The 112,702-nt window shown below is 66.6% G+C and carries 107 protein-coding genes, 1 pseudogene and 1 riboswitch (1 of these 109 only partly in view); of the genes and pseudogenes, 73 read left to right on the forward strand and 35 right to left on the reverse strand.

Going from position 1 to position 112,702, the window contains the following annotated elements:
- Positions 1-32: 32 nt before the first annotated feature.
- On the reverse strand, positions 33-785 hold the full coding sequence (locus tag L1787_RS06265) for a response regulator transcription factor (RefSeq protein WP_235707820.1): 753 nt from the start codon (positions 783-785) through the stop codon (positions 33-35).
- Positions 786-1,287: 502 nt separating this feature from the next.
- Here L1787_RS06265 and L1787_RS06270 point away from each other — a divergent pair.
- The 6 genes from L1787_RS06270 to L1787_RS06295 are packed head-to-tail and all read left to right on the forward strand — an operon-like array spanning position 1,288 to position 8,771.
- A complete protein-coding gene (locus L1787_RS06270; RefSeq protein WP_235707821.1) occupies positions 1,288-3,780 on the forward strand; it encodes a sensor histidine kinase in 2,493 nt (830 codons plus the stop codon).
- The gene (locus L1787_RS06275; protein ID WP_235707822.1) at positions 3,777-4,250 is read left to right on the forward strand and encodes a response regulator; all 474 of its coding nucleotides are present in this window, start codon (positions 3,777-3,779) and stop codon (positions 4,248-4,250) included. The genes L1787_RS06270 and L1787_RS06275 overlap by 4 nt, the downstream gene beginning before the upstream one ends.
- Entirely contained in the window at positions 4,247-5,080 is an 834-nt protein-coding gene (locus L1787_RS06280) for a response regulator (RefSeq protein WP_235707823.1), read from the forward strand. The genes L1787_RS06275 and L1787_RS06280 overlap by 4 nt, the downstream gene beginning before the upstream one ends.
- Positions 5,077-5,379, forward strand: coding sequence for a circadian clock protein KaiB (gene kaiB, locus L1787_RS06285; protein WP_235707824.1), 303 nt, complete (start codon positions 5,077-5,079; stop codon positions 5,377-5,379). Before L1787_RS06280 ends, kaiB begins: the two co-directional genes overlap by 4 nt.
- Positions 5,376-6,911 carry a circadian clock protein KaiC gene (gene kaiC, locus L1787_RS06290; protein ID WP_235707825.1) on the forward strand — a complete coding sequence of 512 codons (1,536 nt, stop codon included), beginning with the start codon at positions 5,376-5,378 and terminating at the stop codon, positions 6,909-6,911. Before kaiB ends, kaiC begins: the two co-directional genes overlap by 4 nt.
- Before the next feature lie 15 nt (positions 6,912-6,926).
- The gene (locus tag L1787_RS06295) at positions 6,927-8,771 is read left to right on the forward strand and encodes a hybrid sensor histidine kinase/response regulator (protein ID WP_235707826.1); all 1,845 of its coding nucleotides are present in this window, start codon (positions 6,927-6,929) and stop codon (positions 8,769-8,771) included.
- Positions 8,772-8,846: 75 nt separating this feature from the next.
- On the opposite strand, the gene tpiA is transcribed toward L1787_RS06295, so the two are convergent.
- Positions 8,847-9,590, reverse strand: a complete 744-nt coding sequence (gene tpiA / locus L1787_RS06300) for a triose-phosphate isomerase (RefSeq protein WP_235707827.1) — start codon at positions 9,588-9,590, stop codon at positions 8,847-8,849.
- A 113-nt stretch (positions 9,591-9,703) separates the two neighbouring features.
- On the opposite strand from tpiA, the gene L1787_RS06305 reads away from it, so the two are divergent.
- The 5 genes from L1787_RS06305 to lexA all read left to right on the forward strand — a co-directional run bounded on the left by L1787_RS06305 (position 9,704) and on the right by lexA (position 15,981).
- Positions 9,704-11,587: a peptidylprolyl isomerase gene (locus L1787_RS06305; RefSeq protein WP_235707828.1), complete on the forward strand. Its 1,884-nt coding sequence runs from the start codon at positions 9,704-9,706 to the stop codon at positions 11,585-11,587.
- Positions 11,588-11,624: 37 nt separating this feature from the next.
- Entirely contained in the window at positions 11,625-12,647 is a 1,023-nt protein-coding gene (trpD, locus tag L1787_RS06310) for an anthranilate phosphoribosyltransferase (protein ID WP_235707829.1), read from the forward strand.
- Positions 12,647-13,924 (forward strand): indole-3-glycerol phosphate synthase TrpC, encoded by a 1,278-nt coding sequence (gene trpC / locus L1787_RS25970; protein ID WP_369415061.1) that lies wholly within the window; start codon positions 12,647-12,649, stop codon positions 13,922-13,924. The genes trpD and trpC overlap by 1 nt, the downstream gene beginning before the upstream one ends.
- The gene (locus L1787_RS06325) at positions 13,921-15,090 is read left to right on the forward strand and encodes a molybdopterin molybdotransferase MoeA (protein ID WP_235707830.1); all 1,170 of its coding nucleotides are present in this window, start codon (positions 13,921-13,923) and stop codon (positions 15,088-15,090) included. The genes trpC and L1787_RS06325 overlap by 4 nt, the downstream gene beginning before the upstream one ends.
- A gap of 147 nt (positions 15,091-15,237) precedes the next feature.
- Positions 15,238-15,981 (forward strand): transcriptional repressor LexA, encoded by a 744-nt coding sequence (lexA, locus tag L1787_RS06330; RefSeq protein WP_235707831.1) that lies wholly within the window; start codon positions 15,238-15,240, stop codon positions 15,979-15,981.
- A 683-nt stretch (positions 15,982-16,664) separates the two neighbouring features.
- On the opposite strand, the gene L1787_RS06335 is transcribed toward lexA, so the two are convergent.
- From L1787_RS06335 to parE, 4 genes are all read right to left on the reverse strand, one after another.
- Positions 16,665-17,363: a hypothetical protein gene (locus L1787_RS06335; protein ID WP_235707832.1), complete on the reverse strand. Its 699-nt coding sequence runs from the start codon at positions 17,361-17,363 to the stop codon at positions 16,665-16,667.
- Between the two features lie 679 nt (positions 17,364-18,042).
- Complete coding sequence (locus L1787_RS06340; protein WP_235707833.1) at positions 18,043-19,884, reverse strand: tetratricopeptide repeat protein; 1,842 nt, start codon at positions 19,882-19,884, stop codon at positions 18,043-18,045.
- On the reverse strand, positions 19,877-21,052 hold the full coding sequence (locus L1787_RS06345) for a radical SAM protein (RefSeq protein ID WP_235707834.1): 1,176 nt from the start codon (positions 21,050-21,052) through the stop codon (positions 19,877-19,879). Before L1787_RS06345 ends, L1787_RS06340 begins: the two co-directional genes overlap by 8 nt.
- A gap of 260 nt (positions 21,053-21,312) precedes the next feature.
- A complete protein-coding gene (gene parE / locus L1787_RS06350) occupies positions 21,313-23,379 on the reverse strand; it encodes a DNA topoisomerase IV subunit B (RefSeq protein WP_235707835.1) in 2,067 nt (688 codons plus the stop codon).
- 112 nt (positions 23,380-23,491) lie between these two features.
- Between parE and L1787_RS06355 the strand changes: the two genes are divergently transcribed.
- Positions 23,492-24,034 (forward strand): thioredoxin family protein, encoded by a 543-nt coding sequence (locus L1787_RS06355; protein WP_235707836.1) that lies wholly within the window; start codon positions 23,492-23,494, stop codon positions 24,032-24,034.
- A 568-nt stretch (positions 24,035-24,602) separates the two neighbouring features.
- Here the strand turns inward: L1787_RS06355 and L1787_RS06360 are convergent.
- Entirely contained in the window at positions 24,603-24,950 is a 348-nt protein-coding gene (locus tag L1787_RS06360) for a DUF1428 domain-containing protein (protein WP_235708031.1), read from the reverse strand.
- Positions 24,951-24,989: 39 nt separating this feature from the next.
- Positions 24,990-25,421: a VOC family protein gene (locus tag L1787_RS06365; protein ID WP_235708032.1), complete on the reverse strand. Its 432-nt coding sequence runs from the start codon at positions 25,419-25,421 to the stop codon at positions 24,990-24,992.
- A gap of 56 nt (positions 25,422-25,477) precedes the next feature.
- Here L1787_RS06365 and L1787_RS06370 point away from each other — a divergent pair, with 56 nt between their 5' ends.
- The 3 genes from L1787_RS06370 to L1787_RS06380 all read left to right on the forward strand — a co-directional run bounded on the left by L1787_RS06370 (position 25,478) and on the right by L1787_RS06380 (position 28,784).
- On the forward strand, positions 25,478-26,191 hold the full coding sequence (locus L1787_RS06370; RefSeq protein WP_235707837.1) for a winged helix-turn-helix transcriptional regulator: 714 nt from the start codon (positions 25,478-25,480) through the stop codon (positions 26,189-26,191).
- Positions 26,192-26,267: 76 nt separating this feature from the next.
- Complete coding sequence (gene iaaH / locus L1787_RS06375; protein WP_235707838.1) at positions 26,268-27,746, forward strand: indoleacetamide hydrolase; 1,479 nt, start codon at positions 26,268-26,270, stop codon at positions 27,744-27,746.
- A 534-nt stretch (positions 27,747-28,280) separates the two neighbouring features.
- Complete coding sequence (locus L1787_RS06380) at positions 28,281-28,784, forward strand: GrpB family protein (protein ID WP_235707839.1); 504 nt, start codon at positions 28,281-28,283, stop codon at positions 28,782-28,784.
- 42 nt (positions 28,785-28,826) lie between these two features.
- On the opposite strand, the gene xth is transcribed toward L1787_RS06380, so the two are convergent.
- Positions 28,827-29,609, reverse strand: a complete 783-nt coding sequence (xth, locus tag L1787_RS06385; RefSeq protein ID WP_235707840.1) for an exodeoxyribonuclease III — start codon at positions 29,607-29,609, stop codon at positions 28,827-28,829.
- A gap of 15 nt (positions 29,610-29,624) precedes the next feature.
- On the reverse strand, positions 29,625-29,957 hold the full coding sequence (locus L1787_RS06390; protein WP_235707841.1) for a HesB/IscA family protein: 333 nt from the start codon (positions 29,955-29,957) through the stop codon (positions 29,625-29,627).
- Between the two features lie 80 nt (positions 29,958-30,037).
- On the opposite strand from L1787_RS06390, the gene L1787_RS06395 reads away from it, so the two are divergent.
- The 13 genes from L1787_RS06395 to L1787_RS06455 all read left to right on the forward strand — a co-directional run bounded on the left by L1787_RS06395 (position 30,038) and on the right by L1787_RS06455 (position 44,816).
- Positions 30,038-31,210 (forward strand): deoxyguanosinetriphosphate triphosphohydrolase, encoded by a 1,173-nt coding sequence (locus L1787_RS06395; protein ID WP_235707842.1) that lies wholly within the window; start codon positions 30,038-30,040, stop codon positions 31,208-31,210.
- A gap of 83 nt (positions 31,211-31,293) precedes the next feature.
- Positions 31,294-33,021 carry an arginine--tRNA ligase gene (gene argS / locus L1787_RS06400; RefSeq protein WP_235707843.1) on the forward strand — a complete coding sequence of 576 codons (1,728 nt, stop codon included), beginning with the start codon at positions 31,294-31,296 and terminating at the stop codon, positions 33,019-33,021.
- Positions 33,022-33,149: 128 nt separating this feature from the next.
- Entirely contained in the window at positions 33,150-35,975 is a 2,826-nt protein-coding gene (locus tag L1787_RS25975; RefSeq protein ID WP_235707844.1) for an SPOR domain-containing protein, read from the forward strand.
- A gap of 7 nt (positions 35,976-35,982) precedes the next feature.
- Positions 35,983-36,981: a beta-N-acetylhexosaminidase gene (gene nagZ, locus L1787_RS06410; RefSeq protein WP_235707845.1), complete on the forward strand. Its 999-nt coding sequence runs from the start codon at positions 35,983-35,985 to the stop codon at positions 36,979-36,981.
- Complete coding sequence (locus L1787_RS06415; protein WP_235707846.1) at positions 36,978-37,799, forward strand: segregation and condensation protein A; 822 nt, start codon at positions 36,978-36,980, stop codon at positions 37,797-37,799. Before nagZ ends, L1787_RS06415 begins: the two co-directional genes overlap by 4 nt.
- Entirely contained in the window at positions 37,792-38,454 is a 663-nt protein-coding gene (scpB, locus tag L1787_RS06420) for an SMC-Scp complex subunit ScpB (RefSeq protein ID WP_235707847.1), read from the forward strand. The genes L1787_RS06415 and scpB overlap by 8 nt, the downstream gene beginning before the upstream one ends.
- Positions 38,420-39,520: an ABC transporter ATP-binding protein gene (locus L1787_RS06425; protein WP_235707848.1), complete on the forward strand. Its 1,101-nt coding sequence runs from the start codon at positions 38,420-38,422 to the stop codon at positions 39,518-39,520. The genes scpB and L1787_RS06425 overlap by 35 nt, the downstream gene beginning before the upstream one ends.
- A gap of 178 nt (positions 39,521-39,698) precedes the next feature.
- Positions 39,699-39,929 carry a twin-arginine translocase TatA/TatE family subunit gene (locus tag L1787_RS06430; RefSeq protein ID WP_235707849.1) on the forward strand — a complete coding sequence of 77 codons (231 nt, stop codon included), beginning with the start codon at positions 39,699-39,701 and terminating at the stop codon, positions 39,927-39,929.
- A 15-nt stretch (positions 39,930-39,944) separates the two neighbouring features.
- Positions 39,945-40,508 carry a Sec-independent protein translocase protein TatB gene (gene tatB, locus L1787_RS06435; protein WP_235707850.1) on the forward strand — a complete coding sequence of 188 codons (564 nt, stop codon included), beginning with the start codon at positions 39,945-39,947 and terminating at the stop codon, positions 40,506-40,508.
- On the forward strand, positions 40,505-41,311 hold the full coding sequence (gene tatC / locus L1787_RS06440; RefSeq protein WP_235707851.1) for a twin-arginine translocase subunit TatC: 807 nt from the start codon (positions 40,505-40,507) through the stop codon (positions 41,309-41,311). Before tatB ends, tatC begins: the two co-directional genes overlap by 4 nt.
- A 193-nt stretch (positions 41,312-41,504) precedes the next feature.
- Positions 41,505-42,782 (forward strand): serine--tRNA ligase, encoded by a 1,278-nt coding sequence (gene serS, locus L1787_RS06445; protein ID WP_235707852.1) that lies wholly within the window; start codon positions 41,505-41,507, stop codon positions 42,780-42,782.
- Complete coding sequence (locus L1787_RS06450; RefSeq protein ID WP_235707853.1) at positions 42,779-43,429, forward strand: protein-L-isoaspartate(D-aspartate) O-methyltransferase; 651 nt, start codon at positions 42,779-42,781, stop codon at positions 43,427-43,429. The genes serS and L1787_RS06450 overlap by 4 nt, the downstream gene beginning before the upstream one ends.
- A gap of 253 nt (positions 43,430-43,682) precedes the next feature.
- The gene (locus L1787_RS06455; protein ID WP_235707854.1) at positions 43,683-44,816 is read left to right on the forward strand and encodes a peptidoglycan DD-metalloendopeptidase family protein; all 1,134 of its coding nucleotides are present in this window, start codon (positions 43,683-43,685) and stop codon (positions 44,814-44,816) included.
- A gap of 84 nt (positions 44,817-44,900) precedes the next feature.
- Here the strand turns inward: L1787_RS06455 and L1787_RS06460 are convergent, their stop codons facing one another.
- From L1787_RS06460 to folK, 3 genes are read right to left on the reverse strand one after another with little or no spacing between them, the layout of a single operon-like run.
- Complete coding sequence (locus L1787_RS06460; protein ID WP_235707857.1) at positions 44,901-45,752, reverse strand: ATP-binding protein; 852 nt, start codon at positions 45,750-45,752, stop codon at positions 44,901-44,903.
- 35 nt (positions 45,753-45,787) lie between these two features.
- Positions 45,788-46,591, reverse strand: coding sequence for a dihydropteroate synthase (gene folP, locus L1787_RS06465; RefSeq protein ID WP_235707858.1), 804 nt, complete (start codon positions 46,589-46,591; stop codon positions 45,788-45,790).
- Positions 46,588-47,076, reverse strand: a complete 489-nt coding sequence (gene folK / locus L1787_RS06470) for a 2-amino-4-hydroxy-6-hydroxymethyldihydropteridine diphosphokinase (protein ID WP_235707861.1) — start codon at positions 47,074-47,076, stop codon at positions 46,588-46,590. The genes folP and folK overlap by 4 nt, the downstream gene beginning before the upstream one ends.
- Before the next feature lie 307 nt (positions 47,077-47,383).
- On the opposite strand from folK, the gene yajC reads away from it, so the two are divergent.
- From yajC to L1787_RS06495, 5 genes are read left to right on the forward strand one after another with little or no spacing between them, the layout of a single operon-like run.
- Positions 47,384-47,719 carry a preprotein translocase subunit YajC gene (gene yajC, locus L1787_RS06475; protein ID WP_235707862.1) on the forward strand — a complete coding sequence of 112 codons (336 nt, stop codon included), beginning with the start codon at positions 47,384-47,386 and terminating at the stop codon, positions 47,717-47,719.
- Positions 47,719-49,338 carry a protein translocase subunit SecD gene (gene secD, locus L1787_RS06480; RefSeq protein WP_235707863.1) on the forward strand — a complete coding sequence of 540 codons (1,620 nt, stop codon included), beginning with the start codon at positions 47,719-47,721 and terminating at the stop codon, positions 49,336-49,338. The genes yajC and secD overlap by 1 nt, the downstream gene beginning before the upstream one ends.
- 4 nt (positions 49,339-49,342) lie before the next feature.
- The gene (secF, locus tag L1787_RS06485; protein ID WP_235707864.1) at positions 49,343-50,302 is read left to right on the forward strand and encodes a protein translocase subunit SecF; all 960 of its coding nucleotides are present in this window, start codon (positions 49,343-49,345) and stop codon (positions 50,300-50,302) included.
- On the forward strand, positions 50,302-50,691 hold the full coding sequence (locus tag L1787_RS06490) for an Mth938-like domain-containing protein (RefSeq protein ID WP_235707865.1): 390 nt from the start codon (positions 50,302-50,304) through the stop codon (positions 50,689-50,691). The genes secF and L1787_RS06490 overlap by 1 nt, the downstream gene beginning before the upstream one ends.
- Complete coding sequence (locus tag L1787_RS06495) at positions 50,691-51,542, forward strand: squalene/phytoene synthase family protein (RefSeq protein ID WP_235707867.1); 852 nt, start codon at positions 50,691-50,693, stop codon at positions 51,540-51,542. The genes L1787_RS06490 and L1787_RS06495 overlap by 1 nt, the downstream gene beginning before the upstream one ends.
- Before the next feature lie 12 nt (positions 51,543-51,554).
- On the opposite strand, the gene L1787_RS06500 is transcribed toward L1787_RS06495, so the two are convergent.
- Positions 51,555-51,980, reverse strand: a complete 426-nt coding sequence (locus L1787_RS06500; RefSeq protein WP_235707868.1) for an acyl-CoA thioesterase — start codon at positions 51,978-51,980, stop codon at positions 51,555-51,557.
- 133 nt (positions 51,981-52,113) lie between these two features.
- Here L1787_RS06500 and L1787_RS06505 point away from each other — a divergent pair, with 133 nt between their 5' ends.
- The 7 genes from L1787_RS06505 to L1787_RS06535 all read left to right on the forward strand — a co-directional run bounded on the left by L1787_RS06505 (position 52,114) and on the right by L1787_RS06535 (position 59,671).
- Complete coding sequence (locus L1787_RS06505; protein WP_235707870.1) at positions 52,114-53,808, forward strand: thiamine pyrophosphate-binding protein; 1,695 nt, start codon at positions 52,114-52,116, stop codon at positions 53,806-53,808.
- On the forward strand, positions 53,808-54,935 hold the full coding sequence (locus L1787_RS06510; protein ID WP_235707872.1) for an enolase C-terminal domain-like protein: 1,128 nt from the start codon (positions 53,808-53,810) through the stop codon (positions 54,933-54,935). The genes L1787_RS06505 and L1787_RS06510 overlap by 1 nt, the downstream gene beginning before the upstream one ends.
- Positions 54,932-56,191, forward strand: coding sequence for an NAD(P)/FAD-dependent oxidoreductase (locus L1787_RS06515; RefSeq protein WP_235707873.1), 1,260 nt, complete (start codon positions 54,932-54,934; stop codon positions 56,189-56,191). The genes L1787_RS06510 and L1787_RS06515 overlap by 4 nt, the downstream gene beginning before the upstream one ends.
- A 17-nt stretch (positions 56,192-56,208) precedes the next feature.
- A complete protein-coding gene (locus L1787_RS06520) occupies positions 56,209-57,180 on the forward strand; it encodes a TRAP transporter substrate-binding protein (protein ID WP_235707874.1) in 972 nt (323 codons plus the stop codon).
- 77 nt (positions 57,181-57,257) lie between these two features.
- Complete coding sequence (locus L1787_RS06525) at positions 57,258-57,785, forward strand: TRAP transporter small permease (RefSeq protein ID WP_235707876.1); 528 nt, start codon at positions 57,258-57,260, stop codon at positions 57,783-57,785.
- A 3-nt stretch (positions 57,786-57,788) separates the two neighbouring features.
- Complete coding sequence (locus L1787_RS06530) at positions 57,789-59,108, forward strand: TRAP transporter large permease (protein WP_235707880.1); 1,320 nt, start codon at positions 57,789-57,791, stop codon at positions 59,106-59,108.
- 119 nt (positions 59,109-59,227) lie between these two features.
- A complete protein-coding gene (locus L1787_RS06535; RefSeq protein ID WP_235707881.1) occupies positions 59,228-59,671 on the forward strand; it encodes a hypothetical protein in 444 nt (147 codons plus the stop codon).
- Positions 59,672-59,762: 91 nt separating this feature from the next.
- On the opposite strand, the gene L1787_RS06540 is transcribed toward L1787_RS06535, so the two are convergent.
- The 3 genes from L1787_RS06540 to ppc all read right to left on the reverse strand — a co-directional run bounded on the left by L1787_RS06540 (position 59,763) and on the right by ppc (position 64,745).
- Positions 59,763-61,277, reverse strand: coding sequence for a catalase (locus L1787_RS06540; protein WP_235707882.1), 1,515 nt, complete (start codon positions 61,275-61,277; stop codon positions 59,763-59,765).
- A gap of 155 nt (positions 61,278-61,432) precedes the next feature.
- Complete coding sequence (locus L1787_RS06545; RefSeq protein ID WP_235707883.1) at positions 61,433-61,915, reverse strand: RidA family protein; 483 nt, start codon at positions 61,913-61,915, stop codon at positions 61,433-61,435.
- Between the two features lie 85 nt (positions 61,916-62,000).
- A complete protein-coding gene (gene ppc / locus L1787_RS06550; protein ID WP_235707884.1) occupies positions 62,001-64,745 on the reverse strand; it encodes a phosphoenolpyruvate carboxylase in 2,745 nt (914 codons plus the stop codon).
- 258 nt (positions 64,746-65,003) lie between these two features.
- On the opposite strand from ppc, the gene L1787_RS06555 reads away from it, so the two are divergent.
- The 6 genes from L1787_RS06555 to L1787_RS06580 all read left to right on the forward strand — a co-directional run bounded on the left by L1787_RS06555 (position 65,004) and on the right by L1787_RS06580 (position 70,547).
- Positions 65,004-65,825: an SDR family NAD(P)-dependent oxidoreductase gene (locus tag L1787_RS06555; RefSeq protein WP_235707885.1), complete on the forward strand. Its 822-nt coding sequence runs from the start codon at positions 65,004-65,006 to the stop codon at positions 65,823-65,825.
- A complete protein-coding gene (locus L1787_RS06560) occupies positions 65,822-66,817 on the forward strand; it encodes an NAD(P)H-dependent flavin oxidoreductase (protein WP_369415062.1) in 996 nt (331 codons plus the stop codon). Before L1787_RS06555 ends, L1787_RS06560 begins: the two co-directional genes overlap by 4 nt.
- Positions 66,818-66,827: 10 nt before the next feature.
- Positions 66,828-68,063 carry an acyl-CoA dehydrogenase family protein gene (locus tag L1787_RS06565; RefSeq protein ID WP_235707886.1) on the forward strand — a complete coding sequence of 412 codons (1,236 nt, stop codon included), beginning with the start codon at positions 66,828-66,830 and terminating at the stop codon, positions 68,061-68,063.
- Positions 68,064-68,090: 27 nt separating this feature from the next.
- Positions 68,091-69,119 (forward strand): phosphotransferase family protein, encoded by a 1,029-nt coding sequence (locus L1787_RS06570; RefSeq protein WP_235707887.1) that lies wholly within the window; start codon positions 68,091-68,093, stop codon positions 69,117-69,119.
- 265 nt (positions 69,120-69,384) lie between these two features.
- Complete coding sequence (locus L1787_RS06575) at positions 69,385-70,134, forward strand: IclR family transcriptional regulator (protein ID WP_235707889.1); 750 nt, start codon at positions 69,385-69,387, stop codon at positions 70,132-70,134.
- On the forward strand, positions 70,134-70,547 hold the full coding sequence (locus L1787_RS06580; protein ID WP_235707890.1) for a PaaI family thioesterase: 414 nt from the start codon (positions 70,134-70,136) through the stop codon (positions 70,545-70,547). The genes L1787_RS06575 and L1787_RS06580 overlap by 1 nt, the downstream gene beginning before the upstream one ends.
- A gap of 4 nt (positions 70,548-70,551) precedes the next feature.
- On the opposite strand, the gene L1787_RS06585 is transcribed toward L1787_RS06580, so the two are convergent.
- A complete protein-coding gene (locus tag L1787_RS06585; protein WP_369415063.1) occupies positions 70,552-72,642 on the reverse strand; it encodes a 3-hydroxyacyl-CoA dehydrogenase NAD-binding domain-containing protein in 2,091 nt (696 codons plus the stop codon).
- A 430-nt stretch (positions 72,643-73,072) separates the two neighbouring features.
- Between L1787_RS06585 and L1787_RS06590 the strand changes: the two genes are divergently transcribed.
- From L1787_RS06590 to L1787_RS06605, 4 genes are all read left to right on the forward strand, one after another.
- Positions 73,073-74,098: a LacI family DNA-binding transcriptional regulator gene (locus L1787_RS06590; protein ID WP_235707892.1), complete on the forward strand. Its 1,026-nt coding sequence runs from the start codon at positions 73,073-73,075 to the stop codon at positions 74,096-74,098.
- 98 nt (positions 74,099-74,196) lie between these two features.
- Entirely contained in the window at positions 74,197-75,573 is a 1,377-nt protein-coding gene (locus L1787_RS06595; protein WP_235707893.1) for a M20 family metallopeptidase, read from the forward strand.
- A 133-nt stretch (positions 75,574-75,706) separates the two neighbouring features.
- Positions 75,707-76,459 carry an enoyl-CoA hydratase/isomerase family protein gene (locus tag L1787_RS06600; RefSeq protein ID WP_235707894.1) on the forward strand — a complete coding sequence of 251 codons (753 nt, stop codon included), beginning with the start codon at positions 75,707-75,709 and terminating at the stop codon, positions 76,457-76,459.
- A 4-nt stretch (positions 76,460-76,463) separates the two neighbouring features.
- Positions 76,464-78,008 carry an AMP-binding protein gene (locus tag L1787_RS06605; RefSeq protein ID WP_235707895.1) on the forward strand — a complete coding sequence of 515 codons (1,545 nt, stop codon included), beginning with the start codon at positions 76,464-76,466 and terminating at the stop codon, positions 78,006-78,008.
- A 36-nt stretch (positions 78,009-78,044) separates the two neighbouring features.
- On the opposite strand, the gene L1787_RS06610 is transcribed toward L1787_RS06605, so the two are convergent.
- Positions 78,045-79,382, reverse strand: coding sequence for an Nramp family divalent metal transporter (locus tag L1787_RS06610; protein ID WP_235707897.1), 1,338 nt, complete (start codon positions 79,380-79,382; stop codon positions 78,045-78,047).
- Between the two features lie 169 nt (positions 79,383-79,551).
- Entirely contained in the window at positions 79,552-80,373 is an 822-nt protein-coding gene (locus tag L1787_RS06615) for an alpha/beta fold hydrolase (RefSeq protein ID WP_235707898.1), read from the reverse strand.
- Positions 80,374-80,545: 172 nt separating this feature from the next.
- Here L1787_RS06615 and L1787_RS06620 point away from each other — a divergent pair, with 172 nt between their 5' ends.
- From L1787_RS06620 to trpS, 3 genes are all read left to right on the forward strand, one after another.
- A complete protein-coding gene (locus tag L1787_RS06620; RefSeq protein WP_235707899.1) occupies positions 80,546-81,040 on the forward strand; it encodes a MarR family winged helix-turn-helix transcriptional regulator in 495 nt (164 codons plus the stop codon).
- A gap of 171 nt (positions 81,041-81,211) precedes the next feature.
- On the forward strand, positions 81,212-81,610 hold the full coding sequence (locus L1787_RS06625) for a DoxX family protein (RefSeq protein WP_235707905.1): 399 nt from the start codon (positions 81,212-81,214) through the stop codon (positions 81,608-81,610).
- Between the two features lie 222 nt (positions 81,611-81,832).
- Positions 81,833-82,873, forward strand: coding sequence for a tryptophan--tRNA ligase (trpS, locus tag L1787_RS06630; protein WP_235707906.1), 1,041 nt, complete (start codon positions 81,833-81,835; stop codon positions 82,871-82,873).
- 5 nt (positions 82,874-82,878) lie between these two features.
- Here the strand turns inward: trpS and L1787_RS06635 are convergent, their stop codons facing one another.
- Genes L1787_RS06635 through L1787_RS06645 form a run of 3 tightly spaced genes read right to left on the reverse strand, consistent with a single transcriptional unit; the run spans position 82,879 to position 85,582 of the window.
- Positions 82,879-83,394, reverse strand: coding sequence for a 2'-5' RNA ligase family protein (locus tag L1787_RS06635; RefSeq protein ID WP_235707907.1), 516 nt, complete (start codon positions 83,392-83,394; stop codon positions 82,879-82,881).
- Positions 83,395-83,419: 25 nt separating this feature from the next.
- Complete coding sequence (locus L1787_RS06640; RefSeq protein ID WP_235707908.1) at positions 83,420-84,631, reverse strand: CaiB/BaiF CoA transferase family protein; 1,212 nt, start codon at positions 84,629-84,631, stop codon at positions 83,420-83,422.
- A gap of 6 nt (positions 84,632-84,637) precedes the next feature.
- Positions 84,638-85,582 carry a hydroxymethylglutaryl-CoA lyase gene (locus tag L1787_RS06645; RefSeq protein WP_369415064.1) on the reverse strand — a complete coding sequence of 315 codons (945 nt, stop codon included), beginning with the start codon at positions 85,580-85,582 and terminating at the stop codon, positions 84,638-84,640.
- Positions 85,583-85,697: 115 nt separating this feature from the next.
- Between L1787_RS06645 and L1787_RS06650 the strand changes: the two genes are divergently transcribed.
- The 5 genes from L1787_RS06650 (at position 85,698) to L1787_RS06670 (ending at position 89,843) form a co-directional block, all read left to right on the forward strand.
- Complete coding sequence (locus tag L1787_RS06650) at positions 85,698-86,375, forward strand: GntR family transcriptional regulator (protein ID WP_235708035.1); 678 nt, start codon at positions 85,698-85,700, stop codon at positions 86,373-86,375.
- Positions 86,376-86,439: 64 nt separating this feature from the next.
- Positions 86,440-87,417, forward strand: coding sequence for a Bug family tripartite tricarboxylate transporter substrate binding protein (locus L1787_RS06655; RefSeq protein WP_235707909.1), 978 nt, complete (start codon positions 86,440-86,442; stop codon positions 87,415-87,417).
- Positions 87,414-87,839: a tripartite tricarboxylate transporter TctB family protein gene (locus L1787_RS06660; RefSeq protein WP_235707910.1), complete on the forward strand. Its 426-nt coding sequence runs from the start codon at positions 87,414-87,416 to the stop codon at positions 87,837-87,839. The genes L1787_RS06655 and L1787_RS06660 overlap by 4 nt, the downstream gene beginning before the upstream one ends.
- Positions 87,840-87,846: 7 nt before the next feature.
- Positions 87,847-89,373: a tripartite tricarboxylate transporter permease gene (locus L1787_RS06665; protein WP_235707911.1), complete on the forward strand. Its 1,527-nt coding sequence runs from the start codon at positions 87,847-87,849 to the stop codon at positions 89,371-89,373.
- A 2-nt stretch (positions 89,374-89,375) separates the two neighbouring features.
- The gene (locus tag L1787_RS06670; RefSeq protein ID WP_235707912.1) at positions 89,376-89,843 is read left to right on the forward strand and encodes a RidA family protein; all 468 of its coding nucleotides are present in this window, start codon (positions 89,376-89,378) and stop codon (positions 89,841-89,843) included.
- Here the strand turns inward: L1787_RS06670 and L1787_RS06675 are convergent.
- Complete coding sequence (locus tag L1787_RS06675) at positions 89,840-90,760, reverse strand: LysR family transcriptional regulator (protein WP_235707913.1); 921 nt, start codon at positions 90,758-90,760, stop codon at positions 89,840-89,842. The genes L1787_RS06670 and L1787_RS06675 overlap by 4 nt on opposite strands.
- A 164-nt stretch (positions 90,761-90,924) precedes the next feature.
- On the opposite strand from L1787_RS06675, the gene L1787_RS06680 reads away from it, so the two are divergent.
- The 7 genes from L1787_RS06680 (at position 90,925) to L1787_RS06710 (ending at position 97,450) form a co-directional block, all read left to right on the forward strand.
- Positions 90,925-91,968, forward strand: a complete 1,044-nt coding sequence (locus tag L1787_RS06680) for an ABC transporter substrate-binding protein (RefSeq protein ID WP_235707914.1) — start codon at positions 90,925-90,927, stop codon at positions 91,966-91,968.
- A gap of 2 nt (positions 91,969-91,970) precedes the next feature.
- Positions 91,971-92,762 (forward strand): SDR family NAD(P)-dependent oxidoreductase, encoded by a 792-nt coding sequence (locus tag L1787_RS06685; protein ID WP_235707915.1) that lies wholly within the window; start codon positions 91,971-91,973, stop codon positions 92,760-92,762.
- Positions 92,759-94,177: an allantoinase AllB gene (gene allB / locus L1787_RS06690; RefSeq protein ID WP_235707916.1), complete on the forward strand. Its 1,419-nt coding sequence runs from the start codon at positions 92,759-92,761 to the stop codon at positions 94,175-94,177. The genes L1787_RS06685 and allB overlap by 4 nt, the downstream gene beginning before the upstream one ends.
- The gene (locus L1787_RS06695) at positions 94,174-95,043 is read left to right on the forward strand and encodes an ABC transporter ATP-binding protein (protein WP_439648264.1); all 870 of its coding nucleotides are present in this window, start codon (positions 94,174-94,176) and stop codon (positions 95,041-95,043) included. The genes allB and L1787_RS06695 overlap by 4 nt, the downstream gene beginning before the upstream one ends.
- A complete protein-coding gene (locus L1787_RS06700; RefSeq protein ID WP_235707917.1) occupies positions 95,036-95,797 on the forward strand; it encodes an ABC transporter permease in 762 nt (253 codons plus the stop codon). Before L1787_RS06695 ends, L1787_RS06700 begins: the two co-directional genes overlap by 8 nt.
- 296 nt (positions 95,798-96,093) lie before the next feature.
- A complete protein-coding gene (locus L1787_RS06705) occupies positions 96,094-96,504 on the forward strand; it encodes a Fur family transcriptional regulator (protein ID WP_235707918.1) in 411 nt (136 codons plus the stop codon).
- Between the two features lie 4 nt (positions 96,505-96,508).
- Positions 96,509-97,450 (forward strand): alpha/beta fold hydrolase, encoded by a 942-nt coding sequence (locus tag L1787_RS06710; RefSeq protein ID WP_235707919.1) that lies wholly within the window; start codon positions 96,509-96,511, stop codon positions 97,448-97,450.
- Here the strand turns inward: L1787_RS06710 and L1787_RS06715 are convergent.
- The 8 genes from L1787_RS06715 to L1787_RS06750 form a co-directional block, all read right to left on the reverse strand.
- Entirely contained in the window at positions 97,447-98,463 is a 1,017-nt protein-coding gene (locus tag L1787_RS06715) for a metal ABC transporter substrate-binding protein (protein ID WP_235707920.1), read from the reverse strand. The two genes, L1787_RS06710 and L1787_RS06715, sit on opposite strands and share 4 nt — an antisense overlap.
- 152 nt (positions 98,464-98,615) lie before the next feature.
- Positions 98,616-99,287: a DUF899 domain-containing protein gene (locus tag L1787_RS06720; RefSeq protein ID WP_235707921.1), complete on the reverse strand. Its 672-nt coding sequence runs from the start codon at positions 99,285-99,287 to the stop codon at positions 98,616-98,618.
- The gene (locus tag L1787_RS06725; RefSeq protein ID WP_235707922.1) at positions 99,284-99,766 is read right to left on the reverse strand and encodes a VOC family protein; all 483 of its coding nucleotides are present in this window, start codon (positions 99,764-99,766) and stop codon (positions 99,284-99,286) included. Before L1787_RS06725 ends, L1787_RS06720 begins: the two co-directional genes overlap by 4 nt.
- A gap of 11 nt (positions 99,767-99,777) precedes the next feature.
- Complete coding sequence (locus tag L1787_RS06730; RefSeq protein WP_235707923.1) at positions 99,778-100,248, reverse strand: VOC family protein; 471 nt, start codon at positions 100,246-100,248, stop codon at positions 99,778-99,780.
- 24 nt (positions 100,249-100,272) lie between these two features.
- Positions 100,273-100,737 (reverse strand): anthrone oxygenase family protein, encoded by a 465-nt coding sequence (locus L1787_RS06735; protein ID WP_235707924.1) that lies wholly within the window; start codon positions 100,735-100,737, stop codon positions 100,273-100,275.
- Between the two features lie 16 nt (positions 100,738-100,753).
- Positions 100,754-101,176: a YciI family protein gene (locus L1787_RS06740; protein WP_235707925.1), complete on the reverse strand. Its 423-nt coding sequence runs from the start codon at positions 101,174-101,176 to the stop codon at positions 100,754-100,756.
- Between the two features lie 90 nt (positions 101,177-101,266).
- Positions 101,267-102,529, reverse strand: a complete 1,263-nt coding sequence (locus tag L1787_RS06745) for an RNA polymerase sigma factor (protein ID WP_235707926.1) — start codon at positions 102,527-102,529, stop codon at positions 101,267-101,269.
- On the reverse strand, positions 102,526-102,897 hold the full coding sequence (locus L1787_RS06750; protein ID WP_235707927.1) for a YciI family protein: 372 nt from the start codon (positions 102,895-102,897) through the stop codon (positions 102,526-102,528). Before L1787_RS06750 ends, L1787_RS06745 begins: the two co-directional genes overlap by 4 nt.
- Before the next feature lie 154 nt (positions 102,898-103,051).
- Here L1787_RS06750 and L1787_RS06755 point away from each other — a divergent pair.
- Positions 103,052-103,303 (forward strand): annotated as a pseudogene (locus L1787_RS06755) (isocitrate/isopropylmalate family dehydrogenase); the annotation flags it as partial.
- A gap of 279 nt (positions 103,304-103,582) precedes the next feature.
- On the opposite strand, the gene L1787_RS06765 reads toward L1787_RS06755, so the two are convergent.
- Complete coding sequence (locus L1787_RS06765; RefSeq protein ID WP_108659474.1) at positions 103,583-103,819, reverse strand: Lrp/AsnC ligand binding domain-containing protein; 237 nt, start codon at positions 103,817-103,819, stop codon at positions 103,583-103,585.
- A 134-nt stretch (positions 103,820-103,953) separates the two neighbouring features.
- A riboswitch (TPP riboswitch) is annotated at positions 103,954-104,051 on the forward strand.
- Here L1787_RS06765 and L1787_RS06770 point away from each other — a divergent pair.
- The 6 genes from L1787_RS06770 (at position 104,039) to L1787_RS06795 (ending at position 109,009) form a co-directional block, all read left to right on the forward strand.
- A complete protein-coding gene (locus L1787_RS06770) occupies positions 104,039-104,827 on the forward strand; it encodes a hydroxyethylthiazole kinase (protein WP_235707928.1) in 789 nt (262 codons plus the stop codon). It overlaps the preceding riboswitch by 13 nt.
- Complete coding sequence (gene thiE / locus L1787_RS06775) at positions 104,828-105,451, forward strand: thiamine phosphate synthase (RefSeq protein ID WP_235707929.1); 624 nt, start codon at positions 104,828-104,830, stop codon at positions 105,449-105,451.
- A complete protein-coding gene (gene thiD / locus L1787_RS06780) occupies positions 105,448-106,239 on the forward strand; it encodes a bifunctional hydroxymethylpyrimidine kinase/phosphomethylpyrimidine kinase (protein ID WP_235707930.1) in 792 nt (263 codons plus the stop codon). Before thiE ends, thiD begins: the two co-directional genes overlap by 4 nt.
- Before the next feature lie 346 nt (positions 106,240-106,585).
- Positions 106,586-107,083 (forward strand): hypothetical protein, encoded by a 498-nt coding sequence (locus L1787_RS06785; RefSeq protein WP_235707931.1) that lies wholly within the window; start codon positions 106,586-106,588, stop codon positions 107,081-107,083.
- 61 nt (positions 107,084-107,144) lie between these two features.
- Entirely contained in the window at positions 107,145-107,552 is a 408-nt protein-coding gene (locus L1787_RS06790) for a phage holin family protein (protein ID WP_235707932.1), read from the forward strand.
- Between the two features lie 311 nt (positions 107,553-107,863).
- Complete coding sequence (locus L1787_RS06795; RefSeq protein ID WP_235707933.1) at positions 107,864-109,009, forward strand: hypothetical protein; 1,146 nt, start codon at positions 107,864-107,866, stop codon at positions 109,007-109,009.
- Positions 109,010-109,162: 153 nt separating this feature from the next.
- Here L1787_RS06795 and L1787_RS06800 read toward each other — a convergent pair whose 3' ends face one another.
- The gene (locus L1787_RS06800) at positions 109,163-110,386 is read right to left on the reverse strand and encodes a Zn-dependent hydrolase (protein WP_235707934.1); all 1,224 of its coding nucleotides are present in this window, start codon (positions 110,384-110,386) and stop codon (positions 109,163-109,165) included.
- Positions 110,387-110,709: 323 nt separating this feature from the next.
- Between L1787_RS06800 and L1787_RS06805 the strand changes: the two genes are divergently transcribed.
- Complete coding sequence (locus L1787_RS06805) at positions 110,710-112,122, forward strand: amidase (RefSeq protein ID WP_235707935.1); 1,413 nt, start codon at positions 110,710-110,712, stop codon at positions 112,120-112,122.
- Between the two features lie 55 nt (positions 112,123-112,177).
- On the opposite strand, the gene L1787_RS06810 is transcribed toward L1787_RS06805, so the two are convergent.
- Positions 112,178-112,702: the 3' portion of a 2-keto-4-pentenoate hydratase gene (locus tag L1787_RS06810; protein WP_235707936.1), read on the reverse strand. The gene runs 234 nt beyond the window's last position; only the last 525 of its 759 coding nucleotides appear in the window; its start codon lies beyond the right edge, outside the window — the gene reads right to left on this strand; its stop codon occupies positions 112,178-112,180.

The raw sequence follows: 112,702 nt of genomic DNA on the forward strand, positions 1-112,702 counted from the left end.
CGGCACAGCGCGAGGCTTGCCGGCGCGATGCTTCAGTCGATGATGTAGCCGACGCGGTGGACGGTCCGAATGCCTTGGCGGCTGTCGAGCTTCAGCTTCTTGCGGATGCTTGAAACGTGGACGTCGATCCGCCGGTCCATCGGATCACGGTCGCACGGGCCGACGACATGATTAAACAGCTCGTCGCGCGTCAGAACGCTGCCGCGATTGCGCAGGAGGCAGGCGAGGGTGCGAAATTCCGAGTCGGACAGGTTCGCCTGCACGCCGCTCGCGTTCACGACCGCATGGCGCGACTCGTCGAGCATCCACTGACCGATGGACATCGGGCTTCCGCTCGGCGCGCTCACAGGGCCCCGATTGTCATAGAGGGCGCGGATGCGGGTGGCGTGGCGCTTCACACGCGCAATCAGCTCGCGGCTGTTGAAAGGCTTGGTGATGTAATCATCGGCGCCGACCTCGATGCCGATGATGCGGTCCGTCGAGTGGGACTTGCCGGACATGATCACGACGGCGGTGCTCGGCGTCGAGGCGAGCGAGCGGACAAGCTTCAACCCATCCTCGCCGGACAGCAAAAGATCGACGATCGCCAACGTGATTTCGCACCGGGCGAGCACAGCCTCAGCCTCGCGCAAGGAACCGGCGACTTCGACGGCGAAGCCTTCGCGCAGCAACATCATGCGGACCGTTTCCCGCACGTCGACATCGTCCTCGACGACGAGAATGCGGTCGAGCGACGGCTCGACAGGTGCATGCTCGTTGCGGAACTCGAGATTCGTCATCTGCATGGTGACATGCCGTCCTTCACCTTGCGCGGGTGCCACACCGGCCGATCCCAACCCATTCTCCGTATGCAATCTTAGAGAGAGGCCGATCAAAATACCAGCCCAGCGAGAGCAAATTGTGTAACTTGTCGCGGGGTGGCCGATGGGGTGCGTGAGAACGCCGGCCGAATGGGGAGAGGGGATCGCACGGATGCAATCATTGTTGGAATTCTGATTCCAATCCGCCTCATGACAAATGTCAAATTATGTGTAACTTGAGGTTGGGTCGCCCGCGACCTGACGTTAGGAGTGGCTTCGACTGACTGCCGATTTGCGCAGGTGACCTCCGACGATCTCACCGCTGGCAGCGTAACAATCCCGCGTTCTAATAAATGGCGACCTAATGTCTCTGACCCTTCGACTCATGCTTTCGATGATCGGTATCGTCATCATTACGGCGTGTGCCGTTGGTTTCTTGGTCTATTACAACGTATTCCGAGCAATTGTGCCGCAAACGGCCCTACGCGTGCAAGCCAACGTCGAACAGCTCGCCTCGCTGATGGAAATACGGACCCAGAGCGCCCGCAACGACGTGACGATGTTGAGCAACACCAACGTCGTCTCGGGATTCATCGATGCACAGGTGTCGGGCGGCTCCGACCGCCGGTTCAACCTCCCGAGCGAGATCTGGCGCAGCGCGCTCGTCGATCTCTTTATGGCCGAGATTGCCGCAAAGAGTGATTATTTGCAGCTTCGCCTCATCGACGCAGACGGGATGGAGATCGCCCGCGTGCAGCGCACGGTCGACGATCCGACACCGCGGATCGTCGAGAGGGGCGATCTTCAGAGCAAAGCCGGCCGCGACTATGTCGCCCAAACCCTCGCGCTCGACGTTGGCGCGATCTACGTTTCCAATCTCGATCTCAATCGCGAGCTCGGCGAAATCGAAGAGCCGTTCAGCCCGGTACTGCGGATCGCGACCCCGATCCACAGCGGCGGCGGCGAGGTCCTCGGCCTCATCATTCTCAATATCGACATGCGTCCGGCGCTCGACCGGCTGCGCGAGGCAAGGCCCGAAGACGGGGCGATCTACGTCATCAACGACGCCGGCGACTTCGTGCTGCATCCCGATCGCGCACAGGAGTTCGCCTTCGAGTTCGGCGCACCAATGCGGCTCATCGATGCCAACCCCGCGATCGCGCGCGCGCTCGGCGAGGCGGCGAAGGGGGGAGCGATCCTCGGCGAGGGGGTGGAGGAGGAGACGACGCTCGCCTGGGCGACGGCGCGCCTTGCCGGCGGGCCGACTTATCGCGTGATCGAAACGGTGCCGAGCCGCATCTTGCAGGCCGGAAGCGCCGTCGGCCGGCCGGCCATCGTGGGCGCAGTGCTGGGCGTTGCTCTCGCCGCGCTCGTCGCCGTGCTGATCGCCCGCGGGATCGCCCGGCCGATCGTCGCCCTCACGAACGCCGTTCGCGACACCCAGGCCGGGCGCACGGCGCAATTTCCCAACGGCACCAACGGCGAGATCGGTGTGTTGAGCCACGCCCTCCAACGCTTCATCGAACGCGAGCGCTGGCATTCGGCGATCATCGAGACGTCGAATGACGCGATCATCGCAACGCGCACCAACGGCGTCGTCACGCAATGGAACGCGAGCGCGGCCCGCCTTTTCGGGATTGAAGGCGCCGAGGCGGTGGGGCGAGATTTTCAAACGCTTCTATCCACCGAAAACAGCCTAGAGATGAGTAAGATCCGCCGGGAGGCGATCGAGAACGCCGAAGAAGGCGCCTGGGACGCCACAATCTTCAGAGGTGGCAGCGAGCTGGTGGACTTATCGGTGACGGCCTCTAAGGTTTTTGCCGAGGATGGCACGTTGCTCGGCGTTTCCTTGATTTGTCGCGACGTGACCGATCAGCGACAGGCCGAAGAAATGTTTAGACTTTCGGTTGAATTTTCGCCCGCCGGTATGTTGCTCGTCGATCGAAAAGGCACCATCGTGTTGGTAAACGGGGAGGTTGAACGACAATTCGGCTATGCCAAAGACGAGCTCGTTGGAGAATCGATCAACCGTCTGGTGCCGGACGAGGTGAGACCGGACCACCCCGACCTCATGGAGCGCTGGTATCTGAAGCCCGAACGTCGCCGGATCGGTGGCGACCGGGATCTCGTCGGCCGGCGCAAGAACGGCAGTGCGATCGACGTGGAAGTCGGCCTGACGCCGCTGCCCTCGCGCTCCGGGCTGATCGCGCTCGCCTCCGTCGTCGACATCACCGACAAGAAGGCCGCCGCACGGGCGCTCGAACTGAGGACGCGCGAGCTTGAGCAATCGAATGCCGACCTCGAGCAATTCGCCTACGTCGCATCGCACGACCTTCAGGAACCGCTGCGCATGGTCGCGAGCTTCACCCAGCTCTTCGCCGACCGCTATCAGGGCCAGATCGACGAGCGGGCCGACAAATATATCCATTTCATCGTCGACGGCGCGAAGCGGATGCAGCAATTGATCAACGATCTCCTCGTCTATTCGCGCGTCGGCTCGCGCGCCCAGTCGCTCGTCGCGACCGACCTCGACGATATCTGGCACCGGACCGTGCAACGCCTCGGCGTCGCGATCCGCGAAAGCGGGGCGACGATCGAGGCGGGGCCGTTGCCGTTCGTGATGGCCGATCCGGCGCAGATGTCGCGCCTTTTCCAAAATCTCCTCAGCAATGCGCTGAAATTTCGGAGCGACGCCGCGCCCGTGATCCGATTGGAGGCCGTTCGCGAAGGCGATGTCTGGCACTTCACCCTCACCGACAATGGCATCGGCTTCGAGGTCAACGAGGCGGAGCGCATCTTCGAAATGTTCCAGCGCCTTCATGAACGGGGCCGTTATGATGGAACGGGCCTCGGTCTCGCGATCTGCAAGCGGATCGTCGACTATCATCGCGGCCGGATATGGGCCGACTCCACTCCCGGCAAGGGCAGTGTGTTCCACTTCACGCTCAACAGCGTCGAAGCGCGCGAGGTGGCGGCATGAGCGTATCCGATCTTGAGGTCCAACAGCGCCCCTTGCGCGTGCTTCTCGTCGAGGACAATCCGGCCGACGCGGAGCTGACGCGCGAGGCGTTCGAGCGGAACGGAATGGAGATCGACCTGTCCGTCGTCGCGGACGGGGTGCAGGCGCTCGATTATCTCCACAAGCGCGGGCCCTTCGTGCGCGTCCGGCGGCCCGATCTCATCGTCCTCGATCTCAACGTGCCGCGCCTTCACGGCAAGGATGTTCTCGCGATCACCAAGGGGGAGGCGAACCTGCGCGTCGTACCGATCGTGGTGCTTACCTCGTCCGCCGCCGAAAAGGACATCGTCGAGAGCTATGCGCTCGGCGCGAATTGTTATGTGACGAAGCCGCTCGACCTCTACGATTTCCGAAAGATCGTGAGTGCGCTGGAGTTCTTCTGGTTCAACATCGTGCGTCTTCCCGGATATGACGACGGTGAGGAAAAATGACGGGATCGCCGATCTCGACGCGCGTTCTCCTGCTGATCGAGGACAACGAGGCCGACGCGGAGCTGGTCTCGGCCTATCTCAGCGAGAGCATGCGCGAGCAGTATGAGGTGCACCATGTGGTGAGCCTCAAGGGCGCGCTCGAGGCGCTGCAGTCGCTCGCGGTGGACGTCATTCTCCTCGATCTTCGTCTACCGGACAGCGTCGCCAGCGAAAGCGTCGGCAAGATCCGCGGCGAGATCGGTGACGTCCCGATCCTGGTGCTGACCGGGATGAGTGACGAGGAGCTCGCGCTCGATTGCATCAATGCCGGTGCGCAGGATTATCTCTTCAAAAACGAGCTGCATCCGAACGCGCTGCGCCGTGCGATCGGCTATGCGATCACCCGCAAGCGCGAGGCCGAGCTGCGCGAGTTGCGCGAGACGATGGCGCGCTATCGCAGCCTCGCCTCCGATGCGGCCGAGACCTCGGTGACGGCGGGTGTGTTCGGCCTCGGCCCCGTCAAAGCCCGCCTGCCGGCCGAATTCGACGATTGCGTCGGCTCCTATGGCCGCCTCTTGCGCACATACGTCAATCAGCTCCTCGCCGACGCGCCCAAGCCGCGCGACTCGATGGAGCTCCTGGTGACACGCCTCGGCGATCTCGGCGCGGGTCCGCGCGATGTCATCGACGTCCACACGGCGGCGCTCGACGAGGCCGCCGAAGAAGTCAATATCAAACGACACCATTCATTGATTGTCGAAGGTCGATTGTTTGCGCTGGAGATGATGGGTCTTCTCGTCGACTACTATCGAATCGGGCATCGGCGCCGCTTTCAGGGAACTATTCCATGAGCTACCGGCTACGCCTCTATGTCACGGGACGAACAGCGCACTCCCAACGCGCCATAAGGAACTTGCAGGAAATCTGCGAAAACGAGCTGCGTGACCGATACCAGATCGAAGTCATCGACGTTCTGGAGAATCCGCGGCTCGCCGAAAATGAAAAGATCATGGCAACACCGACGCTCGTGCGGCGCCTGCCCGAGCCGGTGCGAAAGATCATCGGGGATTTGAGCGACCGAGAGAAGGTGCTTCTCGGATTGGATATCGTTCCGGCCCCCATTCATGACCCGGAACGCGGAGTAGAATGATGGTCGACACGCAGCCCCCGGAGCTTCCGCGCCTTGCGACGGGAATCCCGGGATTTGACGAGATCGCCAATGGCGGGCTGCCACGCGGACGCTCCTCGCTCATCGCGGGGACCGCGGGCAGCGGCAAAACCGTCCTCGCGATGCAATTCCTTCTCGCCGGCATGCGTTGGTATGAGCAGAACGGCGTCTTCGTGACCTTCGAGGAGACGCCGGACGATCTGATGCTGAACGTCGCCTCGTTCGGCTGGGATCTCGAACAGCTCGTCAAGGACAACCGGCTCGCCGTCGTCGATGCGACGGCCGATCCGGGGGAGGAGCTGTGGCAGACGGGCGCCTTCGACCTGTCGGCCCTCATGGCGCGGATCGAAGCGGCCGTGCGCAGTGTCGGCGCGAGGCGGGTGATCCTCGACGCTGTCGGTGCGCTCTTTCCTCAGTTCACCGACGCGAATGTCGTCCGGCGCGAGTTGCACCGGATCCTCGCGGGCCTGCGCCGCCTCGACGTGACGACCATCGTCAACATGGAGCGGACGGACGAGGAGGGGGGCGTCGGCCGCTTCGGCGTCGAGGAATTCGTCGCCGACAATGTTCTCGTCGTGCGCAATCGACTGGAAAACGAGAAGCGCAGGCGGACGATCGAGATCCTCAAATTTCGCGGCGCGACACACCAGAAGGGCGAATATCCCTTCACGATCGACGCGGCGGAGGGGGTGACGGTCATTCCGCTCTCGGCGACCGAGCTTCATCAGAAATCGTCCGCCGTGCGCGTCTCGTCCGGCGTGGCCGAGCTCGACCGTATGTGCGGCGGCGGGATGTACCGCGATTCGATCATCCTCGTGAGCGGCGCGACCGGCACCGGCAAGACGCTCATGGTGACGGAATATGTCAAAGCGGCGATCAACGCGGGCGAAAGGGTTATCCTCTTCGGCGCCGAGGAAAGCCGCGAGCAGTTGACGCGCAACGCGATCGCGTGGGGCGTCGATTTCGAGCAGGCCGAGAAAGACGGGCTCCTGCGCATCATCTGCCGCTATCCGGAGGTGATGGGCCTCGAGGACCATCTCATCCAGATGAAGCGGGACATCCAGGCGTTCAAACCGCACCGGGTCGCGATCGATTCGATGTCGGCCTATGAGCGCGTGTCGACGCCGAAATCCTTTCGCGAGTTCGTCATCGGTCTCACGAGCTATATCAAGCTCCTTGAGACGACGGGCCTTTTTACCAACACGACGTCGATGCTGGTCGGCGGCGAATCGATCACCGAGACGCATATCTCGACGATCACGGACACCATCATTCTTCTGCGTTATGTCGAACTCGCCGGCGAGATGCGGCGCGGGCTCGCGGTCCTCAAGATGCGAGGAACGTGGCACGAAAAGGAGATCCGCGAGTACATGATCGACGGGAACGGGATGCATATCAAATCGGCGTTCCGTGGTGTTTCGGGCATCCTGTCCGGGATGCCGACCTACAGTTTCTCCTCCGAAGCGGAGCGGCTCGAACGGTTGTTCGACCGGCCCCGCGGCGGGGAACCCTAAGAGCGATGCGGGCCGATGGAGACTGACGAACAGGTTTGCCGTCTCCTCCTCGTCGAGGACAATCCGGCGGATGCGGCCCTCACCGAAGCGATTCTGGAAACGGCGAATTTCGTCCCGTTCGAGACCGAAACCGCACCGAGCCTCAATTCTGCCCTCCGCACCTTGCGCGAGGATGAGTTCGACGCGGTCATTCTCGATCTCAACCTGCCGGACAGCCGCGGCGTCGACACGCTGATCGCATTGCGCGAGGACTATCCGCAGGTCCCGGTCGTGGTGGTCTCCGGCGTCAATCCCGAAGGCCTCCGGGACGAGGTGCTGCGCCATGGTGCGCAGGAATATATCTGGAAGAACGAGCCGGACGCGAATTTCCTCGCCCGCTGCATCCTCTACGCCGTCGAGCGGTTCCGCGCCCAGGAGGCCCACCGCCAGGTCCGCCAGCTCATCGACGCCAATCCCGACGCGGTCATCGTCGTCGATATGCAGGGGACGGTCCGCTATCTGAACGACGCGGCGGGCGACCTCTTCGCCGCGACACGCGAGACGCTGGTGGGCGAGTGGCTCGGCTTCTCGATCGAGCGCGGGAAGACCTCCGAGATCGAAATCCTCGGCCACGAGCGGCCGATCACCGCCGAGATTCGCGTCGCCGACATCGCCTGGCAGGGCGAGCCGGCAATGCTCGCCTCGATCCGCGACGTGACGGAAAACCGCCTCCTCTCCGAACAGCTCCGCGAGGCGCAGAAGATGGAGGCCGTCGGAATGCTCGCCGGCGGGATCGCGCACGACTTCAACAATCTCCTCGTCGTGATCATGGGCAACACCGAGTTCCTGCTCGACATTTGCGAGGAGGGGGATCCGCGGCGCGAGATGATCGAGCGGATCGATTCGGCCGCCGAGCGCGCCCGGCACCTGACGCGCCAGCTCCTCGTCTTCTCCCGCCGCCAGCCGTCCCGCCCGATCGTGATCGACCCGAACGAGGCGGTGCTGCGCCTTTACAATATGCTGCGCCGGTCCTTTCCGAAGGACATCGAGTTCGTGTTCCTGCCGGCGGAAGATCCGGTCTGGCCGATCTGGGCCGATCCCAACGAGATCGACCAGCTCCTCATGAACCTCACACTCAACGCCAAGCACGCGATGCCGAACGGCGGGCGCGTCCAGGTCGACATTACGAACACGCGCCTGTCGGTCCCGCGAGGGCGGCTCCCGGCGGGCGAATATGTCCGCATGCGTGTCATCGACAACGGGACGGGGATCGCGGCGGAGCATTTGCCGCGGATTTTCGATCCGTTCTTCACGACCAAGCCGGTCGGGTCGGGCAGCGGGCTCGGCCTGTCGATCTGCCACTCGATCGTCATGCGCGCCGGCGGGGATATCTGGGCCGAAAGCGACCCCGGTTCCCGCACCACCTTCACCGTCTTGTTGCCACGCTGCGGCGACGAGCCGACGACGTCGATCTCGGTCAACGCATTCGCCCGGCGTCCGCGCGGGGACGAGACGATCCTCGTCGTGGAGGACGACGCGGCGGTCGCTTCGGCGATCACGCAGGCGCTGACCCTCAGCGGCTATCACGTGATCTATGCATCGACCGGGGAGCAGGCCCACCGGATCCTGTCGAGCGGGACGACCCATATCGATCTCGTCCTCAGCGACATCGTAATGCCGCAGATGACGGGCCATGAGCTCGCCGCCTGGCTCACCAAGGCGCAGCCCGAGATGCGCCTCCTTCTGATGACCGGATACACCGAGAATTTCGAGGCGCTCGAGGCGGAGACGAGCGCGACGCGCGGCTATCTCCTGAAGCCGTTCTTACCGACCCAACTGGTGCGCGCGGTGCGCGATCTCCTCGATCGGCCCCCCGCCTGATCTCAGCGTGGCTCGGCGCGCGGCGTTTCCACCGCGCGCGTCCCCGCCGGGACGTCGCGCGGGCCGGGCGTCGCGTCAGCTCTTTGCGGGGGCGGCGAGGGCGATGCCCAAAAAATCGTCCGCCTTGAGGCTCGCCCCACCCACGAGGGCGCCATCCACATTGTCGACCGCGAGGATTTCGGCCGCATTCCCCGGCTTCACCGAGCCGCCATAGAGGATGCGCACCGGCGCGTTCGCGAATCGGCCCTCGAGGATCGTGCGGATATGGGCGTGCATCTGCGCGATATCGTCGATCGAGGGGGTGCGACCGGTGCCGATCGCCCACACGGGTTCATATGCGATAACGAGTCGCGCCGGGTCGAGATTGGTGGGGACGGAATTTTCGATCTGCCGCTTCACGACCGCGAGTGCCTCGCCCTGATCGCGCTGGGCTTCCGTCTCGCCGACACAGACGATCGCCATCAACCCGCCGCGCTGGGCCGCGGTCGCCTTCTCGGCGACGAGGGCATCGGTCTCATTGTGGTCGGTCCGACGCTCCGAATGGCCGACGATCACGGCCGTCGCACCGCACGCGGCCAGCATCTCGGCGGAAATGTCGCCGGTGTGGGCGCCGCTCGGTTCGGGATGGCAATCCTGCCCGCCGACCTCGACTTTTGACACCGTCGCGCGGTCGGCGCATTTGGCGATCAGCACGAAAGGCGGGCAGACGACGAGGTCGATTCCCTTGGCCGTTGCCTCCGGGGCGCGGGCGATCATGCGCCCGAACTCTTCCATCGAAGAGGGATCACCATTCATTTTCCAGTTGCCAGCGATCAGCATCCCGTGCCCTCTCCTTGCGTGCCTTGCGGGCAGAGTGCCCGCTACTTATCATCCGGCGGCGTTCCGCCAAGCCGGTCCGCTCCCATATCAACCACGGCAAACCTTAGTCCAATATGCTCAACGCACTACGCCGCGGCGCCAAAGGGATCTTCGCGAAGATCCTCATCGCACTCCTGGTGATGTCCTTCGCGGTCTGGGGAATCTCCGGCTTCGTGAATCAGATCAACCCGAGCGAGGTGGCTCGGGCGGGTGATACGCCAGTCAGCGCGCAAGAGTATGCGCGCGTCTACCAACTTCAATCGAACCGCTTGTCACAGCAATTGGGACAGAGTTTGACGCCGCAACAGGCGCAGACGTTCGGATTGCCGCAGCAGGTTCTCCAGTCCCTTGTGACCGAGGCGCTTCAAGTCGACGCGGCCCACAAGCTCGGCATCGACCTCAGCGACGATGCGCTTGCCGCCCGAATCAGGGACAACCCGGCCTTCGCCGGCCCCAATGGCAGCTTCGACCGCAGCCGTTTCGACCGGCTGATGGCCGACAACGGCTACACCGAGGCGCAATTCATCGAGCAGCAGCGCGCCGCTGCGGCGCAGGAAATGTGGGTGAACGGCCTCATTGGCGGCGTCAGCGCTCCGACGCCTTATCTGCAGGCCTTCAACCGCTACGCCAATCAGTCGCGCACCGTCGAATGGTTCGCGCTCGACGAGAGCGTGCTCGACGTGATCGAGGATCCGTCCGAGGAGACGCTCCGCGCCTTCTACGACGAGAACGCGTCCGAGTTCCGCGCCCCCGAGCGGCGCACCTTCTCGATCGTGACGCTCACCCCGGCGGCGATCGCCGAGCCCGACGCCGTCAGCGACGAGGCCGTTCAGCGTGCCTATGACGTGCCGGGCGCCTACGGCGCGCCCGAGCGGCGCCGTGTGCAGCAGGTCGTCCTGTCCGACATGGAGATCGCCCAGAAGGCGGCCGACGCGCTGAATGAGGGCACGGCCTTTTCCGCGATCCTCAGCGAGCTCGACCGCAAGTTCGAGGATGTCGATCTCGGCCTCGTGCAGCGTTCCGCGCTGGTCGACCCGGCCGTCGCCGAGGCCGCCTTCGAGCTTCCCGCCAGAGGCGCGGCGGCGATCGAAGGCCGGTTCGGTCCGGTCCTCGTGCGCGTCAGCGAGATCGAGGAGGCCGACAAGCGCCCCTTCGACGAGGTGAAGGACGAAATCCGCCAGACCCTCGCCCTCGAGGAGGCAGCCGTCGAGGTGCGCACCATCTACGACAATGTCGAGGACGCGGTCGCCGGCGGGGCGAGCATCGCCGAGCTCGCCGAGCGCTTCGACCTGCCGAGCGAGACCTACGATCTCGTCACCCGCGCCGGCATCGATCGGGACGGCAATCAGGCCGAGATCCCGCAATCCGAGCAGGTCCTCGAAACCGCCTTCGGCTCCGAACCGGGTGACGACGCGATCCCGGTCCGTGGCGACGACGCCTATGTCTGGGTCCAGACCGATGCGACGGTGGAAGCGGCCGAGCAGCCCTTCGAGGACGTCTCCGGCGACGTTCTCGTCGCCTGGACCGCCGCGGAGAAGGCAAAGCGCCTCGACGCGATCGCCGAGGAGGCGGCCGCCGCCGTCAAAGGCGGCACGCCGATCGCCGACGTCGCAGCGCAATATGGCGTGACGCTCAACACGACGGAGCCCTTCTCGCAGGGCAACCCGCCGGCCGACCTGCCGCAACCCGCACCGGCAGCCGCCTTCGAGGGACCGCTCGGTCACGCCGATTCGGTGATCGCCGAGGACGGCCGGCACGTGGTGCTGAAGGTCGCCGAGGTGTCCGAGCCCGTGTTCTTCGAGGAGGCGGCGGACCTTCAACAGATGCGCAACACGCTGAACGACGGGACGGCCAACACCATCCTGCTCGACTTCGTGAACGGGTGGCAGGCGCGCGTCGGCGCGACCGTCAACCAGCCGGTCCTGAACCAGATCATCGGCGTCGCCGAGGGCTCGTGATGGCCTTGCTGAACAAAAACAGAAATCGGGGGAACCGATGAATGGCCTCAAAGCCCTGATCGCCAAGGCGGCGTCAGGCGAGACGCTGACCCGCCGCGAGGCGTCCGAAGCCTTCGACGTCCTGATGTCGGGGGAGGCGACGCCCGCCCAGATCGGCGGCCTGCTGATGGCGATGCGCGTCCGGGGCGAGACCGTCGACGAGATCACCGGCGCCGTCGAGGTGATGCGGGCCAAGATGACCCCGGTGACGGCCCCGGCCGGGGCGATCGACATCGTCGGCACCGGGGGCGACGCCTCCGGCACCTACAATGTGTCGACCTGCGCCGCCTTCATCGTTGCGGCCGCCGGCATCCCGGTCGCCAAGCACGGCAACCGCGCGCTATCGTCCAAATCGGGTGCGGCGGACGCGTTGATGGCGCTCGGCGTGCGGATCGACCTCACGCCGATCGGCATTGCCGCGTGCATCGAGAAGGCGGGGATCGGCTTCATGTTCGCCCCCGCCCATCACGCGGCGATGAAGCATGTCGGGCCGGCGCGGGTCGAGCTCGGCACGCGGACGGTGTTCAACCTCCTCGGCCCGCTTTCCAACCCGGCGCGCGTCACCCGCCAGCTCGTCGGCGTCTTTTCCGCCGAATGGGTCGCGCCGATCGCCGAGGTGCTCGCCCAGCTCGGCACCGAAAGGGCCTGGGTCGTCCATGGCGGCGACGGGCTCGACGAGATGACCACGACGACGATCACCCACGTCGCCGCGGTGGAGGACGGCATGGTCCGCATCTTCACCGTCGATCCCGAGGAACTCGGCCTCGCGATCGCCAAGCCCGAGGATCTTCGCGGCGCGGATGCCGATCACAACGCCGCCGCCCTGCGCGCCGTGCTCGGCGGTGAGAAGAACGCCTATCGCGACATCGCCTGCCTCAACGCGGCCGGCGCCCTCCTCGTCGCAGAGAAGGTCGAGACCCTCGAAGAGGGCGTCGCGCTCGCCCAGCGCCTTCTCGATGACGGTTCGGCCGCCGCCCGCCTGCAAGCCCTCGTCTCCGTCTCCCAAGCGGTGGCCCCCTGATGAACGCCGTGCCCGATACGCCCGACATTCTCGCCCGCATCGAAGCCTATAAGCGCGAGGAAATCCGCGCTGCCCGCCTTCTCGAGGACGGAAACAAGTGGCGCCACCGCGCCGAGGCCGGCCCGCCGCCGCGCGACTTCGTCGGCGCGCTGCGCAATGCCGTGCAGCGTGGTCGCCCCGGCCTCATCGCCGAGATCAAGAAAGCAAGCCCGTCAAAGGGGCTGATCCGCGCCGATTTCGATCCGCCGCAGCTCGCGAAGGCCTATGCCGACGGCGGCGCGACGTGCCTCTCGGTGCTGACCGACGCGCCGTCTTTTCAAGGCAGTCCCGACTATCTCGCCGCCGCCCGCTCCGCCGTCTCGCTGCCGGTCCTGCGCAAGGATTTCCTCTATGTGCGCGAGCAGGTGTGGCAGTCCCGCGTGTGGGGGGCGGACTGCATCCTCGTCATCATGACGGCGGTCGACGACGAAACGGCGCGCATCCTGGTCGACGAAGCGCGCGATCTCGGCATGGGCGCGCTCCTCGAAGTCCATGACGAGCGGGATCTCGAACGCGCGTTGCGCCTCGATTCGCCGCTGATCGGCATCAACAACCGCGATCTGCGCACCTTCCACACCGATATCGGCGTGACGGAGCGCCTCGCCGCCCAAGTGCCGGCCGACGCGATCCTGATTTCCGAATCCGGGATCGGCTCCAACGCCGAGGTCCGGCGCCTTCAGGCCGCCGGCGCGCACGCCTTCCTCGTCGGCGAGAGCCTGATGCGGCAAGAGGACGTCGCCGGAGCGACGCGCGCGCTGCTCGGCACCCCGCTTACCCATCTCGACGAGGCGGGGGCGGCGCATATGGTGAATGTCGGCGAAAAGGCCGAGACCGAGCGCTACGCGATCGCCGAAGGCGTCGTCTCGATGGAGGTCGCGACGCTCGCCGCGATCGAGGCGGGGAACATCAAGAAGGGCGATGTGATCGGGGCTGCACGGATCGCGGGCATCATGGCGGCCAAGCGGACGGCGGACATCATCCCGCTCTGCCATCCGATCCCGCTCGACGGGGTCATCGTGGATCTCGTCCCGGTCCCGACGCTGCCCGGCTACAAGATCACCGCCCGCACGTCGACACGCGGCCGCACCGGGGTAGAGATGGAGGCGTTGACCGCCGTCAGCGCGGCCTGCCTCACCCTCTACGATATGGCGAAGGCCGTCGATCGCGGTATGACGATCGGTCCGATCCGGCTGCTCGAAAAGGCCGGCGGCCGGTCGGGGACATGGCGGGCGTCATGATCAGCGTCGAAGAGGCGCGCGCGCGGCTCCTCGGTGCCGCGCCGAAGCTGGGCGCGGAGCGTGTGCCGCTCGCCGAGGCGTGCGGCCGCGTCGCCGCCGAGCCGATCCGCGCGCGCCGCACGCAGCCGCCGTTCGCCTCCTCGGCGATGGACGGATATGCCGTGCGTGCCGCTGAGATCGCGGCCGGCCCGGTGCGCGTCGTCGGCCAATCGGCGGCGGGGCGGCGCTTCGAGCGGCCGCTCGCGGCGGGCGAGGCGGTGCGCATCTTCACCGGCGCGCCGGTGCCGCCCGAAGCGGATTGCGTCCTCATCCAGGAGGACGCCGTCCGCGATGGCGACATGCTGTCGACGAAGGAGGCCGTCCGTGCCGGCGATCATATCCGCCGCGAAGGCCTCGATTTCAGCGACGGCGAGACCTTGTTCGAGGCCGGTACGCGGCTCGAGCCACGCCACCTCGCGCTCGCGGGTGCCGGCGGACACGCCGAGATCGCGGTGGCGCGCCGCCCCCGCGTCGCCTTCCTCGCGACCGGCGACGAGCTCGTGCCGCCCGGTGCACCGACCGGGCCCGACCAGATCGTCGCCTCGATCACGCCGACGCTCGCCGCGATGATCGCCGGCGTGGGCGGGGAGGGGATCGATCTCGGCATCGCCCCTGATATCCAAAGCGAGATCGCCCGGCGGGCGGGCGAGGCGCTGAAGACGGCCGATATTCTCGTGACGCTGGGTGGCGCGTCGGTCGGCGACCACGATCTCGTCAAGCCGGCCCTCGGCGATCTCGGCATCGCGATCGACTTCTGGCGCGTCGCGGTGCGGCCAGGAAAACCGCTGATGTTCGCGTCGGACCCGATGGTCCTCGGTCTTCCCGGCAATCCCGTCTCGGGTGTGGTGTGCTCGGTGCTCTTCCTGTTGCCGCTGATCGAGGCGATGCAAGGCCACAAATCCCCCGGTCCGCGCATCGAGACCGGGATCCTCGGCGCATCCGTTCGCGCCAACGGCCCGCGGCGCGACCATATGCGGGCGCGGCTCGAGGACGGGCGGATCATCCCGTTCGACGTGCAGGATTCGTCCATGCTGTCGATCTTGTCGCATGCGGACGCGCTATTGGTGCGCCCACCCGAGGCGCCGGCGGCAGAGGCTGGAGAGATCTGCCAGTATATCAGGCTATAACGCTCAAAGCGGAAACATGGACGTTCTCAAATACGCCGGGTTGTAGAACACACGACGAACGTGTATAAGGTTCGTGTGGATCGATCAGAAACGATTCGCTAACTGAGGACGCGGCGCAGCCGCCCTGCGCAGACCCGGACGTCACATATGCTGACCCAAAAGCAGTACGATCTCCTGATGTTCATCCAGCAAAGGATGAACGCGACGGGTGTGCCCCCCTCGTTCGAGGAAATGAAGGATGCACTGGACCTCAAGTCCAAGTCCGGCATCCACCGCCTCATCACCGCGCTCGAGGAGCGGGGCTTCATCCGCAGGCTTCCGAACCGCGCCCGTGCGCTCGAGGTGCTCCGTCTCCCCGATTCGATCGCGTCGCAACAGCAGCCCTTGCGCCAGCCGCGCGGCTTCTCCCCCTCGGTGATCGACGGTGCGGCGCCGGCCGCTCCACCGCGCGAGCCTTTGGCATCCAACTTCAAGCGCCCGCCGCTCCGCCCCGTCTCCGCCGCGCAGGACATCGTGGACGTGCCGATGATGGGCCGTATCGCCGCCGGTGTGCCGATCGAGGCGATCCAGCAAAAGTCCCACGCGATCCATCTCCCGGCCGACATGCTCGGCCCGGGCGAGCATTTCGCGCTCGAGGTCCGCGGCGATTCGATGATCGATGTCGGCATCCATGACGGCGACACCGTGGTGATCAAGCGCACCGACCGGGCCGAGACCGGCGAGATCGTCGTCGCCCTGATCGACGACGAGGAGGCGACGCTGAAGCGCTTGCGCAAACGCGGCAACACAATCGCCCTCGAAGCCGCCAATCCGCAATATGAGACGCGCATCTTCGGCGCCGACCGAGTCCGCATTCAAGGCCGCCTGACCGCGCTGCTCCGCCACTATTGAGAGCACCGAGCCTCCACCCGGTTTCGCCGAACCGGGGGGAGGCACGGCTCGATCTGCGCCGCCCGCCACACCCACCCTCGCGCCCCTCGGCGCCGACACGGCGTTCGCCAATCCGACCGCACGAGGGTTGACCACTCACCGCCCCGCCACGGACCGTGGCTCGGTGGCTCGGTGGCTCGGTGGCTCGGTGGCTCGGTGGCTCGGTGGCTCGGTGGCTCGGTGGCTCGGTGGCTCGGTGGCTCGGTGGCTCGGTGGCTCGGTGGCTCGGTGGCTCCGACTGAGCGCTTAGCGACCATTCACGGCGAGCCTCGTCGTGCTCGGCACCGATCTCCCTACGGCGCACCCGCGCGGCCTGCGGCGTTTGGGGGCGCGGCGATCATCGACGTCCGGAAACAAACCGCAGCCGCAACCCTGTGCGGCCTGGAGCGCCAGCTGGTGATCGTCGGGCAGGAAGGCATCCTCCATGCCGGTGATCCTGCGCGGTAGGCACGCCCAGGCCTCACGCCCCGAGGACGGTCACAATGCGATGATCGCCGCGATGGCGATCCTGTCCGCCCTCACCGTCGGCGGAGTCGACCGGGAGCCGCTGACGATCGGCCCCATTTTACCGCGAGCGCGGCCCGCACCGCGCGGCGGATCGGGCCAGCGATGCCCCGCGAACACGGGCGCCCTGCGACGGGGCGTCAACGTCCCTCAGCTGCGTCGTGACCGGGGGCTGTGCCGGGGCGGGCACCATGCCGGATCATCGCGACCATCAGCGTGCCGAGAAGGACACCGTTCAGCGTGTGCCAGAGGATGTGCGTGCCGATCGGCAGGTTCGGGCAGACCGCCATGTCGATGGTGCGGAAGAAGAGCGATGCGGCGAAGATCGCGCTCGCGAGGAGGAGCGACCAGCCGGCTCCCGCATTGCCCCAGCGGACCAGTCCGACGCCGACCGCGACGAGGGCGAGAAGCGGCGGAACATAGCCTTCCGACCCGTTGAGCGCGCCGGCGAAGAGGCGCTCCATCACCGCCTCGCCCCCGAACGAGACGGCGAGGAAGGCGGCGGTCGCGACGATCGCCGCCCACCAGGGAAGCAGCACGAAACGGCGCATCGCGAGCGTGAAATAGACGACGATGAAGATCTGGATCGGGATCACGTCGGCCATGACGGCCCACACCGTCGCGAAGGTGTGAAAGAGGAAGGATCCGATCCCGACGAGGACCGTGATGGTGATCAGGAGTAAAATGCCGCCATCGAGCCGTCCCTCGCGTCGTCCGACGACGAAGGCGACGATCGCGGCGATGATGAAGGCGGCATTGGTCACCGCGTTCCACGGCTCGGACCAGAAGCTGGCGTCCAGCCGTTCGCAATAGATGTCGATCGAGCGCGTCCAATCCATGCGCCATGATCACCGCCGGAAGCCTCCCGCAAAAGGCGGCAGATCGCCCCAACCCCTCCGCCGCGCCGGCCGGTATTGCCCGCCGACGCGCGATGCACACCGGTCGGCCGCGCGGGGAGGTGTGCCGGAGGACAGGAAAATGCGTTGGGGGCCGAACGACGGCGGCGAGCCCCGCGCATGGTTCGACGGTGACGGCGGCTTCACATTCGGTGTCCGATGTCGGCCGGCAATGGCCTCAGCGGTGCACGGATGGGCGGATCCGCTCCGTGCTCCGCGGCATCCGAATTCTCGCCGAAACCGGCCGTCTTCGTCTGGTCCGTTCGGGGGCGGCTACCGGCCGAGATGGGGTGAGCGCGGCCTTCTGAGGAGCGCGTATGAAGGACCAGGATCGCGTCGCCGCAGTCACGCGCCCGCCGATGACGAAACGCCGTTCCGCGCGGAAACGTAGATCGCGATGAGGTGGCGAACGGCTCGTGGGTACAGGCGCTTAGGCCGGTCGTCCGCCACTTCGCCTATGTGAGCTCAGTGCGCGCTGCTGTGCCGGGGCGCCGCGAGCGGATGAAATGTGAGCGATGTGCCGAGTCGAGCCATGCCGGCTCGAACGAACGGAACCCCCCAACGAAAACACCCGCGCGGCCGGGGGCCGCGCGGGTGCAGAATGTTTCGCGAATGGAGGGGCTCAGCCGCGGAGCGTGTCCTCGAGGAACTCGTCGACCACGCGCTCATACTGGCCGGTCCGCTCCAGATAGCCGGCGGAGGCGTGATGGTCGTGCGGCCACGCGGTGTGGAAGACGTTCGGCAGATAGTTCGACCGCTCGGCGCTCGCGACGTCGGCGACGCTGCCCTCGCCATAGTGGTTGTGCACCACGAACTCGGGGCGCTGCTCGATGAGGGGGCCGAGATCGAGGTCCGGATTCGGGATCATCGAGCGCAGGTAGCTGAGATGGGCCCGGCCGCGATCGTCGGGGAGATCCTCGAGCCGCGGGATCCGCGTGCCGCCGGAGAAGGACAGCGCACCGAGCGCGCCGGTTTCGAGCCCGTAAAGGATCGCGGTGTAGCCGGCGAGCGATTCGCCGACCGCGAGATGGCGGCGATAACCGCGCGCCGCGATCGTCTCGTGAAGGGCCGAGTTGAACCGGTCGCGCGCCGGGAAGAACGGGTCGATGCCGGCAAGGGCGGACAGTCGCCGCGGATCGTCGACGGTGACGACCGACACGCCGCGCTGGCGCCAGATGTCGATGATCGTCCGCCGCCGCCGGTCGGAGCGCAGAAAGCCGACGAACGGCCACACGACGCACACGTCACCCGGCGCCTTGAAGAGACGCACCCAGCCGTCGAAAAACACCTCGTCGGCCGGAAGCGCCTCGGTGGCGCCGATCCGCTGGGCCCGCTCGGGCGGCACGAGGCGCGCGAGGACGGCCTTTTGCTGGGCCGTAAGCTCCGTGGTGTTCTGGCCGAGCGCCTCGATATAGGGATCGGCGCGGGCCTGCGAGCCGGTCTTCAGCGCGGCGATCGCCGCTTCGAGGCGAGCCTCGCGGCGGAACGCCTCGTCTCGGGTCGCTGCGATCACGGCGTCGAACTCGGAGAGGGCCTCTTCGAGATCGCCGACATTGGCGAGATTGGTGGCGATCCCGAAGCGCAGACGCTGATCGTCGGGATTCTTGGCGAGCGCCTCGCGCATCGCGATGATGCCGGCGCGGGGATTGCCTTCCGCGTTGTTCAGTTCGGCGCGCAGCGCGATGAGGTGCGGCTTCAGTTCGGCCCCGTCCTCGGCGAGCTTTTCGAGGTGCTTGGCGAGAAGGCCGCGATTGGCGGCGGCGAACTGCGAGTTCATCTGCACGAAGAATGCGCGCAATTGGACCGCGGACGGATCGCGGTTGATGATCGCCTCGAAGAAGCGGCCGAGCCTGACGTCTTCCGCGTTGAGGAGAAGCTCGCGCAGATCGGTTCGGATGCGCTGCTGCACGATTTCCGGGATCGGAACCGTGAGCGCCTCGGCATCCGCCGCGAGGGTGGCGTCGTCGGCGTCGACATGAACGTGCGCCAGGAGGCGCGCCACCTTGGCGCCTTCGAGATCGACCGCATCGCCGGCCTCGCCGCGCGTGATCGCCTCGTCGAGGTCGGCGATGGCCGCCTCCCATGCCTTTTCGCTCATCGCGATTTCGGCACGGCGCACCAGGGCGCGGGCGCGGAAGGAGGACGATTCGTTGGCGATCACCTCGTCGAGGATCACCTTCGCCTTCTTCGGATCGGACTCGGCGCGCGCCGCCATGAAGGCGATGGAATCGTTGTCCGGAAACGCCGTGCGGGCCGCCTCGAGCGCCTTCAGCGAGTCGGCCGGCCGATCGAGCCGACGCAGCGACAGGATATAATATCGATACGCGTTCGGATCCTGAACCGGGTCCGCTTCCATCTTCGCGACCAGGTCGGCGAAGCGCTTCTCGCGCCACATCGCTTGGATCTCGAGACGCGCCTCCCGCGCGGCGTCGTTGGTCTTTTCGGCGTCCGCCGTATCAGGCATGGACGTGCTCGAGTCGGCTTGCATACGCACCGGCCATTTCTGCATCTTGATGATCGTAAATAAAGATCCGCGCCAGGGTGTTCATGGCGTCGATCCAGTCTTTCAGGCCCTCGACCGTCTGAACGAGGTCGGCCGGCGGCGCGAGAAGCGAAGACCAGCCCGCGCCGTAAATGCGGCACTCGCTGCAATCCACGTCGGGCGTGCAGCACTTGACGTTCTGCTTCTTCAGATCGGGGCTGTAATAGCCGGAGAAGCCGGTTTCCGTGCCCTTGAGCCGGTTGCGGCAGCCTTCGGCGAGCCCGGTTTCCGGGTCGAGCTCGAACATGCGCCGTCCGCTGGTCGACAGGCGGTTATAGGCCTCGCAATAAATCACCGTGTCGGGGAAATCGTTGAGGAGCTCGGACGCCGTGTCCCGGATGTTCATGAGATCGTCGGTGCTCATGAGCATGTTGCTCTCCGAATCGCTGATCCGGAAGAATTTCTTATCGTTCGGCATGAACTGCCGAAGCTTGTCGAGATACGTCGTCGTCGGCGAGAAAATGTTGAACGTGATCGGCAGGCCCGCGTCGGCGCACATCTCGGTGATCTGCCGCGCATGCTTCACATTGTAGGGGTTGAATGTGAAGAGGGCGAGCGCGCGCGGATCCCCTGCATAATTCTTGATAGCCTTGCGGAAGACTGCACCGCCACGCAACTTTTTGTCCGTTGCCTCGTCGCCCCAGATCGAAATCTGGATACGAAAAGGAACTTCCTCGGGAATTTTCTTAGTCCCATTTGTGCCAACATTCCCGTGCGGGATGTATTTCGCCCCCGCGACGAGCCGCTTGGGCTCCATCGACGGTTCGGCGCCGAGGAAGTAACCCATGGTCACACCTCGGTCTCGTTCGGCACGGAAGAAGTCTTCCCAACGCGAGACGTCGGATTCTTCAGGCAGGTCGCGGGGTTTGTCACCCTCAAAATAATAGCAGCCTTCGCAAAATAGGTTACAGCGCTGCGTCACTTCGTAAAAAGCGCTGTTGGCGAAGGTTCGGGGCACCGCTTTCGCTTTTTCGAAGGCGGGCTTCAGCTCCGGGTTTTCTTTAAGATGGCGAATGACCGACCCCATCGCCGCGCGATAGTCGTATTCAGCCGGGAAAACGAACGGTTTAGCGTCAGGCGAATTGGCCATGGGTTACATTCAGCCTTTTGCAAATTCTCACAATGCGCGTTTAGCAAGCAGTTTCACATGTCTCAAGGTGGTCGTCAAAATCGAGCCCCGAAAGTTCCGAATTTGAGGCACGCCTGAGGCGGCGACGCTGCACCATATCGATGGCTATGTATTGATATAAGTCTAATTTCGCCTGATCTGGGCCCACGAATAGGCCGCAATTCGGGCGTGCTGAAGCGTACGGTTATTTGACTTGTCGCAAAAAAGCGTCAGGGGCGCGGTTAAATGTCCAGCGCCTCTGCGGATGCGAAAGCAGCATTCTCTTGAATGAATGCAAATCGGGCCTCGGGCTTGTTGCCCATGAGGCGGTCGACCGTCGTGCGCGTGAGGTCGGGCTCCGACACGATCGTGACGCGCAGGAGCGTACGCGTCGCCGGATCCATGGTCGTTTCCTTGAGCTGCGCCGGCATCATTTCGCCGAGGCCCTTGAAGCGGCCGATATCGAGCTTCTTCTCGCGATTGAACTCCGCCTCGATGATGGCCTCGCGGTGCTTATCGTCGCGAGCATAGAGCGTCTTGGTGCCCTGGGTGATGCGATAGAGGGGCGGCACCGCGAGATAGAGGTGTCCCGATTCGATGAGGCCCGGCATCTCGCGAAAGAAGAACGTGATGAGGAGGGAGGCGATGTGCGCCCCGTCGACATCGGCGTCCGTCATGATGATGACGCGCTCATAGCGGAGCTTCTGAAGGTCGAAATCCTTCCGCAGGCCGCAGCCGAGCGCGAGGACGAGGTCGGCGAGCTGCTGGTTCGCCATCACCTTGTCGCGGCCGGCATTGGCGACGTTGAGGATCTTGCCGCGCAAGGGCAGGACCGCCTGGGTCGCTCTGGCGCGGGCCTGCTTGGCCGAGCCGCCGGCCGAATCGCCCTCCACGATGAAGATTTCGGTCCCGTTCGCCTGCGACTGGGTGCAGTCGGCGAGTTTGCCGGGCAGACGCGTCTTGCGGGTCGCGGAGCGACGGGCGACGTCCTTTTCGGCGCGTCGGCGGAGGCGCTCGTCGGTCTTCTCGATGACGGCGTCGAGCACGAGGCTCGCGCGGGACGGATCCTTGGCGAGCCATTCCTCGAAGGCCTCGCGCACGGCGTTCTCGACCTGGCGCGTCGCCTCGGTGGAGGACAGCTTGTCTTTGGTCTGGCCGACGAACTCCGGCTCGCGCACGAAGACGGAGAGGACGGCGGCGGTCGTCGCCATCACGTCGTCGCCGGTGACCTGCGCGATCTTCTTGTTGCCGATCCGCTCGCCGTGGGTCTTGATCGATTTCAGGAGGGCGGCGCGAAGGCCCTGTTCGTGGGTGCCGCCTTCCGGGGTCGGAATGGTGTTGCAATAGGAGCGGGTGAATTCGTCGACCGGGACGAACCCGATCGCCCATTCGACCGCGCCGCGGCGGCCCGCCTCGCCGGCGCGTCCGGCAAAGAGGGCGTCGCTCACCTTGGGCCGGCCCTTCAGCTCGTCGGCGAGGAAGTCGGCGAGGCCGCCGGGAAAGCGGAAGGTGGCTTCGGCCGGCGGCGCGCTTTCGCCGGAGAGGAGTTCCGGGTCACAGCGCCAGCGCAGCTCCACATTGGCGAAGAGGTAGGCCTTGGCCCGCGTCTGGGCGAAGAGACGCTTGGGGTCGAACCGCAGCTCCTTGAAGATCTGCGGATCGGGGCGGAAGCTCACCGTCGTTCCGCGCCGGTTGGGCGCGGCCCCGACCTCTTCGAGCGGGCCGTCCGGCACGCCGCGCGAAAAGGTCTGCCGGTAGAGTTTTCGCCCGCGGGCGACCTCGACCACGAGCTCCTCGGACAAGGCGTTCACGACCGAGACGCCGACGCCGTGAAGGCCGCCGGAGGCCTCATAGGCCTTGGAATCGAATTTGCCGCCGGCGTGCAGCGTCGTCATGATGACTTCGAGGGCCGACTTATCGGGAAAGCGCGGATGCGGCTCGACCGGGATGCCGCGCCCGTTGTCGCTCACCGAGATGCGGCCGTCCTCGACGCGGATTTCGATGAAGGAGGCGTGACCGGCGACCGCTTCGTCCATCGAGTTGTCGAGAACTTCGGCGAACAAATGGTGCAGGGCGCGCTGGTCCGTCCCGCCAATATACATGCCGGGGCGGCGGCGGACGGGTTCGAGCCCTTCGAGAACCTCGATATCGGCGGCGGTGTAGCCGGCGTCGGCGCCATCACCCGCCGTCTTCGGTGCGATCGCGGCGCGCGCGTTGGCGCGCGCCTCCTTCGACGCACTGCGGGCAGGGCGCGGTTCGCTCTTGCGGCCCGGCTCATGACGTTCGCTGAAGAGGTCCTTGTCTGCCATTCTCGCTCTCGCACTGATCGACGCTAAGTAGCCCGTCGGCGCCCGAAATGCGACGGTCTCCGGGCGCTTGACCCCAGATTAAGGGCCGTTCGGCCCCTGGAAGGAGCTTCTCATGCCGGCCATCGAAACCGCGCTGGGCGCCGTTGCGCCCGACTTCACCCTTCCTGCCACCGATGGACGCACCGTGTCGCGTGACGATGTCATGGGGGAAGGCGGCCTCGTCGTCGCCTTCATCTGCAATCATTGCCCCTATGTGATCGCGGCGGCGCGGCGCATGGTGGACGATGCGGCCCTGCTGGCGCGCGAGGGCGTCGGCTTCGTCGCGATCTGTTCCAACGATGCGGAACGTTATCCTCAGGATTCCTTCGATCGGATGAAGGCGTTCGCCGAGGATCACGCCTTCGCCTTTCCCTATTTGCACGATGAGAGCCAAGCGGTCGCGCAGGCCTATCACGCGGCGGTCACCCCGGACTTTTTCGGTCTCGATCGGGAAGGGCGGATCCGCTATCGCGGCCGCCTCGATGAGGGGGAGACGCGGCCGCCGCGGGCGGATGCGCCGCGCGAACTCGTCGAGGCGATGCGGATGATCGCCGCGAGCGGGACGGGGCCCGAGAGGCAACACCCGCCGCGCGGATGCGGCATCAAGTGGAAGTGATTTAATTCCTTGGCGGGGCGCTTCAATAGAAAACCGATCGACGGGGGGCATGTCCGTCGATCGGTATGAGTGGAGCTTGCGATCCGCCGTCCAGGAGCGGGGTCGCCGTTGATCGAGTGGCAAATTCGAGCTTCACCCGACCGGATTGCGCAGATCCGGGCCTTCTCGTGCCTTCGCCTCGATCGTCGCCTCGGCGCATCGGTGCATCGTCCTTTCGGATCGATCGTCGATGCGCCGGGCGCCTCGCATTGCCGGCTCCAAGCGCGGCGGCGAGGGCGTCACCTCATCGGGCCGAATGGCCTATCGGCCGATGCGGCGCGCGGTAGCCCGTGCCTTAGGCCTTGGGCTTCTGGTTGCCCTGCGGCGCGGGTTTCTTCGGCGGATTGGTTTTCTGAGGTTTGCCAGCCATTGGCGTTGTCCTTAGGGCGGAAGTTGTTCCGCGGACTTCACGGCGGGGATCGCCGTGGATTAGGAAAATTGTACGCCCTGGCGGGTTCGGCAAGTGGAAAAAGTGGCTGTTACCGAATGTGATCGGGCGGCCCGGCGCGCCGCCCGATCGGTGTCGGCCTCAAAGTTCGACGATCGTCTCGAAGCCGCCGAACATCATGCGCATTCCATCGAAGGGCATCGGCTCGTCGTGGGACTGCATGTCCTCCATCGTGGCCTTCATCCCGGCATCGCGCGTCGCTTTATCGGGCCAGGTGATCCACGAAAAGACGACCGTCTCGTCCTCGGTTTTCTTCACGGCCATCGGGAAGGACGTCACCTTGCCGTCCGGCACGTCGTCGCCCCAGCACTCGACGAAGCTGAGTGCGCCATTTTTCTTGAAGCTCTCGCCGGCTTGGCGGGCGAGCTTGATATAGGCCTCACGGTTTGCCGTCGGCACGGCGAGGAGGAACCCGTCCACATAGGTCATGTCGATCTCCATCAGGTGTTGTCGTTCTGGTCGCGCCGATCAGGCGGTCTGCGCCTGGCCGCTCGCCTCCAGGAAGGCGGCAAGGTCCATCCATACGACCTCCCAGATATGGCCGTCCGGATCCTCGAAGCTGCGGCCGTACATGACGCCATAGTCCTGCTGCGGACCGGGATCGGCGGCACCGCCGGCCGCGGTCGCCTTCGCCACCATGTCGTCGACCCCCTCGCGGCTTTCGGCGGAGATGGCGAGGAGCACCTCGGTCGAGGCTTTCGCGTCGGCGATGGGGCGCGGCGTGAACGAGGCGAACTTCTCGTGCGTGAGCAGCATCACGTGGATCACGTCCGTGAGCACCATGCCCGAGGCCGTCTCATCGGAAAATCGCGGATCTTTCCGGAAACCGATTGATTCGTAGAACGCGGTCGCCTTTGTAAGATCCTGAACTGGCAGGTTAACAAAAATCATCTGTGGCATCGGGTTCCTCCCATCCGTTATGTGCTTCTTGGAGTGGTTGGTCACAAAAAGCAATAATGAAGTTAGATAAAGTAACCAAACAGGCGGGGCCGGAGCCCAAGCGCCATTATCGCGATGCGTGTGCGGCCGCTCACGCGCTCGATCTCGTCGGCGAGCGCTGGTCGCTTCTCGTCATGCGGGAAATGATGACCGGGCCGAAACGGTTCAGCGACATCAAGGCCGCGCTGCCGGGCGTCAGCGCCAATATTCTGAGCCAGCGGCTCCAGCACCTTGAAGGCATCGGCGTCGTCGAGCGTGGGGCTTTGCCGCCGCCGGCCGCGTCGAAGGTCTACGGGCTCACTCCGTGGGGGTATCAAGCCGAGCCGATCTTGCGGGAAATGGGGCGTTGGGCGGCCCGTTCGCCGCTCCACGATCCGACATTGCCCTTCTCCAGCGCCTCCCTTCTCCTGTCGCTGAGGACGATGTTCGACGCGGCACGGGCGGAGGCGGCGGGCATCGACGCCCGGATCGGCTTTCAAGCCGGGCACGAGCGCTTTCTCGGCCACCTCTCCCCGCGCGGGATCGAGATCGGGCCCGGCGACCTGTCTCAGGCCGAGGCGGTGATCGAGGGGGAGGCGGAGGCGATCGCCGCTGCCATCTATGCCGGAATGCCGCTCGCGACGTTGGAGACGGCAAAGCGCATCGTCGTCACCGGCGACCGGGATATTTTGGCTGCCGCTTTGCGGCTCTTCCCCTTGCCCGAAAAGGCCGTGATCGCCGATCGCTCATGAGGGGTTCATGCGATTTCTGTCTTCCCATGCGTTGTGATCCATATGGATGCTCACACGTGACGAGGGAGGTCGGACCATGAGGTCTCACGCAACGAGGATCGGAGGGGCGATGATCGCGGCGGCGCTGCTCGTGCCGATCGCAGGGCAGGCGCGTGCCGACGACGACGTCACAAAGATGACGGCGAGCGAGATCGTGGGCGCGATCACCGAAGGGAAGATGACGGCGCAGGAGGTGGCCGAGGCCTCGCTCGCGGTGGCACAGGAGAAATCCGGCCTCAACGCCTTCATCACCCTCGACCGCTCCCGCGCCCTCGCGGAGGCGCGCAATGTGGATCAGCGCATCGCCGCGAGCGGCGCATCCGGTCCGCTCGCGGGCGTGCCGATCGTCGTGAAGGACAACATTCTGGTGTCCGGTCTGCGCGCGACCGCGGGAACACCGGGCCTCGACAGTTTCGTGCCGACCCGCACGGCGCCCGTCGCCCAGAGGCTCCTCGACAATGGCGCCGTACTGATCGGCAAGACCAACATGCACGAGCTCGCCTTCGGCATCACCTCCAACAACGCCGCCTACGGCGCCGTCGGCAACGCCGTGGCGCCCGACCGCTTCGCCGGCGGCTCCTCCGGTGGGACGGCGACGGCGATCGCGGCCGGCATGGCGGCGGCGGGCCTCGGCACGGACACCGGCGGCTCGGTGCGGATCCCGGCCGCGCTCAACGGCCTCGTCGGATTGCGGCCGACCACGGGGCGCTATCCGTCGGAAGGGATCGTGCCGATCTCCTCGACGCGGGACACGGCCGGACCGATGGCGCGCACCGTCGCGGACGTCGCCCTTCTCGATGCGGTGATCACGCAAGGTGACGTCAACCTCGACGGGGTCGACCTCGCGACGGTCCGTCTCGGCGTGCCGGAGGAGTTGGTCGCGAACCTCTCGCCGGGCGTCAAAGCCTCCTTCGACGACGCCCTCGCAACGCTCGAGGAAGCGGGCGTGACGCTCGTTCCTGTGAAGATGGACGACATCATGCGGATGAGCGGGGAGGCCGGTTTTCCGATCGCGCTCTACGAGGTGAAGCGGGACCTGACCGCCTTCCTCGCCGATCGCGCCCCCGACCGGACGCTCGACGGCCTCGTCGCCGCCATTGCGAGCCCCGACGTCAAGGGTGTGTTCGACAATGCGGTGATGGGGGAAAACGGCGTTCCGGATGAGGTTTACCGGAAGGCCGTCGATACGCTGCGTCCGGCGATGCAGGAGGCCTATCGCACCCTTTTCGCCGAGAACACGCTCGATGCGATCGTCTTCCCGACGACGCCGCTCGAAGCGCAGCCGATCGAGGGATCGGACGAGACGGTGACGCTGAACGGGGAGGCGGTGCCGACCTTCGAGGCGTTCATCCGCAACACCGATCCGGGCAGCATTCTCGGCGTTCCGGGCGTCACCCTTCCGATCGCGACGACGGAGGAGGGGCTTCCGGTCGGGCTGGAGCTCGACGGCGCGGCGGATGGCGACAGGCGGCTCCTCGCGATCGCGCTCGCGGTGGAGGGTGTGGTCGGGGAATGACGGTGATTCGCACCGCATCACATTGTCGTGATCGTGATCACGATATCGTGGCTGGTGTGGAGATGTGAGCCTCTGGGGCACGAGACTTGCATTCAGCGAGAATCATGTCACCATCGGAGTGTGTCCAACACAGCGAAAGGAGGTGATCCAATGTCGAGTGGATTTTCTGAGCGGGCGTCGGCGTCTGGATCAGGGAGTGGACTGTGGAGCAACCTCTGGGGCTTCGCTGACTGATCGGGCATTTGCCGGGCGACCCACGTCCGCCAAATTTCCACGGAGGGCCGCGAAAGCGGCCCTTTTCGTTTTAGGACCGGGCCGCGAAAGCGGCCCTTTTCGTTGTTGGGGCTGGGCCGCGCAAGCGGCCCTTTCGTTTTTTGGGGTCGGCCGCGAAAGCGACTCGTTTCGTTGTTGAGCCCAGCCGCGAAAGCGGCCTCTCCCTCATCATGGATGGCGAGGATCGCCCCCGCCTTGGGCAGCGCCACGACCCGCATGTCCTGATTTGATCACGCCGCCAGCCTTCGCGATAGTGCGCCGATGCAATCCGAGCCGCCGTTCATGCTCGTCGATCCCGAGCTTGCACGACGCAAGGCGGAGCGGCTCTTTACCGTGGTCCGCGCTGCCATCGTCGCGCGATTGCCGGAGGCCGACATTCGCCATGTCGGCGCGACAGCGGTGCCCGGCTGCCTCACAAAAGGCGATCTCGATATCGTGGTGCGGGTGGAGGCGGCCGATTTCCCGGCGGCCGACCATGCGCTCGGCGCGCATTTCGCCCGCAATGACGGCTCCGTGCGGACGGACGCCTTTGCCGCCTTCGCCGACGATCGGAGCGATCCGCCGCTCGGCGTGCAGCTCGTCGCGATCGGCGGGCCGCTCGACGTGTTTCACCATTTCGTCGAGGCGCTCCGTGCCTCACCCGGCCTCGTCGCCGAGTATAACGCGCTGAAATCTCGCTTCGCCGGTGCCGATATGGAGGTCTATCGACGCGCCAAGAGCGCCTTCATCGAAGAGGTGCTCGCGCGCCGCATTCCGCCGTCGTGACGTGGACGCTCTCCCGGCGGGCGGGGCCGGCGGGAGAGGCGGTTAGACCTCGAGCGTCACCACGACGGGGACATGGTCGGACGGCTTCGACCATCCGCGCGTATGCTTGTGGACGTCGACCGTCACGAGGCGGTCGGCCGCGACGGGGGAGAGCATGACGTGGTCGATGCGGATGCCGTTATTCTTCTGCCACGCGCCGGCCTGATAATCCCAGAAGGTATAGATCCCGTCGGCGCTGCTGACGGCGCGTTGCGCGTCGACATAGCCGAGATTGACGAGGGCGCGGTGGAGGCTGCGGCTTTCCGGCTGGAACAGTGCGTCGTCGACCCAGCGGTCCGGGTGGCGCGCGTCGATCGGCTCGGGGATGACGTTGTAGTCCCCGGCGAGGATGATCGGCTCGTCGGTCGCGAGGAGCTCTTCGGCGCGGGTGAGCATCCGCTCCATCCAGCCGAGCTTGTAGGGAAATTTGGGGCTGTCGACCGGGTTGCCGTTGGGCAGATAGAGGCTCACCACCCGCACCACGCCCGAATCGGTCGACACGGTCGCCTCGATCCAGCGGGCGTGATCGTCCTCCTCGTCGCCGGGAAGGCGGCAGGTGATATCCTCGAGCGGGCGCTTCGATAGAAGCGCCACGCCGTTAAAACCCTTCTGCCCGTGCGTCGCGACATTGTAGCCGAGCCGCTCCACGCTTTCGGCGGGAAAGGTCTCGTCCTGCGATTTGATCTCTTGCAGGCAGGCGATGTCCGGCGTCGCCTCTTCGAGCCAGCGCGTCAGGCTGTCCTGACGCGCTTTGACGCCGTTGATGTTCCAAGTCGCGATCTTCAAGATGGCCCCGAGGGGTTAGAGGAGCGAGAAGGACGTGCCGCAGCCGCAGCTCGACTGCGCGTTCGGGTTGTTGATCTGGAAGGATTGGCCCATCAGATCGTCCACGAAATCGAGCTGGGCGCCGGCGAGAAAAGGCAGCGACACCGGGTCGACCACCACGGTCGCGGTTTCGCCCTCGATGATGAGGTCGTCTCCCTCCGGCCCCTCGACGAGGTCGTAGCGATATTGGAAGCCGGAGCAGCCGCCGCCTTCGACCGAGACGCGCAGCGCGCCCGCCTGCTCACCGGAAAGAATTTTGGCGACGCGGGTCAGTGCCCGGGGTGTCACCTGGAAGGATGCGTCGGTCATAGCGCCTCCTGAAAAGGATCCTGTTACGCCCTTGATATAGGGTGGCACACGACGACGCCAGAATCAGGAGAGGGACCTTCGTGCAAAACGTGCGACCATCCCCGCGCTTGCTCGCCCCTTATGCGAGCGATCCGACCAAGAGTCGTGGGCGCAGGATCGCCGAGCCGCCCTCGGCGACGCGCACGCCATTCCAGCGCGATCGCGACCGAATCGTGCATTCCTCCGCCTTCCGGCGGCTGACGCACAAGACGCAGGTCTTCATCACCACTGACGGCGACCATTATCGCACGCGCCTCACCCATTCTTTGGAGGTGGCGCAGATCGCCGGGTCGATCGCCCGCGTCCTCTCCCTCGACGAGGACCTCGCCGAAGCGCTCGCCCTCAGTCACGATTTCGGCCACACCCCGTTCGGCCACGAGGGCGAGAACGTGCTCGCCCGGCTGATGGCGCCTTATGGCGGCTTCGACCATAACGCGCAGGCCTACCGGATCGTCACCCGCCTCGAGAGCCGCTATGCCCATTTTGACGGGCTGAACCTCACCTATGAGATGCTCGAAGGCCTCGTGAAGCACAACGGGCCGCCGGCGGCGGATGCGCGCTCGCCGTTTTTGTCCGATCCCGAGCTCGCCGACCTCGATCTCGTCACCCAGGCGAGCCTCGAAGCACAGATCGCGGCGATCTCCGACGATATCGCCTATGACGCGCACGATCTCGATGACGGTTTGCGCGCCGGCATCCTCACCTTCGAGGGTGTGCGGCAGATCGACCTCGTGGCCGACATTCTCGACGAGGTGGAGCGGGAGGCGCCGGGGCTCGATCCGGCGCGGCGCACGCACGAGCTGGTGCGTCGGCAGCTCACCCGGATGATCGAGGACGTGATCGGCGAGACGATCCGCCGGATGGCGCGCGCCGGGGTTGCGACGGCGGGGGATGTTGCGGCGCACGAGGGGCCGCTCGTTGCGTTCTCCGCCGAGATGGCGACCTCCGAGAAGGCGTTGAAGACGATGCTTCACCGCGACCTCTACCGCGATCCCGACGTCCTCGCGGCGCGGGTCAAGGCGGGCCGCGTGGTCGAGGACCTTTTCGCCGCTTTCGCGAGCGATCCGTCTTTGTTGCCGGCCCAATGGTTCAGTCCCGGCGACGAGGAGGCCCGCCGCCTTCGCCGCACGTGCGACTATATCGCCGGCATGACGGACCGGTTCGCCCTCGGCGAGCATCGCCGGCTCGTCGGCGGCACGCCCGATCTCGGCTGATATGCGCGCAATACGGCCCGACCCCCTCGCGCTTGGGGGCCGGCGGCGCTAAGGAGGCGCCACTTCAGGATCCAAGGGACGTCATGCATCTCGTCGAGACACTCAAACAGGCCGTCGCCGCCATCGTGGAAGGGGAGGGGCTCACCGACGGACTGGACCGTATCGCCGTCGAGACGCCGCGCGACCCGACGCACGGGGATTTCGCCACCAATGCCGCGATGGTTCTCGCCAAGGCGGCCAAGCGCAACCCGCGCGAGCTCGGCGAGCTGATCGCGGCGCGCCTTGCCGACAGCCCGCTCGTGACGAGCGCGTCGGTCGCGGGGCCCGGCTTCGTCAACATCACGATTTCGCCCGAGGCCGCCGCCGCCGTGGTGCGCGCCGCCCAGGACGGCGCCGCCTTCACCGCGCTCGCGCAGACCGACGCGCCGCAGAAGGTGAACGTCGAATATGTATCGGCGAATCCGACCGGGCCGCTCCATGTCGGCCACGCACGCGGCGCCGTCGTCGGCGATGCGCTCGCCAACATTCTGGCGCTGCGCGGCCATGAGGTGACGCGCGAATATTATATCAACGACGCCGGCGCCCAGGTCGACGTCCTCGCCCGCTCCGCCTTCCTGCGCTATCGCGAGGCGCTCGGCGAGACGATCGAGATTCCCTCCGGCCTCTATCCCGGCGACTATCTCGTCCCCGTCGGCGAGGCGCTGGCGGCCGAGCACGGCCGCGCGCTCCTCGACCAAGAGGAGGCGGCGTGGCTGCCGCTCGTGCGCGAGACGGCGATCGCGATGATGATGGAGGCCGTGCGGGGCGATCTCGCGGTCCTCTCGATCGAGCACGGGACGTTCTTTTCCGAAAAGAGCCTGCAGAGCCCCGAGGACATTGTCGGCAAGACGATCGCCCGGCTCGAAAGCGAGGGTCTCGTTTACGAGGGCACGCTGCCCCGGCCGAAGGGGCAGGCGGAGGACTGGGAAGACCGGGAGCAGACGCTGTTCCGCTCCACCGAGTTCGGCGACGACATGGACCGCGCGCTGAAGAAGTCGGACGGCAGCTACACCTATTTCGCGTCCGACATCGCCTATCATGATCACAAGATCCAGCGCGGCTATCACCGGCTGATCGACGTGCTCGGCGCCGACCATGGCGGCTATGTGAAGCGGATGACGGCGGCGGTCGCGGCGCTGAGCCACAGAGAGGTCAAGCTCGACTGTCTCCTGTGCCAGCTCGTGAAGCTCTACCGGGCGGGCGAGCCGGTGAAAATGTCCAAGCGTGCGGGCGATTTCGTCACCCTGCGCGAGGTCGTCGACGAGGTGGGCGCCGATCCCGTCCGCTTCATGATGCTCTATCGCAAGTCCGATGCGCCGTTGGATTTCGACTTTGCCAAAGTGACCGAGCAGAGCCGCGACAATCCGGTCTTTTATGTGCAGTACGCCCATGCCCGCTGCGCCTCGGTGAAGCGTCAGGCGGTCGAGGCGTTCGATGCGACGATCCTCGATGACCTTGCGTCGGCGCCTTTGGAATCGTTGGCCGATTCCGGTGAGCGGAGCCTCGTGGTCGCCCTTGCTCTGTGGCCCCAACTCCTCGCCAGTGCGGCGGACGTCGCCGAACCCCACCGGGTCGCGTTCTATTTGCACGAGCTTGCTGCCGCCTTGCATACGCAATGGAACAGGGGCAAGGATGATGTCACGCTACGGTTCGTTAACGCCGAAGCGCGAGACTTGACGCGGGCGCGGCTCGCGCTCGTCGAGGCTGTCCAGGCGGTGTTGCGTCAGGGGCTTTCGGCGCTGGGTGTCAGCGCGCCGAATGAGATGCGGTAGCCGGTTCGTCAAAGCCGGTTGGCGCCTCGAAGCGGAGTGCAAGTTTGAGTGGCGGGCGAACCATGAACGGTCCGACGCGATCCTCCTCATTTGAGCGGCCGTCTCCGGCGCGAGCGGACGAGAGGCGTGTGCCTGATTCCGGCGACGTGTTCGACGAACTGGATCAGTTCGTCGATGCCGACCCGGTCGGATGGGCTCCGCCCCGCACCAAGGCGCGCGAGCCTGAAAAGGCCGTCGACGCAGCGGGGGATGATCTCGATTCCGAGGCGCGCGGCGCGATCGAAGCGCCGTCCGACCCGCAGCGCCGCAGGCCGGATCCTGAGCCTGAGGCGGCTTCCGACGCGCCGGCCGCAACGGGTTGGGACGATGATGCGGCGTGGTCCGCCTCGGACGATGATGATGTCGTCCACCAGGGGCCGGACGATGATGATGTCGTCCATCAGCCAATGACCGACGGCCTCGCCGCCGAGGGAATGGACGACGATACCATCCCCGAGGGCGAGGACGACGCGCACGAAGACGATGGCCGGTTCACCGATGACGCCGAGGCAGGGTTCCCGGACGAGGACGCGTTCCTCGACACCGAGCCTGTCAGGGCGGCGCCGGAGGACGACCCGATCGGCGCCGCCTTCAGTTCGAGCCATGGTTCGGCGCGGCGCGACGCCTTCGCAAAGCGGCTGAGCGACGAGTTGTCCCGGCCTGCGGGCGCGCGTGATCCCGAGCCTGTGGCCGAACCCGAGCCGGAGCCCGACGCGGCGAGCGAATCCTTCGTGATGCGCGCCGACGAGCCGGAGGACGACGAAGAAGCCGCTTTCTTCGAGCCGGACTTCGAAGTCGATTTCGAGCGCGAGTTCGCGGCCGAGCGGCCCGTCGCGCGCGCCGTTTCGGACGATGAGGCCGATCCGCTCATGGAGCCGGACGCGGCGGAGCCGTATCACGCGATGCCGGACGTCGATTTCGAGGACGAGAATCTCGAACCTGAGCGCATCGAAGCGCAGACGCCGCCGCCCGCGACGGTCGCGCCAGCCAGACCGCGCCGGCCGGTGACGACGCCGACCTTGCGCGTGCCGATCGAGGCGCAGCTTGCCCACACCCGCGTACGCCCGGCCGACGATGCCGGCGCCCCCCGGACCGCGCCCGCCGCGCCGGTCAAGGCGCGTGCCGGTCCCCCCGAGGACATCGACGACCTTCCGACCCCGTCGGCCCCAGTGACGTCGGAGCCTGCCGACGCCCTCGAATGGGAACTCGACAACGCGATCGGCGCCATCATCGCCAACGGACGCGCCAAACCCCAGGATCCGCCGCCGGCGGACGACGAAACGACCGAGCCTCTTCTGCCAGCATTGCCTTCGAACCGCGCGGCGCCATCGCGACCGCAGAGCGAGGACGTGCGCGCGACGTCGACACCCGCGCCCCCTGTCGACGACAGCGCGCAGACCGCGCCGAAGCCGCCATCTGCGCCGGCAACGCTCACGCAGCCGGCCGGTATCGGGGTCAAGCGCTCGAAGCCGATCCCGACCTTCCGTTTCGAGCGGCGCGAGGAGACGGCCGAGCCGTTCCCGGCCGCGCCGCCCGACATGGATGACCCGCTCGCCCGCGTCTTCTTCCCCGACAGCCACGACCGGCAAGGGGAGGGCGAAGCCTATGAAGACGACGAGCCCCTCGTCGATCTCGCCGGCTATGACGATGACTATGACGACGACGACGATTTTGCCGCGCGCGATTATGACGATCTGCCGCCGTCGCTGAGCCGCGCGGCCGCGGCCGGCCGGCAAAGTCGGACACGCTCGCGCACCGTCGGGATCGCGGCACTCGTCGGCGTCGTGGCGATCCTCGGTGTGGGGGGCTATCTCGCGCTCGGCCTCTTCACCGGGGGCCGTGTGACCACCGGCGAGCCGCGCGTGATCCAGGCCGACGCGCGGAATGTGAAGGTGCGCGCCGAAGAGACCGAATCGAGCGCGCTGCCCGATATCGCCGAACGGACGGCGCTCGGCGACAGCGAACAGCTCGTGATGCCGGACCGCGTGCGCATCGACAGCGTCGCCGCCGCCGAGGACGAATTCGACGATGGTGAGACCGGCGACGGTCTCGTCTCGCGCCGCGTGCGGACCGTCGTCGTCCGGCCCGACGGGACGATCGTTCCGGCCGATCAGGTGGGCAGTGGCTCGGCGCGTCCGGCCCGCACCGCGGCGCGGCAGTCGGCCGCGAGCCCCGCAACCTCCGACCCCGCGGGCCCCAACACCGCGAACACCGTCGCCGGCCTGCCGCCGGCCGCCGGGGATCAAGCGCCCGCATCATCGGCCGACGAGACGGGCGCCTTCCCGGCAGCGGACGACGGTTTCGATCCGTCCGACGACGGAAGCGGCGCCTTGGAAGCGTTCATGAACGGCGCGTCGAGCGTCAACGAGGACGAGGCGACGAGCGAAGCGGACCAGGAGCTCGGCGTCGATGACGGGGACGCCACCGGCGAAACTGGTACGGTGACCCAGGTCCCGGTGCGCCGGCCGACGCCTCCGCCGCGCCGGACCTCGGTCGCGTCCAACAATTCGAGCGTCGCTTCGGCCGAGACCGCCACCGCCAACCCGTCCGCCTACGTCGAGCCCCGCGCCGACCAAGGCGGCAGTGGCCGCACGCCGGTCGACAACAATGTCGTCCGTCCGGGCGCCTCGCCGCAGGTCGCCGCAATGTCGGCCGCGCCGGCCTCGGCGGCCCCGTGGGGGGTGCAGGTCTCCTCCCAACGGAGCCAGGCGGACGCCGAAGCCTCGTTCCGCAATCTGCAATCGCGCTTCCCGTCGGTCCTTGCCAACGTGCAGCCGCTCATCCTCCAGGCCGACGTCGGCAATCGCGGGATCTTCTATCGCGTTCGGATCCCCGCGCAGACGCGCAACGAAGCCGTCAGCGTTTGCCAGCAATTGAAATCGGCCGGTGCCGACTGTTTCGTGGGACGCAACTGAGACGATGATGGCTCCTCTCATTGTCGGCCTCGCCGGCATTCGGCTTCGTGAAGACGAGCGCGCCTTCCTTGCCGAAACGCGGCCGCTCGGCATCATCCTCTTCGCGCGCAATATCGGCTCGGCCGAGGAGATCGAACGGCTCGTCGCCGACGCCAAGGCGGCGTCGGGCGCGAGTCTCGTCTTCATCGACCAGGAGGGCGGCCGCGTTCAGCGCATCCGGCCGCCTTTGGTGCCGCGTTATCCGCCGGCCGCCGCGATCGGCCGCGTCTTCGAGGCGGACGAGGCGGCCGGCCGGCGCGCGGCCTATCTCGTCGGCTATCTGATCGCCTCCGACCTTGCCCGTTTCGGCATCAACGCGCCGTGCCTGCCGGTCGCCGACGTCCCGGTGCCAGGCAGCCACGACGTGATCGGCGACCGCGCCTATGCGACGACGCCGGGCGCCGTGGCGATCCTTGCCGGTGCGGCCGCGGCCGGGGTGAAGGCGGCGGGCGGCTTTCCGGTGCTGAAGCACATTCCGGGTCATGGCCGCGCGGCGGTGGACAGCCACGTCTCGCTGCCCGTCGTCGATGCCTCGCGGGAGGCGCTCGAGGCCGATTTCACGCCATTCCGTGAACTGTCCGCGCTGCCGATGGCGATGACGGCGCATGTGCGTTACACCGCCCTCGATCCGGCGCGCTGCGCGACGCTGTCGCCGACGGTCATCAACCTCATTCGGAACGAGATCGGCTTCGACGGCTTGCTGATGAGCGACGACATTTCCATGGGCGCCCTCGGCTCCGACCTTGCGGACAACGCGGCCGCCGCGCTCGCCGCCGGATGCGACTGTGTCCTCCATTGCAATGGCGATCTCGCCGAGATGCGTCTTCTCGCGGATCATCTGGCGCCGATGGCCCCGCTCGCCGCGCGCCGCCTCGCCCAGGTGCTGAACGGCCGGAGCGCGCCGGAGGCGGGGGATATCGAGGCGATGCGGGAGGAATTCGCGGCCCTGACGGGAGCGGCCGTGTGAGCGAGGATCCGCCGCATCTGCGTCTCGTCGACGATTTCGAGGATCCGCCCCGCACCCCATTGGAAGACGACGACATGCTTCATGTCGACGTCGCCGGCTTCGAGGGGCCGCTCGACCTTCTTCTCGCCCTCGCGCGGCGCAACCAGGTGGATCTCATGAAGATCCAGATCCTGCCGCTCGCCGAGCAATATCTCGCCTTCATCAAGCGGGCGAAGGATCTGCGGATCGAGCTTGCCGCGGACTTCCTGGTGATGGCCGCCTGGCTCGCCTTCCTGAAAAGCCGCCTTCTGGCGCCAGACGAGAATGACGGCGGCGCCGACGGGGAAGAACTCGCCGAGGATCTCGCCTTCCGCCTTCGCCGCCTCGAGGCGATGCGCGAGGCAGCGGATGCGCTGTTTGCCCGTCCGCGGCTCGGCCTTCATCTGTTCGCCCGCGGGGCGCCGGAAGTGCCGATCATCCACGAGGAAAAGAGCTACAAGGGCTCCCTCTACGAGCTTCTTTCGGCCTATGGCACGGTCCGTCAGGTCGAGCTGGCGCGCGATACCAAGATGGAAAAGCGGCCGGTCTTTTCCCTCGTCGACGCGCGGCGGGTGATGGAGCGGATCGTCGGCGGTCATGCCGAGTGGCTTCCCTTGGAGGCGCTCATCGCGGCGATGCCCTCGCACGAGAGCCGCCGGGCGGTGATTGCGTCGACCTTCGGCGCGGCGCTCGAGATGGCGCGCGAGGGTAAGATCTCGGTGCGGCAGAGCGCGCCCTTCGCGCCGCTCTATCTGCGCTCGAATGGAATGGACGGAGCGGAGACGAACAAAGATGGCTGAACCCGTCACCCTATTCGGCGGTGGACCGGGACAGAGCGAGGCGCTGCGCCGCTTGGAGGCGGTCCTTTTCGCCTCCGCCGGACCGTTGACCGAGGAGGCGCTCGCCGCGCGGCTTCCCGAAGAGGACAATCTGTCCCACCGCCTGCGTCAATTGCAGACCATCTACGCCAATCGCGGCATCAATCTCGTCGAGGTGGCGGACGGCTGGGCGTTCCGCACAGCGGGCGATCTCGCTTATCTCATGACCGCTGAGCGGGTCGCCGAGCGCCGCCTGTCGCGCGCCGCGATGGAGACGCTCGCGATCATCGCCTACCATCAGCCGGTCACGCGCGCGGAGATCGAGGAGGTGCGCGGGGTTGCGGTCGGCAAGGGGACGCTCGATATCCTCCTCGAAACCGGATGGGTGCGGCTGAGGGGCCGGCGGCGGTTGCCCGGCCGCCCGGTGACGTTCGGGACGACGGCGGCGTTCTTGGATGCCTTCTCGCTCGCCGCGATCACCGATCTTCCCGGCCTCGACGATCTGAAGGGCGCCGGGCTTCTCGAGGGAACGCCCCCTGCGGGCTTCTCCGTCCCGATACCGCGGGATGACGATGCACTGGACGCCGATGAGGACCCACTCGATGCAGATGACGGCGACGACGCCCCCGCGCTCTGACGCGATCGACGCGCAAGCGGCCGTCAGCCCGTTGGTGATGAAGGATATTTCCTTCTCGATCGGCGGGAAACGGATCCTGTCCGATGTCTCGCTCGAGGTGAAGCCGCGCGAGATCGTTTGCCTTTTGGGTCCCTCTGGTTGCGGCAAAACGACGCTTTTGCGCATTGCCGCCGGGATCGAGCGCCAAGGAGCGGGGACGGTGAGCGTCGGCGGCCAGGTGGTCGCGGACGGGCGCTCCTTCGTGCCCGCTGAGGCGCGCAAGCTCGGCCTCGTGTTCCAGGATCTCGCGCTGTTTCCGCATCTGCGCGTCACCGACAATGTGAGTTATGGGCTGAGCAAGATCGGCCGCGCCGAAAGCGGTCGGCGGGCGGCCGAGGCGCTCGCCCATGTCGGTCTCGCCGGTTACGAGCGGGCCTATCCGCACGAACTCTCGGGCGGCCAACAGCAGCGCGTCGCGCTCGTCCGCGCGCTCCTACCGGCGCCGAGTGTCGTCTTGTTCGACGAGCCGTTCTCCGGTCTCGACCGAGGGCTCCGGGACACGGTGCGCGAGGACACTCTGGCGCTCCTGCGCGAGCGCGAGGCGACCGCGGTGATGGTGACGCACGACCCGGAGGAGGCGCTCGCCGTCGCGGACCGCATCGCCTTGATGCGCGACGGGCGCATCATTCAGACCGCGACGCCGGAGGAGATCTGGCGCTGGCCGGTCGATCTCGAGGCGGCGAAGGTCTTCTCGAGCCTCAACATCTTTCGCGGGCGTGCCGCCGGCGGTCTTCTCGAAACTCCGATCGGCCGCATTCCCGTCGGCCCGGACCATGAGGGCAAGCGCGTCGTGGTCGCCTTCCGCCCCGACGCGCTGCGGGTGTTCCCCGCCGATCGCGATGCGGGTGTGGATGCGCGGGTTCTGCGCCGCCGCTTTTTCGGAACCCATATGGAGCTGACGACCGCGGTCGGCGACGTAGAATTGCAGCTTCGCGCCGAGCCGTATCTCGTCCCCCATGGCGAGCGGGTCCGGGTGCAGGCGGATTTTCGTCAGGCGATCGTGCTGGATGACGAAGAATTATCATAGTCGCCGGCCCTGAGGCGCGCTATAGGTGGCGGTCGACAGTCGCGATCCTCCCGTAATCGGGAGGGGGATTTCGAAACCCCGGCACTCGGGGTCGAAATCGGCGGAACAGAGGCGGCTGGTGCAGTTGTGCTGCGGTGCGTGCTCCGGTCAAACGAGAACGAAAAAGAGGTAGTGAGACATGGGTATCAGCGTCTGGCAGATCCTCATCATCGGTGTGATCCTCGTGCTGCTTTTCGGTCGCGGGAAGATCTCCGAGCTGATGGGAGACGTCGCCAAGGGGATCAACAGCTTCAAGAAGGGGCTCGCGGAGGACGATGACAGCGCGCGCAACGAGACCGCGCGCACGATCGACCACACCCCGGCATCCACCGTGAACACGAAGGATGCTGAGAAAAGCCGCAGCGCCTAACCCGAGACCACGCGAGTGTTTGACATTGCCTGGACGGAGTTGCTCGTCGTCGCGGTGATCGCCATCATCGTGGTCGGTCCGAAGGAGCTGCCGGGCATGTTGCGGGCCTTCGGCAAGACCTTCGGTCAGGTCCGCCGCACGGCGCGCGAGTTCCAGAACACCTTCAACGATGCGCTCCGCGAGGCGGAGCGACAGGCGAACCTCGACGAGGTGAAGAAGGATATGGCCGGGGTGTCGAAATCGATCGACGCCGTGAAGTCGATCGATCCGACGAAGAGCGTCCGCAAGGGCCTCGACGACGCGAAGGCGTCCGTCTCGTCCACCGTCGACGCGAAGCAGCCGGTGCCCGACAGCGTGCCGCTGACGCCCGAGAGCGTACCGCCGAGTTCCGACGGTGCGCCGCTGAATGGCGGCGGCGGCGATGGTGGAAGCGGCGGAGGCGACACCCACGGAGCCCGTGAGACGACGACGGGCTCGGCGGCCGAGCCGCAACGTCCGGTGCCGGCGGCCGCGCCCGCCGAAGCGCCCCCGGTCGTCACCGAACGACAGCCCGAGGCCGCTGGAGGCGAACGGCGATGACGCACGAAGATATCGAGGCGTCGAGTGCACCCCTGATCGAACATCTGATCGAGCTGCGCTCGCGGCTCATCAAATCGATCATCGCGATCGCGATCGCCTTCATCGTCTGCTTCTATTTCGCGGCCGACATCTTCAACATCCTGATCGTCCCCTATGAGCGGGCGGCAGGCAACGTGCGCGATATCCAGTTCATCTATACCGCGCCGCAAGAATATTTCTTCACGCAGCTGAAGCTGGCGCTGTTCGGGGCGCTCTTCCTCGCCTTTCCGGTCATCGCCTCGCAGATCTACATGTTCGTGGCGCCGGGGCTCTATCACAACGAGCGGGGCGCGTTCCGGCCCTTCCTGGTCGCGACGCCGATCCTCTTCGCGATGGGGGCGGCGCTCGTCTATTTCGTGGTGATGCCGCTCGCGATGGGCTTCTTCCTGTCGATGGAGCAGCAGGGCAACGGCGATCAGGCCTCGATCCAGCTCCTCGCGCGGACGAGCGAGTATCTGAACCTCATCATGATCCTGATCTTCGCGTTCGGGATCGTGTTTCAGACGCCGGTTATCCTGACGCTGCTGGGGCGTGCCGGTCTCGTCACGGCCGATCAGCTTCGCAAGAAGCGCAAATATGCGATCGTGATCGCCTTCATCATCGCCGCGATTTTGACTCCGCCCGATCCGATCAGCCAGATCGGCCTCGCCGTGCCGGGCTTGATCCTCTACGAGATCTCGATCCTCTCGGTTCGCCGTCTCGAGCTGAAGCGCGAACGCGAAGCGGCCGCCGCCGCCGCCGCGGAGGCCGCGGACGGCGAGTAGACGCGGGCGAACCCACGCTAAACGGACGAGGCCGGACGGAACGCCGTCCGGCCTCGTTGCGTTTTGCGCCTCCAGTGACCGGCCCGGATTCGCCGACGCCTATGGTGAACCGGCCATGTCGCTTGTATAGGACCAAGAGCCCGCGCCCCGGGAGAGAGCGCGGCTCCCACGCCAGACCGCCAGAGAAAGAGCTATGTTCGATATCCGCGCCGTCCGCGACGCGCCCGACGCCTTCGACGCCGCGCTGAAGAAGCGCGGAATGGAGCCGGCCGCCGCGCGTCTCATCGCCCTCGACGACAATCGCCGCAACATCATCTCCCGCCTGCAGGACGCGCAGACCAAGCGCAACACCGCCTCGAAGGCGATCGGCAAGGCGAAGGCGGCGAAGGACGAGGAGGCGGCCCAGCAGCTCATCGACGAGGTCGCCACGCTGAAGGCCGAGATCCAGGCCGGCGAGGATGCCGAGCGTACCGCGAGCGAGGCGCTTCACGAGGCGCTCGCCGCGCTCCCCAACATGGTCCTCGCGGACGTCCCGGAGGGAGAGAGCGAGAGCGACAATGTCGAGCTGCGCCGCATCGGCGAGCCGCGTGCCTTCTCGTTCCCCGCGAAGGAGCACGACGCGCTCGGCGAGGGGCTCGGGCTGATGGACGTCGAGAAGGCGGCGATGCTGGCGGGCTCGCGCTTCACGATCCTCACCGGCAAGCTCGCCCGTCTCGAGCGCGCGCTCGGTCAGTTCATGATCGATCTGCACACCAACACCCACGGCTATCTCGAGGTGAGCCCGCCGCTTTTGGTGCGCGACGCGCCGGTGTTCGGCACGGCCCAGCTTCCGAAATTCGCCGATGATCTCTTCAAGACCACGGACGGACGCTGGCTGATCCCGACCGCCGAGGTGCCGCTCACCAATCTGGTGCGCGAGCAGATCCTCGACGCGGCGGCGCTTCCCCTGCGCTTCACCGCGCTGACGCCCTGTTTCCGCTCCGAGGCGGGCTCGGCCGGCCGCGACACGCATGGGATGCTGCGCCAGCACCAGTTCCAGAAGTGCGAGCTCGTGTCGATCACGACGCCGGAGGCCTCGCTCGACGAGCAGGAGCGGATGGTCGGCTGCGCCGAGGCGGTGCTGAAGGCGCTCGGCCTGCCGTACCGCGTCGTGACGCTCTCCACCGGCGATATCGGCTTCGCCGCTCAGCGCACCTACGATATCGAGGTCTGGCTGCCGGGCCAGAACACCTATCGCGAGATTTCCTCCGTCTCGGTCTGCGGTGATTTCCAGGCCCGCCGGATGGACGCCCGCTACCGGCCCGCGCCGGATGCCGCGCCAGGCTTCGTTCACACATTGAACGGATCGGGCGTCGCGGTCGGCCGCGCGTTGATCGCCGTGATGGAGAATTATCAGGAAGAGGACGGTTCGATCCGCGTGCCCGAGATTCTCTTGCCGTACACGGGGTTTGACCGCATATCGGCTGAATGAGCGAAGACGAGGAGGCCATCGCGCGAGCCGAGCTCGCGATGCACCTTCGCCGCCAGAATGTCGCCTCGCGCGCCACTCTGGCGGCCCTCGAAGGCGTGCCCCGGTCGCTCTTTCTGGGGGCCCGCCACAAACGCCTCGCCTATCAGGACCGCGCCGCCCCGATCGATTGCGGGCAGACGATCTCCCAGCCCACCATCGTCGCGATGATGACCGACGCGTTGGAGCTGCGCCCCGACATGACGGTCCTCGAGATCGGGACGGGGTCGGGCTATCAGGCGGCGATCCTCGCCCGCATCGCCGCGCACGTCTTTACGGTCGAGCGCTATCACATGCTCTCCGAACTCGCCGCCGAGCGGCTGCGCGTGCTGCGCATCGACAACGTCTCGTTCAAGGTCGGCGACGGCCATGACGGATGGGACGAGCACGCCCCGTTCGACCGCATCATCATGACCGCCGCCGCCGTTGCCGTTCCCGAGGCGCTCGTCAGCCAGCTCGCTCCGGGGGGCATTCTGGTCGCGCCGATCGGTGATCAGGGACACACGCAAGAGTTGTTAAAGTGCCGCCTTACGGCCGACGGTCTAGAAGGCGAGCGGATCGCCGACGTTCGCTTCGTGCCGCTGGTCCCCGGCGTCGCAGGGGTTCTGTGACACCACTGCAACACTCGCGCACGATGCTGAAAAGCATAACAAAAACCAAGCATTTCCGGGCAATGTGCCGCCGCCGATTAAAGTTTCGTTAGCGTCTCCACGCGCCTTATGGGGGCCTCGTTATTTTGGGCGCAGAGGGGTGCGAGTCATGCGCGAGGGACTGCGGCGTTTCGGGCAATCGGGGGCGGCGAAGATCGTTCTGGTTGCGTCGCTGGCCGGTATTGCTGCTGGGTGTTCTTCGGGCTCAGCACGGTTGGGCGACGGTCCGCTCTTCGCCGGCTCGGCGGCACAGCAGCAAACCGGCGCAATCGAATCCACCGATCTCGCACCGATGGGCGGTCCGACCGCGCTTGCCGCCCATAATGCGACCGGCACCATCAAGACGCCGCAGGCGCTGAAGGCGCGCGGTTGGAGCGTCGAGGGTGCACCGATCGTCGAAGTCACCAGCGCCGACACGGCGACGACGTTGAGCCAGGGCTATGGCGTTCCGGTCAATGTGATCCTCGAGGCGAACGGCCTCACGAATGCCGAACAGATCCGCGCCGGCCAGCGCCTCGTCATTCCGACTTATACCTATCGCGATCAGCCGACCGTGACGCCGGAAGAGGCGACCGCGACCGTCGTCGCGTCCTCGAACCTTCTCGGCGCACCGGCGACCACCTTGAACGAGCAGGCCCAGGAGGCGCGTTACACCGTCAAACCCGGCGACACGCTCTATTCGATCTCGACCTCGCACGGGGTGTCGCAAGCCGACGTCGCGCGCCTTAACGGTCTTCCGTCGAACGGCACGGTCCAGCTCGGTCAGACGCTGCGCATTCCGAACCAGGCGAACATCGCGGCCCAGGAGCCGACGAAGGAGACGCAAGTCGCCTCCTTGCCGCCCGAGCAGAACGCCGGCCAGACGATGACCGACGCGACGCCCGACGTCGCGCAGGAACGCGAAACCATCGCCAACGCGACGCCGACGGTGTCCGAGCCCGCCGCGCCCGGCGTCGCATCGGCCGGTGCGAGCGGTTTCCGCTGGCCCGTTCGCGGCCGCATCATCGCCGGCTTCGGCGTCCAGGCCGACGGTGCGCGCAACGAGGGCATCAACCTCGCCGTTCCGGCCGGAACGCCCGTTCTCGCCGCCGAAGAGGGCACCGTGATCTATGCGGGCAGCGAGCTCGAGGGGTACGGCAATCTCGTCCTCGTCCAGCACAAGGACGACTGGGTGTCCGCCTATGCCCACAACGACCAGCTCAAGGTCCAGCGCGGCGACAAGGTGAAACGCGGCCAGCTCATCGCCAATGTCGGCAAGACCGGCTCGGTCGACCAGCCGCAGCTCCACTTCGAGCTTCGCCGCAAGTCGAAGCCGGTCGACCCGCTGCCGCACCTGTCGGGCGCCTGATCGCCCCCACTGCGACGACGACCCCATAAAAAAGGCCCCCGGATCCGATCCGGGGGCCTTTTTCGTGGCGCGAACGGCGAAGCGTCAGGCGGCCTTCATCGCGACGCCGAGGCGGCCGGCGAGATCCTGAACATATTGCCAGGCGACACGGCCGGAGCGGGAGCCGCGCGTCGTCGACCATTCGAGCGCCTCGTGGCGGAGCGTTTCGGGGGCGATCTTAATCCCGAAGGCGTCGACATAGCCGTTCACCATCGACAGATATTCGTCCTGCGAGCAGCGGTGGAAGCCGAGCCAGAGGCCGAAGCGATCGGAGAGGGAGACTTTCTCCTCCACCGCGTCGCCGGGATTGATCGCGGTGCCGCGCTCGTTCTCCACCATGTCGCGGGCCAGGATGTGGCGCCGGTTGGACGTCGCATAAAAGAGGACGTTTTCCGGCCGCCCTTCGACGCCGCCATCGAGCACGGCCTTCAGCGACTTATAGGAGGTCTCACCCGCGTCGAAGGAGAGGTCGTCGCACAGGATGAGGAAGCGGTGCGGGGTGGGACGCAAGAGACCCATGAGGCTCGGCAGGCTCGCGATGTCCTCGCGGTGGATCTCGACGAGCTTGAGGCCCGGAATCGCCGCATGGGCCGCTTTGACGAGCGAGGACTTGCCCATGCCGCGCGCGCCCCACAACAGGGCGTTGTTCGCCGGGAGGCCCTTTGCGAACCGCTCGGTGTTTTCAAGGAGGCGGTCGCGGTTGGCGTCGATGCCCTTCAAAAGGCCGATATCGACCCGGCTCACGGCCGGCACCGGCGAGAGGACGCCGGTTTCGGCGTGCCACATGAATGCGTCCGCGGCGTCGAATTGCGGGGCCGGGCGCGCGGGCGGCGCCCAGCGCTCCAGAACCGCGATCAGGTGATCGAGGCGTTGGATGAGGTCGTCATTCGTGGACATGTCCGTCGTTCTCTCAGACTGTTGGTGTTGGGCGGTTAGCCCGCCATCGGTGGATCGAGTGCGGCGAGCGCCGTCGCAAGCGCCTTGTGCCGCGCGATATCATGGACGCGCAGATAATCGACCCGCGCACGCATCATGAAGGCGGAGGCGAGGAGGGTGACGTCGTCCCGTTCCGGGGCGGGCCGGTCGGTGACGAGCGCGAAGAAGGACTTGCGCGAGTGGCCGATCAGGACCTTGTGGCCCAACGCGAATGCGGCCGCATCGGCCATGATCGCGATCGCCTGGGCAGGCGAGGGGCCGAACCCGATGCCGGGATCGAGGATCACGCGGGCGGTGTCGATCCCGTCGCGCGCCATCGCTTCGAGGCGCGCCTCGAAGAAGCGGCGGAGGTGGGGACCAGGCTCGCCGGGCGGCAACTTGACGGCCGGGTCCACGGGAACGGTGAGGGCGTGCATCAACACCAGCGGGCCCGCCGACCCCGCGACGACGCGGCGCATCTCGGCGTCCACGAACCCCGTCTGATCGTTGATCCAATCGACGCCCGCCTCGAGGCCGCGCGCAGCGGTCCTTGGGTGGCGGGTGTCGAGGCTGACGGGAATGCCGGCCTCGTGGGCGAGGGCGACGATCGCGGGGAGCGGGGCGGCGAGGCGCGCCCATTCGGCGTCCGCCGTCAGAGGCTCGGCGCGGGGGCGCGTCGATTCGGCGCCCACATCGATGACGTCCGCCCCGTCGGCGATGAGACCGGCGGCGTGCGCGATGGCGATGTCCGTCTCGAGCCGGCTCGTCGGTTCGGAGAACGAATCGGGCGTGATGTTGAGGATACCGACGAGCTTGGTCATGGCCGCTCGAGCGCGTTCTTCATCTCCGCCACGGTGAGTTTCATGACCGGATGACGCCAATCGGGGTCGATTTCGGCCCAGGGGCGCAGCACGAAAAGGCGGCTTGCGATGCCGGGATGCGGGATCACGAGATCGCCGTCCTCGATCACGGTGTCGCCGTGGCTCAGAATGTCGATATCGATGAGGCGCGGCGCCCAGCGCTCCGCCGGCCGGCGGCCGAGCGAGGCCTCGATCGCCTTGGCGCGGGACAGGAGCGCCCGCGGGGCGAGCGTCGTCCGAAGCGCGACGACTTCGTTGAGGAACGGAATGTCCCAGTCCGCCGGCGCGCCATCCGGGAGCATCGCCGCGGTCTCGTGGCGGCTCGAACGAGCCGTGACGGTGATTTGCGGCACATCGTCGAGGGCCGCGACGGCCGCGTCGAGAAGGGCGGCCCGGTCGCCGAGATTGCTGCCCAGCGCGATATGGGCGCGGACGGGCGAGGTCATTGAAGTCACGGTGTTCCTGGCTTCACATAGAGCGGACGAACGCCGCAGCATCAGCTTGTCGCAGGGCGATCGAGGAGACGGCGGCGAGGATGGGATCGTTCACCCTTTCTTGCCGGGACTGGCCACGCATTGCAATCGGGCCCCGATGCCCCCGTCCTGCCACAGGGGCGTGTCAACAAGGACCGTTGCGCGCACCATCGGCGCGTTGCAATCGGACCGAATTGACGTTACCTCCGCACGACTGGCGGCGGAACGGACGTGGACAACCCGCGTCTTGTCGGCCGCGTCCGGTTCATAAGGTTGCCCCATGCTCGTCACCGAAGCCTTCGCACAGGCTCCTGGCGCAGGTGGCGGCGGCGCAGATTTCATTATCTCGCTCGCCCCCTTCCTGCTGATCTTCGTGATCATGTACTTCCTCATCATCCGCCCGCAGCGGCAGCGGATGAAGTCGCATCAGGCGATGGTCGCGGCGTTGAAACGCAACGACACGGTCGTCACGGCCGGCGGTCTGGTGGGAAAGATCACCAAAGTCGTCGACGATTCGGAAGTTGAGGTCCGCTTTGGCGAGAATGAGCCGGTGCGCGTCGTCCGCGCGACGATCACCGAGGTTCGAACCAAGCCTGAACCCGCCGCCAACGACTAATGCTGCACTTCGCCCGCTGGCAGTCGACCGCGATCGTCCTCGTCATCATCGTCGGGATCTTTGCGGTCATACCGAATCTTGTGCCGACGAGTTGGGTCTCCGGCCTACCCTCGTGGTTGCCGAAGGAGCGTATCGTCCTCGGCCTCGATCTGCAGGGCGGGGCCTATCTCCTCTATGAGGTGGATCGGCAGGACTATATCGACAAGCGCTTGCGGTCGCTGACGAGCGATGTCCGCCAGTCGCTGCGGACCGAGCCGCGCATCGGCTATACCGGTCTCGGCGTCATCGATGGCGGCGTCCAGGTCCGTGTCCGCGACGCGACCCAGTTCGACCAGGCGCGACAACGCCTTTCGGAGCTGACCAACCCGCTCGCCGGCGGTCTGTTCGGCTCGTCCGGCGTCGAGGAATTCGCCCTCAGCGAGGGCTCCAACAACACCCTCCGCCTCACCTTCACCGAAGAGGGGCTCGCCCAGCGCATCCGCTCGATCGTCGATCAGTCGATCGAAGTCGTGCGCCGGCGTATCGACGAGCTCGGCACGACCGAGCCGAACATTCAGCGCCAGGGTGAAGACCGTATTCTCGTCGAGGCGCCGGGCGGCAATCCCGAGCAATTGAAGGCCCTCGTCGGCACCACGGCGCAGCTCACGTTCCATATCGTCGACACGTCGATCTCCGGCGAAGAGGCGATGCGCACGCGGCCGCCCGCCGGCACCATGGTGCTCACGACCTCGGAAGACGATCCGGTCGAACCCTTGCGGCCCTATGTGGTCGAGGAGCAGCCGCTCCTCACGGGTGAGGATCTCGTCGACGCGCAGCCGTCCTTCCAGCAGCAGACCAACGAGCCCGTCGTGACGTTCCGCCTGACCACGGGCGGTGCACGCAAATTCGGTCAGGTCACGTCGCAAAATGTCGGTCGGCCGTTCGCGATCGTGCTCGATGACGAGGTGATTTCCGCGCCGGTCATCCGCGAGCCGATCACGGGGGGATCGGGCCAGATTTCCGGCTCGTTCACGGTCCAGTCGGCGAACGATCTCGCGATTCTCCTGCGTGCCGGCGCGCTTCCGGCCGCGTTGACGCTGGTCGAAGAGCGGACCGTCGGCCCCGGCCTCGGCGCCGATTCGATCGCCGCGGGCGAAATCGCGGCGATCGTTGCCGCCGTGCTCGTCGCGGGTTCGATGATCGCGGTCTACGGCCTCTTCGGCGTGTTCGCGAACATCGCGCTCGTCCTCAACGTCGTTCTCATTCTGGGACTGTTGTCGCTTCTCGGGGCGACGCTGACCTTGCCGGGCATCGCCGGCATCGTGCTCACGATGGGCATGGCGGTCGACGCGAACGTTCTGATCTATGAGCGAATAAAAGACGAGGCGAGGGCCGGGCGAACGCCGATCCTTGCGATCGACGCCGGCTTCAGCCGGGCACTCGGCACCATCCTTGACGCCAACATCACGACGTTGATCGCGGCCGTCATCCTGTTCCAGCTCGGCTCGGGCCCGATTCGCGGCTTCGCCGTGACGTTGGCGATCGGCATTCTGACCACGGTCTTCACCGCATTCGTGTTCACGCGGTGGATGGTCGCGATCTGGGTGCGCAAGCGCCGTCCGACGACGATACCGGTGTAAGTCGATGAAACTGCTTTCGTTGCCCGAACAGACCCGCATCCCCTTCATGCGGTATCGCAAGCCGGTGATGATCGGGTCGCTGATCCTGTCGATCCTGTCGATCGTCCTCTTCGGGACGATCGGCATGAATTACGGCATCGACTTCCGCGGCGGCACGATGGTCGAGCTGCGCTTCGAGGAGCCGGTCGACATCGCCGAGATGCGCTCCGAGATCGGCAGCCTCAATCTCGGCGACGTCCAGATCGTCGAGTTCGGCGATCCGACGGACGTGATGATCCGCATCGAGGAACAGCCCGGCGGGGAAGAGGCGCAGCAGCGCGGCGTCATCATGCTGCGCGAGATCTACGGCGAAACCGCCGATTTCCGCCGTGTCGAAGTCGTCGGCCCGCGCGTCTCGGGCGAGCTGGCCCAGGCCGGCGCCATCGCCGTCGTCGGCGCGCTGCTCGCGATCATGGCCTATATCTGGTTGCGCTTCGAGTGGCATTTCGCAGTCGGCGCGGTCGTGACGACGGCGCACGACGTGATTTTGACGATCGGTTTGTTCTCTATCACACAGATAGAGTTCAATCTGACATCGATCGCCGCCGTGCTCACCATCGTCGGCTACTCACTCAACGATACGGTCGTCGTCTACGACCGCGTTCGCGAGAATTTACGACGATATAAACGCCTGCCGATGCCGGATCTGATCGACCTGTCGATCAATCAGATGCTGTCGCGCACGTTGATGACCTCGATCACGACGTTGCTCGCCCTCATCGCCCTCTTCGTCTTCGGCGGCGAGGTGATCCGCTCCTTTACGTTCGCGATGATCTGGGGCGTCCTCGTCGGCACGTTCTCGTCGATCTTCATCGCGGCACCGCTCCTCATCACCCTCAACATGCGCCGCGGCGCGGTTGCCGGAAATGACGAGGAGGGCGGGGACGAGGCGAGCGAGGACGCGTCAGAGCCCGCCAAAGCCTGATGGCGGGCGGGCTCGTCATCCGCGACGCGCACTTTCCGGGTCGGGCGCCGATCGATGCCTATGGCAATGGCGGCTTCCGGTTCGCCGAGATGAGCCATGTGGGCTCCATCCTGTGCGTGCCCTCCGGCATCTATGGTTGGGCCCCGACCCAGCCTGACGAGATCGACGGTGAAGCCCTGAAGCGCGTCATCGAGGAGAAGGACGAGATCGACGTCCTCCTCCTCGGCGTCGGTACCATCCCGCTGCCGGCGAACAACGCCACCGTCCGCGCGCTGCGCGCCGCCGGCATCCGCTTCGACACGATGACGACGGGCGCCGCTGTCCGCACCTTCAACGTGATGGTTTCGGAGGAGCGGCGGGTCGCCGCGGGCCTTCTCGCCGTAGAGTGATGGATTTCGAGGACGACGTTCGCACCCGCGATCGCACCGCCTACCTCTCGGTTCTCTTCGCGCCGGCGAGCGTGCGGCGCGCGCTCCTCGCCCTTGCGGCCTACCGGTTGGAGCTTGGCCGCATCGTCGAGACGATCCGGGACCCGCTTGCCGCTGAAATTCGCCTCCAATGGTGGCGCGACGCGATCCGCGATCAGGGGTTCGGCGAGGGGGCGGGTATCCCGCTGGTGCTCGCGCTGCGCGACGGGATGGCGCGCTATCACTGGCCCGCCACCACGCTCGCCGACATGAGCGAGGCCCACATCCACGACCTTTATGCCGACCCGTTTCCAGACTTCGACGCGTTCGACGGCTATGCCGGCGAGACGCGGGGCGCGGCGATCCAGCTCGGCGTGATGGCGCTCGCGATCGACGCGCTCGGCGAGGAGAGGGGCCTTGCGGCGGCCCGAACCGCCGGGACGGCGGCCGGATATGCGGGTGTCGCGCTTACCGCGGTGGCGGCCGCAAGCCGTCTCGTGCCGCGCCTCATGATGGGCCACACGCTCGCCCCGGAAACGGCGTGGCGCGCCGCGGGCATCGACGTCGCCGCGATGATCAGAGCCGGCGCAGTGGCGGAAGGGACCGACGGGGTCGTACGTGCGATGATCGCCCACGGCCATACGGCGGACGAGGCGATGCGCGAGGCGCTCGCCACCGTCGCGCCGGAGACCCGCGCGGCCTTCCTGCCGGCGATGACGGCGAAAGGGGCGCTCGACGCGATCGCGCGCCGTCCGCTCGCGCCGCGCGAGCCGGCGGCTTGGCGCACCCAGCTCACCCTCTGGCGCGCCGCACGCCGCCTCAACCGGCTTTAACGCCGCCGGCGCTCAGGCGTCCGACAAATAAGGCTCCAGCATCGTGCGAATGGCGGGTGGGATCGGGGCCTTTTCGATCGTCCCATCCGCGAGGCGGACGACGAAGACGCGCGCCTCAAATCCCTTGGCGATCGGCGTCTCGTCGCGGCTGAAGCGATAATCGAGCCGCAGGCTCGTCGTGCCGATATGGGCGATCGCGAGATCGATGCGCAATTCGTCGCCATAGCTCGCCGGCACCGCGAAGGTGCAGCCGGTGTCGATCAAGGGTGTCGCAAGAAGGCCGAAATCGGTCTGCAAGCTGCGCTGATCGAAGCCGAGGCTGACCGTCAGATGATGATAGTGCCCGTCCATCCACCGATAAAAATTCGGATAATAGACAATGCCGGCGGCGTCGCATTCGCCCCATTCGATGATGCGTGTTCGGCGGAAGATCGTCATGCCTCGTCCAGTCATTGTCCGCCTCGCGACCTCGCTTCACGATGGGCTTGTGGTTGAGTGCTGCTTGACACGCAGCTTCAGCTCGCGGCTCGATACCCCATTCGACGATTCATCCCAAGACCAGACGGAACCCATGACGGCACGAACCAACGAAATGACCGGCGCCGAGGCGATGGTGCGTCTCCTCCAGGCCTATGGCGTCAAGCACATGTTCGGCCTTTGCGGGGACACGACGCTGCCCTTTTACGACGCGCTCGCCCGTCTCGATCACGGCATCCACCACATCCTCACCCGTGACGAGCGGCACGCGGCCTATATGGCCGACGCCTATGCCCGTGTGACCGGCCGTCCCGGCATCTGCGAGGGGCCGTCCGGTGGCGGTGCGACCTACATCCTGCCGGGGGTCGTGGAGGCGAACGAAAGCTCGATCCCGATCATGGCCATCACGACCGACGTGTCGACGACGGCGCGCGGCAAATACCCGCTGACGGAGCTCGACCAGGTGGCGATGTTCCGGCCGCTGACGAAATGGAACACCTCGCTCGACGACGCCTCGCGCCTGCCGGCGATGGTGCGCGCCGCCTTCCGTGCGATGACGACCGGAACGCCGGGCGCCGTCCATCTGGCGCTCCCCTTCGATACCCAGAAGGGCGCCGTCGACGAGGCTGAGATCTGGGCCGATGCGCGCCACCAGACCTTTCCCGCCGAGCGGGCCGGCCCCGATCCCGACGCGATCGAAGCCGCGGCCGACATCCTCTCGAAGGCGCGCTCTGCGGTCATCGTCTGTGGCGGCGGCCCGGTGATCTCCGGCGCGTTCGCCGAGCTCGCCGCCGTTGCGCGGGCGCTCGAATGCCCCGTCGCGACGACCGTCTCCGGCCAGGGCGCGATCGCCGAGACCGACCCGCTCGCCCTCGGCGTCGTCGGCTCCAATGGCGGCGTTCCGACGACGCGCAGCGTGGTCGACGAGGCGGACGTGATCGTCTTCATCGGCTGCCGCGCCGGATCCGTCACGACGGAGCGCTGGCGTTCGCCGCCGCATGGTCGAACGATTATCCACATCGACAGCGATCCGATGGTGATCGGCGCGAATTATGAGACGGAGGTCGCGATCGCGGCCGACGCCAAGCTCGCCCTCGGCGCGCTCGCAAAGGCGCTCGGCACGCGCACGCTCGCGAGCCAGAACGGCACCGCGCGCGCCGCGGCGGCCTGGAAGGGCAAGCTCGCCGATTTCGCCCCGCTCGCCGCGAGCACCGAACGGCCGATCCGCCCCGAGGCGGTGATCCAGGCGCTGATGGACGTCCTCGACAAGGATGCGGTGATCGTCGCCGATCCCGGCACGCCGTGCCCCTATTTCTCGGCACATTATCGCTGGGAAAATGCCGGCCGACGCTTCATCACCAACCGGGCCCACGGCGCGCTCGGCTATTCGCTCGCCGCCGCGATGGGGGCCCATATCGGCCGGCCGGACGTCAAGACCGTCGCGGTGATGGGTGACGGGTCGTTCAACTTCTGCTGCGGCGAGTTCGAGACGATCACCCGCAACAAGATGCCGATCATGTCGGTCGTCTTCTCCAACTCGGTCTTCGGCTGGATCAAAGCGGGGCAGGATTCGGGCTTCGGCAAGCGCTATTATAACGTCGATTTCGACCGGACCGACCATGCCGCCGTCGCCGCCGCCTTCGGCGTGAAGAGCTGGCGGGTGGAGGATCCGGCGGATCTTGCGAAGGTGCTCGCCGAGGCCGCCGCCCATGACGGGCCGACCCTCGTCGACGTCATCTCCCAGCCGCTCCACGAAGCCGCGGCGCCGGTTTCCGAATGGATCGCCTGATGACGGGCGAGACCATCGTCGCGCTCGATCTGTGGCATCTGAAGCTGCCGGTCGCCTCGCGGCGCGATCATGGGATCGGCAGCGTCGCGGGGGCGGTCGAGGTCGTCATCGTGCGGCTCACCTCCGAAAGCGGGGCGGTCGGCTATGGCGAGGCCTCGCCCTGGTCGGTGTTCACCGGCACGCCGGAGGCGGCCTATGCCGCGCTCGACCGGTATATCCGGCCGCATGTGGTTGGCGCCCGGGTCGGCGACATTGCCGCGATTATGGGCAATGCAAACAAGGCGGTCGCCTTCTGCACCGATGCGAAGGCGGCGCTCGAGACCGCGCTCCTCGATCTCGCGGGCCGAATCGCGGGCGTTCCGGTCTCGGCCCTTCTCGGCGGACGCTGCCGGGAGACGATCCCGCTGTCGTGCTCGCTCGCCGATCCCGATTTTGGCGCGGACCTTGCTCTCATCGAACGTTTGAAGGCCGACGGGGTCGGGATCGTTAAGCTGAAGGCGGGCGTGCAGGATCACCAGTTCGATATGATGCGGCTCGATCGGCTCGCCGCCGACCATGACGATCTCGACGTCCGGGTCGACTACAATCAGGGCCTCAGCCCCGACGAGGCGGCCGGCCGCGTCTACGATGTCGCGATGATGGACGTCACCTTCATCGAGCAGCCGGTGCGGTTCGATCAGTTCACGCTGATGGCGCGCCTTCGCGAGACGATCGACGTGCCGTTGATCGCCGATGAAAGCGTGTTCGGGCCGGAGGACATGATGCGCGCCGTTGCGGAAGGGATCTGCGACGGGGTTTCGATCAAGATCATGAAATCGGGCGGGCCGCGCCGGGCGCAGGCCGTCGCCGCGATCGCCGCCGCGTCGGGTCTCAGCGCCTATGGCGGCGATATGTTCGAGACGGGGCTCGCCCATCTCGCGGGCGCCCACACCATCGCCGCCTCGCCGGCGATCACCCTCGGGTGCGAGTTCTATCAGGCGAAATATTATCTCGTGGACGACATCCTGACCGAACCCTTACCCTATGAAGGCGGCGCGATCCGGGTGCCTGACGGCCCCGGTCTCGGCATCCTGCCGGACGAGGGCAAACTCGCTCACTATGCGGTCGCGACGACGGTGGCGGCATGAGCAAGGTCATCGTCATCGGTGCCGGGATCGTCGGCGTCTCCACGGCGGCGTGGCTGCTCAAGGACGGGCACGAGGTCGTCCTCGTCGACAAGCAGGCGCCGGGCGAGGGGACGAGCTTCGGCAATGCCGGCGTCCTCGCGTCGGCCTCCGTCGTGCCGGTCACGGTGCCGGGGCTCGCCAAGAAGGCGCCGCGGCTGTTGTTCGATCCGAAGGAGCCGCTTTTCCTCAAGTGGTCCTATCTGCCCAAAATCGCGCCGTGGCTCGTCAAGTTCCTGCGCAACGCCAATCCGGCGGACACGAAACGGATCGCCGCCGCGCTCGCCGAGATCACGCGCGACAGTCTCGCCGAGCATCAGTCGGTCGCCGAGGGCACGCCCGCGGCGCGCTTCATCGAGCCGGCGGACTATGTGTTCGCCTATCGCGACCGCGCGATGTTCGAGGGCGACGCGTTCGGGTGGGAGATTCGCAAGTCCCACGGTTATGATTGGGAGATCCTGGAGGGGGATGAGGTCCAGGCTTACGACCCGCTTCTGTCGCCCTCGATCCGCCACCTCGTCCGCGTGCCGGGACACGGCTACATCAAGGATCCGGGCGCTTATGTGAAGGCGCTCGCCGATCATGTCGTGGCGTCCGGTGGGACGCTTTTGCGGGGCGATGTCGAGGACATTGTGCACGTCGGCGGCAAGGTGACGGGCGTGCGCGTCGATGGGGAGACGGTCGCCTGCGATGTCGCGATCCTCGCGACGGGGGCGTGGTCGGCGCCGATCGCGCGCCGGCTCGGTCTCACCGTCCCGCTCGAGAGCGAGCGCGGCTATCATCTCGAATTCTACGGCGTCAACGCGATGCCCCGTTCGCCGACGTCCGTGGTGGCGGGCAAGTTCGTGGCGACGCCGATGGAGGGCCGCTTGCGCCTTGCGGGCATCGTCGAATTCGGCGGCCTCGATGCGCCGCCCTCCCGCGCCCCGTTCGAGCTTCTCGAGGAGAAGATCCGCGCCGCGATGCCGGGCCTCACATGGACCGAGCGGCGCGAGTGGATGGGCCATCGCCCGAGCCTCACCGACTCGCTCCCGATGATCGGCGAAGTGCCGGGCATCGCGGGCGCCTTTCTCGGCTTCGGTCATCAGCATGTCGGCCTCACGTGCGGCCCGCGCACCGGCCGGCTTCTCGCGCAGCTTGTGTCCGGTCGCAAACCCAACGTTGACATGTCCTCGTTTGCGCCATCACGCTTCACGCCTGGCGCGCAAGCATCCGGTTAAACAAAAGGAGAATTGGGATGAGCAAATCCGCATTGGTCGTTGCGACCGCTATCGCAACCGTCTGGTCCGCATCCGCCTATGCCGAGAAGTGGGACATGCCGCTGGCGTATGCCGCGAGCAACTTCCACTCCGAAACCGCGGCGGCGTTCGCCGAGTGCGTGACGACCGGCACGGGCGGCGACATCGAGATCGTCACCCATGCGTCGGGCTCGCTCTTCCCCGGCGATCAGATCAAGCGCGCCGTCCAGACGGGGCAGGCGCCGATCGGCGAGCGGCTGTTGTCCGCCCACCAGAACGAGGATGCGCTGTTCGGCTTCGATTCGATCCCCTTCCTCGCCACCTCGTTCGACGATCATGACCGGCTGTGGGAAGCGGCCAAGCCCGCTTATGAGGAGCTTCTGGAAAGCCAGGGCCTCACGCTCCTTTATTCGGTGCCGTGGCCGCCCCAGGGCATCTATTTCAACAAGCCGGTGGAATCGGTCGCCGACATGGAAGGGGTGAAGTTCCGCTCCTACAACAACGCCACCGCGCGCCTCGCCGAACTCACCGGCATGCTCCCGGTGCAGATCGAGGCGGCGGAAATCTCGCAGGCGTTCGCGACCGGTGTCGCCGATTCGATGATCTCCTCGGGCGCGACCGGCTATGACCGGAAGGTGTGGGAAAGCCTGACCAACTTCTACACCGTCGACGCGTGGATCCCGCGCAACTACGTGTTCGTGAACTCCGACGTGTGGTCCGGCGTCTCCGACGAGAACAAGAACGTCATCGAGGGCTGCGCGAAGCTCGCCGAGTATGCCGGCTACTGGCGTGCGGTGCAGTACACCGACTTCACCCTCGGTGAGCTCGCCAAGAACGGCATGAGCGTCGAAGCGCCGTCCGAGCAGCTCGCGTCCGACCTGCGCGAGATCGGCGACACCATGACCGAAGAATGGCTGTCCGACGCGGGTGAGACCGGTCAGAAGATCGTCGACACCTTCCGAGGGAACTGATCGGCCGAGCGCCGCTCCCTTCATCAGTGTGACGCTGGGCGGTGTTCCGCCCAGCGCCCTCCAGCCGCCGGACGGTCATGGTCAAAACAGTTCGATCCATCCTCGACGGAATCTATTTCGGCGCCGCGATCCTCGCCGCGCTGTGCCTCATCGCGATCCTCGTTCTCATCGTCCTCCAGATGCTCGCCCGGTGGACCGGTGAAGTGTTTCCGGGGGCGCCCGATTATGCGGGCTATGCGATGGCGGCGGCGTCGTTCCTCGCCTTCGCGCACGCCCTCAATCGGGGCTCGCACATCCGGGTTTCGCTGCTCCTCAATTCGGTGCCGCCGAAGGCCCGCCGGATCGTCGAGATCTGGTGCTTCGCGATCGGCACCGCGCTCGTCTGGTACTTCGTCTATTTCGGCGTGCGCTTCATCTACTGGTCCTGGAAATTCAACGATGTGAGCCAGGGGCCGGACGCGACGCCTCTGTGGATCCCACAGAGCGTGATGCTCCTCGGCGCCTTCGTCTTCGCGCTCGCGTTGACGGACAATTTGATCGCTCTCTTCACCGACGGCCGACACCGCGTGAAGAACAACATCGTCGAACAGAGCCACGGGGAGTAGGGCGTGGAAGACATTTCGATTATCGCCCTCTTCCTCTTCATCCTGTTCCTCTTGTTGGGAACGGGTGTGTGGATCGGGCTCGCGCTGCTCGGCGTCGCCTTCGTCGGGATGGAGCTGTTCACGACGCGACCCGTCGGCGACGCGATGCTGACGACGGTCTGGTCCGCGTCCTCCTCGTGGACGCTGACGGCGCTGCCGCTCTTCATCTGGATGGGCGAGATCCTTTACCGGACCCGATTATCGGAGGACATGTTCCGCGGACTCAGCCCCTGGATGCGGTCGCTTCCGGGCGGGCTGATCCACACCAACATCGTCGGCTGCACGATCTTTGCCGCCGTCTCGGGATCCTCGGCCGCCACGCTCACCACGGTCGGCAAGATGTCGATCCCGGAGCTGCGGGCGCGCAAATATCCCGAACGTCTCGTGATCGGCACGCTCGCCGGCGCGGCGACGCTCGGCCTCATGATCCCGCCATCGCTGACGCTGATCGTCTATGGCGTCACGATCAATGAATCGATCACGCGCCTCTTCATGGCGGGCGTCCTGCCGGGCCTCGTCCTCGCGGCGATGTTCATGGCCTATGTCGGGATCTACGCGAAGCTGTCCCGCTCCTATGATCCGGACGAAGAGCCGCCGATGTCGTTCATGGAGCGGGTCAAGAACTCGCGCTTCCTGATCCCGGTGATGATCCTCATCGCGGTCGTCATCGGCTCGATGTATCTCGGCTATGCGACGGCGACCGAGGCGGCGGCGTTCGGCGTCATCGGCGCGCTGGTGCTCGCCGCGACACAGCGATCGCTCACCTGGTCCACCTTCAGCGCGTCCCTGATGGGCGCGACGCGGACTTCGGCGATGATCGCGCTGATCCTCGCGGGCGCGGCGTTCCTGTCGCTCGCGATGGGCTTTACCGGGCTGCCGCGCGGGCTCGCGAACCTCATCGCCTCGTGGGATCTGTCCCGGTTCGAGCTCCTGATGGTGCTCCTCGTCTTCTATATCGTCCTCGGCTGCTTCCTCGACGGCATCTCGTCCGTGGTGCTGACGATGGCGGTCGTCGAGCCGATGATCCGGCAGGCGGGGATCGACATCGTCTGGTTCGGCATCTTCATTGTCGTCGTCGTCGAGATGGCGCAGATCACGCCGCCGATCGGCTTCAATCTGTTCGTCCTCCAAGGGATGACGAACCACGAGATGCCATTCATCGCGCGCGCCGCGTTCCCGATGTTCCTCATCATGGTGCTGATGGTGTTCGTGCTGATCGCCTTCCCGGAGCTTGCGACCTGGCTGCCGGAGAACATGCGCGCGGCGCCGCGGCCGCCGACCTGACGGGGGCCGCGAGCCCCTCCGGCGCCCGCGGGCTGCGTCGAGCTGGCGCGCCGCGTGCGGTGAACGTTTTGACGGGCTCTCCGTTGGTGTCTCAAAGGACGAACCAACGGGGAGCTTTCATGACCTTGATGAAAACGCTGATTGTGACCACCGCGACTTTGGCCATGGCCGGTGGCGCGTGGGCGCAGTCGACCGTCACGACGACGACCGAGCAGTCGGGCCAAGTTCAATCCGGTGAGGGCGCGACCGTCGACGCGGCGACCCTTGTCGAGCTCGACGATGATTTCGTGGTGCCGGGCTTCAATCTGCCGGTCGACGTTCTGGACGACTATGACGTCGTCGATCGGAACGGCGAATATGTCGGCGATGTCGAGGAGGTCGTCGGCCCGGATCGGCAGACGGCGACGAGCATCGTGGTCGAGTTCGACGGACCGGGCTGGCTCTTCGACGACGATGTCGAGCGGGTGGTCGACATCACGCTGTTCACGATCGATGGCGAGAGGCTGGTGCTCGACATGACGGAGGACGCGGTCCGCTCGTTGCCGGTCTATAAGGACGACTGATCCGATCCGATCCGGCGATTGTACGATCCCAAAAAGAAGCCCCTCCGGCATCGCCGGAGGGGCTTTTTCGTTTCGTGTGGACGCTGCGGCCTTACTCGGCGGCGATCTGCGGCGTTGCCTCGGAGATCGGGGCGGCGTTCGGCTTATAGGTGCCGTCCGCCTTGAACTTGTCCCAGGCCTTGCGCACCCCGGCCTCATAGTCCGGATGGACCTTCTTGAACTCGGCGAGCTGGCGCTCGCAGATTACCTCCGGCACGTCGATCCAGGTGCCGGCGATGTTGGCGAAGAGACGCTCTTTCTCGTCGGGCTCGAGGACCTTCTCGAAGAGGACGCGGACCTGGGCATAATCATCGTACTTGCGATGATCATAGCGCGCCGCGTCGCCCGAGATCTTCAGCGGCGGCTCGGTCGCCGTGCGGTCCTCGAACGCGCCGCCGAACGAATTCGGCTCATAATAAGCGTTCTTGCTGCCCGAGATGAGACCGCCATAGACGTTCATCTCGCCGTCTTTATGGTAGTGGTGGATCGGGCACTTCGGCCGGTTCACCGGGATCTGCTCATAATGCGTACCGAGGCGATAGCGGTGCGCGTCGGCATAGGAGAAGATCCGCGCCTGCAACATCTTGTCGGGCGACCAGGAGATGCCGGGCACGATGTTGGAGGGCGAGAACGCCGCGTTCTCGATCTCCGCGAAATAGTTCTCCGGATTCTGATTGAGCTCGAAATAGCCGACATCGATCGGCGGGAAGTCTGCGTGCGGCCACACCTTGGTGAGGTCGAACGGGTTGAAGGGCTGCTTCTCCGCGTCGAGCTCGGGCATCACCTGGATCTGCATCTTCCAGCGCGGGAATTTGCCGTCCTCGATCGCGTTATAGAGCGCTTCTTGATAGCCCTCGCGCGTCTTGCCGACGATCTCTTCGGCCTCCGCGTTCGTGTAGTGCTTGTGGCCCTGCTCGGTCTTGAAGTGGAACTTCACCCAGAAGCGTTCGCCCGCATCGTTCCAGAGCGAGAAGGTGTGCGAGCCGTAGCCGTTCATGTGCATCGGCGAGACCGGCAGGCCGCGATCGGACATCAGGATGGTCACCTGATGGAGCGATTCGGGGGACAGGGACCAGAAGTCCCACATTGCGGTCGGCGAGCGCATGTTGGTCTTCGGGTGGCGCTTTTGCGTGTGGATGAAGTCCGGGAATTTGTAGGGATCGCGGACGAAGAAGACCGGCGTGTTGTTGCCGACGAGATCCCAGTTGCCGTCTTCGGTGTAGAATTTCAGCGCGAAGCCGCGAACGTCGCGCTCATGGTCGGCCGCGCCGAGTTCGCCGGCGACGGTGGAGAAGCGGGCGAGCATCGGCGACTCGGCGCCGGGCTGCAGGCACTTCGCCTTAGTGTATTTCGAAATGTCGCCGGTGATCTTCAAAACACCGTGCGCGCCCCAGCCTTTGGCGTGCACCGTGCGCTCGGGAATGCGCTCGCGGTTCTGATGGGCCAGCTTCTCGATGAGCTGGTAATCCTGCATCAGGAGCGGCCCACGCTCACCCGCGGAAATGGAATCTTGGTTGTTGGGGACCGGCGCGCCAGCCGTCGTTGTGAGTTTTGGGCGATCAGCCATCGGGCTCTCCCTCGGGTTTTATCTCCTCCAAGAATAAAGAGCAGGGGATGCCTTCTGTCCAATCGCAAATTGCGGACTGAATTATAGACAATGCCTATGATGGCGCGGGAGCCCCGATAGGCGCCGGCCAGAGTGAGCCGGCCGGCGCGTCGATTTTACTCGGTGGCCGGAACGGCGGCGACCACATCGACCTCGAACATCATGCCCGGGCGGGCGAGGGAGTTGATGTGGAGGAACGTATGCGGCGGGAGGGGGATCCCCTCAAACGTCTCGGTCCGGCAATCGCGCATTTCCTGGCGGTAACGGATGTCGGTCACATAGCTCGTCGCCTTGACGATATCGGCGAGCGTGGCGCCGTTCTTCTCGAGCGCGCTCTTCACCTTCGACCAGGCGAACCGGCACTGTTCGAGGAAATCGTCGGTGTGGCGGACGGAGCCGTCATCGGGATCCTCCGAGCCGATGCCGGCGAGATAGATCATCTTGGCCGGTCCGGTGATGACCACGGCCTCGGAGAACGCGTTCTTCGCGAACTCGCTGTAGTTGAAGTTCTCTTTGGTGAACTCCTGGGCGTGGGCGGCGATGGGCGCAAACGTTAAAACCGCCGCTACGACGGCGGCACCGCGTGACAAGCTGAGCATTCCGGTCTCCATAGGGGAAGCGGACCGCTCGCCATGAACGGTCCGAATTCGCCTCTATGCAGACGATATGCCACGCGTGCCGGTGCTAGCCGGAGTTTCGCAGCCCCGCGGCAATCCCGTTAATGGTCAGCTTCAGGCCGTGATTGACCCGGTCGTCGGTGTCGCCCTCACGGTGGCGGCGCAGCAACTCGACCTGGAGGTGGTTGAGGGGGTCGAGATAGGGGAAGCGGTTCTTGATCGAGCGGGAGAGGAGCGGGTTCGATTCCAACAGCTCCGACTGGCCGGTGATCTCGAACAGCATCTCGATCGTCAGCTTCAGCTCCTCCCGCACCTTCGGAAAGACGCGCTCGCGCAGCGCCGCGTCGGTCACGAGTTCGGCATAGCGGGAGGCGATCGCGAGGTCCGTCTTCGACAGCACCATGTCGAGGCTCGACAGGAGCGTTTCGAAATAGGGCCACTCGCGGGCCATCGCCTGAAGCCGCGCAAGACCCTCCTCGCCATGGGTGTCGAGATAGCCGCGAACGGCGCTGCCGAAGCCGTACCAGCCCGGCAGCATCAACCGGCATTGCGACCAGCCGAACACCCACGGGATCGCCCGCAGATCCTCGATCGCGCGGGAGTTCTTCCGCGAAGCGGGGCGCGAGCCGATATTGAGCTCGGCGATCTCGCCGATCACGGTCGATGACCAGAAATAGTGCGCGAACCCCTCGGTTTCGTAGACGAGGCCGCGATAGGTGCGGAAGGCGCGCTCCGACAGATCGTCCATCACGGCCATGAAGGCCGCATCGTCGCCGCCCGTGTGCTGGGGCAGGAGGGTGGCCTCGAGCGTCGCGGCGGCGATCGCTTCGAGATTGCGCCGGCCGAGTTCGGGGGTCGAATATTTGCCGGTGATCACCTCGCCCTGCTCGGTGATGCGGATCCGGCCGGCGACCGCGCCCGGCGGCTGGGCGATGATCGCCTCGTAGCTCGGCCCGCCGCCACGGCCGACCGAGCCGCCCCGGCCGTGGAAGAGCCGCAGCTTCACCCCATGCCGTTCGAACAGCCCGACGAGCGCGTGCTCGGCCTTGAAGACCTCCCAGCGGGACGTCAGGAAGCCGCCGTCTTTGTTGGAGTCCGAATAGCCGAGCATCACCTCCTGCATCCGCCCGCGGCTGTCGAGGAGCGGCCGATAGGCCGGCAGCGAGAAGAGCCGCTCCATGATGGCGGGGCCGGCCCGAAGGTCGGCGATCGTCTCGAAGAGGGGGATGATGTTGAGGGCGAGGGTCTGATCCGTCGGCCGCATCAGGCCGACCTCCTTGAGGAGGAGCGCGACCTCGAGGACGTCCGACGCGGCGCTCGCCTGGGAGATGATCGCATTCTCGATCACCGCCTCGCCATACTGCTCGCGCGCGGCGGCGGCGTGGCGCAGGATCTCGAGTTCCTTCTCGGTCTCCGCCTCATAGTCGAGATAGGGGCTGACGAGGAGCCGCGCGGTGGCGAGCTCGCGCGTCAAAATCGCGATCCGCTCCTCCTCGTCGCGCTCGGCATAGTCTTCGACGACGCCGGCCTTGGCGAGCAGCTCGGCGACGACGCGCTCGTGAACATCGGAGTTTTGGCGCAGGTCGAGCGTCGCGAGGTGGAAGCCGAACACGTCGGCAGCACTGCGAAGCTGGCGCAGGCGTCCGCTCGCGAGATGGGCCGAGCCGTTCGCGACGAGAGAGCGATGGAGCGCCGCGAGATCGTTACGGAAAGCGGTCGCGCTTGGATAGGGCTTCGCCGCCGAGACCGGGCCCGCGCCGTTGACGTGGCCGAGCGCCCGGCGCGTCGCGGCGAGGCGGTTTGAGACGCCGATCAAGGCGCGGCGATAAGGCTCGCCGATGCGGTGGGGGCTCGTATCGTCAGCGTCGTCGGCGAGGGCGGCGACTTCGTTGCTGATCGAGACGAGGCGTTCGTCGAGGGAGAGTTCACCGGCGAGCGCGAAGAGCTCGGCGTCATAGTGGGCGAAGATCTTGTCGCTGTTGAGCTGCGTCGCCTCGTCGAGCACGTCTGCGGTGACGAACGGGTGACCGTCGCGATCGCCGCCGATCCAGCTTCCCATGCGGAAGAAGGTCGGCAGCGGCTCGGCCGCGCCGTTGCCGTTGGTCTCCAAGGCGTCTTCCATCATGTGATAGAGGCGCGGCACCTCCGCGAGGAAGGTGTAATCGTAATAGGCGAGGGCGTTCAGCACCTCGTCGCCGACGCCGAGCCGGTTGCGGCGCAGGATCGACGTCTGCCACAGCGTCAGGATCGCGCGCTCGAGCTGCTCCTCGCCGTCATTCTCTTCGGCCGGCGTCAGTCCGCCACGGTCGCGCTCGGCGAGAAGCCGCGCGATGTCCCGCTCGCGGTCGAGGGTGGACTTGCGCCGCACCTCGGTCGGATGCGCGGTGAGGACGGGGCTCACCAGCGCGTCGGCGAGTGCTTCGCGGATCGCCGACGCATCGAGCCCGGCCGCCTTCAGCCGCTTCAGCGCGAGCGCGAGGCTGCCGTCACGCGGCTCGGACTTTGCGATCTCGTGGGCGCGGTTGCGGCGAATATGGTGCTGATCCTCGGCCAGATTGGCGAGGTGGGAGAAATAACTGAAGGCGCGGATCGTCTGGATCGTGCCATGGCGGGACAGGCCGGAGAGGATCTTTTCGAGCTCGTCGCGCGCCGTCGGATCTTCATCGCGATGGAAGCGGATCGCGGTCTGACGCACCTGTTCGATGCAGGCGAAGATCTCGCCCCCTTCCTGATCGCGCACCACCTCGCCGAGAAGGCGTCCGAGGAGGCGGATATCCTCGCGCAGCGGTGCGTCCTTGTCGTCTGCGGCCATGATGAAGATCCTTGAATGATACCGCGTCGCAATACGCCCTTCGCGCCGTGGCCAGGCGGTTGTCCATCGCGAGGCACTCGACCCGACGATGCAAATCCCTCGCCAAGCAGACGGGCATGAAGCGTTGCAGGGAGGCATCGGACGATTGCACGCGCCGCGCAAGTCCGCGCGATGGGTGGCGATCGCAAGGGCCGAGTTGTACCCATGGCCGTCCCGATCGATGCGGATCGGGTGAGGGCACGACGTGAGGGGGACGAGATGACACCTTGGGCCTTGTTCGATCTGACCGGCAAGAGGGCGCTCGTCACGGGCGGCGCGACCGGGATCGGCCGGATGGCCGCCGAGGCACTCGTCTCGGCCGGTGCCGACGTGATGATCGCGAGCCGCAAAGCGGAGGCGTGCGTCGCCGCGGCGGACGAGATCAACGCGCTCGGCGGACCGGGCCGGGCGGAGGGCTTTGCCGGCGATGTCGCGAATGAGGCGGGCGTCGAGGCGCTCGCCGGCGAGGTAAGGGCGCGCACCGACCGGCTCGATATCTTGATGAACAACGCCGGACGGAGCTGGGGCGCGCCGCTCGAACGCTTTCCCTATGACGCGTGGGACAAGGTGATGTCGCTCAACGTGGCCGGCCTCTTCGCGCTGACCCAGGCGCTCCTTCCCCTTCTCGACGCGGCGGCGAGCGATGCCGACCCGGCCCGCGTCGTCAATGTCGGCTCGGTGATGGGCGATGTGCCGATGGGCGACGGGGCCTATTCCTATTCGGCCTCCAAGGCGGCGGTGCACCATCTGACGGCGATCCTCGCCAAGGAACTCGCGGCGCGGCGCATCACCGTCAACGCGCTCGCCCCCGGACCCTTCGTCAGCCGGATGACCGCCTTTGCGACCGCCGACGAGGCGACCCGCGCCAAGGTCGGCGCGCAGGTCCCCCTCGGCCGCGTCGGTGCGCCGGAGGATATCGCGGCGGCGATGCTGTATCTGTGCGGCAAAGGTGGCGCCTATGTGACGGGGGCGATCCTGCCCCTTTCGGGCGGGATCAATGTCGAGACGGGCCCCGCGATCTTCAAAGAGGCCGACGCGTGACCCGTCCTTCCCTGCCGCCCGCACTCGCCGGGCTTCGCTTCCCCCTCATCGCTTCGCCGATGTTCATCGTCTCCGTCCCGCGCCTCGTCATCGCGCAGTGCAAGGCCGGCATCGTCGGCTCGTTTCCCGCCCTCAACGCGCGCGAGGAGGCGGGCGAGCCGGTCATGCTGGAGCGCTGGCTCACCGAGATCGAAGAGGCGCTCGACCGCCACAATCAAGACAATCCCGACCGGCCGGCCGCGCCCTTTGCGGTGAACCAGATCGTCCACCGCTCGAACCAGCGGCTCGAACGGGACATCGACATCTGCGTGCGCCACAAGGTGCCGATCTGGATCACCTCGCTCGGCGCGAGGCCGGAGGTAAACGAGGCGGCCCACGCTGCCGGCGGCATCGCGCTACACGACGTGATCAACGACACCTACGCCCACAAGGCGATCGCGAAGGGCGCGGACGGGCTGATTGCGGTGTGCGCGGGGGCGGGCGGACATGGCGGCCCGCAATCGCCGTTCGCGCTCGTCTCGGAGATCCGGGCGTGGTTCGACGGGCCGCTCGTCGTCTCCGGCGCGGTGTCGACCGGCGGCGCGCTCGCCGCGGCGCGGGCGCTCGGCGCCGATCTCGGCTATGTCGGCTCGCCCTTCATCGCGACGGAGGAGGCGAACGCCGATCCAGCCTATAAGCAGATGATCGTCGAAGGCGGCGCGGAGGACATCATGACCTCCAAGGTCTTCAGCGGCATTTCGGGCAACTATCTCATCCCGTCGATCCGCCGGGCGGGGTTCGATCCCGACGCGCTCGAAGGCACGGCCTCGCGCCTCGATTATGAGGGCTCGGACAAGGCGGCCTGGCGCGATGTGTGGGGCGCGGGGCAGGGGATCGGCGCGGTGTCGGAGATCGTGCCGGCGGCGGCGGTCGTCGACCGCATCGCGCGAGAGTATCGCGCGGCGCTCGCGAACATGGCAGTCTTGGCAAAAGAGCAAGAAAGCGCCTTTTGAGGAGACGGTCATGGATCTTGGAATGAGCGCGCGCGTCGCGCCTTTGGTGGACGCCGTGCGGACCATGGTCCGCGACGAGATCGCCCCGCTCGACGCCGAGTTTCATGCCGAGGTCGGCCGTCACCCCTCCGGCGACCGCTTCCGCCGCACGCCGCGGCAGATCGAGATCATGGAAAGCCTCAAGGCGGAGGCGAAGCGCCGCGGCCTTTGGAATTTCTGGCTCACCGATTCGGAGCGCGGCTATGGCCTGACGACGGTGGAATACGCCTATCTCGCCGAGGAGATGGGCAAGGTCTGGATCGCCGCCGAGGTTTTCAACTGCAACGCGCCCGACACCGGCAACATGGAGGTGATCGAGCGCTATGGCACCGACGCGCACAAAGCGCGCTGGCTCGCCCCGCTGCTCGACGGCGAGATTCGCTCCGCCTATCTGATGACCGAGCCGGACGTCGCCTCGTCGGACGCCACCAACCTCGTCTTCTCCGCCGTGCGCGACGGGGACGATTGGATCCTCAACGGCGAGAAATGGTGGTCCTCCGGTGCGGGGGACGAGCGCTGCGGCCTCTATATCGTGATGGCTGAGACCAACCCGGAGGCGCACAAGCACGCCCGCCACTCGATGTTCTTCGTCCCCTCCGCCGCGCCGGGCATCGAGGTGCTGCGGGCGATGAACGTCTTCAACACCGATGACGCGCCGCATGGGCACATGCACATCCGCTTCACGAATGTCCGCGTCCCGGCGGCCGACCTCGTGCTCGGCGAGGGGCGGGGGTTCGAGGTGGCACAGGGCCGGCTGGGGCCCGGCCGCATCCACCACTGTATGCGCGCGATCGGACAGGCCGAGAGGGCGCTCGACATCCTGTGCGAGCGCGCCTTGAACCGGACCGCCTTCGGCAAGCCGCTCGCCGAGCTCGGCGGCAATTATGACATCATCGCCGACGCCCGGATCGAGATCGAAATGGCGCGCCTACTGTGCCTCAAGGCCGCCTATATGATGGATACGGTCGGCGTGCGTGAGGCGCAGGTCCATATCAGCAAGATCAAGGTCGTCGCCCCGCTCGTCGCCCTCAAGGTGGTCGACGAGGCGATCCAGATGCACGGCGCCGCCGGCATCAGCCAGGACACCCCGCTTGCGCAGATGTGGACCCACCTCAGGACGCTGCGCCTCGTCGACGGGCCCGACGCCGTCCACCGGCGCCAGATCGCCCGCGCCGAGCTGCGCCGCCATGGCGGGCAGCGATCGTGAGGCGGTCCGCGGGGTAGGGCGCCGGTCATGCCCGAGATGCCGGCCGATCTCGACCTCGGCGCGATGGACGCCTGGCTTCGCCGGAACGTCGCCGGGTATCGCGGGCCGCTTTCGGCGCAAAAGTTCGCCGGCGGCCAGTCCAACCCGACCTTCCGGCTCGATACGCCGGAGCGCTCCTATGTCCTGCGGCGCAAGCCGCCGGGGATCCTCCTGAAGTCCGCCCACGCCGTCGACCGCGAATTTCGCGTCCAGCGCGCGCTTCACGAGACCGCCGTACCCGTGCCCGAGATGCTCGCCTTTTGCGAGGACGAGGGCGTGATCGGGTCGGTCTTCTACGTCATGGAGCATATCGCCGGCCGCAGCTTCGACGATCCGCGCCTGCCGGACTGCACGCCCGCGGAGCGCGCCCGGATCTACGACGATATGAACCGCACCTTGGCGGCGATCCACACCGTCGATATCGACCGCGTCGGCCTTTCCGATTTCGGCCGTGCCGGCAATTATTTCCGCCGGCAGATCGATCGCTGGACCGCGCAATATCGCGCCAGCGAGACCGAGACGATCCCCGAAATGGAAACCCTGATCGTCTGGCTCGACGCCCATGTGCCGCCGGACGATGGCCGCCGCACACTGGTTCACGGGGATTTTCGGATCGACAATCTTCTTTTCGACATGCGTGAGCCACGATGCGTCGCCGTGCTCGATTGGGAGCTGTCGACGATCGGGTACCCCTTTGCCGATCTGGCGGCCATGATCATGCAATGGCACATGCCCGTCGGCGTCGAGGAGCGTGGGCTCGCGGGCGCCGACCGCGCGGCGCTCGGCCTGCCGTCGGACGGCGACTTCCTCAGTTGCTATTGTGAACGCACAGGTTTGCCGGAAATTGCAAATTTCCCATTCTATCTTGCGTTCTGTTTCTTTAGGATGGCGGCCATTCTGCAGGGTGTGCGAAAGCGCGGGCTCGATGGAAATGCATCGAATCCAGCGCGCGCGGCAACGATGGGTGCGCTGGCACCCGTTTTTGCCCAGCACGGCGTTGCGGAAATCGGTGGCTAGTGGTTCTTCGACCTGGTCGGGGACATCGCACCCACGTTGAAACGTGACCGCATTCCCTGTCGATGCGTCGTCGGGGCCCGCCACGCTTGCGCCCATTTCGTGGTGAAGCGCGGCAAAGCGCCGTGTTGGGGCGCGTGCGAATTGCGGCATAATTGGAGACCGCGCCGATCGGTAATCGGGGTTCGACGGCGAGGAAGGAGACCTGGTGACGACGCCTCCAGATGAGCGTTCCGATCTAGCGGACGACCGAAATTTCGTATCTGCCGTGGCCCGTGGTCTGGACGTCCTGCGTGCCTTCCGGCCGCGCGAATCCTCACTCACCAACAACGAGATCGCGATGCGCACGGGGCTGCCGAAACCGACGGTTTCGCGCCTCACCTACACCCTGTGCCGCCTCGGCTATCTTGTCTTGATGGAGAGCACCGGCACCTACCGGCTCGGTCCGGGCGTGCTCGAGCTCGGCTATGGCGTCCTCGCCGGGATCGACATCAACACCCGCGCGATGGACGAGATGCGCGCCCTTTGCAGCGGGCCCTCGCAACACGTCTCGGCGGGCCTTGCCGAGCGGCACGAGTTCCGCGCCGTCTTGGTGTCGATCCAGCGCAGCGACAACACGTTGTCCTTGTCGATGAATGTCGGATCGAGCCTGCCGCTCTTCCACTCGGCGGTCGGGCGGGCGATCCTTGTCGGCATGTCGGACGCGGAACGCCAGGAAACGGTCGACCGCGCCAACATCGCCCGCCCCGGCGAGGCCGAGGCGATCGAACGCAGCGTGGATATGGCATTCGAGGATTATGAACGGTTTGGCTATTGTACGTCTTTCGGTGATTTCGTGCCGGAAATGAACGCGATCGCGGTCCCCGTCCTGTCGCTGAACGGCAATCGGGTCTACGGCCTCAACGTCAACGCACCGGCCTTCGTCCTGTCGGCGGCCGCGCTCAAGGACGCCTATGGCGAGCGGCTCGTGGAGGCCGGGCGGGCGCTCGGTCCCGCGCGGGACGCGGATCGTCGCTGATGGATTATCATCTCGACCCCGCGCTCCAGGAGCCGCATTACGCGCTGCAGACCCATCTCGGCTTCAAGATGGTCGCCTGGGAAAAGCACTTCGCCGCCTTCGAGCTCCCGCTCGCCCCGTTCCTGATGAACCGTTACGGGATCCCCCATGGCGGGATCTACGCGACGATGCTCGACACCGCGATGGGCTATGCCGGTTGCTATACCGGCTCACCCGAGGAGGTGCAGCTCGCGATGACGCTGTCGCTCACCACCAATTTCGTCGGCCGTCCGGTCGGCGAGCGTCTCGTCATCGAGGCGCGGCAGATCGGCGGCGGACGCAGCACCTTCTTCACCGAGGGAACGGTGAAGGACGAGACGGGCGTGCTCGTCGCGACCGGCAGCGGCACGTTCCGCTACCGCGCGCGCAAATAGCGCGTCAGTCCGCGTTCAGCGCGGCGAAGGTGCCGCCCTCCGCCGCGAGCCGTTCGAGGAGCGGCGGCACCGTCCAGAAATAGGCATCCTGCGCGGCATAGGTTTTGATCCGCTCCACGAGGGCGGCCGCGCCGATCGTATCGGCATAGAACATCGGCCCGCCGCGATGGCGCGGAAAGCCGTATCCGAACAGGAAGACGGCATCGATATCGACCGGCCGCAACGCGATCCCCTCGTCGAGGACGCGGGCGCCTTCCGAGATCATCGCCGTCAGATAGCGGTCGACGATCTCCTCCGCGCTGAATGTGCGGGGGACGATCCCGGCCTTCTGGCGCTCCTGCGCGATGATCGCGGCGACATCGGGGTTCGGCCGCGGAGTCGGCCCATCATAGACATAATAGCCCTTGCCGGTCTTGCGGCCGAACCAGCCGGCCTCGCAGATCCGGTCGGCGATCGGGATATAACGCTCGTCGGCCGGGCGCGTCGCGGCGAGCCGCTTGCGGGAGGCCCAGGCGATGTCGAGGCCCGCGAGATCGCCGACCTTGAACGGACCCATCGCGAGCCCGAACCCTTCGAGCGCGTCGTCGATCGCCTCCGGGCTCGCCCCGTCCATCACGAGATAGTCGCCCACCTTGCGGTAGTGGGACATGATCCGGTTGCCGATGAACCCGTCGCAGACGCCCGCCCGCACCGCGATCTTGCCGAGGCGCTTGGCAAGAGCGAACCCCGTCGCGACGACGTCCGCCGTCGTCTTCTGCGCGACCACCACCTCGAGGAGGCGCATGATGTGGGCGGGGGAGAAGAAATGGAGGCCGATCACGTCGCCCGGCCTTTCGGTCGCGGCGGCGATCGTATCGATGTCGAGATAGGACGTGTTGGTGGCGAGCACTGCGCCCGGCTTCATCACCCGGTCGAGCGCGCCGAAGATCTCCGTCTTGACGGCCATGTCCTCGAACACCGCCTCGATCACGAGATCGGCGCCCGCGAGATCGGCGAGGTCCGTGGTGGTCTTGAGCGAGGTGGTGAGGATGTCCGTCCGGCGTGCCTCGGAGAGCTTGCCGCGCTTCACCGCGCCGTCGAGATTTTTCGCGATCGCCGCACGGCCCTTCTCCAGGCTCTCCCCGTCGCGTTCGGCGAGGGTGACGGGAAAGCCGGCGAGGAGGGCGGCCGTCGTGATGCCGGAGCCCATCGTGCCGCCGCCGATGACGGCGAGCGCCTCGAGGACACGGGGCGGAGTGCCCTTTTCGGGGATCTTGTCGACCGCGCGCTCGGCGAAGAAGGCGTGAACGAGGGCGGCGCGCTGCGGGCTCGCCTGACATTCGAGGAAGATCGCGCGCTCGGCGGCAATCCCGTCCTCGATCGGCAGCGTACTCGCCGCGACCGCCTCGACGCACTTTTGCGGGGCGAAGTGGTGCGGCGAAGTCTTGCGGAGTGTGTCGGTCGCCGCGGCGATCGCGTCGGGATCGGGCGTCACGGTCAACTGGCCGATCCGGCGGGTGGCGAGATTGCCGGAAAGGACCGCGGTCGCCGACGAGATGGCGACATCGCGGGGCGTGCCCGAGGCGATCTCGTCGATGAGTCCGAGGGTGAGGGCGTCGTGCGCGCCGATACGCTTTCCGGTCGTGATGAGGTCGAGCGCGGACGTGATGCCGGTCACGCGCGGGGCGCGCTGTGTTCCGCCGCCACCCGGAATGAGGCCGAGCGTGACCTCGGGAAAGCCGACGATCGTGCCGTCGAGCGCGACGCGGGCATGGCAGGCGAGCGCGATCTCGAGGCCGCCGCCGAGCGTCGTGCCGTGAATCACGGCAACGATCGGCGTCGCGGCGTTCTCCAGCGTCCGGCACACGTCGATGGTGAAGGGCGGCACCGGCGGCTTGCCGAACTCGCGGATATCGGCGCCCGCGATGAAGGTGCGGCCCTCCGCATAGAGGGCGACGACCTCGACCTCGCGGTCGGCGTCGAGGGCTTCGATGGCCTCGGTGAGAGCGGCGCGAACCGCGTGAGAGAGCGCGTTCACCGGCGGATTGTCGACGGCCACGAGAGCGATATTGCCCAGTTTTTCGACGGTGACGACCTGTCCCTTTCGCTGTGCCATCGCGCGCATGTCTCCTTCACATTGGGTGCCTCACGGGGGCGCCATTTTCGCTTGTAGGACAGTCAGAGCCGGTCGAACCAGGGGCCACCGATCGCTGTGCCCCAACCCCGGTGCGCCGGTCGCCATAGAGATCGCCTCTGCCGATCGGCCCGTGATGCGAGGACGTATCATGATGATGTGCCGCAGCGACTTGCCGAGACGCGGCGACAGGCGGGCCAGCATCATAAAATGATGGTGCGACGTTAGGTGCTAAAAGCTCGAATATAGCAACGATGAATCGATAAAGCAGTGTGTTTATGTCGAGCGATTTGGCTCGAATGCGTGACTTCGCGCGCCGGCAAGCTATGTGCCAATAGGAAATATACTCGATCTCGCCGCCGACTTATGGTGAAATGAAGGCGAATTCGTCCTCGATCAAAGGATGCGGGTTTTGCGCCGTAAGCGCGTCGGCATCAAAGACATTGCACGCATCGCCAAGCTCTCGCCGGCGGCGGTCTCCTATGCGTTGAACGGAACCGGACGGCTCGATTCGGAGACGCGCAAGCGGGTCATCGCGATCGCGAACGAACTCGGCTACCGTGCCAATATCAACGCACGGCACCTGCGCGGCAAAACCTCCGGCCTGCTCGCCGTTGCCGCATCGGTCCGGCGTGGTCAGTCGGCGACCCATTCCGGCATGGATTATATCATGTCGATCTGGCAGTCGGCGGCCGCCGCGGCGCTGGAGCGTGGTTATATGCTGTTGCTGCTGCCGCTCGGCATCGGCGCGGACGAGCTTTCCTCCGTTCCCCTCGATGGCGGGATCGTCATTGATCCAATCGTGCGCGATCCGCTGATCGACGATTTCAACGCCCTCGAGCTGCCCGTCGTCACGATCGGGCAGGACGTGTCGCGCGCCGCCGCGGACACCTGGTGGGTCGACAACGACCATGCGGCGCTGACCCGCCTCGTTCTCGAGCATCTCACCGACAAAGGGGCGGAGCGGATAGGCGCGATCCTCACCTCGTCGACCTATGCCTATTCCGACACGGCGCGCGAGGTCTATGAGCGGTGGGGCGCGGAGCGGGGCATGTCGCTCAATTACGTGACGATCGACGAGACGCCGACCGAATCGGCCGGATACAACGCCGCATTGAAGATGCTCACCACGCGGCCCGGCGCGCCCGACGCGATCTATGCCCTGATCGACCGGTTCGCGGTTGGAACGATGTTCGCGGCGGCGGCGGTCGGTTACGTCGTCCCGCGGGATCTGATGATCGTCTCCGGCAATGACGGTGTGGCGACGCGCTCCTCGACCGTGCCGATCACCGCCGCCAATCTCGGAACCGAGGCGCTCGGCCGCAACGCCGTCAGCATGTTGATCGACCGGGTGGAGGGCACCCCGACGCGCCAGCACGTCGTCGTCCCGAGCCATCTCGAAATCCGCCGTTCGACGGAGCCGTCCGGCCGAAGCTGACGACCGGCGGGCAGGCTTGCAGTCGCCGCGGCTTTCGCCGACCCTCTCGCAAACGAAAAGACGAGACGTGTCGACACGGGCGACGCGGAGGGGGAACGATGAGCCGCGACGCCGCCATTCGGAAGGCCGCCGAGACATACCGATCCGGCGCCTTCGAGGCCCTGCTCGCCCGCCGCGTGGCGATGCGCACCGAAAGCCGCCGCGCCGACCGGGCGGACGCGATCGCCGCCTATCTCGCGGAAGAGATGGCGCCGAGCCTCGAAGCGCTCGGCTTCACCACCGAAACCGTGACCGGCGGCGGCTCCCATCCGTTCCTGATCGCCGAGCGGATCGAGGATCCGGCGGCGCTCACCGTCCTCAATTACGCCCATGGCGATGTCGTCAACGGGCTCGACGGAGACTGGACGGGCGACTTGTCGCCCTGGGCGGTGACGACGGTCGGCGATCGCTGGTATGGCCGCGGCGTCGCCGACAATAAGGGCCAGCACACGATCAATTTCGAGGCGATGCGCGCGGTGATCGAAACGCGCGGCCGCCTCGGCTTCAACGCCAAGGTCCTCGTCGACATGGGGGAGGAGATCGGCTGTCCGGGCCTTCGCGATGTCGCGCTCGCCCATCGCGACCGACTCGCGGCCGATCTTCTCGTCGCCTCCGACGGGCCGCGTTTCGCAGCCGACCGGCCGACCCTCTTCATGGGATCGCGCGCCGCGATCGACATCATCCTCGAGATCGATGCGCGCGAGGGGGCGCACCATTCGGGCAATTGGGGCGGACTGTTGTCCAATCCGGGGATCCAGATGGCCCATGCGCTCGCCGCGATCGTCGGGCCCACGGGGCAGATCAAAGTGCCGGGCTGGACGCCGGACGGGCTGAAGCCGTCGATCAAGGCGGCGCTCTCGGGCCTCTCCATCGCGACCGCGCCGAACGAGCCGTCGATCGATCCCGCATGGGGCGAGCCCGGCCTTTCGCCGGCTGAGCAGGTCTATGGCTGGTGTTCGTTCGAGGTTCTCGCCTTCCTGACGGGCGATCCCGCCGCTCCCGTCAGCGCTATTCCGCCCCGCGCGATGGCGCATTGCCAGCTCCGTTTCACGGCCGATATCGAGCCGGACAGCGTTCTTCCGGCCCTGCGCGCCCATCTCGACGCGGCCGGCTTTCCCTTCGTCTCCGCCCGTCCCGGCAAGACCTTCGGCCGGGCGACGCGGCTCGATCCGGATGATCCGTGGGTGGTGAAGGTCGCCGCCTCGGTCGAGGCGACGACGGGCGCGCCGCCGGTCATCCTGCCCAATTTCGGCGGAACGCTTCCGAACGACGTGTTCGCCGAGATCATCGGCATGCCGACGATCTGGATCCCGCATTCCTATCCCGGTTGCTCGCAACACGCGGTGGACGAGCATATTCCGGTCGCCATCGTGGAGGAGGGCCTTCGCATCATGGCGGGGGTCTATTGGGATCTCGGTGAGATGGCGCGGCCCTGACCGGAGGCGCCCGCTGCAAAGCCGGCTTGAAGCGGGAGGGCGAGTTTGATCTGTTGGAGCGATCGCGGCGGCCGCCGAGCGCCGCCGGCACGAACGATCGCGGAGGGTCGATCCCATCACCGATAGCATTCAAATGTCCGCCGACGAGGGCGTCGCCACCATCGTCCTCAACCGTCCGGACCGGATGAACGCCTGGGACACGCCGATGCGCGCCGCGTTCGTCACGGCGCTGACCGAAGCGGGTGCCGATCCCGAGATCCGCGCGATCATCATCACCGGCGCGGGGGATCGCGCTTTCTGCGCGGGGCAGGATCTCAACGAGGCGACCAACTTCGAGGCCGACGGCGCCGACGCCTGGATCGAGGACTTCCACACCCTTTATCGAACCGTCCGATCGCTCGAAAAGCCGGTGATCGCCGCGCTCAACGGCGTCGCCGCCGGCTCTGCCTTCCAGTTCGCGCTGCTGACCGACATTCGCGTCGGCCATCCGGGCGTGCGGCTCGGCCAGCCGGAGATCAATTCCGGCATCGCGAGCATTACCGGACCTTGGATCATGCGGGAGGTTCTCGGCCTGTCGCGCACCATCGAGCTGACCCTCACCGGCCGCCTGATAAACGCCGAGGAGGCGCTCGCGATCGGCGTTCTCCATCATGTCGTGCCGCAAGGGGAGGTGATGGCGAAGAGCCGGGCGCTCGCGATCGAGCTCGGCGCGAAGCCGCCCGGCGCGATGGCGCTGATCAAGCGCCGCTTCTTCGAGGTGCTGGAGCCCGGCCTCCTCGACGCGGTCGAGGCGGCCAAGCGCTATCATCACGAATCCTTTTCGAGCGGTGAGCCGCAAGCCGTGACGCGCGCGTTCCTGACGACGCGCGGCGGCGTCAAATCCTGATCCGATGACCGCCGATATCGTGCGTGAGGCGACTTCCGCGCCCTTCGCTGCGACGGTCGCCGCCGTCCTCGCCGACGCCGAGGCGCGCGAGGGGGCGCGGACCATTCTCGTCGCAGACGGGCGCAAGATCTCGGTCGCGGCCCTCGCGGCCGAGGCGCGTGCCGTCGCCGCCGACCTCGCGGCGATGGGGATCGCGCCGGGCGATCCCGTCATCACGATGCTCGGCAATGGGCCGAACCACGTCGCGCTCTTTCTCGGCATCGCGCTCGCCGGCGCACTCTGGGTGCCGCTGAACCCGGAGGCGCGCGGCCCCTCGCTCGCCCATTCGCTCGCGACCGCCCGCCCGGTCCTCGCCTTCGCGGCGGAACAAGCCGCCGCCGCGCTCACCGAGGCCGGCTATGAAGGACGCACCGAAATCGCCGACGGGTGGACCGGGCCGGCACGCGCCGCACCGCAGGTCGCGCCCCACTCGGCCGCCTCGCCGGACGATGTGCGGGCGATCCTCTTCACCTCCGGCACGACCGGGCCGCCGAAAGGCGTGATGGTGACGGAGCGGATGCTCCTCGCCTCCGCCGCCGGCACACAGATCGCGTCCGACTGCGAGGCGGGCGACGTCTTCCTCATGTGGGAGCCGCTCCACCATATTGGCGGCTCGCAGCTCGTCGTGATGGCGCTGCTTCATGGGGCGAAGCTCGTGATGGTGCCGCGCTTTTCCGCGAGCCGCTTCTGGGGCGATGTCCGCGCCCATGGCGTCACCAAGCTCCATTATCTCGGCGGGATCCTCGAGATCCTGCTCAAGGCCGCGCCGAAGGCGGACGATCGCGAGCATCCCGTTCACATCGCCTTCGGCGGGGGCTGCCGCTCGGAGGTCTGGCGCACGTTCGAGGCGCGCTTCGCCATCCCGATCCGCGAGGTCTACGGCATGACCGAGGCCTCGAGCTTCACGACGATCAACCGCAACGGCACCGTCGGCTCCGTCGGCACGCCGCTCCCCTGGTTCGAGGTGACATTGCGGGACGAGGCCGGCGCACCCGTCGCGCCAAAGGAGGCGGGGGAGTTCACCGTCACCGCGAGCCATCCGGGCCTGTTGACGCCCGGCTATCTCGGCGCGCCGGAGGCGACGGGGCGGCTCTTGCGCGATGGTCGCCTCCACACCGGCGACCTCGGACGGCGCGATGCGGCGGGGAACTATTTTTTCATCGGCCGCGTCACCGATTCGCTGCGGCGGCGGGGGGAGAATGTCTCGGCCTGGGAGGTCGAGACGGCGCTCGTCGCCCATCCCGATATCGCCGAGAGCGCCGTCGTCGGCGTCCCGGCCTCGATCGGTGAGCACGATATTCTCTGCTTCGTCATGCTCGCGGAAGGGGCGCGGTTCGATGCCGAGGCCCTGACCGCCTGGTGCCGCACGGCGATGCCGCCGCACCATGTGCCGCGTTACTGGAAATCGGTGGAGGATTTCGCCCGCACGCCGAGCCAGCGCATCCGGCGCGATCAGCTCGACCGCTCGCTCGATGGCGCTGTCGACACCGCCCCCGCGCGCGATCGATAGGGCGGAGCACCGAGGGGGCGGCCCGCGTGCCGCCTCTCATATCGGCGCGCCCCGCCAGACCGAGACGAGAAGGTTGAGGTTGAGGCCGATGATCGCCACCGCGATGACGGCGCACACCGCCGTCAGCCAGCGCGGCGCGGTGAGGTCGCCCATCTTGGAGCGGTTCGCCGTGAAGAGGACCAGCGGCACGATCGCGAAGGGGAGCTGGAAGGACAGCACCACCTGGCTGAGAATGAGGAGCTTGCCGGCTTCGCTCGCCCCGTAGACGAGAATCACCCCGATCGCCGGGAGGATGGCGAGGAGGCGGGTGATCAGCCGCCGCAAAGCCGGGCTCACCTTCAGCGCGACGAAGCCCTCCATCACGATCTGACCCGACATCGTCGCTGTGACGGCCGCGTTGAGGCCCGAGCACAGCAGCGCGATGCCGAAGAGCGTCGGCGCGAGCGCCCCGCCGAGGAGGGGCGAGAGGAGGGCGTGCGCCTGGTCGATCTCCACGATCTCGGTGTTGCCGCTCGCGTGGAAGGTTGCGGCGGCGAGGATCAGGATCGAGGCATTGATCGCGAGCGCCAGCATCAGCGCGACGGTGGAGTCCCAGGTCGCGAGACGCAGCGCCTCGCCTTTGCCGGCGGGGTCGGCCCCATAGGCGCGCGTCTGCACGATGCCGGAATGGAGGTAGAGATTGTGCGGCATCACCGTCGCGCCGAGAATGCCGAGCGCGAGATAGAGCATCCCCGGATCGGTGACGATGTCGGTCGAGGGCGCGAAGCCGCGCACGACCCCGCCCCAATCGGGACGCGCCATGACGATCTGCACGAAAAAACAGAGCGCGATGACGGCGAGAAGAGTGATGACGAACCCTTCGATCCACCGAAATCCCCGCTTCTGGAGCCACAAAATCAGGAAAACGTCCACGCCGGTGACGAAGACGCCGATTTCGAGCGGCAGGCCGAAGAGGAGCTTGAGGCCGATCGCGGTGCCGATCACCTCGGCAAGGTCGGTTGCAATGATCGCGGCTTCGGCGAGGAGCCACAGGGGAATGACGAGGAGCGGCGAGAAGGCGTCCCGGCAGGCCTGCGCGAGGTCGCGCCCCGACCCGATCGCGAGCCGCGCGCACAACGCCTGAAGAAGGATCGCCATGATGTTCGACAACAGCGCGACGAAGAGGAGCCGATAGCCGTACTTCGCGCCGCCCGCCAGCGACGTCGCCCAATTGCCGGGGTCCATATAGCCGACGGCGACGAGATAGCCGGGGCCGATAAAGGCGAGAACGCGCCGCAAGGGTGAATGGCCGCCCGGAACGGCGATGGAGCGAAACACGTCGGAAAGCGACGGTTCGCTCCGCTCTTTGCGCCAACCGGCCGAAGGCGTGCTCATCGAACGTCTCGCAGGTTCATGAGACTGCGAATGAATTGCAAAAGAGACCGAGAATTTACGCCGATCCCGGCGCGGCGCAAGGGGAGCGCCGCGCCCGTTCCTTCACAGTACCGCGACCGGGCGGCCGGCACGCCATGCGGAGCGCCGGCCGTCTCGTCGGCTTACGCGGTCAGCCTTCGATGAAGGCCTTCACATCCGCGTTGAAGCGGTCCGGCATCGTTTCGGCGAGGCCGTGCGGCGCGCCTTCATAGATCTTCAGCGTCGCGTTCTTGACGATCTCGGCGCTGAGACGGGCCGATGCGTCGATCGGGACGATCTGGTCGTCGTCGCCATGGACGACGAGCGTCGGCACGTCGATCGCCTTGAGGTCGTCGGTATAGTCGACCTCGGAGAATTCGTGGATCGAGTCGTACTGACCTTTCACGCTGCCGATCATGCCCTGCCGCCAGAAATTGTGCCGGAGGCCCTCGCTCACCTCCGCCCCGTCACGGTTGAAGCCGTAAAAGGGGATCGTGATGTCGGTGTAGAGCTGCGCCCGGTTGGTGGCGACGCCCTTGCGCAGCCCGTCGAACACGTCGATCGGGGTGCCGTTCGGGTTGTCGGCGGTCTTCAGCATCAAAGGCGGGACGGCGCCGAGGAGGACGGCTTTCGCCACGCGGTCATTGCCGTGCCGGCCGATATAGCGCGTGACTTCGCCGCCACCCGTCGAATGGCCGACGAGAACGGCGTCGCGGAGGTCGAGATGCTCGATCAGCGCGGCGAGATCGTCGGCATAGGTGTCCATGTTGTTGTTGGTCCAGGGCTGGCTGGACCGGCCATGGCCGCGCCGATCGTGGGCGATGACGCGATACCCGTTGCTCCCGAAAAAGAGCATCTGCGCATCCCATGCGTCGGACGATAACGGCCATCCGTGGGAGAAGACGATCGGCTGGCCGCTGCCCCAATCCTTGTAGAAGAGTTTCGTCCCGTCGTCGGTGGTGAAGGTCGCCATGGTGCTCTCTCCTTTGGCGCTGGCATCCGGCGCGCGTCCGGTCCGGGTGCGATCGACCCAATTAAATCGTGCACGATCAAATCGTGTAGGAGACAATTATGATCCCGCCGCCTCATGTCAATCCATTGCGATTTAATCGCGTGCGATCTAAATGGTCGGCAGAGGTGGAACGATGGCATTCGACGGCCCAAAAACCGACGCATCCGACGAGGAATCGGCGCTCGGGGATCTTCTGTGTTTCTCGATCTATTCGGCCGAGCACGCGTTCAGTCAGCTCTACCGCCCGCTGCTGGCCGAGCTCGGGCTGACCTATCCGCAATATCTCGTGCTCCTCCTCCTGTGGCAGAGGGATGGCCGCACGGTCGGCGAACTCGGTCGCGCGCTGCGGCTCCAGTCGAACACGCTGACGCCGATGTTGAAGCGTCTCGAAAGTCTGGGGCTTATCGGCCGCCGCCGTGACCCGGCCGATGAGCGGGTCGTGCGCGTCGACCTCACGGAGGCGGGCCGTGCCTTGCGCGCGCGCTCGATCGATATTCCCGAATGCGTCGCCGCGGCGACCGGCCTTTCGGCCGATGAGCTTCGCTATGCGACCGATCTCGTCAATCGCCTGCGCGATCACGTGACGGCCTATGCCGTCGACCTCGATCGGCCCGAGGGATCGCGCTGATCGGGTCTTGGCAACACTCTTCGCTTTCTGCGACACAAAAGTGTGACCGCGCGGACCGATGAATTGTGCGGCCCGCCTTGAGGAAACCTTTGTCTCCGGCAATCGGCTGTGGGCATAGGGTGACGTTCGACACCGGCGACGTGCCGATTCTGGTTTGAAAGGAAATGCGTGATGGACTTCGTGCGGAACTGCGAGGGCCTGCTTCTATCCGTGCTACGGATCATGTCCGGCCTCCTGCTCTTGCAGCATGGGACGACCAAGATCCTCGATTTTCCGGTCGGACCGATGAACGCGGTCTCTCTCACGAGTTTGCCGGGCATCGCGGGGTTCTTCGAGCTGATCGGTGGAGCGCTTCTCGTGATCGGTCTCTTCACGCGGCCGACGGCCTTCATTCTGTCGGGCCTCACCGCCGTCGCTTATTTCATGGCCCATGCGGGCAACGGGTTTTATCCGCTCCTCAATGGTGGCGAGCTCGCGGTGCTCTACTGCTTCACCTTCCTCTATCTCGTCGCGGCGGGCCCCGGTCCGATCTCGCTCGACCGGGCGCTCGGCTCCGAGCCGGCGCGCTGATCGGTCGGCGGTCGAGATCCGCGCTTGTCAGAGGGCCGCGCTTGCGGCATCTAACGGACATGACCGGCTTCAATATCCCCCTGACGTTCGTCTGGTGGCGCTCCTTCTGAAGGAGCGGTGAGCCGTCTGTTGTCCACGAGCCTGCCGCCATGATCCGGCAGGCTCTGTCTTTTTCCCGACGAGACGATTGCGATCGTGGCGGCCTTTCCGAAGGAAAATGCCATGTCACAATCGCAAATCGCGTCCGCCCGGCCAGTGATCCTCACCGGCGACCGCACCACGGGGCCGCTTCATCTCGGCCATTATGCGGGCTCGCTCGCAAGCCGCCTCGCGCTGCAACACTCGCACCGCCAGTATCTGCTTCTGGCTGACGCGCAGGCGCTGACCGACAATGCCGACGATCCCACCCGCATCCGCCGCAACGTCCTCGAGGTCGCGTTCGACTATCTCGCCGTCGGAATCGATCCGGCGCTGACGACGATCTGCGTCCAGTCCCAGCTTCCGGCGCTCGCCGAGCTGACGCTCCTTTACATGAACTTCGTCACCGTCTCCCGGCTCGAGCGCAATCCCACCATCAAGGCGGAGATCGCGCAGCGCGGCTTCGAGCGGGACGTTCCGGCGGGGTTCCTATGCTATCCGGTCGCCCAGGCCGCCGACATCACCGCCTTCAAGGCGACGGTCGTCCCCGTCGGCGAGGATCAGGTGCCGCTGATCGAGCAGACCAACGAGATCGTCCGCCGCATCAACCGTCAGATCGGCCGCGAGGTGCTGCCCGAGGCGGCGGCGCGTCTGTCCGCCGTCGCGCGTCTTCCGGGCGTCGATGGACGGGCGAAGATGTCGAAATCGACCGGGAACTCGATCCCCTTGTCGGCAAGCGCCGACGAAATCCGCGCGGCGGTCGGGCGGATGTACACCGATCCCGGCCACTTGCGCGCCGCCGATCCCGGACGGGTGGAGGGCAATGTCGTCTTCACCTATCTCGACGCCTTCGCCCCGGACCGGGAGGACGTCGAGATGCTGAAGGCGCACTATCGTCGCGGCGGGCTCGGCGACATGACCGTGAAGCGCCGCCTCACCGACATTCTCGTCGCCTTCCTGGACCCGATCCGCGAGCGCCGGGCGCGCTATGCCGCCGATCCCGGCGAGGTGATGCGGGTACTCAAGGCGGGAACGGCGGCGGCGCGGACGGTGACACAGGCGACACTCGACGAGGTCCGCGCCGGCCTCGGCCTCGTTTTGGAGGCCGAGCCGGAGCCCGCCTGAGCGCGTCAGTCGGCGAGCGGGAAGGCGCCGAGGCGTGTCAGCCTCCCGTCCGCGAGCCGCTCGATCGCGATCGCCTCGACCGTTCCGCGGATCGGCCGAGGCAGCGCCTCCGCCGCGCTGATCGCGGCGCGTTCCGCGGCGTCCGTCATGGTGGTCGCGACCGTCATGTGAGCGGTGAAGGGAAGGCGCTCGGCGGCGGGCCGCGCCTCATAGAAGGCCTCGTGAAGCGCGGCGACGGACTCGCGTCCTTCCACGGCGTCGAGCAGCACCTTTCGCGTGCGGTCGCGCGGATCGGCCTCGACGTGGAAGCCGTCGAACGTCACCGCGAAACGCGATGTCTCCGCCGCGAGCTGCTCGGCGAGGGCGAGGAGAGGGGCGGGGCTCGCCTCCGCCACGCCGAAGACCAGCGTGATGTGCGGATCGACGAGGCGGGCCCGGTGCGGGTCGTGCGCGGCCCGCATGGCGTCGACCGCCGCCCGATCGGCGGCGGTGAAGCGCGGGTAGAGGAGGGCGAAGAGCACTGCCGCCTTTGCGCGCCGCGTGGCGCTAGGCCACCGCGTCCGGCGTCTTGAGGACGCCGAGCGCTTCGAGGGCTTCGATATCGGCCTCCGAATAGCCGTGTGCGGCGAGGACCGAACGGCCATCGACGCCGAGCTCGGGGGCGGGATGGCGCACCACGCAGGGGGTCTGGGAGAATTTGATCGGAAAGCCGAGCATCTTCACCATACCGCGGCCCGGATGCTCGACCTCGATCGCCATTTCCTGTGCGATCACCTGCGGATCGGCGAACACCTCGGCGACATTCAGCGCACGCCCGCACGGAACGCCGCCTTTGTTGAGCTTGTCGATCCAGTGATCGACCGTCTCGGTGACGAGGCGCTCATTGACGAGCGCGTCGATCTCGCGGCGGGCATGATAGCGCTTGTGGTTGGTGTCGTAGCGCGGATCATCGATCACCCATTCGATATCGATGATCTTGAGGAAACGGCGCAGGATCGTATCGTTCGACGGCGCCACGGCGACGGACCCGTCCGACGCGGTGAAGAGGCCGTAGGGCGACATGATCGGATGGTCGTTCCCGGTCCGCTTCGGGATCTCGTCGGTGACGAAATATTCGGCGGCGAGGTAGGCGAGGGTGGAGATCGCCCCGTTCACCATCGCCGCCTCGACGTGCTGGCCGACGCCGTTGAGATCGCGGGCCCGGAGCGCCGCGACGATGCCGAGCGCACAATAGACGCCGGCGAGGACGTCGGTGATCGGGGTCGCGTTGCGCAAGGGCTCCTCGCCCTCGCGGCCGTTGACGCTCATGAGGCCGCTCATCGCCTGGGCGATGAAGTCGAACGAGGGGCGGTCGACATACGGCCCCGTGGAGCCGTAGCCGTTGACGCTGGCCGAGACGAGGCGCGGATTGATCTGCGCGAGCCGTTCGGCCGAAAAGCCCATCTTGTCGAGCACGCCGGGGCGGAAATTCTCCACCATCACGTCGGCGGTCTCGAGCATGCGCGTCAGCGCCGCGCGGCCTTGTTCGCTGTAGAGATCGAGCGCGATCGAGCGCTTGTTGCGGTTGAAGGCGGCATAATACCAGGAGAAGCCGTCCTTCAACGTGCCTTGCACGCGGGTGGAATCGCCCTTGTGGGTCTCGATCTTGATGACGTCTGCGCCGAGATCGGCGAGCATCAAGGTGCAGAAGGGGCCAGACAGCACCCGCGTCAGGTCGACGACGGTGATGCCGTGAAGCGGCGCTTTGGGCTCGTTCATGTGGTCTTATCCGGCCGCGGTGCGGACGCTCTCCATGTCGTAGGTCTTGAGGCGCGGGCCGGCTTTCATGAGCTGTCCCGGCAAGCCGTGCTGGACCGCCCGCTCGGTGCGCTTGGCGACCTCGATGAGGGCTTCGAGATCGACCCCGGTGTCGATGCCGGTCTCTTCCAGCATGTAGACGAGGTCTTCGGTGCAGATATTGCCCGTCGCGTTCGGTGCGAAGGGGCAACCGCCGAGGCCGCCGAGCGAGGATTCGAAGCGCGTGATGCCCTCTTCGAGCCCGGCATAGACGCACACGAGGCCGACGCCGCGCGTGTTGTGGAAGTGAAGCGCCACCTCGGCGTCCGGCACCGCCTTCGCAAGGGCGCGGCAACGCTCTTTGACGAGGGTGGGGGTCGCCATCCCGGTCGTGTCGCCGAGCGAGATCGTCTCGATCCCGAGGTCACGATATTGGCGGGCGATATCGGTGATCGTGTCGACCGGGACGATGCCCTCGAACGGGCAGCCGAAGGCGGTCGCGATCGCCCCGTGCACCGGGATGCCGGCATCGGCGGCGATGCGCGCGACATCGGCGAAGCCGCGCAGCGATTCGGCGCGCGAGCGGTTGACGTTCTTGAGGTTGTGGCTCTCCGATGCGGACATGAAGACGACCATCGCGTCGACGCCCGCTTCGGCGGCGCGCTCGGCGCCCTTCGCATTCGGCACCAGCGCGGAGAGGAGGACGCCCGGCTGGCGCACCGCGGCGATCACCTCGGCCGCGTCCGCCATCTGCGGCACGGCACGGGGGGAGACGAACGAGGTCGCCTCGAAATGCTTCAGGCCGGCCGCGATCAGCGCCTTGGCGATCGCGATCTTTTCCTCGGTCGGCACGAAGACGGGCTCGGCCTGAAGACCGTCGCGCAGGCCGACTTCCACGATCTCGACGTGGCTCGGCATTGTCGGCTCTTCCACTGAACTCTCCCGAAAGTTTCTATTGTGCTGGTAGACCAAAACGGCATACCGTCCCCGCGCCGGGCACGTCAAACGAAACGATTATAAGCACGGCGGGGGAGGACCGGGGGTGACGATGCGCGAGGAGACGAGCGCCGCAGAGGAGGCGACTCGCCGCTTGAGAGGCGACGTTCTGTGTCTCACGCTCGCGCCGGGTGAGGCCGTCACCGAACGCTCGCTCGAGACCACCTATGGGGTCTCGCGAACCGTCGTCCGTCAAGCGCTCACCCAGATGATCTATGAAGGCCTCGTCCAGCGCACCCAGCGCGGCTATGTCGTCGCCCCGTTCGATTTCGACGAGCTGCGCGAACTCTTCGCCTATCGCGACGTCGTGGAGGAGGCGGGGGTTCGCCTGGCCTGCCAGCTCGCCGAGGTGAGCGAGCTCGACGCGATCCAGGCCGAGATCGACGCCGGCCTGCGCGAATTCACGCCCGAGGGGTGGATGGAGATCGGGCTCGATTTTCACGTCCGCGTCGCCGGCCTGTCGCGCAACCGCTTCCTGCAGGCCGCGGTCCAAGAGGTGACGACGCGCACCATCCGCGCCCGTTGGCTCGCCATCAGCGCCGGCAGCGGCAGCCAAGTCACCCATGACGAACACACCGAAATTCTGCGCCGCATCCGTCTCAAGGACGAAGATGGGGCGGCGGAAGCCGTTCGCGCCCATGCCCGCGAGGTGCATGAACAGGTGCGCACGGCCATCGAAGCGTCGCGCCGCTTTCTGGGGCGGCGCAGCGTCGTGGGGTCGTGCTCATGACCCCCGCCATCGACCTGACGGCCGGACACACGGCCGCTCGAGCAACTTGAGGGAGCTTTTGCCCATGAAACACCTACTTTCCGCCGCAGCGCTCGCCGCGCTCGCCGGCTTCGCGCTGCCGGGCGGCGTGACGAAGGCCGAGGCGGCCGAATGCATCGCTCCGGCCGATCCCGGCGGTGGCTGGGACTTCACCTGCCGCACGGTCGGCCGGCTCCTCACCGAAGAGGGCATTCTCGACGCCCCCGTCCAGGTGGTGAACATGCCCGGCGGCGTCGGCGCCGTCGCCTATGCGCGCGTCATGAACAGCGAGTCGGACAATCCCGATCTCGTCGTCGCGACCTCGACCGTCGGCATCACCCAGATCGCCCAGGGCAAATATCCCGCCGGAACCGACGCGATGCGCTGGCTCGCGATGCTCGGCGCCGATGTTGGCGTCGTCCTGGTTGCCGCCGATTCGCCCTACAACACCCTCGACGACCTCTTCGCGGCGATGAAGGAAAATGTCGGCTCGGTCGTGACGTCCGGCTCCACGGCGGCCGGCGGCTGGGACCATATCCGCCTCCTGATGCTCGCCCAGGCGGCCGGCATGGGGCCGGAGGAGTTCACCAAGATCCGCTGGGTCCAGTTCGACGGCGGCACGCCGGCGGTGACGCAGATGATGGGCGGTCAGACGCAGGTCGTCGTCACCGATCTCGGCGAGATCGCGGGCTTCGTGGAATCGGGCGACGTGAAGGTCCTCGCGGCCATGTCCGACGAGCCGATCCCCGCCTTCCCCGACCTTCCGACCGCGAAGTCGCAGGGCTATGACGTCACCGGCTACAACTGGCGCGGCTTCTATACCGGCGGCAAGGTGAGCGACGAGGCCTACGACAAGTGGGTGAGCAACCTCGAGACGCTGTTCAACAGCGAGGCCTGGAAAGAGGCGGCCGAGGCGAACGGTCTCATCCCGATCTGGCGCGGTGGCAAGGAGTTCAACGACTATGTCGTCGAGCAGGCGAGCCAGATGGAAGCGATTTCGCGGGAGATCGGGGTCATCAAATGAGTGATCGGATCGCTGGCCTTCTCTTTCTGGCCTTGTCGATCTGGTACGGCATGACCGCGGGCAACTATGAGGCTGGCTTCGGCGATCCTCTGGGGCCCGCGGCCTTTCCGCGGATATTGGCGGTCCCGGCGGCGCTTCTGTCGCTGGGGCTGATCCTGCGGCCGGACCCCGATCCGACCTGGTCGCGCGGCGTCATTCTCGGGCGTCAGGTTGCGACCATTGCCGTTCTCATCGCCTATGCGCTGCTTCTCGATCCGCTCGGCTTTCCGATCGCGACCTTCGCGGCGGTGCTGCTGCTCGCCAAGCTGATCGGTACGTCCTGGTTGAAGGCCGGCGCGGCCGCGATCATCATGGCGCCGCTGCTCTTCGTGCTGTTCGACGTGCTTCTCGGCCTGCCGCTGCCCCTCTCACCTTCGATCTGACGCACTCATGGAAACTTTGACCTTCCTGGCCGCCGGATTCCAGGTGGCGCTGACGCCGACGAACCTCGCTCTTGCGCTGTTCGGCTGTTTCGCCGGCACGATCATCGGGTCGTTGCCCGGTCTCGGCCCCGTGAACGGCGTCGCGATCCTGATCCCGCTCGCCTTCTCGCTGCGCCTCGATCCGACATCGGCGCTGATCATGCTGAGCGCGGTCTATTATGGCGCGATGTATGGCGGGCGCATCTCGTCGATCATGCTGAACATTCCGGGCGACGAGCCCGCGATCATGACGACGCTCGACGGCTACCCGATGGCGCGAAAGGGAAAGGCGGCCGAAGCGCTCGCCATCTCGGGCGTCGCCTCCTTCATCGGCGCGACCTTCGCCACCGTCGGCCTCACCCTTTTCGCCCCGCTCCTTGCGAAGGCCGCGATCTATTTCGGCCCGGCCGACTATTTCGCGCTCTATGTCCTCGCCTTCGCGACCATCGGTGGCATATCCGGCGCCAATCCGATCAAGACGCTGCTCGCGGCCTGTCTCGGCCTGATGATCGGCACGGTGGGCCTCGATCCCGCGACGGGGACGGCGCGCTACACGCTCGGATCCTTCAACCTTTATGACGGCTTCGATCCGATCGTCGCCATCGTCGGCCTGTTCGCGATCTCCGAAGTTCTGATCCTCTTCGAGATGCATGTCGCCGGATCGGAGCCGATCAAGCGGCTCGGCCGGGTGATCCCGCGCTGGTCCGACTTGAAGCCGGGCTTCGGCGCGTCATTGCGCGGGTCCGTGGTGGGCTTCATCGCCGGCATTCTGCCGGGCGCGGGTGCCTCGCTCGGCGCGGTGATGTCCTATTCGGTCGAGAAGCGCATCTCGAACAAAGACGACACGTTCGGCAAGGGTGATCCGCGCGGTGTCGCGGCGCCGGAGGCCGGCAACAACGCGGCGAGCGGCGGCGCGCTGATCCCGATGCTGACGCTCGGCGTGCCGGGCTCGGGGACGACGGCGGTGATGCTCGCGATGCTCGTCTCACTGAACATCCAGCCGGGGCCGCTCCTCTTCCAGAACCAGCCGGAAATCGTCTGGGGCCTGATCGCCTCGCTCTATATCGCGAACTTCGTGCTCCTCGCCCTCAACATCCCGATGATCGGCATCTTCACGCGGATTCTCAGCCTGCCGCAGTGGTCGCTGATGCCGTTTGTGGTGATGGTGAGCTTTCTCGGCATCTACTCGATCAGCCACTCCTCGTTCGATCTTCTCGTGATGGTCGGCTTCGGTCTCCTCGGCTATCTCCTGCGCAAGCTCGACGTGTCGCTCGTGCCGGTCGTTCTGGGGCTTCTCCTCGGGGCGGACATGGAGAACAATCTGCGCCGGGCGCTGTCGATCTCCGACGGGAGTTTCGCGATCCTGGTGCAAAGCCCGATCTCGATCGGCCTTTATATCGTGACGATCCTCCTCCTCGCGACCGCCGCCGTGATGTCGCTGCGCGACCGCAAGCGGCGGCCGGCGGGCAGTGAGGTGCACACGCTGGAGGAATGAGGATGGGCCGGATCGACAGACGCATCGAGGCGCTCGGCATCGTTCTGCCGCAGCCCTGGACGCCGCGGGGCGACTTCCTGCCCTTCCGCAAAGAGGGGCGGCTCGTTCATCTCGCGGGCCAGATCTGCGAGTGGAACGGGGCGGTGACGTGCCATGGCCCGGTCGGACCGGGCGGCGTCTCGGTGGAGGAGGCCGCGAAGGCGGCGAGGGTCTGTGCGATCAATCTCCTCTTCACGCTGAAAGAGGCGTGCGGGGGCGATCTCGACCGCGTCGTGCAGGTCCAGCGCCTCGGCGGCTTCGTCGCGGCCACGATCGGCTTCAGCCAGAGCCCGCAGGTGATCAACGGCGCGTCTGCGGTGTTCATTGACGTGTTCGGCGAGGCGGGGCGCCACGCCCGCACCGCCGTCGCGGTCGCCGGCCTTCCGGTGAACGCGGCGGTCGAGGTCGACGCCATCGTGGTGGTCGATTAGCCGGCCGCCTCAGTCGGCGCGAAACGGGCGGTGAGGCTGCGAGCGATCTGATCGGCGAATTGCGCGGCCGCGACCGAGAGCGTCCGCCCCTTCAACTGCCGCAGCGTCAGGTGGCCCGGAATGAGGTCGCGCGGGTCGATCGGGATGCACACCGTCGGCCCTTCGGTCTCGGGCGCCGGCGCGCCGATCGGGATCTGCACGGTGATCGCGTCGGTGCAGGCGACATGGGCCTTCAGGAATTCAAACGAATTGCTTTCGAGTTGCGGCGCGATCGACAGCGATTTGCGCGCGAGTGAGCGCTCCAAGAGGCGGCGCCCCTCGAAGGTCTTCAGCGGAAGCGCGAGCGGGTAGGCGAGAAGATCGCGCAGGCGGATCGTGCCGCGCCCGGCGAGCGGATGCGTCGGCGCCATCACCGCGGCGACATTCTGCTCGACCGCGAGGACGACATCCGAGGCCGGAATGTCGTCGACCCCGTAAATGAGCGCGATATCGACCGCATAGTCGGCGAGCGCCTGCATCGCCGCGCCATGGTCGAGCACGCGCACATCGAACGTCACATAGGGAAAAGCGGCACGATAGCGGGCGATCTCCTCGGGCAGGAAATAGGGGGCGAGCGCCTGGCTGCAGGCGATCGGCACGTGCCCGCGGCGCACGCCCGACAGATCGCTGAGCCGCGATTTCAGCCGGTCGGTGTCGGCGAATTGTGTGCGGATATGGTGCAGCACCAATTCACCCGCCGCGTTGAGCCGCACCCCGTGCGACAGCCGCTCGAAGATCGGCATCCCCAGCTCGTCCTCGAACGCCTGGACGCGGCGTTGGATCGCCGAAGGCGTTTGCGCCAGCTCCTCCGCCGCGCGGCGGATCGATCCGGTCTTCGCGACGCGTTCGATGACGCGGAAAGTCGTCAGGTGACGCATGGGGTTAGGCCCCTGTGTAGCTTTTTCGGCAACGCCATAGCGCATAATTAGCAGAAGACAGCAACAGGCGAGGCCGCCAAGCTCCCACGACTGCAAGATCACCAGTCACGGCGTGCCCTTTGGTCCGATCCCGACCGCGCGCCACTTCGGCAAGGAGCTACGATATGCGCCTCACGCGACGCCATCTCCTCAAGAGCTCGGCCGCGGCCGGCCTCCTCGGCGCGACGGGGTTGAGCCCCGCTTTCGCCGCCGATCCGACCCGCCTCAAGATGATCCTCAACTGGCGCTATCAGGGCCCGCAGGCGTGGTTCTTCCTCGCCGCCGATCAGGGCTATTTCGAGGACGGTGGCCTCGATCTGGTCATGGATCAGGGGAACGGCTCGGGCGCTGCGGTCGGTCAGGTCGCCTCGGGCGCCTACGATGTCGGCTTCGGCGACGTGAACGCCCTCATCCAACTCGCCGCGACGAAGCCGGACGAGGCGCCGATCTGCGTCTATCAGATCTACAACACCCCGCCCTTCACCGTCGCCGTCCTGACCGACAGCGGCATCGAGACCGCGAAGGATCTCGAAGGCAAGACGCTCGGCGGGGCCGCCAATGACGGCGCGCTGAAGCTGTGGCCCGCGTTCACGAAGATCGCCGGGATCGACGCATCGGGCGTCGAGATCGTGAACTTCGCCCCCAACCTTCGCGAGCAGATGCTGAAGGGCGGACAGGTCGACGGTGTGTTCGGCTACGTCAACACGATCCGCTTCTCCGCCAAGCTCTCCGGCATGGATCCCGACAAGGACATCCGTTTCATCAACTATTCCGATTACGGGATGGATCTTTATTCCAACGGAATCATGGTCTCGAAGGCGCTCGCCGAATCGAACCCCGAGGCGGTGCGCGCCCTGGTGCGCGGCGTCAACAAAGGGATCGTCGACGTCATGAAGGACTATGACGCCGGTATTGCCGCCGTCGCGTCCCGCGAGCCGCTGATCAACAAGGCGATCGAGAAGGAGCGCCTTCTCGCCACCATCGAAGACGAGATGGCGCACGGCGAGATCGAGACGGTGAGCCTCGGCAATATCGATCCCGAGCGGATGAAGCGGGCGATCGAGATCGTCGTCGAGGCGAACGACCTGCCGCGCACGCCGACCGTCGACGAGATCTTCACCGATGCCTTTCTCCCGCCCGAGAACGAGCGGATTTACGAGCTGATCTGATCATGGATTTGAAGATGAACGGGCAGGTCGCGGTCGTCACCGGGCCTGCCAAGGGGATGGGCGCCGCGATCACCCGCGCCTTTGCCGAAGAGGGCGTCGATCTCGCCCTCTTCGGACGCGACACGGGGGCGATCGAACCGGTCGCCGAGGCGTGCCGAGCGATGGGGCGCGCGGTCGAGATCGTCGCCTGCGACGTCACCGACGCTGCCATGGTCGAGGCCGGGATCGCCCGCGTTTTCGAGCGGTTCGGCCGGATCGACATTCTCGTCAATGTCGCGGGCGGAACGGGGCCGATCGGCAAGAGCGGCATCGAAACGACGCCGGAGGAGTTCGACGAGATCGTCAGCCTCAATGTCGGCGGTCCCTTCCACATGATCCGTGCCATCGCGCCGATCATGCAGCGTCAGCGTTATGGCAAGATCGTCAATGTCGGCGGCACGTTCGGGATGCGCGGCAAGGCGGGCAGGCTGTCTTATTCGAGCTCGAAATGGGGCCTGCGCGGCCTCACCAAGAGCTTCGCGCTCGAACTCGGTCCCGACAATATCAACGTCAATTGCGTCGCGCCCGGCATGGTGGCCGGGCCACGCTTCCACACCAAGGTCGTGCCCGAAATGGCCGCGCGCCTCGGCATCACCGAAGAGGAAGCGGCGCAGCGCCACGCCGACGACTACGCCCTGAAGCGCGTGTCGACCGATGAGGACATCGCCGCGGCGACCCTCTTCCTCGCCTCCGACGTCTCCCGCCAGATCACCGGCGTCGACCTTCCGGTCGACGGAGGATGGGCCGCTTTATGATCGATCTCGTTCTCACTGGCGGCACCGTCGTCTCAGAAGGAGCCGAGGATGTCGCGGACGTCGCGATCGACGGGGGCCGCATCGTGGCCGTCGGCGCGCCCGGGACGATGCCGGCCGCACGCGAGGTGGTCGACGTCACCGGCCACCACCTTCTGCCCGGCGCGATCGATGTTCACGTCCATTTCCGCGAGCCTGGTTACACCCACAAGGAAGACTGGGCGACGGGGACGGCGGCGGCCGCGATGGGCGGCGTCACCACCGTGTTCGAGATGCCGAACACCGATCCGCCGACGCGATCGGTCGCCGAGCTGCGCGCCAAGCAGAGGGCGGCGGACAAGGCGATCGTCGATTTCGGCCTCTATGGGCTCCTCGCCGAGGACAATATTGGCGAGCTCGAAGCGCTCGCCGCGGCAGGGGCGAACGCCTTCAAATGCTTCATGGGCAACACCTTCGGCAATCTTCCCTCGCCCTCGACGGGGGCGATGCTCGAAGGTTTCGAGATCGCGGCGAAGACGGGGCTGCGCGTCTCGCTTCATGCCGAGACGGCCTCGATCATGGCCTGGCGGCAAGCCCGGCTCGAGGCGGCGGGCCACAATGATCCACTCTCCCACATCGCCGCGCGGCCCGAGATCGTCGCGATCGAGGCGGTGAGCCGGGCCGCCGTCCTCGCCGAGTGGACGGGCGCGCGGGTTCATATCCTCCACATCTCTTCGGCCGGAGAGCTGCGGCCGCTCGCGGAGGCGAAGGCGCGCGGCGTCGACATCACCGGCGAGACCTGCCCCTGTTATCTCCACTTCACCACCGCCGATTATGACCGGCTCGGCAGCGTCATCCGCGTCAACCCGCCAGTGCGTGAGGCGAAGGACGCGGCCGCGATCTGGGATGCGCTGCAATCGGGCGTCGTCGACATGATCGCCACCGACCACGCGCCCCATACGCCGGAGGAGAAGATCAATCCGGTGATCTGGAAGGCCGATTGCGGCTTTCCGGGCGTCGAGACGCAGATGCCTCTGATGCTCACCGAGGTCGCGAAGGGGCGGATGAGCCTGTCCCATTATGTGCGCATTGCCGCGGCGAACCCCGCGCGCGCCTTCGGGTTGTGGCCGCAAAAGGGCCGCATCGCGCCGGGCGCGGATGCCGACATCGCGGTCGTCGACATGACGCGGCGCGAGACGATCGCCGCCGCGCGGCTCCATTCGCGCGGCAAGATCACCCCATATGAGGGGCAGGAGACCATCGGCGCCCCGGTCCACACCCTCGTGCGCGGCGTCTTCGTCCAGAAGGACCGCACTCTGGTCGCGGGCCGGGAAGGGCACGGGCGGCAGGTCACCGATATCCAGCGGATGCCGGACGCCGCACCACGCCATGAGGATCAGAGCCTTGCGGCGATCCTCGGCACGGCGGCAGCGGCATGAGCGCGGCCGCCGCCATCGCCCCGAACACCGTCAATGACGGGGTGACGATGCCCCCGCTCGTCCAGCTCGACGGCGTCGGCGTCACCTATGGGCGCGGCGAGAAGGAGACGGAGGCGCTTCAGCCGACGAACCTCAAGGTGGCGGCGGGGGATTTCGTCGCCCTCGTCGGCCCGTCCGGTTGCGGCAAGTCGACGATCCTGAAGCTCGTCGCCGAGCTGTTGCGGCCGAGCGCCGGGCGCATTCTCTTCGCCGGGCGCGAGCTCGGGGCCAACCCGGCGCGTGTCGGGATGGCGTTTCAATCCTCGACGCTGCTGCCTTGGAAGACGATCCGGGCGAACGTGATGCTGCCGCTCAAGATCGTCCAACCCTTCCGGGCGGACTATCGGGCGAAGCGCAACGGCGAATATCGCGAGCGGGTCGACGAGCTTTTGGAGCATGTCGGGCTGATCGACTTTGCCGACAGCTATCCCTGGCAGCTCTCCGGCGGCATGCAGCAACGCGCGAATCTCTGCCGGGCGCTCGTTCACGAGCCGGACCTTCTCCTCCTCGACGAGCCGTTCGGCGCGCTCGACCAGTTCACCCGCGAGGAGCTGTGGTCGACGATGCAGGATCTTTGGATGGAGAAGCGCTCCACCGTCCTTCTCGTCACCCACGACCTTCGGGAGGCGGCTTATCTCGCGAGCCGCATCTGCGTGATGAGCCCGCGCCCGGGCCGCATTCTGGAGGATCGGACGGTGCCCTTCGCCCGGCCGCGTCATCTCGATCTCACCTTCGAGCCGGCCTTCACCGAACTCGTCCAGGATCTGCGGGCCAAGATCGTCCGCACGCCGACGGGCCGCATCACACGGGAGAAGGCCGATGTCTGAGGTCGTCCGCCGGAAGCTCTATTCCGCCATCCTGATCGTCGGCGTGTTCGTCGTCTGGGAGCTGTGTTGCCGGATCTTCGATATCTCCGATCTCGTGCTGCCGCGGCCGACCCAGATCTGGGCGACCCTCGTCGAGTATGCGCCGGCGATCGCGCCCCATGCCTATCAGACGCTCTACACGACGCTGGTCGGCTTCGCCTTCGGCGTGATGATCGGCCTGTCGCTCGGGGTTCTGATCGGCTCCTCGCGGCTCGCGTTCGACACGGCCTATCCGCTCCTCGTCGGCATCTCGTCGATCCCCAAGGTCGCGGTCGTGCCGATCTTCGTGCTCTGGTTCGGGGCGGGCACGGTCCCGGCCATCCTGACGGCGATGATCATCTGCATCTTCCCGATCGTCGTGAACGTCGCGACCGGCATCGCGACCGTCGAGCCGGAGCTCGAAGACGTGATGCGCTCGATGAAGGCCTCCAAGCTCGACATCCTCTGGAATGTCGGTCTGCCGCGGGCGATGCCTTATTTCTTCGCCTCGCTGAAGGTGGCGATCACGCTCGCTTTCGTCGGCTCGGTCATCGCCGAGACGGTCGCCTCCAACCGGGGGATCGGCAACATGATGATCATCGCATCGTCGTCCTTCAACGTGCCTTTGGTCTTCTCCGGGCTCGCGGTCTTGTCGGTGCTCGGCGTCTCGCTCTACGTGATCTTCTCGCTCGTCGAGCGGCGGGTCACCGGGTGGGCGTTGCGCAAGTCTGGCTGAAGCGCCGACCCTTTCCTATATTTCCCGGCAATGACGGCAGACCCGGCGCGCACGCTCGCGCGGGGTCTGTGGGCATTTCGCGCGGCCGGCCCATGATGCTGGAAATTCGCCGCCGATTGGGGAATTCTCGGCAAAGCCCATGAGGCTCTTGGAACGGTGGCAGGGAGGCGTTCGCGCATCGCACGTTGGTCATCGCACGATGTGAGGTCGACCACGCCCATGCCAACGAACCGAGCGCAATGCCATTTCCGCGAGCCGGCGCGCTCCGTCCGGCCGGGCTCGATGGCTGAGGGTGGATGATGAAGCGATCCCGCGTATCCTCGCGAAATCACGAGCATGTCTATCGGGTGCTGCAGTCCGCGAAGGGGCCGATGAGCGCCTATCAGGTGCTCGACCAGGTGCGGGAGCATGGGATCTCCGCGCCGCCGACGGTGTACCGCGCGCTCGATTATCTGGTCGACCAGGGGCAGGTGCACCGCCTCGAATCGATCAACGCCTATGTCGCGTGCCGCGATCCGAAGCACGTCCACACCGTGCCCGTCTTCGCGATCTGTGCCGATTGTGGCGGGATCGACGAGTTGCCCGGCGTCGGCGTCCTCACCGCGCTGGAGGCCCAGGCGCAGGGGATCGGCTTTGTGATGGAGGGGGCGACGGTCGAGATCAAAGGCCGCTGTGCGGCCTGTGCGGGCGAAAACGAGGACGCGTGAGACGATGAGCGACCACTTTATCGCCAAGGGAGATCAGCGCGACGCGTCGATCCGCGCGCCGGGCGAGACGGTCGTCACCTGGCGCGTCAACGGCAAGCCGGTGCCGATCGGCATCACGCGGGACGGCGAGGGGCCGACCGCCCTGTTGCTGCCGGCGCTCAGCTCGATTTCGACGCGCCAGGAGATGGCCGACCTCCAGGCCCGTCTTGCGCCCCATTATGCGACGGTGAGTGTCGACTGGCCGGGCTTCGGGAGGCTGCCGCGCCCGTTCATCGATTGGACGCCCGTGATGTTCGACGGGTTCGTCGAGTTCGTCCTGCGCGAAGTGGCGCCCGCGCCCCACCTCGTGGTCGCTGCGGGGCATGGGGCAGGCTATGTCGCGCGCGCCTTCCTGCGGCACCCACGGCTCGCCGAGCGGGTGATCATCGTCGCCCCGACCTGGCGCGGGCCGCTGCCCACGATGATGAAGGGCCAGCGCCCTTGGTTTGCGAAGCTGCGCCGGACGATGGACCGGCCGCGGGTCGGATCGCTGCTCTACAGAGCGAACATGAGCGCCGCCATCATCCGCAAGATGGTGCGCGAGCACGTCTATGAGGATCCGGCTTTTCTGACGCCGGAGCGCTTTGCCCAGAAACGGGCGGTCACGCTCGAAGAGGGCGCGCGCCACGGCACGGCGCGCTTCGTCACCGGAGGGCTCGACCCGTTCACCCGGCGCGAGGACATGCTGTCCGCGCTCGGCGCCTTCGAGGGCACGCTCGAGATCGTCTATGGCGCGTCGACGCCGAAAGGGTCGAAGGCCGAGATCGAGGCGATGACGGCTCTTCCCGCCGTCGAGGCTCATCCGCTCCCCCACGGCAAGCTCCTCCTGCACGAGGAGTTCGCCGCGGAGGTGGCGGACATCGTCCTTGCCGAAGCGGCCACCGGCGAGGACGGCAGAGCGCGTTAGTCCGCGGCGAGGGCCGTCGTCAGCGTCTCGGCGTTGTGGCGGAACATGCCGAGATAGGTCGGCGCCTCGCCGTCCGGCCCGGAGAGCGCGTCGGAAAAGAGCGAGCCGCCGATGCTGGCGCCGGTCTCCCGCGCGATCTGTTCCAGAACGCGGTTGTCGGCGATATTTTCGATGAAGAAGGCGCCGATATCCTCCGCGCGGATCTCCGAGATGATCGCGGCGATCTCGGCGGCCGACACCTCGCCGTCGGTGGAGAGCCCCTCCGGCGCGAGGAAGGTGATGCCGTAGGCGTCTTCGAAATAGCCGAACGCCTCGTGCGAGGTGACCACTTTGCGGCGATCCTCGGGAAGGGCCTCGATCGCGGCGCGCACCTCGGCGTCGAGCGCTTCGATCCGGGCGACATAATCTTCGGCGCGCTGGCGGTAGAGGGCCGCATTGTCGGGATCGGCGGCCTCGAGCGCCTCTGCGATATTCTGCGCGTAGATCACCCCGTTGGCGAGATTTTGCCAGGCGTGGGGGTCGAAATCGCCGTGGTGGTGGTCGCCGTGCGCGGCTTCGTCATGGCCGTCATGGTCAGGGTCGTGGTCGTGGTCGTCATCGTGCGCGTGATCGTCGTGGTCCGCGTCAGTCTCCGCATCGTGGTCGCCCTCGCCGGCGTCCCATGCGCGGGGCGTGACGCCGCGGCTTGCGACGATCTCCGTGCCGGAGAATTCAGCGGCGGCGACGAGGCGGGGCAGCCAACCCTCGAAGTCGAGCCCGTTGATGACGAGAATATCGGCGCCCATCATCGTCTTCGCATCGGAGGGGGTCGGCTCGAACACGTGCGCGTCGCCGCCGGGGCCGACGAGGGACGTCACCTCGACCGCATCGCCGCCGATCTCCTTCGCCATGTCGGCGAGGATCGAAAAGCTCGTCACCACGCGAAGCGGGTCGTCGGCCTGGCTCGGGCCGGTTGCGGCGATCGTGAGCGCGAGGCCCGAAAGGGCCGCGGTCAGCGGACGGCGAAACAGCATCGTCTGTCCTTCCTCTTCAAGTCAAAGCGGCCGCCGGGCGGCCTTCGCCGATCGCTGTATGATATACTATAACACTTTGTCGAGTCCCCCATGGACGCAAACGAGCGCCGCGCGGGTGGCGCGGCGCTCGGTCCTGCGGCGCGGAACGGATGTCAGGCCGAGGGATACTCGTCGTGAAGGCGCCACCAGACGAAAGGCGGCGTCTGTGCGACCCATTCGGGGGATTCCTCCCACGTCTCCTGCCGGCCGAGCGGGGTGAGATCGAGGAGCGTCCAGACGGTGCCGAGCGTTTCGACGCCGCGATCGGTGGTGAAATAGGTGCGGTAGATCGCGCCGCCGTCCCGGATGAAGACGTTGAGGCCGAAACTATGCTCGCCGCCCACCCCGTTGTCGGCGAAGAAGTCGTCCTGCGTCTCATACCAGGGGACGGACCAGCCCATCCGTGTGCGGAAAGCGAGGATCTCGTCGATCGGCGCGCGCGAGACGAGAACGAGGCTCGTGTCGCGCTGATGAAGGTGGGCGAGGTGGGGAAGCTGGTCGACCACCATCGAGCAGCCGGAGCAGGGGGAGGGATCCTGCGGCCGCAACATGTGATGATAGACTATGAGCTGCCGCCGCCCGTCGAAGAGGCCGTCGAGGTCGGTGCGCCCCTCCGGCCCGATGAAGCTGTAGGACTTCGTGACGCGCTGCCAGGGCATACGCCGTCGCTTGGCGGCGAGCGCGTCCTGTGCCTGCGTCATCGCCTTTTCCTCCGCGCGGAGCTTGTCGTGCGCGGCCTCCCATTCGGCCGGCGTGAGGGTCGCTTGATGCGGTTCGCTCGTCATGATGCGGCTTCCTGCGTTTCGCCCCGGAAGGCGGCCTCGATCGCCGCGATGTCGATCTTCACCATCGTCATCATCGCATCCATGGCGCGCTTGGCGGCGGCGCGATCGGGGTCGGTGAGGCGGTCGATCATGATCTTCGGGACGACCTGCCAGGAGACCCCGAAGCGGTCCTTCAGCCAGCCGCATTGGCTCTCATTTCCGCCGCCTTCGAGGAGCGCGGTCCAAAGGCGGTCGGTCTCGGCCTGGTCCTCGGTGGAGACCACGATGGAGGCCGCCTCGCTCTGCGGAAATTGCGGCCCCCCGTTCAGCGCCATGAAGGGTGTGCCGGCGAGGGTGAAGGTGACGACGAGGGCGGGGCCGCCGGGCTCCGGCCGCATGATGTCGGTGATCTCGCTGTCCGGGACGAGCGAGACGTAGAAGCGGGCGGCTTCCTCGCCGTCATTGTCGAACCAGAGGCAGGTGCTGATCTTGCGGTTCATCGTGGCCTCCCTCACTGCGCGAAGGCGGCGGCGGCCGCGTTCTGCATCTCCGACTCCGACATCGGCTTGCCGGGGGTGGAGATGCTCCATTGGTGGCCGAACGGATCTTCGACGACGCCGAAGCGATCGCCCCAGAACATGTCCTCCACCGGCATGATGAGCTTCGCACCGGCGCTCACGGCCTTCGCCGCCGCCTCGTCCGCGTTCGCGACGACGAGGTGGATCGACACGGTCGTCCCCTTGAGGGAGGTCGGGGCGTGGACGCTGCTGCACGCCTCGTCCGCGACCATCACGGACGAGCCGTTGATCGACAGGCATCCGTGCAGCAGTCCGCCGTCGGGGCGGGGCAGGACGATCATCTCCTCCGCGCCGAACGCGGCCTTGTAGAAGGCGATCGCCGCCATTCCGTCGTTGACGATGAGGTGCGGGGTGACGCTGTGAACGTTGCGCCCGCTGGTGATGTCATAATCGGTCTCGGTCATGATGGCGGTCCTTGCGGCTGCGGATCATCGCGCCGCGAATGAGAGGATGAAGAACACCGTCGCGAGGAGGCAGGCGACGGTGCGAATATGGTTGAGCGCGGTCCATCGGCGTCGGTAGGTCGCCCAGAAGGGGGCCGCGTCGGGGGCCGTTCCGTCGATACGGTCGAGCCGGTCATTGAGGGGGACGTTCCCCGCGATGGTGATGAGCGTCGCGGCGAGATAGGCGATCGCACCGGCGCCGGTGGTGCCGAGCGGCGCCGCGCCCAAGAGAGCCGCCACGAGAAGCGCCAGCGAAATCACCGCGGTGCCGAGAAAGACGCCGAGAAAGAGCGCATTCTGGATCACGCGGTTGATCGCCTGCATCGCCGCGATCCCGCCCGCTGGCGGAAGGGTGGCGAAGGCGCCCATGACGGCGACGGAGAAGACGAAGAAGGTTCCCGCCATCAAGGCGGCGCCGAGGGCGGCGATCAGTGTGACGAGGGGAACCATCGGTCTCTCCGTTCGCTCATTCCGATTGGATGGCGGCGCGCATCCGTGCGTCCCGTTCGCGGATCTCCGGCGTCACCATCTCGCCGAAATCCTCCAACGTGTAGAAGGGGCGGATCTCGATGTCGGACGGGCCTTCGTGTGGGTTCGGGCAGCGTTTCACCCAGGCGACGGCGTCCTCCATCGAGGCGACCTCCCAGATCCAGAAGCCGGCGATAAGCTCCTTCGTTTCGGCGAACGGCCCGTCGGTCACGGTCCGCTCTGCGCCGTCAAAATGGACGCGGATGCCGGTGGAGCTCGGCTTGAGTCCGTCGCCGCTCAGCATGATGCCAGCGGCGACCAGCTCTTCATTGAAGCGACCCATCGCCTCGAGCAGCTCGCTCGAGGGAAGGGTGCCCGCTTCGGAAGCCTCATTGGCTTTCACGATGACCATCACACGCATTGTCGTTTCCTCGCTGTAGCGCGTTCTGCGAACGCATCGCTTAGAAGACGTGCGGGGAACGGCGGCCCCGACAAAGATCGAAAAATTTTTTTACGGTTCGGCGATTCCGGCCATCGCGTCGAGCGAATCGAGTTCGGCACGGATGTGCGCGGCCTCCGCCGAGGTGCCGGCGAGGGCGATGGCGCGGACGAATGCTTCGCGCGCGGCCTCACGGCGACCGAGCGCCTTGAGGACTGCACCGCGCGCGCCGTGAAAATAGAAATAGGCGTCGAGCTCGCCCGCGAGCGGGTCCATCAGTTCGAGCGCCGCCTCGCCGCCCCGCGCCTTGAAGACCGCGACCGCGCGGTTGAGGCGGATGACGGGGGAGGGGCGCATCATTTCGAGCGCCTCATAAAGGTGTTCGATCTCGCTCCAGTTCGTCGCGGCGGCCTCGGGGGCTCTCGCGTGGGTCGCGGCGATCGCGGCCTGGATCTGGTAGGGGCCGAGATCTCCGGCCGCGAAAGCTCTGACGACGCGTGCGATCCCTTCCTCGATCTCTCCGCGGTCCCACAGGCTGCGATCCTGTGCGTCGAGGAGGACGATCGCGCCGTCGGCGTCGAACCGGGCGGGGGCGCGGGCGTGGGTGAGGAGCATTAAGGCGAGGAGGCCTTCGAGTTCCGGCTCGTCCGGATAGAGGCTGAGAAGGAGCCGGGCGAGGCGGATCGCTTCACGCGCCAGCGGGGCGCGCGCACCGGCCTCCGCGACGCCGGTGGTGTAGCCTTCATTGAACATCAGATAGACAACGCTCGACACCGCGCCGAGCCGCCTTGCGCGCTCGCTCGGGCCGGGCGGCGCGAACGGAATGTCGGCCTTCGCGATCGTCCGCTTGGCGCGGGTGATGCGCTGTTCCATCGCCGCCTCGCCGACCAGGAAGGCCCGCGCGATCTGGCCGACCGAGAGACCGCACACGATGCGCAGAGCAAGCGCGATCTGCCGCGTTGCCGGAAGTTCGGGATCGCAGCAGACGAAGAGGAGGCGCAGGATATCGTCCCGATAGTCGCGCGCGTCGATCCGCTCGGCCGCCCCGTCCTCGACATCGGAAAGGTCGGAGAGGTCCGCCTCGTCGGGAAGCGGGGCCTCGCGCGCGCGGCGGCGGGCGGCGTCCACCCCGGCATTACGGCCGACCATGATGAGCCAGGCGGCGGGCCGTTGGGGCGGCCCCTCGGCGGGCCAGCGGGTGAGCGCCTTGAGGCTCGCCTCCTGGAAGGCCTCCTCGGCGATATCGAGATCGCGGAAATAGCGCAGCAGAGCGGCGACGACGCGCGGCCGAACCCCCGCGAGAACCGAGGCCATCCACTCCGCGCTGACGCTCATGGCGTGAGCGCTCCGGGTTTGAAGATCTGCATGGGCCGGATCTCGTAGGCGCCACCGGGATTGGCGGCGCTGAGCGCCTTCGCGATGTCCTGCGCCGCCTCCTGCGTCTCGCAGTCGATCACATAAAAGCCGAGGAGCTGTTCTTTCGTTTCCGCGAACGGTCCGTCATGGACCATCGGATCCACCTCGCCGGACCGCACCGTGCGGGCCGTCTGTGTCGGGAGGAGGCGGACGACGGGGCCGAGCCGCCCCTCGGCGAGGAGCTCGCCGTGCACGACATCGAGCTTGGCGAGGACGGCGTCGTCCTCGGCCTTGGTCCACGTCATGACGGTCGCTTCGTCGTGGTAGCACATGATTGCAAAGAGCATTGGCGTTCCCTTCCTGTGAACGACGTTCGGGAACGGCGCGTCCCGACACGGCCCGTCTTTTTTCGCATCAATAGGGAGTGGGCGCGGCGGAGCAAGAGACTTCGCGCGGCGGGCGCCGGTCGGTGGTCACCGTCCCGCCGCCATGCTTTTTGGCCAGCGGCTCGACGAGGTCGCCAATCTGCGGCCGATGAAGATCCTGCCCGGCATCACCACGCCTCTGTGCGGCGGCGGGGGATCTCGACTGGGTCATCGTGCGGGAGAATTCGGAAGGGGAATATTTTGGCGCGGGCGGGCGCGTCCATCGCGGGATGCCGGAGGAGGGCGCGACGGAGATGTCGCTTTTCACCCGCATTGGGTCGAGCGGGTCATGCGCGAGGCCTTCCGGCTCGCCGAGGGAAAGGCCAAGGGGCCGCTGATGCAAGCGATCGAGCGGGTCTGCGCAGCGTCGATCCTCACGCCCGATCGCGGCGGAACGGCGACGGCGAAGGATGCTACCGACGCGATATGACGGGCGATTCGCGGCGACGATCGCCTCGCAGCTTAGGCGGAGGCTGCGCTGTTCGTTTTCGCGACCGGCGGCGGCCGGCCGGAATTTTGCGATCGGCGCGCGCCAGCCGGCGGATTTCGATCGGCGCCCGCCAGCCGGCGGTTTTCGATCAGCGCCCGCCAGCCGGCGGGCTGTGGTCTAGAAGGCCTTGAAGGTGATGATGGTCTTCGTGTCGAGGATGCCGGGGACGGCGTGAACCTTCTCATTCACGAAGTGGCCGATATCGCTGTCGCGATCGACATAAAACTTCACGAGGAGATCATAGTCGCCTGCGGTGGAATAGATCTCGGACGCGATCTCCGCATCGGCCAGGGCGTTCGCCACCTCGTAGGCGCGACCGAGCTGCGCTTTGATCAGCACGAAAAATGGCGTCATGACGTCCTCCTCCCGCCACTAGAAGCGCAAAGCGAGGCGCGCCACAAGCCCGCGCGGCCGCCTTGCCGCATCCGGTCGCATGTGGGCAGTCGGGATTGCCACATTTCCCTTTCGCGAACGGCACACTAGATTGGGGTTTTCCAAGGGGGTGCCTGCGGGCTGAGAGGCGCGATGCCGACCCCATGAACCTGATCCGGGTCATTCCGGCGGAGGGATTGGATGAACGATCTGAAGCACGAAGCCGCGTCCCGAACGGCCCACACCGAATCGGCCGCGCCCGACATCGCGGTCGATATCGCCGCGGTTGGCACCCGCATCGCCGCCGCCATCGACCGCCTCGCCGAGGCGCGGCCCCGCGTTCACGCGCTGGTCGCGCCCGTCGCGCAGCCGTTCGTGGCGAACGTCGCGACCGCGGCCGGCATCGACATCTCGATGACCGTCGACGCCGACGAGGTCGGCACCATGGCGGCTCACTCCGACGCGCTCCTCGTCAATCTCGGCATGATGGACAAGGCCCGGCGGGAGGGGGCTGTCGCGGCCGTCGCGTCGGGATGCCCCTTCGTGCTCGACCCGGTGAAGGTCGACCGCTCGCCCAAGCGGCTCGAATTCGCGCTGCGCCTCGCCGACGAATCGCCCCGTATCGTCAAAGGCAATCGCCGCGAGATGGAGGCGCTCGGCGCCCTGCGCCCCTCGATCGTGACGGCGACCACCGGCCCCGTCGACCGCGTCGCCGGGGAAGGGCGCTCTGTCTCGCTCGCCAACGGCACCCGCCTTCTCGACAAGGTGATCGCCACCGGCTGCGCCGCGGGCGCGCTGACGGCGGCGATGATCGCGGTGGAGGACGATCCGTTCGTCGCCTCCCTCGCAGCCCTCGCGCTGATGTCGGTCTCGGCCGAAATCGCGGCCGAGGAGGCGAAGGGGCCGGGCTCCTTCGCGGTCCACCTTCTCGACACCCTCGCCATGATCGACGGCGAGACGATCCTTTCCCGCTTGCGGCTCGAAACCTGAATGCTTGATCTTTCCGTCTATCTCATCCTCGGCCCCGACGTTCCGAACCCGGTCGATCTCGTCCGCAAGGCCACCGCCGGCGGTGTCGGCCTCATCCAGTGGCGCGACAAGGGGGCCTCGACCGCCGATCAGGTGGCTGCGGTCCGCGCCCTCGTCGCCGCGACCTCGGTCCCGATCCTCGTCAACGACCGGGCGGACGTCGCCGTCGCGGCGGGAGCGGCCGGCGTCCATGTCGGGCACGGCGATCTGACACCGCACGAGGCGCGGATGATCGTCGGCGACCGGGCGATCGTCGGGCTCACCATCCACTCCCTCGAGGAGGCGGCGGCGGCGGACGGCGCGCCGATCGACTACGGTTCGGTGGGCGGCGTCTTCGAGACGACGAGCAAGCACAATCCGAACCCGCCGATCGGCCTCGACGGCTTCACCGCGATCGCCGAGCGGCTGCGGGCGGCGCATCGGATGCCGATCTGCGCGATCGCAGGCATCACCACCGACCGGGCGCGCACGCTCGCGAAGGCGGGCGCCGACGGCGTTGCCGTGATGAGCGCCATCACCAAGGCCGACGACCCCGAGGCCGCCGCCGCGACGCTGCGCCGGGCGGTGGAGGAGGGGCGGCGATGATCGCGCTCACCATCGCGGGCTCCGATTCCGGCGGCGGCGCCGGTATCCAGGCCGACATCAAGACCTTCTCCGCGCTCGGCGTCTATGGCGCGAGCGTGATCACCGCGATCACCGCGCAGAACACGCTCGGCGTCAGCGCCATCCATTCGATCCCGGTCGACATGGTGGAAGCCCAATTCGACGCGGTGATCGGCGATCTCGACGTGAAGGCGATCAAGATCGGCATGCTCGCCGATCCGGCGGTGATCGCGCTCCTTGCAAAGAAGCTCGACGGGATCGGTATCCCGGTGGTGCTCGATCCGGTGATGGTCGCGGCCTCCGGCCACCGTCTCGTCCCGGAAGAGACGGTGAGCGCGCTCTGTGACGCGCTGATCCCGCTCGCGACCCTGATCACGCCGAATATCCCCGAAGCCGCCGTCCTCCTCGGCGAGGCGGAGGCGGACGGGCTCGACATGATGAGGGCGCAGGCCCATCGCCTCGCCGCGCTCGGCCCCGCGGTCCTCCTCAAAGGCGGGCATATGAGCGGCGAGGCGGCCGATGTTTTCGAGACCGAAGACGGGGTCGAAACGCTGACGTCGCCGCGCGTTGCAACGCGCAACACGCACGGGACGGGATGCACCCTGTCGAGTGCGATCGCGGCATCGCTGGCCAAGGGGATGACGCTTCCCGAAGCGGTTCGGGCCGGGAAGACCTATATTTCCGGTGCGATCGCGGCCGCGGACCGATTGTCGATCGGCAAGGGTCACGGCCCGGTGCATCATTTTCACGCTTTGTGGAACGACGACTGACCGGGCGCAAAGGCTGACCCCTCTCGAATGGGGTTCACATAAATTTCGCCGACCGAACGCGCTGCGCCGATGTTGCCGCGCGAGGGCGGCGTTTTATGTTACGTAGAGCAAAGAATCTTGCGCCGTCTCATGAAACGAGAAGCGGAACTCCGTCCTATCAAGGGACGTTCATAGCATAACAGACGGCGATTTCTGATCCGAGGGAGCAAGCCGATGCACAGTCTGATTTACCTGGTCGGCCTCGTTGTTGTCGTCCTTTTCGTTCTGAACCTGCTCGGATTTGCCTAAATCTGCCGGCATTTGATGCAGCACGATAACTTAGGTTCGAGTTTGGAAGGGATACAGCATGTCGGTCAAAGACAATATCGATCGCGAAACCAAAGCGGCGAAAGAAAAAATCGACGAGGCGGCCGAAACCGTGCGCGATTCCGCTGAACATGCGGGCGCGGACGTCAAGAACGCAGCGCACGCCTATGCCGAAGAAGGCAAGAAATACGCAGCGTCCCACATCTCCACCTTCGCAAGCGCCGTCCGGCGGGCGAGCGACGAGCTGTCGGAACGCGACCAAGGCATCGCCGCGCGGGTGGTGACCGAGGCCGCCGACGGGCTCGAACAGGTGGCCAATTCGATCTCGAACAAGAGCGTCGACGAAATGGTCGTCTCGGTCGAGCGCTTCGCGCGCCGCAACCCGAGCGCCTTCGTCATCGGAACCGTGCTCGCGGGCGTCGCGCTCGGCCGGTTCGCAAAGTCGAGTTCCGACCGCGCGGCGTCGGAGCGCGAGGAGCCGGAGGACACGATGCGGAACCGGCCAACCGTGGGTCCGTCCAACCCTACGAGCCTGTGAGGCGAGCCTTATGACCCACGATCCACATCGCCCCGAGCGCCCCAGTCCCCTGGCGGAATCGATGGCGCATTCCCGCTCGATCCCCGAACTCCTGACAAAGCTGTTCCGCGACATCACGGACCTCTTCCGCAAGGAAGGGGAGCTCATCCGCTCCGAGTTGAACGACAAGATCACCCAGCTTCAGATCGGCGTCGGAAAAATTGCCGCGGGAGCGATCACCATCCTCGTCGCGTTGATCGTACTGGCGGACGCCTTGGTCATCGCCGTCGCGGAAATCATCGGCTCTGTGCCCGCGTCCGAGAACAACACCGGATGGGCTGCCCTCATCGTGGGCGGCGTCTTCGCCGCGATCGGGGCCTTTTTGGTCCGCAGCGGAACGACGGATCTCAAGGTCGAGAACATCACCCCCGACCGGACCGCGCTCCAGCTACGGCGTGATGCCGAGATGGCGAAGGAGCAAATGCGATGAACCGCACGACGACGCAAATTGAACGCGAGGTCGAAGCGCAACGTTATGAGGTGGAGGAGACCTTGGAAGCTCTTCGCACGAAATTGTCCACGGGACAGATCATCGACAGTGTTTCGCGCTCCTTGATGGGCGCGGGTCGCGAAGGAAATGAATTTGTGAGCAATCTTGGCAGACAGGTGAAAGAAAACCCGCTTCCGATCGCATTGACCGGGATCGGGCTCGCGTGGCTCCTGATGCGTCAGGGGTCGAAAAGCGAATCTGCGCCGAGCATGCCGTCGCGAGCGCAGGTGTCGGGAACGGCGCGGCGTTCGGTGGAAGGAGCCCGGCGCGAGGCGGTCTATGCTTATGACCGCGCCCGCTATGCGGCCGACGAAGCGCGCCATGGCGCGAAGTATGCGGTCGATCGCTTGAAGCAGGGCGTCTACGACGTCCGCCGGACCGGCGTGGCGGCTGCGGGCACGGCCTATGACCAGGCCCGCTTCGCCGCCGACGAGGCCCGTCATGGTGCCGAATATGCCGCCGAGCAGCTGAAGTCGGGCGCCTACGCGGCGAAAGCCTCCGCCTCGGGCTATGCGCACAACGCCTACGACCATGCCGCGTTCGCGGCGGACGAGGCCAAGCACGGCCTGCGTCATGCCGCCGAGCGGCTGAAGGCGGGTGCCTATAGCGCGAGCGAGACCGGCCAGCAGGCGGCGGCGACGGCCTACGATCAGGCGAAATTCGCCGCCGACGAGGCCAAGCACGGCCTCGATTATGCCGCCGAGCAGCTGAAGTCGGGCGCCTATGCGGCGTCGGGTTATGCCTCGGGCGCGGCCCAGTCGGCTTATGACCGGGCCCGTTTCGCGGCCGACGAGGCCCGCCATGGCGCGCGTTATGCGGTCGACCGGCTGAAAGAGGGCGCTTACGCGGTCCAGGACACGGCGTCGAGCACGGCCGATGTGCTGTACGACCACGTCCTCCTCGCGGCCGACGAGGCGCGGCACGGCGCGCAATATGTGAGCGAGCAGCTCAAGGCGGGCGCCTACGCGGTGGGTGACGCGGCGAGCTACGCGTATGACCATGCACGCGATGCCGCCTATGATGCGGCCCACGCCGCGCGCCACGCTTCGCGGCGTGCCCGCCGAGGCATCGTCGATTTCGTCACCGAGGAGCCGCTGATCGCGGCCGCCATCGGTGTCGCTGTCGGTGCCGCGATCGGGGCGGCGATCCCGTCCACGCGGCGTGAGGACGAGCTGATGGGCCGCTATCGCGACAACCTTCGCGATGACGCCTACGACTATGCCGCCGATCAGGTCGATCGGGCAGGCCGGGTTGCCGAGCGCGTCCTCGCCGAGGCCGAATCCACCGCCGAAGAGGAGGGGCTTATGCCTTCCGACAACGGCAAGACCGTCGCCGACAAGGCGGAGAAGGTGGTAAAGTCGGCCAAGAACGCGGCGAAGGAAGAAGCAAAGACCTGACCGAGCCGGGTCGTCCGCGCCGCACTTGGCGTGAAGCGGAAACAGGGGCGCATCTGCGCCCCTTTTCTGTGTCCGGGCGAGGCTGTTGTCCGGCCGAGACCGTGTGCGGGCGAGCCTCGACCGGCTCGCGCGACAACCGAACCGGCGACAGGCCTAAGTGCGGTCGGCGCGCGACAGCACCGCCTCGAAGAGGACGTTTGCCGCCGCGATCGTCTCCGCGCGGGGCACGTCTTCGCCCTCATTGTGGCTGATCCCGTCGATCGTGGGGCTCAACAGCATTGCGGTCGGCGCGACGCGGCTCAAATAATAGGCGTCGTGCCCGGCCTCGCTCTTCATCTCCTTCGCCGGAACGCCTTGCCGCGCCGCCGCTGTTCGCAGGAGCGCGACAAGCGAAGGATCGAAGCGCTCGTCACCATAGGTCCAGCGGTTCACGATCTCCGGCTCGACACGGGCCCGGCGCGCCCCCTCGGCGATCGCGTGCATCACCTCCTCGAGCATCCTCGCGCTCACCGCCTTGTCGGCATGGCGCACATCGAGGGTGAGCTCGGCGAAATCGGACAGAATGCCCGGCTTGTTCGGCCAGGCGGTGAGGCGGGCGACGGTCGCTTTGCCGATCGGCGCATAGCGGTGGCCGATCTCATCGACCAAGGCGGCGACGCGCGCCGCGCCGACGAGGGCGTTGCGCCGCTGCGCCATCGGCGTCGGTCCGGTGTGCGCCGTCTCGCCGCGAAACCGGACGACGAGCCCTTCGACCGCAAATCCGCCGGTGACGAGGCCGACGGTGTTTCCCTCGTCCCAAAGCGCCGGGCCTTGCTCGATATGGAGCTCGAAATAGGCGTCGACCGGCTTTCCGACGGGCGCTGCGCCGAGATAGCCGATCGCCTCCAGCGCGTCGCGAAGCACGATCCCGTCATCGTCGACACGGCCGTGCAACCATTCGATCGGGTGGACGCCGGCGAAGACGGCCGAGGCCATCATCGGCGGGGAGAAACGGGCGCCTTCCTCGTTCGTCCAGTTCACCACCTCGATCGGCCGCGCCGGAACGTGCCCCCGATCGCGCAAGGTGCGCAGGATCTCGAGCCCGGCGAGTACGCCGAGGACGCCGTCGAACCGGCCGCCGGCGACTTGCGTGTCGAGGTGGCTGCCGACGAGGATCGGCGGCGCCTCCGTCGCGCCGTCGAGGCGCAGAAACATATTGCCGGACTGGTCGATGGTGGTCGCGAGCCCGGCCGCGTCGCCCCAGGCGCGGAGCTGATCGCGCATCGCTCCGTCTTCGGCCGTGAGCGCGAGACGCTTCAGTCCGCCCCAGAGGCCGGGGCCGATCTCGGCCGACCGCATCAGCGTCTGCCAGAGGCGATCACCGTCGATATGCGTCATGAGGCGGTCCGTAGCGCGGAGGAGACTGCGGCGAGCCTATCGCGGACGGCTTTGTGTTTGAACCGGCAGCGACCGCCGCAACCCCGCTTCGCGCTGCGGCAAGGATCGGGACGGGCGGCGTTCGCTCCGGTTCGGTTCGGGATCGTTCTCGTGCCGAAGTGCGAACCTTCGGGCGTCACACCTCCCATCGGCGTGAACCTTTATGTCGCGTGGGGCGTTTCTACCGGCGGTGCGCCGTTCTGTCGGCAACCGCAGCGCGTCGCCGTTCGATCATCCCCGCGCCGGACATGCGCTCCGGCCGCCACGCAATATGAGCTGAACCCGTGATCAAAATCGACCTCGAAGAGGCCTGGCAGCTCGATGCGTCCGCGCTCCTCGTCGCCTATGCCGCCGGCACGCTCGACCCCCTCGGCGTGTTCGATCTTTACTTGTCGCGGATCGAGCGGCTCGACCCGACTTTGAACGCCTTCGTCGCGCTCTCGCCGACGGCGCGCTCGGAGGCGGAGGCGTCGGCGGAGCGTTGGCGGCAGAGCATGCCGATCGGCCCGCTCGACGGGGTGCCGGTCGCAGTGAAGGACAATCTCGCCGTCGCGGGCATGCCGGCGACCTTCGGCAGCGGTCTTTATGCCGACTATGTGCCGGAGGCGGACGAATTGCCGATCAAGCGGCTTCGCGACGCCGGTGCGATCGTCATCGGGAAGACCAACACGCCGGAGTTCGCGGTCGAGGGATTTACGCACAATGCGCTCTTCGGAACGACGCGCAATCCGTGGAACCCGGAGCTGACGCCGGGCGGGTCGAGCGGCGGATCCGTCGCGGCCGTCGCGGCGGGGCTCGCGCCGATCGCCGTCGGGACCGACGGGGGCGGCTCGGCGCGCCGGCCGGCCGGCTATACCGGCCTCGTCGGCCTCAAGCCCGGCATCGGCCATGTGCCGCGTGCCGACGGGCTGCCGCAGGTTCTTCTCGATTTCGAGGTCGTCGGCACCTTCGCGCGCACCGTGCGCGATATCGCGCTGCTCGACCGCGTGTTCGCGGGCGCGGACCGGGCCGACCCGTCCTCGCGGCGCGGGCCGCTCACGCAGCCGGGCGATGGTCCGCTGAAAATCCTCTATGTCGAACGGCTCGACGGCAATGTGTGCGACGGCGAGATCCTCACCGCCGTGCGCAAGGCGGCGGACGTCTTCGGCCGGATGGGCCACACGGTGATGGACGGGGAGCTTCCGGTCGACACCAAGGCGCTCGCCGATGTCTGGCCGATGATCTGCGATATCGGCCTGTCGCGCATCCTCGCGACGGAGCCGACAATGCGCGAGCGGGCGGCGGAGAAATATATCGGCATGGCCGAGCGGGGGGCGTCGATCCCGGCGAGCGATCTCCTCGGCATCTGGGAGACGGTCTGGCGCATCCGCCGAGAGGTGTCGGAGCTGTTCGCGAGTGTCGATCTCGTCTTGATGCCGAGTTGCGCGGCAATGCCGTGGGCGGCGGACGTTCCGTTCCCGACCGAGATCGACGGCACGGCGGTCGGCCCACGCGGCCATGCCGTCTATACCGGGTGGGTGAATGCGGCGGGTCATCCCGCGATCGCGCTGCCGTGCGCGGTGCCGGAGGGCGCGCTTCCGGTCGGCTTCCAGATCATCGGCGATCTCGGGACCGAGCCGCTTCTGCTCTCCCTCGCCGCCGCCTATGAGGAGGCCGCGTCCTGGCACGAGGTCTGGCCGGCACTCGCCAAGAGCTGACGCGCCAGAGGTCGGGGACGGTGGCGGCGCGTCGGTGCGCCGCCAAAAAATCGGCTCAGACGTAAGTCGTCTCGACCCCGCCGAGGCCTGCGACCCAGCCTTCGATCTTTGTGCCGGGTTCGACGAACAGCATGCCGCTCAGCGATCCGGTCGTCACGATCTGTCCGACCTGGAAGCCGCCGCAATGGTTGCCGACATATTGGGCGAAGGTGACGAAGGTCGCGTAAGCGTCCCCGCCCGGCACCTTCTGGCGGCCCGAGCACACGACCTCGCCATTGAAGCTGAGGCGCACCTCGGGCGTCGAGAAATCGACCTCGGCGTCGGGCGTTTCGGGGTTGGCCCAGACGAAGCCGCCATTCAACTGATTGTCCGCCATCTTCACGGCGTCCGGCAGCTCGGTGAAATTCTCGAAGCGGCCGTCGACGAGCTCGATCGCCACCACCGGCCGGACGCACTCGCGCGCGGCGACGGCGAAGTTCGGCGCGTCGACCGGCGGCAACGGCTTTTCGAGCCGGAAGGCGATCTCGAGTTCGACGCCGCATTTGATGAGTTCGGATTGGGAGAAGGGCCCACCATTGCC

It is taken from the genome of Acuticoccus kalidii (assembly GCF_021556395.1).
In the GTDB taxonomy this organism is placed as follows: Bacteria; Pseudomonadota; Alphaproteobacteria; order Rhizobiales; family Amorphaceae; genus Acuticoccus; species Acuticoccus kalidii.

Excerpts from the sequence above, each read along its gene's own strand:
- L1787_RS06265 (WP_235707820.1), bottom strand. The coding sequence starts at position 785 with ATGCAGATGACGAATCTCGAGTTCCGCAACGAGCATGCACCTGTCGAG.
- L1787_RS06275 (WP_235707822.1), top strand. The coding sequence starts at position 3,777 with ATGAGCGTATCCGATCTTGAGGTCCAACAGCGCCCCTTGCGCGTGCTT.
- L1787_RS06280 (WP_235707823.1), top strand. The coding sequence starts at position 4,247 with ATGACGGGATCGCCGATCTCGACGCGCGTTCTCCTGCTGATCGAGGAC.
- kaiB (WP_235707824.1), top strand. The coding sequence starts at position 5,077 with ATGAGCTACCGGCTACGCCTCTATGTCACGGGACGAACAGCGCACTCC.
- kaiC (WP_235707825.1), top strand. The coding sequence starts at position 5,376 with ATGATGGTCGACACGCAGCCCCCGGAGCTTCCGCGCCTTGCGACGGGA.
- L1787_RS06295 (WP_235707826.1), top strand. The coding sequence starts at position 6,927 with ATGGAGACTGACGAACAGGTTTGCCGTCTCCTCCTCGTCGAGGACAAT.
- tpiA (WP_235707827.1), bottom strand. The coding sequence starts at position 9,590 with ATGCTGATCGCTGGCAACTGGAAAATGAATGGTGATCCCTCTTCGATG.
- L1787_RS06305 (WP_235707828.1), top strand. The coding sequence starts at position 9,704 with ATGCTCAACGCACTACGCCGCGGCGCCAAAGGGATCTTCGCGAAGATC.
- trpD (WP_235707829.1), top strand. The coding sequence starts at position 11,625 with ATGAATGGCCTCAAAGCCCTGATCGCCAAGGCGGCGTCAGGCGAGACG.
- trpC (WP_369415061.1), top strand. The coding sequence starts at position 12,647 with ATGAACGCCGTGCCCGATACGCCCGACATTCTCGCCCGCATCGAAGCC.
- L1787_RS06325 (WP_235707830.1), top strand. The coding sequence starts at position 13,921 with ATGATCAGCGTCGAAGAGGCGCGCGCGCGGCTCCTCGGTGCCGCGCCG.
- lexA (WP_235707831.1), top strand. The coding sequence starts at position 15,238 with ATGCTGACCCAAAAGCAGTACGATCTCCTGATGTTCATCCAGCAAAGG.
- L1787_RS06335 (WP_235707832.1), bottom strand. The coding sequence starts at position 17,363 with ATGGATTGGACGCGCTCGATCGACATCTATTGCGAACGGCTGGACGCC.
- L1787_RS06340 (WP_235707833.1), bottom strand. The coding sequence starts at position 19,884 with ATGCCTGATACGGCGGACGCCGAAAAGACCAACGACGCCGCGCGGGAG.
- L1787_RS06345 (WP_235707834.1), bottom strand. The coding sequence starts at position 21,052 with ATGGCCAATTCGCCTGACGCTAAACCGTTCGTTTTCCCGGCTGAATAC.
- parE (WP_235707835.1), bottom strand. The coding sequence starts at position 23,379 with ATGGCAGACAAGGACCTCTTCAGCGAACGTCATGAGCCGGGCCGCAAG.
- L1787_RS06355 (WP_235707836.1), top strand. The coding sequence starts at position 23,492 with ATGCCGGCCATCGAAACCGCGCTGGGCGCCGTTGCGCCCGACTTCACC.
- L1787_RS06360 (WP_235708031.1), bottom strand. The coding sequence starts at position 24,950 with ATGACCTATGTGGACGGGTTCCTCCTCGCCGTGCCGACGGCAAACCGT.
- L1787_RS06365 (WP_235708032.1), bottom strand. The coding sequence starts at position 25,421 with ATGCCACAGATGATTTTTGTTAACCTGCCAGTTCAGGATCTTACAAAG.
- L1787_RS06370 (WP_235707837.1), top strand. The coding sequence starts at position 25,478 with ATGAAGTTAGATAAAGTAACCAAACAGGCGGGGCCGGAGCCCAAGCGC.
- iaaH (WP_235707838.1), top strand. The coding sequence starts at position 26,268 with ATGAGGTCTCACGCAACGAGGATCGGAGGGGCGATGATCGCGGCGGCG.
- L1787_RS06380 (WP_235707839.1), top strand. The coding sequence starts at position 28,281 with ATGCAATCCGAGCCGCCGTTCATGCTCGTCGATCCCGAGCTTGCACGA.
- L1787_RS06390 (WP_235707841.1), bottom strand. The coding sequence starts at position 29,957 with ATGACCGACGCATCCTTCCAGGTGACACCCCGGGCACTGACCCGCGTC.
- argS (WP_235707843.1), top strand. The coding sequence starts at position 31,294 with ATGCATCTCGTCGAGACACTCAAACAGGCCGTCGCCGCCATCGTGGAA.
- nagZ (WP_235707845.1), top strand. The coding sequence starts at position 35,983 with ATGGCTCCTCTCATTGTCGGCCTCGCCGGCATTCGGCTTCGTGAAGAC.
- scpB (WP_235707847.1), top strand. The coding sequence starts at position 37,792 with ATGGCTGAACCCGTCACCCTATTCGGCGGTGGACCGGGACAGAGCGAG.
- L1787_RS06425 (WP_235707848.1), top strand. The coding sequence starts at position 38,420 with ATGCAGATGACGGCGACGACGCCCCCGCGCTCTGACGCGATCGACGCG.
- L1787_RS06430 (WP_235707849.1), top strand. The coding sequence starts at position 39,699 with ATGGGTATCAGCGTCTGGCAGATCCTCATCATCGGTGTGATCCTCGTG.
- tatC (WP_235707851.1), top strand. The coding sequence starts at position 40,505 with ATGACGCACGAAGATATCGAGGCGTCGAGTGCACCCCTGATCGAACAT.
- serS (WP_235707852.1), top strand. The coding sequence starts at position 41,505 with ATGTTCGATATCCGCGCCGTCCGCGACGCGCCCGACGCCTTCGACGCC.
- L1787_RS06450 (WP_235707853.1), top strand. The coding sequence starts at position 42,779 with ATGAGCGAAGACGAGGAGGCCATCGCGCGAGCCGAGCTCGCGATGCAC.
- L1787_RS06460 (WP_235707857.1), bottom strand. The coding sequence starts at position 45,752 with ATGTCCACGAATGACGACCTCATCCAACGCCTCGATCACCTGATCGCG.
- folP (WP_235707858.1), bottom strand. The coding sequence starts at position 46,591 with ATGACCAAGCTCGTCGGTATCCTCAACATCACGCCCGATTCGTTCTCC.
- folK (WP_235707861.1), bottom strand. The coding sequence starts at position 47,076 with ATGACCTCGCCCGTCCGCGCCCATATCGCGCTGGGCAGCAATCTCGGC.
- yajC (WP_235707862.1), top strand. The coding sequence starts at position 47,384 with ATGCTCGTCACCGAAGCCTTCGCACAGGCTCCTGGCGCAGGTGGCGGC.
- secD (WP_235707863.1), top strand. The coding sequence starts at position 47,719 with ATGCTGCACTTCGCCCGCTGGCAGTCGACCGCGATCGTCCTCGTCATC.
- secF (WP_235707864.1), top strand. The coding sequence starts at position 49,343 with ATGAAACTGCTTTCGTTGCCCGAACAGACCCGCATCCCCTTCATGCGG.
- L1787_RS06490 (WP_235707865.1), top strand. The coding sequence starts at position 50,302 with ATGGCGGGCGGGCTCGTCATCCGCGACGCGCACTTTCCGGGTCGGGCG.
- L1787_RS06495 (WP_235707867.1), top strand. The coding sequence starts at position 50,691 with ATGGATTTCGAGGACGACGTTCGCACCCGCGATCGCACCGCCTACCTC.
- L1787_RS06500 (WP_235707868.1), bottom strand. The coding sequence starts at position 51,980 with ATGACGATCTTCCGCCGAACACGCATCATCGAATGGGGCGAATGCGAC.
- L1787_RS06505 (WP_235707870.1), top strand. The coding sequence starts at position 52,114 with ATGACGGCACGAACCAACGAAATGACCGGCGCCGAGGCGATGGTGCGT.
- L1787_RS06510 (WP_235707872.1), top strand. The coding sequence starts at position 53,808 with ATGACGGGCGAGACCATCGTCGCGCTCGATCTGTGGCATCTGAAGCTG.
- L1787_RS06515 (WP_235707873.1), top strand. The coding sequence starts at position 54,932 with ATGAGCAAGGTCATCGTCATCGGTGCCGGGATCGTCGGCGTCTCCACG.
- L1787_RS06520 (WP_235707874.1), top strand. The coding sequence starts at position 56,209 with ATGAGCAAATCCGCATTGGTCGTTGCGACCGCTATCGCAACCGTCTGG.
- L1787_RS06525 (WP_235707876.1), top strand. The coding sequence starts at position 57,258 with ATGGTCAAAACAGTTCGATCCATCCTCGACGGAATCTATTTCGGCGCC.
- L1787_RS06535 (WP_235707881.1), top strand. The coding sequence starts at position 59,228 with ATGACCTTGATGAAAACGCTGATTGTGACCACCGCGACTTTGGCCATG.
- L1787_RS06540 (WP_235707882.1), bottom strand. The coding sequence starts at position 61,277 with ATGGCTGATCGCCCAAAACTCACAACGACGGCTGGCGCGCCGGTCCCC.
- L1787_RS06545 (WP_235707883.1), bottom strand. The coding sequence starts at position 61,915 with ATGCTCAGCTTGTCACGCGGTGCCGCCGTCGTAGCGGCGGTTTTAACG.
- ppc (WP_235707884.1), bottom strand. The coding sequence starts at position 64,745 with ATGGCCGCAGACGACAAGGACGCACCGCTGCGCGAGGATATCCGCCTC.
- L1787_RS06555 (WP_235707885.1), top strand. The coding sequence starts at position 65,004 with ATGACACCTTGGGCCTTGTTCGATCTGACCGGCAAGAGGGCGCTCGTC.
- L1787_RS06565 (WP_235707886.1), top strand. The coding sequence starts at position 66,828 with ATGGATCTTGGAATGAGCGCGCGCGTCGCGCCTTTGGTGGACGCCGTG.
- L1787_RS06570 (WP_235707887.1), top strand. The coding sequence starts at position 68,091 with ATGCCCGAGATGCCGGCCGATCTCGACCTCGGCGCGATGGACGCCTGG.
- L1787_RS06580 (WP_235707890.1), top strand. The coding sequence starts at position 70,134 with ATGGATTATCATCTCGACCCCGCGCTCCAGGAGCCGCATTACGCGCTG.
- L1787_RS06585 (WP_369415063.1), bottom strand. The coding sequence starts at position 72,642 with ATGGCACAGCGAAAGGGACAGGTCGTCACCGTCGAAAAACTGGGCAAT.
- L1787_RS06595 (WP_235707893.1), top strand. The coding sequence starts at position 74,197 with ATGAGCCGCGACGCCGCCATTCGGAAGGCCGCCGAGACATACCGATCC.
- L1787_RS06600 (WP_235707894.1), top strand. The coding sequence starts at position 75,707 with ATGTCCGCCGACGAGGGCGTCGCCACCATCGTCCTCAACCGTCCGGAC.
- L1787_RS06605 (WP_235707895.1), top strand. The coding sequence starts at position 76,464 with ATGACCGCCGATATCGTGCGTGAGGCGACTTCCGCGCCCTTCGCTGCG.
- L1787_RS06610 (WP_235707897.1), bottom strand. The coding sequence starts at position 79,382 with ATGAGCACGCCTTCGGCCGGTTGGCGCAAAGAGCGGAGCGAACCGTCG.
- L1787_RS06615 (WP_235707898.1), bottom strand. The coding sequence starts at position 80,373 with ATGGCGACCTTCACCACCGACGACGGGACGAAACTCTTCTACAAGGAT.
- L1787_RS06620 (WP_235707899.1), top strand. The coding sequence starts at position 80,546 with ATGGCATTCGACGGCCCAAAAACCGACGCATCCGACGAGGAATCGGCG.
- L1787_RS06625 (WP_235707905.1), top strand. The coding sequence starts at position 81,212 with ATGGACTTCGTGCGGAACTGCGAGGGCCTGCTTCTATCCGTGCTACGG.
- trpS (WP_235707906.1), top strand. The coding sequence starts at position 81,833 with ATGTCACAATCGCAAATCGCGTCCGCCCGGCCAGTGATCCTCACCGGC.
- L1787_RS06640 (WP_235707908.1), bottom strand. The coding sequence starts at position 84,631 with ATGAACGAGCCCAAAGCGCCGCTTCACGGCATCACCGTCGTCGACCTG.
- L1787_RS06650 (WP_235708035.1), top strand. The coding sequence starts at position 85,698 with ATGCGCGAGGAGACGAGCGCCGCAGAGGAGGCGACTCGCCGCTTGAGA.
- L1787_RS06655 (WP_235707909.1), top strand. The coding sequence starts at position 86,440 with ATGAAACACCTACTTTCCGCCGCAGCGCTCGCCGCGCTCGCCGGCTTC.
- L1787_RS06660 (WP_235707910.1), top strand. The coding sequence starts at position 87,414 with ATGAGTGATCGGATCGCTGGCCTTCTCTTTCTGGCCTTGTCGATCTGG.
- L1787_RS06665 (WP_235707911.1), top strand. The coding sequence starts at position 87,847 with ATGGAAACTTTGACCTTCCTGGCCGCCGGATTCCAGGTGGCGCTGACG.
- L1787_RS06670 (WP_235707912.1), top strand. The coding sequence starts at position 89,376 with ATGGGCCGGATCGACAGACGCATCGAGGCGCTCGGCATCGTTCTGCCG.
- L1787_RS06675 (WP_235707913.1), bottom strand. The coding sequence starts at position 90,760 with ATGCGTCACCTGACGACTTTCCGCGTCATCGAACGCGTCGCGAAGACC.
- L1787_RS06680 (WP_235707914.1), top strand. The coding sequence starts at position 90,925 with ATGCGCCTCACGCGACGCCATCTCCTCAAGAGCTCGGCCGCGGCCGGC.
- L1787_RS06685 (WP_235707915.1), top strand. The coding sequence starts at position 91,971 with ATGGATTTGAAGATGAACGGGCAGGTCGCGGTCGTCACCGGGCCTGCC.
- allB (WP_235707916.1), top strand. The coding sequence starts at position 92,759 with ATGATCGATCTCGTTCTCACTGGCGGCACCGTCGTCTCAGAAGGAGCC.
- L1787_RS06695 (WP_439648264.1), top strand. The coding sequence starts at position 94,174 with ATGAGCGCGGCCGCCGCCATCGCCCCGAACACCGTCAATGACGGGGTG.
- L1787_RS06700 (WP_235707917.1), top strand. The coding sequence starts at position 95,036 with ATGTCTGAGGTCGTCCGCCGGAAGCTCTATTCCGCCATCCTGATCGTC.
- L1787_RS06705 (WP_235707918.1), top strand. The coding sequence starts at position 96,094 with ATGATGAAGCGATCCCGCGTATCCTCGCGAAATCACGAGCATGTCTAT.
- L1787_RS06710 (WP_235707919.1), top strand. The coding sequence starts at position 96,509 with ATGAGCGACCACTTTATCGCCAAGGGAGATCAGCGCGACGCGTCGATC.
- L1787_RS06715 (WP_235707920.1), bottom strand. The coding sequence starts at position 98,463 with ATGCTGTTTCGCCGTCCGCTGACCGCGGCCCTTTCGGGCCTCGCGCTC.
- L1787_RS06720 (WP_235707921.1), bottom strand. The coding sequence starts at position 99,287 with ATGACGAGCGAACCGCATCAAGCGACCCTCACGCCGGCCGAATGGGAG.
- L1787_RS06725 (WP_235707922.1), bottom strand. The coding sequence starts at position 99,766 with ATGAACCGCAAGATCAGCACCTGCCTCTGGTTCGACAATGACGGCGAG.
- L1787_RS06730 (WP_235707923.1), bottom strand. The coding sequence starts at position 100,248 with ATGACCGAGACCGATTATGACATCACCAGCGGGCGCAACGTTCACAGC.
- L1787_RS06735 (WP_235707924.1), bottom strand. The coding sequence starts at position 100,737 with ATGGTTCCCCTCGTCACACTGATCGCCGCCCTCGGCGCCGCCTTGATG.
- L1787_RS06740 (WP_235707925.1), bottom strand. The coding sequence starts at position 101,176 with ATGCGTGTGATGGTCATCGTGAAAGCCAATGAGGCTTCCGAAGCGGGC.
- L1787_RS06745 (WP_235707926.1), bottom strand. The coding sequence starts at position 102,529 with ATGAGCGTCAGCGCGGAGTGGATGGCCTCGGTTCTCGCGGGGGTTCGG.
- L1787_RS06750 (WP_235707927.1), bottom strand. The coding sequence starts at position 102,897 with ATGCTCTTTGCAATCATGTGCTACCACGACGAAGCGACCGTCATGACG.
- L1787_RS06765 (WP_108659474.1), bottom strand. The coding sequence starts at position 103,819 with ATGACGCCATTTTTCGTGCTGATCAAAGCGCAGCTCGGTCGCGCCTAC.
- L1787_RS06770 (WP_235707928.1), top strand. The coding sequence starts at position 104,039 with ATGAACGATCTGAAGCACGAAGCCGCGTCCCGAACGGCCCACACCGAA.
- thiE (WP_235707929.1), top strand. The coding sequence starts at position 104,828 with ATGCTTGATCTTTCCGTCTATCTCATCCTCGGCCCCGACGTTCCGAAC.
- thiD (WP_235707930.1), top strand. The coding sequence starts at position 105,448 with ATGATCGCGCTCACCATCGCGGGCTCCGATTCCGGCGGCGGCGCCGGT.
- L1787_RS06785 (WP_235707931.1), top strand. The coding sequence starts at position 106,586 with ATGTCGGTCAAAGACAATATCGATCGCGAAACCAAAGCGGCGAAAGAA.
- L1787_RS06790 (WP_235707932.1), top strand. The coding sequence starts at position 107,145 with ATGGCGCATTCCCGCTCGATCCCCGAACTCCTGACAAAGCTGTTCCGC.
- L1787_RS06800 (WP_235707934.1), bottom strand. The coding sequence starts at position 110,386 with ATGACGCATATCGACGGTGATCGCCTCTGGCAGACGCTGATGCGGTCG.